The 115,343-nt window shown below is 50.7% G+C and carries 114 protein-coding genes, 2 pseudogenes and 1 other annotated feature (2 of these 117 cut by a window edge); of the genes and pseudogenes, 53 read left to right on the top strand and 63 right to left on the bottom strand.

Going from position 1 to position 115,343, the window contains the following annotated elements; genetic code table 11:
• Positions 1-169 carry the 5' portion of an AraC family transcriptional regulator gene (locus OGY33_RS07375; protein WP_191239019.1) on the bottom strand. It extends 701 nt beyond the left edge of the window, so 169 of the gene's 870 nt are visible here — the first part of the coding sequence; it begins with the start codon at positions 167-169; the stop codon falls past the left edge of the window.
• Between the two features lie 191 nt (positions 170-360).
• Here OGY33_RS07375 and OGY33_RS07370 point away from each other — a divergent pair, with 191 nt between their 5' ends.
• The gene (locus OGY33_RS07370; protein ID WP_032943534.1) at positions 361-1,269 is read left to right on the top strand and encodes a DMT family transporter; all 909 of its coding nucleotides are present in this window, start codon (positions 361-363) and stop codon (positions 1,267-1,269) included.
• Between the two features lie 37 nt (positions 1,270-1,306).
• On the opposite strand, the gene OGY33_RS07365 is transcribed toward OGY33_RS07370, so the two are convergent.
• From OGY33_RS07365 to tehA, 3 genes are all read right to left on the bottom strand, one after another.
• A complete protein-coding gene (locus tag OGY33_RS07365) occupies positions 1,307-1,981 on the bottom strand; it encodes a DUF3313 domain-containing protein (RefSeq protein WP_048227575.1) in 675 nt (224 codons plus the stop codon).
• A gap of 155 nt (positions 1,982-2,136) precedes the next feature.
• Complete coding sequence (gene tehB, locus OGY33_RS07360; protein WP_191238485.1) at positions 2,137-2,733, bottom strand: tellurite resistance methyltransferase TehB; 597 nt, start codon at positions 2,731-2,733, stop codon at positions 2,137-2,139.
• Positions 2,733-3,734, bottom strand: a complete 1,002-nt coding sequence (tehA, locus tag OGY33_RS07355; RefSeq protein WP_008784854.1) for a dicarboxylate transporter/tellurite-resistance protein TehA — start codon at positions 3,732-3,734, stop codon at positions 2,733-2,735. Before tehA ends, tehB begins: the two co-directional genes overlap by 1 nt.
• Before the next feature lie 113 nt (positions 3,735-3,847).
• On the opposite strand from tehA, the gene ydcK reads away from it, so the two are divergent.
• Positions 3,848-4,828 (top strand): YdcK family protein, encoded by a 981-nt coding sequence (gene ydcK, locus OGY33_RS07350; protein WP_191238484.1) that lies wholly within the window; start codon positions 3,848-3,850, stop codon positions 4,826-4,828.
• Here ydcK and rimL read toward each other — a convergent pair.
• Positions 4,820-5,365 (bottom strand): 50S ribosomal protein L7/L12-serine acetyltransferase, encoded by a 546-nt coding sequence (gene rimL, locus OGY33_RS07345; RefSeq protein ID WP_048214139.1) that lies wholly within the window; start codon positions 5,363-5,365, stop codon positions 4,820-4,822. The two genes, ydcK and rimL, sit on opposite strands and share 9 nt — an antisense overlap.
• Positions 5,366-5,583: 218 nt before the next feature.
• Here rimL and alr point away from each other — a divergent pair, with 218 nt between their 5' ends.
• On the top strand, positions 5,584-6,810 hold the full coding sequence (gene alr / locus OGY33_RS07340; RefSeq protein WP_003833167.1) for an alanine racemase: 1,227 nt from the start codon (positions 5,584-5,586) through the stop codon (positions 6,808-6,810).
• A 66-nt stretch (positions 6,811-6,876) separates the two neighbouring features.
• Here the strand turns inward: alr and OGY33_RS07335 are convergent, their stop codons facing one another.
• The 4 genes from OGY33_RS07335 to OGY33_RS07320 all read right to left on the bottom strand — a co-directional run bounded on the left by OGY33_RS07335 (position 6,877) and on the right by OGY33_RS07320 (position 11,484).
• Positions 6,877-7,101 carry an HP1242/YdcH family protein gene (locus OGY33_RS07335; RefSeq protein ID WP_003833168.1) on the bottom strand — a complete coding sequence of 75 codons (225 nt, stop codon included), beginning with the start codon at positions 7,099-7,101 and terminating at the stop codon, positions 6,877-6,879.
• 167 nt (positions 7,102-7,268) lie between these two features.
• On the bottom strand, positions 7,269-8,924 hold the full coding sequence (locus OGY33_RS07330; RefSeq protein ID WP_191238483.1) for a glucan biosynthesis protein D: 1,656 nt from the start codon (positions 8,922-8,924) through the stop codon (positions 7,269-7,271).
• Between the two features lie 193 nt (positions 8,925-9,117).
• Entirely contained in the window at positions 9,118-10,461 is a 1,344-nt protein-coding gene (gene hglS, locus OGY33_RS07325) for a 2-oxoadipate dioxygenase/decarboxylase HglS (RefSeq protein ID WP_191238482.1), read from the bottom strand.
• A 120-nt stretch (positions 10,462-10,581) separates the two neighbouring features.
• Positions 10,582-11,484 (bottom strand): manganese-dependent inorganic pyrophosphatase, encoded by a 903-nt coding sequence (locus OGY33_RS07320; protein WP_191238481.1) that lies wholly within the window; start codon positions 11,482-11,484, stop codon positions 10,582-10,584.
• Between the two features lie 231 nt (positions 11,485-11,715).
• On the opposite strand from OGY33_RS07320, the gene pcaQ reads away from it, so the two are divergent.
• On the top strand, positions 11,716-12,639 hold the full coding sequence (gene pcaQ / locus OGY33_RS07315; RefSeq protein ID WP_003020288.1) for a pca operon transcription factor PcaQ: 924 nt from the start codon (positions 11,716-11,718) through the stop codon (positions 12,637-12,639).
• A 40-nt stretch (positions 12,640-12,679) separates the two neighbouring features.
• On the opposite strand, the gene OGY33_RS07310 is transcribed toward pcaQ, so the two are convergent.
• The 7 genes from OGY33_RS07310 to OGY33_RS07280 form a co-directional block, all read right to left on the bottom strand.
• Positions 12,680-14,368, bottom strand: a complete 1,689-nt coding sequence (locus OGY33_RS07310; RefSeq protein ID WP_191238480.1) for a methyl-accepting chemotaxis protein — start codon at positions 14,366-14,368, stop codon at positions 12,680-12,682.
• A 169-nt stretch (positions 14,369-14,537) separates the two neighbouring features.
• The gene (locus tag OGY33_RS07305) at positions 14,538-15,656 is read right to left on the bottom strand and encodes an S-(hydroxymethyl)glutathione dehydrogenase/class III alcohol dehydrogenase (RefSeq protein ID WP_008784862.1); all 1,119 of its coding nucleotides are present in this window, start codon (positions 15,654-15,656) and stop codon (positions 14,538-14,540) included.
• A gap of 32 nt (positions 15,657-15,688) precedes the next feature.
• Positions 15,689-15,964 carry a metal/formaldehyde-sensitive transcriptional repressor gene (locus OGY33_RS07300; RefSeq protein WP_003833178.1) on the bottom strand — a complete coding sequence of 92 codons (276 nt, stop codon included), beginning with the start codon at positions 15,962-15,964 and terminating at the stop codon, positions 15,689-15,691.
• 94 nt (positions 15,965-16,058) lie between these two features.
• Positions 16,059-16,847 (bottom strand): hypothetical protein, encoded by a 789-nt coding sequence (locus OGY33_RS07295; protein ID WP_191238479.1) that lies wholly within the window; start codon positions 16,845-16,847, stop codon positions 16,059-16,061.
• A gap of 185 nt (positions 16,848-17,032) precedes the next feature.
• Positions 17,033-18,079, bottom strand: a complete 1,047-nt coding sequence (ompA, locus tag OGY33_RS07290; RefSeq protein WP_008784866.1) for a porin OmpA — start codon at positions 18,077-18,079, stop codon at positions 17,033-17,035.
• A gap of 150 nt (positions 18,080-18,229) precedes the next feature.
• Positions 18,230-19,498, bottom strand: coding sequence for a Y-family DNA polymerase (locus tag OGY33_RS07285; protein WP_048214134.1), 1,269 nt, complete (start codon positions 19,496-19,498; stop codon positions 18,230-18,232).
• A 2-nt stretch (positions 19,499-19,500) separates the two neighbouring features.
• On the bottom strand, positions 19,501-19,920 hold the full coding sequence (locus OGY33_RS07280) for a translesion error-prone DNA polymerase V autoproteolytic subunit (protein WP_003833182.1): 420 nt from the start codon (positions 19,918-19,920) through the stop codon (positions 19,501-19,503).
• 260 nt (positions 19,921-20,180) lie between these two features.
• Between OGY33_RS07280 and OGY33_RS07275 the strand changes: the two genes are divergently transcribed.
• Positions 20,181-21,107 carry a DMT family transporter gene (locus OGY33_RS07275; protein ID WP_048214133.1) on the top strand — a complete coding sequence of 309 codons (927 nt, stop codon included), beginning with the start codon at positions 20,181-20,183 and terminating at the stop codon, positions 21,105-21,107.
• A gap of 38 nt (positions 21,108-21,145) precedes the next feature.
• On the opposite strand, the gene cybB is transcribed toward OGY33_RS07275, so the two are convergent.
• On the bottom strand, positions 21,146-21,676 hold the full coding sequence (gene cybB, locus OGY33_RS07270) for a cytochrome b561 (RefSeq protein ID WP_008784870.1): 531 nt from the start codon (positions 21,674-21,676) through the stop codon (positions 21,146-21,148).
• A gap of 189 nt (positions 21,677-21,865) precedes the next feature.
• Between cybB and gap the strand changes: the two genes are divergently transcribed.
• Complete coding sequence (gene gap, locus OGY33_RS07265) at positions 21,866-22,867, top strand: type I glyceraldehyde-3-phosphate dehydrogenase (RefSeq protein WP_191238478.1); 1,002 nt, start codon at positions 21,866-21,868, stop codon at positions 22,865-22,867.
• A 126-nt stretch (positions 22,868-22,993) separates the two neighbouring features.
• The gene (locus OGY33_RS07260) at positions 22,994-23,920 is read left to right on the top strand and encodes an alpha/beta hydrolase (protein ID WP_149607268.1); all 927 of its coding nucleotides are present in this window, start codon (positions 22,994-22,996) and stop codon (positions 23,918-23,920) included.
• Positions 23,921-23,961: 41 nt separating this feature from the next.
• Here OGY33_RS07260 and aldA read toward each other — a convergent pair whose 3' ends face one another.
• From aldA to hrpA, 3 genes are all read right to left on the bottom strand, one after another.
• A complete protein-coding gene (gene aldA / locus OGY33_RS07255; protein ID WP_191238477.1) occupies positions 23,962-25,401 on the bottom strand; it encodes an aldehyde dehydrogenase in 1,440 nt (479 codons plus the stop codon).
• Between the two features lie 199 nt (positions 25,402-25,600).
• Positions 25,601-26,392 (bottom strand): YdcF family protein, encoded by a 792-nt coding sequence (locus OGY33_RS07250; RefSeq protein ID WP_149607270.1) that lies wholly within the window; start codon positions 26,390-26,392, stop codon positions 25,601-25,603.
• A gap of 85 nt (positions 26,393-26,477) precedes the next feature.
• On the bottom strand, positions 26,478-30,380 hold the full coding sequence (gene hrpA / locus OGY33_RS07245) for an ATP-dependent RNA helicase HrpA (RefSeq protein WP_191238476.1): 3,903 nt from the start codon (positions 30,378-30,380) through the stop codon (positions 26,478-26,480).
• Positions 30,381-30,581: 201 nt separating this feature from the next.
• Between hrpA and azoR the strand changes: the two genes are divergently transcribed.
• Positions 30,582-31,187 carry an FMN-dependent NADH-azoreductase gene (gene azoR / locus OGY33_RS07240; protein WP_003020341.1) on the top strand — a complete coding sequence of 202 codons (606 nt, stop codon included), beginning with the start codon at positions 30,582-30,584 and terminating at the stop codon, positions 31,185-31,187.
• Between the two features lie 44 nt (positions 31,188-31,231).
• On the opposite strand, the gene OGY33_RS07235 is transcribed toward azoR, so the two are convergent.
• The 4 genes from OGY33_RS07235 to OGY33_RS07220 all read right to left on the bottom strand — a co-directional run bounded on the left by OGY33_RS07235 (position 31,232) and on the right by OGY33_RS07220 (position 34,709).
• The gene (locus OGY33_RS07235) at positions 31,232-31,423 is read right to left on the bottom strand and encodes a hypothetical protein (RefSeq protein ID WP_032943560.1); all 192 of its coding nucleotides are present in this window, start codon (positions 31,421-31,423) and stop codon (positions 31,232-31,234) included.
• Positions 31,424-31,547: 124 nt separating this feature from the next.
• Positions 31,548-31,874 carry a YdbL family probable chaperone protein gene (locus OGY33_RS07230; RefSeq protein ID WP_032943562.1) on the bottom strand — a complete coding sequence of 109 codons (327 nt, stop codon included), beginning with the start codon at positions 31,872-31,874 and terminating at the stop codon, positions 31,548-31,550.
• A gap of 7 nt (positions 31,875-31,881) precedes the next feature.
• A complete protein-coding gene (locus tag OGY33_RS07225; protein WP_008784882.1) occupies positions 31,882-32,073 on the bottom strand; it encodes a YnbE family lipoprotein in 192 nt (63 codons plus the stop codon).
• Complete coding sequence (locus tag OGY33_RS07220; protein ID WP_103015382.1) at positions 32,070-34,709, bottom strand: YdbH family protein; 2,640 nt, start codon at positions 34,707-34,709, stop codon at positions 32,070-32,072. The genes OGY33_RS07225 and OGY33_RS07220 overlap by 4 nt, the downstream gene beginning before the upstream one ends.
• Positions 34,710-35,325: 616 nt before the next feature.
• Here OGY33_RS07220 and OGY33_RS07215 point away from each other — a divergent pair.
• Both OGY33_RS07215 and hslJ read left to right on the top strand, forming a co-directional pair.
• Positions 35,326-36,315 carry a 2-hydroxyacid dehydrogenase gene (locus tag OGY33_RS07215; protein WP_003833196.1) on the top strand — a complete coding sequence of 330 codons (990 nt, stop codon included), beginning with the start codon at positions 35,326-35,328 and terminating at the stop codon, positions 36,313-36,315.
• 112 nt (positions 36,316-36,427) lie between these two features.
• Positions 36,428-36,847, top strand: a complete 420-nt coding sequence (gene hslJ / locus OGY33_RS07210) for a heat shock protein HslJ (protein WP_048216300.1) — start codon at positions 36,428-36,430, stop codon at positions 36,845-36,847.
• Positions 36,848-36,860: 13 nt separating this feature from the next.
• On the opposite strand, the gene OGY33_RS07205 is transcribed toward hslJ, so the two are convergent.
• On the bottom strand, positions 36,861-37,127 hold the full coding sequence (locus tag OGY33_RS07205; protein WP_003833199.1) for a putative hemolysin: 267 nt from the start codon (positions 37,125-37,127) through the stop codon (positions 36,861-36,863).
• A 274-nt stretch (positions 37,128-37,401) separates the two neighbouring features.
• Between OGY33_RS07205 and nifJ the strand changes: the two genes are divergently transcribed.
• The 8 genes and pseudogenes from nifJ (at position 37,402) to ttcA (ending at position 45,851) form a co-directional block, all read left to right on the top strand.
• Positions 37,402-40,926, top strand: a complete 3,525-nt coding sequence (nifJ, locus tag OGY33_RS07200; protein WP_191238475.1) for a pyruvate:ferredoxin (flavodoxin) oxidoreductase — start codon at positions 37,402-37,404, stop codon at positions 40,924-40,926.
• Between the two features lie 366 nt (positions 40,927-41,292).
• A complete protein-coding gene (ompC, locus tag OGY33_RS07195) occupies positions 41,293-42,420 on the top strand; it encodes a porin OmpC (protein WP_149607272.1) in 1,128 nt (375 codons plus the stop codon).
• A gap of 147 nt (positions 42,421-42,567) precedes the next feature.
• Positions 42,568-42,780: a KTSC domain-containing protein gene (locus tag OGY33_RS07190; RefSeq protein ID WP_103015385.1), complete on the top strand. Its 213-nt coding sequence runs from the start codon at positions 42,568-42,570 to the stop codon at positions 42,778-42,780.
• Between the two features lie 81 nt (positions 42,781-42,861).
• Complete coding sequence (uspF, locus tag OGY33_RS07185) at positions 42,862-43,296, top strand: universal stress protein UspF (RefSeq protein ID WP_003833207.1); 435 nt, start codon at positions 42,862-42,864, stop codon at positions 43,294-43,296.
• A 163-nt stretch (positions 43,297-43,459) separates the two neighbouring features.
• The gene (locus tag OGY33_RS07180; protein WP_191238474.1) at positions 43,460-43,717 is read left to right on the top strand and encodes a hypothetical protein; all 258 of its coding nucleotides are present in this window, start codon (positions 43,460-43,462) and stop codon (positions 43,715-43,717) included.
• 321 nt (positions 43,718-44,038) lie between these two features.
• Positions 44,039-44,281, top strand: a complete 243-nt coding sequence (locus OGY33_RS07175) for a DinI family protein (protein ID WP_032943565.1) — start codon at positions 44,039-44,041, stop codon at positions 44,279-44,281.
• Positions 44,282-44,602: 321 nt separating this feature from the next.
• Positions 44,603-44,866 (top strand): annotated as a pseudogene (locus OGY33_RS07170) (tyrosine-type recombinase/integrase); the annotation flags it as partial.
• 49 nt (positions 44,867-44,915) lie between these two features.
• Entirely contained in the window at positions 44,916-45,851 is a 936-nt protein-coding gene (gene ttcA / locus OGY33_RS07165; protein WP_048223931.1) for a tRNA 2-thiocytidine(32) synthetase TtcA, read from the top strand.
• A gap of 78 nt (positions 45,852-45,929) precedes the next feature.
• On the opposite strand, the gene dbpA is transcribed toward ttcA, so the two are convergent.
• The 4 genes from dbpA to OGY33_RS07145 all read right to left on the bottom strand — a co-directional run bounded on the left by dbpA (position 45,930) and on the right by OGY33_RS07145 (position 50,022).
• Positions 45,930-47,303 carry an ATP-dependent RNA helicase DbpA gene (dbpA, locus tag OGY33_RS07160; RefSeq protein ID WP_071446306.1) on the bottom strand — a complete coding sequence of 458 codons (1,374 nt, stop codon included), beginning with the start codon at positions 47,301-47,303 and terminating at the stop codon, positions 45,930-45,932.
• A 28-nt stretch (positions 47,304-47,331) separates the two neighbouring features.
• A complete protein-coding gene (ynaL, locus tag OGY33_RS07155) occupies positions 47,332-47,499 on the bottom strand; it encodes a proline-rich small protein YnaL (protein ID WP_219013537.1) in 168 nt (55 codons plus the stop codon).
• Positions 47,500-47,774: 275 nt separating this feature from the next.
• The gene (zntB, locus tag OGY33_RS07150; RefSeq protein WP_191238473.1) at positions 47,775-48,758 is read right to left on the bottom strand and encodes a zinc transporter ZntB; all 984 of its coding nucleotides are present in this window, start codon (positions 48,756-48,758) and stop codon (positions 47,775-47,777) included.
• A 154-nt stretch (positions 48,759-48,912) separates the two neighbouring features.
• Entirely contained in the window at positions 48,913-50,022 is a 1,110-nt protein-coding gene (locus tag OGY33_RS07145) for a methyl-accepting chemotaxis protein (RefSeq protein WP_032943572.1), read from the bottom strand.
• A 411-nt stretch (positions 50,023-50,433) separates the two neighbouring features.
• Here OGY33_RS07145 and OGY33_RS07140 point away from each other — a divergent pair, with 411 nt between their 5' ends.
• Together OGY33_RS07140 and OGY33_RS07135 are read left to right on the top strand one after the other, a co-directional pair.
• Complete coding sequence (locus OGY33_RS07140; protein WP_111465508.1) at positions 50,434-52,548, top strand: putative bifunctional diguanylate cyclase/phosphodiesterase; 2,115 nt, start codon at positions 50,434-50,436, stop codon at positions 52,546-52,548.
• Between the two features lie 66 nt (positions 52,549-52,614).
• Positions 52,615-53,847, top strand: coding sequence for a GGDEF domain-containing protein (locus tag OGY33_RS07135; RefSeq protein WP_191238472.1), 1,233 nt, complete (start codon positions 52,615-52,617; stop codon positions 53,845-53,847).
• A 12-nt stretch (positions 53,848-53,859) separates the two neighbouring features.
• Here the strand turns inward: OGY33_RS07135 and smrA are convergent, their stop codons facing one another.
• Positions 53,860-54,423 (bottom strand): DNA endonuclease SmrA, encoded by a 564-nt coding sequence (gene smrA, locus OGY33_RS07130; RefSeq protein WP_191238471.1) that lies wholly within the window; start codon positions 54,421-54,423, stop codon positions 53,860-53,862.
• A 225-nt stretch (positions 54,424-54,648) separates the two neighbouring features.
• Here smrA and ogt point away from each other — a divergent pair, with 225 nt between their 5' ends.
• The 4 genes from ogt (at position 54,649) to uspE (ending at position 58,230) form a co-directional block, all read left to right on the top strand.
• Entirely contained in the window at positions 54,649-55,164 is a 516-nt protein-coding gene (gene ogt / locus OGY33_RS07125) for a methylated-DNA--[protein]-cysteine S-methyltransferase (RefSeq protein WP_048216289.1), read from the top strand.
• Between the two features lie 194 nt (positions 55,165-55,358).
• Positions 55,359-56,111 carry a fumarate/nitrate reduction transcriptional regulator Fnr gene (gene fnr / locus OGY33_RS07120; RefSeq protein WP_003020397.1) on the top strand — a complete coding sequence of 251 codons (753 nt, stop codon included), beginning with the start codon at positions 55,359-55,361 and terminating at the stop codon, positions 56,109-56,111.
• Positions 56,112-56,257: 146 nt separating this feature from the next.
• Positions 56,258-57,073, top strand: coding sequence for an APH(3')-I family aminoglycoside O-phosphotransferase (locus OGY33_RS07115; protein WP_087878563.1), 816 nt, complete (start codon positions 56,258-56,260; stop codon positions 57,071-57,073).
• 206 nt (positions 57,074-57,279) lie between these two features.
• Positions 57,280-58,230 carry a universal stress protein UspE gene (gene uspE, locus OGY33_RS07110; RefSeq protein ID WP_003833229.1) on the top strand — a complete coding sequence of 317 codons (951 nt, stop codon included), beginning with the start codon at positions 57,280-57,282 and terminating at the stop codon, positions 58,228-58,230.
• A 48-nt stretch (positions 58,231-58,278) separates the two neighbouring features.
• Here the strand turns inward: uspE and OGY33_RS07105 are convergent, their stop codons facing one another.
• Complete coding sequence (locus tag OGY33_RS07105) at positions 58,279-58,539, bottom strand: DUF2534 family protein (protein WP_003020403.1); 261 nt, start codon at positions 58,537-58,539, stop codon at positions 58,279-58,281.
• A 245-nt stretch (positions 58,540-58,784) separates the two neighbouring features.
• Here OGY33_RS07105 and OGY33_RS07100 point away from each other — a divergent pair, with 245 nt between their 5' ends.
• A complete protein-coding gene (locus tag OGY33_RS07100) occupies positions 58,785-59,816 on the top strand; it encodes a mechanosensitive ion channel family protein (RefSeq protein ID WP_003843943.1) in 1,032 nt (343 codons plus the stop codon).
• A 38-nt stretch (positions 59,817-59,854) separates the two neighbouring features.
• On the opposite strand, the gene OGY33_RS07095 is transcribed toward OGY33_RS07100, so the two are convergent.
• The 4 genes from OGY33_RS07095 to OGY33_RS07080 all read right to left on the bottom strand — a co-directional run bounded on the left by OGY33_RS07095 (position 59,855) and on the right by OGY33_RS07080 (position 62,576).
• On the bottom strand, positions 59,855-60,907 hold the full coding sequence (locus OGY33_RS07095; RefSeq protein WP_191238470.1) for an NAD(P)-dependent alcohol dehydrogenase: 1,053 nt from the start codon (positions 60,905-60,907) through the stop codon (positions 59,855-59,857).
• A gap of 43 nt (positions 60,908-60,950) precedes the next feature.
• On the bottom strand, positions 60,951-61,358 hold the full coding sequence (locus OGY33_RS07090; RefSeq protein WP_020996378.1) for a cupin domain-containing protein: 408 nt from the start codon (positions 61,356-61,358) through the stop codon (positions 60,951-60,953).
• A 32-nt stretch (positions 61,359-61,390) separates the two neighbouring features.
• Positions 61,391-62,020, bottom strand: a complete 630-nt coding sequence (locus OGY33_RS07085; RefSeq protein ID WP_223123736.1) for a carboxymuconolactone decarboxylase family protein — start codon at positions 62,018-62,020, stop codon at positions 61,391-61,393.
• 172 nt (positions 62,021-62,192) lie between these two features.
• Positions 62,193-62,576: a VOC family protein gene (locus OGY33_RS07080; protein WP_191238468.1), complete on the bottom strand. Its 384-nt coding sequence runs from the start codon at positions 62,574-62,576 to the stop codon at positions 62,193-62,195.
• A 120-nt stretch (positions 62,577-62,696) separates the two neighbouring features.
• Between OGY33_RS07080 and OGY33_RS07075 the strand changes: the two genes are divergently transcribed.
• Complete coding sequence (locus OGY33_RS07075; RefSeq protein ID WP_008784903.1) at positions 62,697-63,467, top strand: DeoR/GlpR family DNA-binding transcription regulator; 771 nt, start codon at positions 62,697-62,699, stop codon at positions 63,465-63,467.
• Here the strand turns inward: OGY33_RS07075 and OGY33_RS07070 are convergent.
• Both OGY33_RS07070 and OGY33_RS07065 read right to left on the bottom strand, forming a co-directional pair.
• Complete coding sequence (locus tag OGY33_RS07070) at positions 63,464-63,748, bottom strand: Rho-binding antiterminator (RefSeq protein ID WP_149607281.1); 285 nt, start codon at positions 63,746-63,748, stop codon at positions 63,464-63,466. The two genes, OGY33_RS07075 and OGY33_RS07070, sit on opposite strands and share 4 nt — an antisense overlap.
• 66 nt (positions 63,749-63,814) lie before the next feature.
• Complete coding sequence (locus OGY33_RS07065) at positions 63,815-64,045, bottom strand: glutaredoxin family protein (protein ID WP_008784905.1); 231 nt, start codon at positions 64,043-64,045, stop codon at positions 63,815-63,817.
• A gap of 114 nt (positions 64,046-64,159) precedes the next feature.
• Between OGY33_RS07065 and OGY33_RS07060 the strand changes: the two genes are divergently transcribed.
• Entirely contained in the window at positions 64,160-64,723 is a 564-nt protein-coding gene (locus tag OGY33_RS07060) for a MarR family winged helix-turn-helix transcriptional regulator (protein WP_048216284.1), read from the top strand.
• Positions 64,724-64,760: 37 nt separating this feature from the next.
• On the opposite strand, the gene mppA is transcribed toward OGY33_RS07060, so the two are convergent.
• On the bottom strand, positions 64,761-66,374 hold the full coding sequence (gene mppA / locus OGY33_RS07055) for a murein tripeptide ABC transporter substrate-binding protein MppA (RefSeq protein ID WP_008784907.1): 1,614 nt from the start codon (positions 66,372-66,374) through the stop codon (positions 64,761-64,763).
• Positions 66,375-66,558: 184 nt separating this feature from the next.
• On the opposite strand from mppA, the gene mpaA reads away from it, so the two are divergent.
• Positions 66,559-67,287 carry a murein tripeptide amidase MpaA gene (mpaA, locus tag OGY33_RS07050; RefSeq protein ID WP_048216283.1) on the top strand — a complete coding sequence of 243 codons (729 nt, stop codon included), beginning with the start codon at positions 66,559-66,561 and terminating at the stop codon, positions 67,285-67,287.
• Here the strand turns inward: mpaA and ycjG are convergent.
• Complete coding sequence (gene ycjG, locus OGY33_RS07045; RefSeq protein ID WP_191238467.1) at positions 67,262-68,227, bottom strand: L-Ala-D/L-Glu epimerase; 966 nt, start codon at positions 68,225-68,227, stop codon at positions 67,262-67,264. The two genes, mpaA and ycjG, sit on opposite strands and share 26 nt — an antisense overlap.
• Positions 68,228-68,342: 115 nt before the next feature.
• Here ycjG and tpx point away from each other — a divergent pair, with 115 nt between their 5' ends.
• Entirely contained in the window at positions 68,343-68,849 is a 507-nt protein-coding gene (gene tpx / locus OGY33_RS07040; protein WP_003020437.1) for a thiol peroxidase, read from the top strand.
• 53 nt (positions 68,850-68,902) lie between these two features.
• On the opposite strand, the gene tyrR is transcribed toward tpx, so the two are convergent.
• The 4 genes from tyrR to pspE all read right to left on the bottom strand — a co-directional run bounded on the left by tyrR (position 68,903) and on the right by pspE (position 73,510).
• On the bottom strand, positions 68,903-70,447 hold the full coding sequence (gene tyrR, locus OGY33_RS07035) for a transcriptional regulator TyrR (RefSeq protein ID WP_008784910.1): 1,545 nt from the start codon (positions 70,445-70,447) through the stop codon (positions 68,903-68,905).
• A 147-nt stretch (positions 70,448-70,594) separates the two neighbouring features.
• Complete coding sequence (locus OGY33_RS07030) at positions 70,595-71,656, bottom strand: YcjF family protein (RefSeq protein WP_032943592.1); 1,062 nt, start codon at positions 71,654-71,656, stop codon at positions 70,595-70,597.
• Positions 71,653-73,050 (bottom strand): YcjX family GTP-binding protein, encoded by a 1,398-nt coding sequence (locus OGY33_RS07025; RefSeq protein WP_191238466.1) that lies wholly within the window; start codon positions 73,048-73,050, stop codon positions 71,653-71,655. Before OGY33_RS07025 ends, OGY33_RS07030 begins: the two co-directional genes overlap by 4 nt.
• Positions 73,051-73,192: 142 nt before the next feature.
• Positions 73,193-73,510, bottom strand: a complete 318-nt coding sequence (gene pspE, locus OGY33_RS07020; RefSeq protein ID WP_008784913.1) for a thiosulfate sulfurtransferase PspE — start codon at positions 73,508-73,510, stop codon at positions 73,193-73,195.
• A gap of 155 nt (positions 73,511-73,665) precedes the next feature.
• Between pspE and OGY33_RS07015 the strand changes: the two are divergent.
• Positions 73,666-73,791: pseudogene (locus tag OGY33_RS07015) on the top strand (LacI family DNA-binding transcriptional regulator); the annotation flags it as partial.
• Between the two features lie 165 nt (positions 73,792-73,956).
• Here the strand turns inward: OGY33_RS07015 and pspD are convergent.
• From pspD to pspA, 4 genes are read right to left on the bottom strand one after another with little or no spacing between them, the layout of a single operon-like run.
• Entirely contained in the window at positions 73,957-74,187 is a 231-nt protein-coding gene (gene pspD / locus OGY33_RS07010) for a phage shock protein PspD (RefSeq protein ID WP_003833267.1), read from the bottom strand.
• A gap of 8 nt (positions 74,188-74,195) precedes the next feature.
• A complete protein-coding gene (gene pspC, locus OGY33_RS07005; protein WP_003020497.1) occupies positions 74,196-74,555 on the bottom strand; it encodes an envelope stress response membrane protein PspC in 360 nt (119 codons plus the stop codon).
• Positions 74,555-74,779 carry an envelope stress response membrane protein PspB gene (gene pspB / locus OGY33_RS07000; protein ID WP_003020509.1) on the bottom strand — a complete coding sequence of 75 codons (225 nt, stop codon included), beginning with the start codon at positions 74,777-74,779 and terminating at the stop codon, positions 74,555-74,557. Before pspB ends, pspC begins: the two co-directional genes overlap by 1 nt.
• Before the next feature lie 54 nt (positions 74,780-74,833).
• Positions 74,834-75,502, bottom strand: coding sequence for a phage shock protein PspA (gene pspA / locus OGY33_RS06995; protein WP_003020532.1), 669 nt, complete (start codon positions 75,500-75,502; stop codon positions 74,834-74,836).
• Positions 75,503-75,657: 155 nt separating this feature from the next.
• Between pspA and pspF the strand changes: the two genes are divergently transcribed.
• Together pspF and OGY33_RS06985 are read left to right on the top strand one after the other, a co-directional pair.
• Positions 75,658-76,647: a phage shock protein operon transcriptional activator gene (pspF, locus tag OGY33_RS06990; protein WP_161495982.1), complete on the top strand. Its 990-nt coding sequence runs from the start codon at positions 75,658-75,660 to the stop codon at positions 76,645-76,647.
• 94 nt (positions 76,648-76,741) lie between these two features.
• Complete coding sequence (locus OGY33_RS06985) at positions 76,742-77,386, top strand: quinolone resistance pentapeptide repeat protein QnrB75 (RefSeq protein WP_065825684.1); 645 nt, start codon at positions 76,742-76,744, stop codon at positions 77,384-77,386.
• 91 nt (positions 77,387-77,477) lie between these two features.
• Here the strand turns inward: OGY33_RS06985 and OGY33_RS06980 are convergent, their stop codons facing one another.
• Positions 77,478-78,386 (bottom strand): SDR family oxidoreductase, encoded by a 909-nt coding sequence (locus OGY33_RS06980; RefSeq protein WP_001749993.1) that lies wholly within the window; start codon positions 78,384-78,386, stop codon positions 77,478-77,480.
• A gap of 248 nt (positions 78,387-78,634) precedes the next feature.
• Here OGY33_RS06980 and OGY33_RS06975 point away from each other — a divergent pair, with 248 nt between their 5' ends.
• The 6 genes from OGY33_RS06975 (at position 78,635) to sapF (ending at position 84,648) form a co-directional block, all read left to right on the top strand.
• Complete coding sequence (locus tag OGY33_RS06975; RefSeq protein ID WP_008784920.1) at positions 78,635-79,027, top strand: YdeI family stress tolerance OB fold protein; 393 nt, start codon at positions 78,635-78,637, stop codon at positions 79,025-79,027.
• A 338-nt stretch (positions 79,028-79,365) separates the two neighbouring features.
• Positions 79,366-81,009, top strand: coding sequence for an ABC transporter substrate-binding protein SapA (gene sapA, locus OGY33_RS06970; RefSeq protein WP_103015356.1), 1,644 nt, complete (start codon positions 79,366-79,368; stop codon positions 81,007-81,009).
• On the top strand, positions 81,006-81,971 hold the full coding sequence (gene sapB / locus OGY33_RS06965) for a peptide ABC transporter permease SapB (RefSeq protein WP_003020545.1): 966 nt from the start codon (positions 81,006-81,008) through the stop codon (positions 81,969-81,971). The genes sapA and sapB overlap by 4 nt, the downstream gene beginning before the upstream one ends.
• Entirely contained in the window at positions 81,958-82,848 is an 891-nt protein-coding gene (sapC, locus tag OGY33_RS06960; protein WP_003833291.1) for a peptide ABC transporter permease SapC, read from the top strand. The genes sapB and sapC overlap by 14 nt, the downstream gene beginning before the upstream one ends.
• Positions 82,848-83,840: a peptide ABC transporter ATP-binding protein SapD gene (gene sapD, locus OGY33_RS06955; protein WP_003020556.1), complete on the top strand. Its 993-nt coding sequence runs from the start codon at positions 82,848-82,850 to the stop codon at positions 83,838-83,840. Before sapC ends, sapD begins: the two co-directional genes overlap by 1 nt.
• A gap of 1 nt (position 83,841) precedes the next feature.
• Positions 83,842-84,648: a peptide ABC transporter ATP-binding protein SapF gene (gene sapF / locus OGY33_RS06950; RefSeq protein WP_003020558.1), complete on the top strand. Its 807-nt coding sequence runs from the start codon at positions 83,842-83,844 to the stop codon at positions 84,646-84,648.
• A 38-nt stretch (positions 84,649-84,686) separates the two neighbouring features.
• Here the strand turns inward: sapF and OGY33_RS06945 are convergent, their stop codons facing one another.
• Positions 84,687-85,379: an EAL domain-containing protein gene (locus OGY33_RS06945; protein ID WP_032943595.1), complete on the bottom strand. Its 693-nt coding sequence runs from the start codon at positions 85,377-85,379 to the stop codon at positions 84,687-84,689.
• A 442-nt stretch (positions 85,380-85,821) separates the two neighbouring features.
• Between OGY33_RS06945 and fabI the strand changes: the two genes are divergently transcribed.
• The 7 genes from fabI (at position 85,822) to osmB (ending at position 93,951) form a co-directional block, all read left to right on the top strand.
• A complete protein-coding gene (gene fabI / locus OGY33_RS06940) occupies positions 85,822-86,610 on the top strand; it encodes an enoyl-ACP reductase FabI (RefSeq protein ID WP_020996373.1) in 789 nt (262 codons plus the stop codon).
• 213 nt (positions 86,611-86,823) lie between these two features.
• On the top strand, positions 86,824-87,969 hold the full coding sequence (locus OGY33_RS06935; RefSeq protein WP_191238465.1) for a carboxymuconolactone decarboxylase family protein: 1,146 nt from the start codon (positions 86,824-86,826) through the stop codon (positions 87,967-87,969).
• Positions 87,970-88,058: 89 nt separating this feature from the next.
• Positions 88,059-89,993, top strand: coding sequence for an exoribonuclease II (locus OGY33_RS06930; protein ID WP_191238464.1), 1,935 nt, complete (start codon positions 88,059-88,061; stop codon positions 89,991-89,993).
• A gap of 265 nt (positions 89,994-90,258) precedes the next feature.
• Positions 90,259-92,250, top strand: coding sequence for a cyclic di-GMP phosphodiesterase (gene pdeR, locus OGY33_RS06925; RefSeq protein ID WP_048216266.1), 1,992 nt, complete (start codon positions 90,259-90,261; stop codon positions 92,248-92,250).
• A 183-nt stretch (positions 92,251-92,433) separates the two neighbouring features.
• Positions 92,434-92,616, top strand: coding sequence for a YciZ family protein (locus tag OGY33_RS06920; protein WP_003833313.1), 183 nt, complete (start codon positions 92,434-92,436; stop codon positions 92,614-92,616).
• 95 nt (positions 92,617-92,711) lie between these two features.
• Positions 92,712-93,464 carry a DNA-binding transcriptional regulator YciT gene (gene yciT, locus OGY33_RS06915; RefSeq protein ID WP_003020580.1) on the top strand — a complete coding sequence of 251 codons (753 nt, stop codon included), beginning with the start codon at positions 92,712-92,714 and terminating at the stop codon, positions 93,462-93,464.
• 268 nt (positions 93,465-93,732) lie between these two features.
• A complete protein-coding gene (gene osmB / locus OGY33_RS06910; RefSeq protein ID WP_003020583.1) occupies positions 93,733-93,951 on the top strand; it encodes an osmotically-inducible lipoprotein OsmB in 219 nt (72 codons plus the stop codon).
• A gap of 90 nt (positions 93,952-94,041) precedes the next feature.
• Here the strand turns inward: osmB and yciH are convergent, their stop codons facing one another.
• From yciH to pgpB, 5 genes are all read right to left on the bottom strand, one after another.
• Positions 94,042-94,368, bottom strand: a complete 327-nt coding sequence (gene yciH, locus OGY33_RS06905; RefSeq protein ID WP_003833315.1) for a stress response translation initiation inhibitor YciH — start codon at positions 94,366-94,368, stop codon at positions 94,042-94,044.
• Complete coding sequence (gene pyrF, locus OGY33_RS06900) at positions 94,369-95,106, bottom strand: orotidine-5'-phosphate decarboxylase (protein ID WP_156174809.1); 738 nt, start codon at positions 95,104-95,106, stop codon at positions 94,369-94,371.
• A gap of 190 nt (positions 95,107-95,296) precedes the next feature.
• Positions 95,297-96,466: a lipopolysaccharide assembly protein LapB gene (gene lapB, locus OGY33_RS06895; protein ID WP_003833317.1), complete on the bottom strand. Its 1,170-nt coding sequence runs from the start codon at positions 96,464-96,466 to the stop codon at positions 95,297-95,299.
• Between the two features lie 6 nt (positions 96,467-96,472).
• A complete protein-coding gene (locus OGY33_RS06890; RefSeq protein WP_003020595.1) occupies positions 96,473-96,781 on the bottom strand; it encodes a LapA family protein in 309 nt (102 codons plus the stop codon).
• Between the two features lie 149 nt (positions 96,782-96,930).
• Positions 96,931-97,695, bottom strand: a complete 765-nt coding sequence (pgpB, locus tag OGY33_RS06885) for a phosphatidylglycerophosphatase B (protein WP_032943604.1) — start codon at positions 97,693-97,695, stop codon at positions 96,931-96,933.
• Positions 97,696-97,896: 201 nt separating this feature from the next.
• Here pgpB and ribA point away from each other — a divergent pair, with 201 nt between their 5' ends.
• Positions 97,897-98,487: a GTP cyclohydrolase II gene (ribA, locus tag OGY33_RS06880; RefSeq protein WP_003020601.1), complete on the top strand. Its 591-nt coding sequence runs from the start codon at positions 97,897-97,899 to the stop codon at positions 98,485-98,487.
• A gap of 49 nt (positions 98,488-98,536) precedes the next feature.
• Here the strand turns inward: ribA and acnA are convergent, their stop codons facing one another.
• The 5 genes from acnA to topA all read right to left on the bottom strand — a co-directional run bounded on the left by acnA (position 98,537) and on the right by topA (position 105,937).
• The gene (acnA, locus tag OGY33_RS06875) at positions 98,537-101,212 is read right to left on the bottom strand and encodes an aconitate hydratase AcnA (protein WP_048216264.1); all 2,676 of its coding nucleotides are present in this window, start codon (positions 101,210-101,212) and stop codon (positions 98,537-98,539) included.
• A gap of 308 nt (positions 101,213-101,520) precedes the next feature.
• Positions 101,521-101,691, bottom strand: coding sequence for a YciX family protein (locus OGY33_RS06870; protein ID WP_165787407.1), 171 nt, complete (start codon positions 101,689-101,691; stop codon positions 101,521-101,523).
• A 2-nt stretch (positions 101,692-101,693) separates the two neighbouring features.
• Positions 101,694-101,834, bottom strand: coding sequence for a YmiA family putative membrane protein (locus OGY33_RS06865; protein WP_213732144.1), 141 nt, complete (start codon positions 101,832-101,834; stop codon positions 101,694-101,696).
• A 322-nt stretch (positions 101,835-102,156) separates the two neighbouring features.
• A complete protein-coding gene (gene cysB, locus OGY33_RS06860) occupies positions 102,157-103,131 on the bottom strand; it encodes an HTH-type transcriptional regulator CysB (protein WP_003020610.1) in 975 nt (324 codons plus the stop codon).
• Between the two features lie 208 nt (positions 103,132-103,339).
• Positions 103,340-105,937 (bottom strand): type I DNA topoisomerase, encoded by a 2,598-nt coding sequence (gene topA / locus OGY33_RS06855; RefSeq protein ID WP_003833325.1) that lies wholly within the window; start codon positions 105,935-105,937, stop codon positions 103,340-103,342.
• 398 nt (positions 105,938-106,335) lie between these two features.
• Here topA and OGY33_RS06850 point away from each other — a divergent pair, with 398 nt between their 5' ends.
• Positions 106,336-106,587, top strand: a complete 252-nt coding sequence (locus tag OGY33_RS06850) for a YciN family protein (protein WP_003020616.1) — start codon at positions 106,336-106,338, stop codon at positions 106,585-106,587.
• Between the two features lie 108 nt (positions 106,588-106,695).
• On the opposite strand, the gene sohB is transcribed toward OGY33_RS06850, so the two are convergent.
• Positions 106,696-107,742, bottom strand: coding sequence for a protease SohB (gene sohB / locus OGY33_RS06845; RefSeq protein ID WP_048216263.1), 1,047 nt, complete (start codon positions 107,740-107,742; stop codon positions 106,696-106,698).
• 221 nt (positions 107,743-107,963) lie between these two features.
• Here sohB and OGY33_RS06840 point away from each other — a divergent pair, with 221 nt between their 5' ends.
• A complete protein-coding gene (locus OGY33_RS06840) occupies positions 107,964-108,725 on the top strand; it encodes a YciK family oxidoreductase (protein WP_191238463.1) in 762 nt (253 codons plus the stop codon).
• Positions 108,722-109,312, top strand: coding sequence for a cob(I)yrinic acid a,c-diamide adenosyltransferase (gene cobO, locus OGY33_RS06835; RefSeq protein ID WP_191238462.1), 591 nt, complete (start codon positions 108,722-108,724; stop codon positions 109,310-109,312). Before OGY33_RS06840 ends, cobO begins: the two co-directional genes overlap by 4 nt.
• An 83-nt stretch (positions 109,313-109,395) precedes the next feature.
• Here cobO and rluB read toward each other — a convergent pair whose 3' ends face one another.
• The 3 genes from rluB to rnm form a co-directional block, all read right to left on the bottom strand.
• Positions 109,396-110,271 (bottom strand): 23S rRNA pseudouridine(2605) synthase RluB, encoded by an 876-nt coding sequence (gene rluB / locus OGY33_RS06830; RefSeq protein ID WP_003020625.1) that lies wholly within the window; start codon positions 110,269-110,271, stop codon positions 109,396-109,398.
• Between the two features lie 100 nt (positions 110,272-110,371).
• Positions 110,372-110,992 (bottom strand): L-threonylcarbamoyladenylate synthase, encoded by a 621-nt coding sequence (locus tag OGY33_RS06825; RefSeq protein ID WP_003833336.1) that lies wholly within the window; start codon positions 110,990-110,992, stop codon positions 110,372-110,374.
• A complete protein-coding gene (gene rnm, locus OGY33_RS06820; protein ID WP_008784938.1) occupies positions 110,989-111,867 on the bottom strand; it encodes an RNase RNM in 879 nt (292 codons plus the stop codon). The genes OGY33_RS06825 and rnm overlap by 4 nt, the downstream gene beginning before the upstream one ends.
• Before the next feature lie 135 nt (positions 111,868-112,002).
• Here rnm and trpL point away from each other — a divergent pair, with 135 nt between their 5' ends.
• The 4 genes from trpL to trpCF all read left to right on the top strand — a co-directional run.
• Complete coding sequence (trpL, locus tag OGY33_RS06815) at positions 112,003-112,047, top strand: trp operon leader peptide (RefSeq protein ID WP_012905981.1); 45 nt, start codon at positions 112,003-112,005, stop codon at positions 112,045-112,047.
• Positions 112,024-112,118 (top strand) — a sequence feature (Trp leader region). (Overlaps the previous gene by 24 nt.)
• A 23-nt stretch (positions 112,119-112,141) precedes the next feature.
• Positions 112,142-113,704 carry an anthranilate synthase component 1 gene (locus OGY33_RS06810; RefSeq protein ID WP_191238461.1) on the top strand — a complete coding sequence of 521 codons (1,563 nt, stop codon included), beginning with the start codon at positions 112,142-112,144 and terminating at the stop codon, positions 113,702-113,704.
• Entirely contained in the window at positions 113,704-115,299 is a 1,596-nt protein-coding gene (trpD, locus tag OGY33_RS06805) for a bifunctional anthranilate synthase glutamate amidotransferase component TrpG/anthranilate phosphoribosyltransferase TrpD (RefSeq protein ID WP_008784940.1), read from the top strand. Before OGY33_RS06810 ends, trpD begins: the two co-directional genes overlap by 1 nt.
• Positions 115,300-115,302: 3 nt before the next feature.
• Positions 115,303-115,343, top strand: the 5' portion of a protein-coding gene (gene trpCF, locus OGY33_RS06800) for a bifunctional indole-3-glycerol-phosphate synthase TrpC/phosphoribosylanthranilate isomerase TrpF (protein ID WP_191239018.1). Its footprint extends 1,318 nt past the window's final position; the window shows 41 of its 1,359 coding nt (coding positions 1-41); its start codon is at positions 115,303-115,305; its stop codon lies beyond the right edge, outside the window.

Raw genomic sequence — 115,343 nt, 5'->3', positions numbered from 1 at the left:
AACCATCTGCGATGTATAAACTGAGCGTATGATGATCGCAATACTGGGTGATGGTATCGCGTTTGTTCGACCAGGCCGCCAGTTGGATCCCTGAATGTAACGCAACCGACTCGTGCAGCACGGCATTGTGTTTGCGTAAGTTTTCAAAGGCAGCGTAGGGCTGAGACAGAGACATACCATCACATTCAAAATAAGTTAGCAGGCTTTCAGTCTATATCAGCTACATATTGTTAACAGCTTCCTTTTCACATTTGCGCGAAAAAAAGCGCAAGATTTTGCAAGTCCACCGCAATCGGATGAAAGCCCCCTGCTACCCAACGTGACACAGTGTGCGCCTGAAGACCAAAAAGAGAGAGTTGTATGAACGCACTATTGTACTGCCTGGTGGTAGTGATTTGGGGAACGACATGGATTGCCATTTATCTGCAGCAAGGGCCGGTTTCAGCGCCGGTATCTATCTTTTGGCGCTTTGCCGTTGCCAGCTCGGTGATGATAGTGATCCTGTTGCTAAGCGGTAAATTACGCAAACTGTCTGGTCGCGATCATCTGTTTTGTCTGTTACAGGGTGGATGCGTTTTTTGCTTTAACTTCTGGTGTTTTTATACGGCTGCGGCGTGGATTAATACCGGCCTGGAGTCGGTGATTTTCTCAATGGCCGTCCTGTTCAATGCAGTCAATAGCTTCATCTTTTTTGGTCAAAAACCACCGCTGCGCTTCTATATTGCAGCGGGTCTGGGACTGACGGGCATCGTGACTCTGTTCTGGCAGGATTTGCTCAACAGCGGGTTTAATCATTCACTGCTGCTGGGCATCGGTTTGAGCGCTCTGGGAACCTTCGGCTTCTCACTGGGTAATATGATCAGTCTGCGTCACCAGAAAAAAGGGTTGGAAGTACTGACCACCAACAGTTGGGCCATGCTGTACGGCACATTGCTGATCGCGGCCATTGCTCTGGTGCGCGGCGACAACTTCACGCCACAGTGGACATTCAGCTATCTTAGCGCGCTGTTATATCTTGCTATTTTCGGCTCAGTGATTGCCTTTGGCGCTTATTTCACGCTGGTAGGTCGCATTGGTCCCAGTAAGGCGGCATACAGCACGCTGCTGTTCCCGCTGGTGGCGCTGACGCTGTCAACATTGTATGAAGGATACATCTGGCAAGTTAATGCAATTGCCGGATTGGTGTTGATCTTACTGGGAAATCTGGTGATGTTTGCCCGACCGGAAGCGCTGATGGGTAAACTACTCTATCGTCGTCGTGTGGCATAAAAAAACGCACCATCCTGAGATGGTGCGTTCATCATTTTTATTGTGGTTTTTGGTTCACATCAAACATGGAGGCATCGGTCGCCATGTCATCAACAACTTTCTTCAACGTTTCGAACGCCATCGGCGTGCTTTCGTTGTTCAGGTCTTTACCTTCACCCTTACGTACAACTTTAATCACCGGTTTATTGGTCGCTGCATCAATCAACTCACCCTCGAAATAGAGGTTGGTATCCATGGTACGGTGACCCGTCGCCATTTGCGTTCCCGCAACGAGCAGTGCAACCGGGACCACTTCATAGAACTGCAGTCCTTCTTTGCTGGTCGCTACACCGGTAATCGCCCCGCGGAAAATCAGGCTACGCGGTCCAGGGGTCGTAACCAGAGGCTTACGCTTGCTGATGGCGGATTTCAACTGTGTATTGGTATAGGTCAGTAATTGATCAAGAACCTGCTGCCCTACCTGCGTAGTAGGTTTCGGAACCGGATAATACGTTACCGGGTTATACACGATGTTGTCATATTTGGATTCGTTGTAGCTCGGGTCAACCCAACGGAGTACCGTTTGTCCCGAGGCTGATTTTGTTTCCTTCAGATCAGAGTAATTTTTTAAAAACCCAGAATATTTATCCGGCTCGGTCACTTTTGACGCACAGCCGGATAATGCCAACAAGCCAGTAAGCGCTGCAACTTTAAATAAAGTTTGAGTACGCATGAAACGATCCCTTTAGTTTTCGCAATGATGCCTAAAAAGGATAGCAAAACAGTTTCATTTTGGATGTACTAAAAATGGTAAGCACCGCACAATTTTATCTCTGCGCTCAGCACAAAAAATGCTGAACGCAGAAAGAGTTAACCCAGACGCGAGGTTCAGGCAGTTTTGCGTGCCAGCATGGTGGCAAAGCGCAGTTTAATTCGATTACCGTTTTCATCTGTACGATGAAGTTCACCTACGTCTTCGTTATATTTCAGCAGATCCCACCCACTGTAATAGTTGCGTAATTCTCCGGTTTTAAACGCAAACGGAAAACCAACGGTGCACGGAAAATCATCAGTATCCATCGCTGCGACGATTAAGTTATATCCACCCGGTTTAGTACAACGTTGCATATTCTCAATAAGGCCAGGGATCGTTTTGGCTTCAAGAAACATCAGTACAACGGTAGAAAGAATAAAATCGTATTCACCCTCAAAACGCAACGCATTAAGGTCAGCGACCTTCGCGTTCGGGTTGGTCAGCCCCTCAGCCGCTTTGATGCGCTCAAGGTTAGCGATGCTCATGGGGTTTTTATCCCATGCGGTAACGTCATAGCCATTTGCCGCCAGGTACAGGCTGTTTCGGCCGTTACCGCAGCCCAGATCTAACGTTTTACCTGGTGCAACCACTTTTGCCGCTTCAACGACATCGGAATGCGTACGGGTTAAATCATATTTTTCAGTAAAGTAGTTTTCGTCGCAAAGGGTCATTATTTATCCTCAGATTTCAGTAATGCAGCACGCTCCGTGCGGATGAGCAGTTTCCCCTGCATCAGCAATGCAAACGTACGTATCAGTAATAATGCAATGATAAAATTGGTAAAAATAAACAGTGGGATAGACAGCGTATGAAAAAATCCTGATTCGCTGCCGTGTCCAAGATGCAATCCCGTTGTCGCCAGGGCCGACACGCCAAACGAGAAGCTCCAGAAAGACGCATTAAATGGCTGTGACAAATACCACGGCATAAGGCGTAGCATGAACAGAAGTTGCAGCAAACCATAGCCGAACAACATTTTGGCTAACGTATCCCCCTCGCCACCGTTGACGCTAAGCCAGGCGCTACAGGCGACCAGCGCGGGTGCCAACTGAATACCAAGTGAAGTCCGTAAAACCGTCGGCAGCTCGCCGCAGCTTCGTAAACGTTGCAGAATCACTGGCTCCAGGCTGAGCCATGAAAATACCCCGGCGCCCAAAAACACCAATCCGGCATCGTTGAACCCAAGTGCACCACAGGCCATGGCGCTGATAAAGTTATTGGCAACGGTTGGCAGATACAGACCCGGCGTGGTGGCCTCTTCCGGATGCTCCCCACGCCACAGCCCTGCCGTTTGCCAGGCTGCGTATGCCAGCTGTATGACCACGCCAATACTGAATAACCCAATCGCCAGCGGTCGATACCACGGAACAAATCCAATCGCGACCAGCATCGTGGTGGCCGGAAACAGACTGACAAAGCTACTCATCACCGGATGACGAATTTCCGCCAGTACGCTATGCGGAAAACGCAGTAAACGGCTCAGAAAGGCCAGCGTCAGCAATCCCCAGATGACCATTGCAAGGATGACTAAGCCATCACCAATCCAGTGGCTCACCGGCCACACCTGGCTGGCGTAACGCCACGCAAATCCCATCCCAATTGTACCCAGTACCATGCCAAAATAACCGGCCGGAAGATTGAGGACCCGTTCACTCTGTTTGTTCTTACTCATTTTGTTTATTTTTTAAAGTATATTTGAAATGCATTTTATGGAATATCTGCCGGTTTAGCCAGTACAGAAAACTTTGCTACGTTTAACTAAGGTGCGCAACATGGAAATGAGCTATGACCAAATACCGCCTAAGCGATGAATCTCGCTCCTTTAGTTACCTGGATAATGGCAATAAAAAAAGTGTATTACTACGCCAAATCATCGCACTCATTGATTTTAATGATGTTAGATCCGGTACGCTCGGTGGCTGGATTGATGATGAAAGCGTTCTGTCGCAAAGCGGTAATTGCTGGATATACGATGAGAATGCGCTCGCGTTTTCCGGCGCGACGATAACCGGAGACGCCCGTATTACACAGGCAAGCGTGGTCAGAGATGGCGCGCAAATTGGTGATGCCGTCTGGATTGACCGAGCAGAAATCAGCCATAACGCGCAAATACGTGACAACGTCACCATTCAGGATTCTATTGTTCGCGGTGAGTGCCTCATCTGCGGTGATGCACGCATTGTGTGTGACTCTGAAATCATTGCGGCCAGAGGGTTAACCCGTGAAAGCGACCAGCTCCTGCAAATTTACGAGCGGGCGGCAGTCAGCAATTCACGCGTGGTGCATCAGGCGCAAATCTATGGCGATGCGATGATCAATTATGCCTTTATAGAACATCGGGCTGAAGTTTTTGATTTTGCACGGATAGAAGGCAACGAAGAGAATAATGTCTGGATCTGCGATTGCGCCAAAGTCTATGGGCATGCACGCGTCATCGCCGGAACGGATGAAGACGCCATTCCTACCCTGCGCTACAGCTCGCAGGTGGCGGAACACGCGGTGGTTGAAGGTAACTGCGTGCTGAAACACCACGTGCTGGTTGGGGGGCATGCGCAATTACGTGGCGGACCGCTCCAGCTTGACGGTCACATCCTGATTGAAGGCTATGCCTGTATTCTGGGTGAAGTGCTGATCGAGCATCATATTGAGATAACCGATCAGGCCCAAGTTGAAGCCTTTGATGGCGATGCGATCCATCTGCGCGGGCCAAAAGTGATCAACGGCGAACAACGTATCACGCGCACCCCTATCGCCGGTTTATTCTGAAGAGCCATCAATGATGCGGGCGTAGAGATTCACGTCATGGTAATCGCCATTAAGGAACTCCGCCTGTTGCATACATCCTTCCAGTCGGAAGCCATTGCGCAGTGCAACCTGGTTGCTCTTGACGTTATCTACACGACATTTAATCACGAAGCGGCGAATCTCCTGGCGCTGCGCATAATGATGAATCATTGCCTGTAGCGCCTGAGACAGAATGCCTTTGCCCTGGTGCTCTTCACCCAGCCAATAACCAATATAAGCGGCTTTGTTCAGCGGCTCTATCTGGTTAAACGAGATAACGCCAGCCACCTCCCCTTGTTCGAAAATAAGGAACATTTTGGCGTAGCCGCGCTGGTGCAACATCATATTCCCCTGCACGTTCTTACGCGTGTCGTCCTCAGATTCGACAAACTGCGGCCAGTTCAGTGACTGTTGGAGCCAGGTTTTATTTTTAAGCACCAACTGATGCAGAAGGGTGACGTGGTGTTCTTCTACCGCCCGCAGTTCCAGCGCGTCACTAACGATAATTATTTCTGACATGTTTATCTCCTTTGCGATCGTAAACGGGGCATTTCTGACTGGCAGTAGCCGATATTACTCTGTTTAGCGCCGGGGATGTCTTATTTTTATGCTGTAACAGCAATCACTTAGAAAGAATCTCTGGCGTGGAACCCGTTACTCTGGTGATCCGGGTATCCCCTCATGGATAGACCGTAATGATGACAATAACACTTTCATTCTATTGCTAAGGAGCAAGCATGGCAGCACCTTTGGGTCGTTTAGCACTTATTCCGCTTTTACTGATTACCGCCTGTCACCAACCTGTTTCTACCACGCAAGCGGGCCCCGTTCCCTTTGCCGTCAATAAGCAACAGGTCGTGGATAATACCACGCTGGAAATTTCCCGTAGCGCGCTGGAATATAACATTCATAAAGTTCAGCAACTGCTGGGAGATAAAACCCGGATGTGCGCCATTCTTAAAGGCGACGCGTATGGCCACGATCTCTCACTGGTAACACCGGTGATGATGCAAAACGGCGTACAATGTATTGGCATCGCCAGCAACGAGGAGATTAGTACCGTTCGCCAGTCAGGCTATACATCGCAGCTCATGCGCGTGCGTAACGCGACGGAAAAAGAGATGCGCCAGGCGGCGGATTTCGATACCGAAGAGCTTATCGGTAATCTGGATATGGCTAAGCGTCTAAGTGCAATCGCTCAAGAGAAAGGTAAAACTATTCGTATCCATCTTGCGCTGAACTCTGGCGGTATGTCGCGTAACGGTCTGGAAGTCAGTACCGCTGCAGGTCTGGAAGAAGCACGCGCTATTTCCGCATTACCCGGCCTGAAAATTGTCGGCATCATGTCGCATTTCCCGGAAGAAGATGCGGCAGTGGTAAAACGCGATCTGGCCCGTTTCAATACGCAATCAGCCCAGGTACTGAAAATTACCGGGCTTAAGCGCGAAGATGTCACCCTGCATGTCGCGAATACGTTCGCTACCCTGACCGTTCCAGAATCCTGGCTCGACATGGTGCGTGTTGGCGGTATTTTCTATGGCGATACCATCGCCAGCACCGAATACAAACGCGTCATGACGTTTAAATCTGCCATCGCGTCGGTAAACCATTACCCCAAAGGAAACACCGTCGGATATGACAGAACCTATACCCTTAAACGTGATTCCGTTCTGGCCAATATCCCGACAGGTTATGCCGATGGTTATCGCCGTGTGTTCAGTAATGCAGGGCACGTGCTGATCCGCGGCCAGCGGGTTCCGGTACTGGGTAAAACATCCATGAATACCGTGATCGTCGATGTAACCGATTTGCCGCAGGTTGCATCCGGTGATGAAGTGGTGCTGTTCGGTAAACAGGGGAATGCGCAGGTTAGTGCAGAAGAAGTCGAAGAAATTAGCGGCGCGTTGTTCACTGAAATGTCGATCCTCTGGGGGGCGACGAACAAACGCGTGATGGTCGATTAACACCTAAAACAGGAAGGGCTTCCGTTTCTCGCAGGAAGCCCTTTTACACAGCAAGCGCCGTTCTACTTAGCTCTCACTGACACTCTCTTTTTGCAATATTTTGAGCAGATCTTCCTTCAGGTGGAGTTTCTGTTTCTTAAGACGAACAATGTCCAAACTATACCCCCGACCATCCGAACCTTCCAGTCTGGAGATCTCATGATCAAGGCTGTTGTGTTTTTCGAATAAGGACAGAAAGCGAGGGTTCTCGGATTTCAGTCGGGAAATAAGGTCTCTGTATTCTGGAAACATACTTTCTCCCTGTTAGTGGACAAGAACGTGTATAAGAAATACACACCCACAGAGTACCCATTTGGCATACAGAAAAATGCGAACAGGATCGAGTAAATAGTGTACAGAGTCGTTATGAGGATGAATGCAGATACGGCTCCCCATCAGGAGAGCCGTAAAGGGGGGGCTTAACGCATCTCGCGGTCGTCAACGTACTGACGTTTATCCGGCGCTGGCGGGAAGTACTGATACAGCCAGGTTTCGCTGATGGCGTCACCCTGACAACGCAGGAACATACGCATATCTACCGGATCGGTTGAGTCAGAGGTCGGATACCAGTCAAACTGAATGCGATAACCGTCGATAGGCTCCACGTAGAGGATCTCAATCTGTTTCGCTTCACCGCTGGAGAGCGTAATCACCGGTTCAATGCCTTTCGGCGCAGCCGCTTTTAGATCGCCACCAACGAAGTCAACGGCAAAACGACGCGCCCATTTTTCTGGGTAATGCTCGCCCGGTGCCCATCCTTCCGGGAAACCGCCCATGCCTGTCCGGGTCGCCATCACGCGAGCCAGCGGTGAACGCACCGGCGGCTGAGCGCTCCAGTACAGGCGATATTTGAATTCCAGCTCATCGCCGGCTTTGATCTTCTTGTCCGGCTGCCAGAAGCAGACAACGTTATCCAGCGTTTCGCCGGTCGTCGGGATCTCCATCAGACCAATGGTCCCCTTGCCCCACTGGTTGCGCGGTTCCACCCACAGGCTTGGGCGCTTGTTATACCAGCCCATGATGTCCTGATAATGGGAGAAGTCGCGATCGAGTTGCAGCAAGCCAAACCCTTTCGGGTTGTTATCGGTATAGGCGTTGAACTGCAGCTTTTGCGGGTTATTCAGCGGACGGCAGATCCACTCGCCATTGCCCCGCCACATCGCCAGACGATCGGAGTCATGGATTTGCGGGTGAATAGTGTCGCACATCCGACGCTCATTGTTGCCGCAGCTGAACATGCTGGTCATCGGCGCAATGCCGAGCTGCTTGATGTCTTTGCGCGCATAGATGTGGTTTTGTACATCCATAATCACCTGCGTTTTCTCGCAGTGGATCACGAACTTGAATGCGCCGGTTACGCTTGGGCTGTCGAGAAGCGCATACACGGTAAAAGAGGTTGCGCCCGGTTTAACCGTTTCGAACCAGAAAGAGGTGAAATCAGGAAACTCTTCTTTACTGTCGGTGTAGGTATCTACCGCCAGACCACGGGCCGATAAACCGTACTGATAGGTGTCATCCACGGCGCGGAAATAGCTGGCGCCCAGGAAAGAAACGACATCGCGGCGGGCCAGTTCTGGCGCTTTAAACACGCGGAATCCAGAGAATCCGAGGTCAGTCTGCCCTTCCAATTGTTTGGTATCCACACCCGCGTCGTTGTATTTAAACAGTTCCGGACGGAAGTGAATTTCACGCGCCATATGCGTACTACCATCAACCGAGAACATGCGTACACGGCGACGGAAGCCCATTCCCACGTGGAAGAACTGCGCATCAAGCTGACGATTTTCAACATTGTTCCACAGAGACTGCTCTGCGTCATATTGAATGCTGTTGTAGGCCTGCGGCGTCAGTTTCGCCAGCGTTTCCGGTAACGCGCGCGGTGCGCCGCCCCAGGGCTTCTGTGCTAAGTCATGGGCCATCGATTGCAGAACGGAAAAATCAAAACGTACGGTTTTTCCGTCTGCAATGTCAGACTCTGCCGCAAAGGCGGCGCGGGAAAAGAGTGATGCAATACCACTGGTTCCGCACACGGCGGCCATTGCCATTGAACCTTTAATAAATCGTCTGCGATTCATGCCTGAAAGTGAGTCCTTCTGGTCGTGTAAATGGTCCCGCGCCGGTCAAAATCAGCGGCAAGAGAGTGCACATTTCTGACCGCTCACTCTAGACAAAATTCATTAATAATCCAATTGTTGGTCGCCGATTATCTGTACAAAATCGAAAATATTTTATGTCGATGGGAACAGACCGAATCCCATGTAAATTCCGTTAAAGTAAACCACACCGACGTTTACTTCGCTCTTGAGCCTCCTGATACAGCGCAAACTCATCATAAACCGCGCAACCCAGCGCCTGTTCAAACGCGTCGCGGCTGGAATTTCCGTGGCTGCGAGCCTGTGTTTCATTACCCAAATTGGACTGGAAAATTCCTGCGGCGCTCACCGGTAAAAAATCTTCGTAGGTGATGGGTTGCGCAACCAGCCAGCCCCGTTCAATAAGCGGCTGTGGATCGTCATCCGGGCGAATCGCCTGCCGATGCGCTTCACCCGATGGCGTCAGACGATAGCGGAACCAGGCTAGCCCCTGCTGGCGCAGCAGGAATTCGCTATCCGGGAAGGACTTGAATACTTCCTGAAGGTGTAGCTGGTGCGTCAGATTGTCTTTCCCCGTTCCCGCTTTATTCAGCAATTCGTCGTACAACGCTCTGCCTTTCGGCGTCAGAGCCACGCCGCGCTGTTCGATTTCACCAAAACGTGCCGTGTGAGTGCCGCGCATTTCACCGGCAAACAACACCGGTTCTTCCAGCGCTTTGAAACTGGTCTGACGTAATAAAATCGGCACCTCGCGGCGCGGCGGCCCTTCAATCAGTATTTTGGGCTCAATGCCGCATTCCGGCATCATCGACTGCACCCGGTCAATATCCAGCGTTCGCGGTGTCAGATGGTTGATATGACAACCGGGGAAGCACACTACATCAGCAATCAGCCGGTGTTCGTTATGTAATGCGTGATAGGTCTCTTCATCGACCGTGGCGTGCTGATGCCAGCGGAATGTTTCCAGCGCTTCATGCACAAATTCTTGCGCCTGTTCAGATGTAAAACTGCCCTGCGCGTCAAATTCATCCAGCAGTTCGTGGCAACGGCGAGTGAAAATATCGCGTTTCGCGAGGATCTCAGCGGCTTTTTGCCGCAGCGCGGCGTTTTCGATTAGTTCGAGCCGTAATAACGAGGTGAATACCCGAAACGGGTTGCGCGATAGCGAGGCATCGTCGATGGGACGAAAGGCTGTGGAATGTACGGGGACGCCCGCCTGGGAGAGATCGTAATAACTCACCGGATACATGCCCATAACGGCAAACATCCGGCGCAGCGTAGAAAGCTCCTGCGCGGTACCCACTCGAATGGCGCCATGACGCTCAACGTTTAGCCGGGCCAGTTCATCCGCATTCGCCAGTTTTTCATGCAGCGTCGGATTATTTTCCAGTACCGCCAGATTCACATCAGCGACAAGTTCCAGCAACGTGCCGTACTGCGGGACTTCCTGCTGGTACATTGCTGACATTGCCTGCGAAAATTGTTCCCGAATCTCATCTGCCGTGATGGTGTTCGCCATAATGTCATGCCTCCAGTGAATATTACCTGGAGTGTAGAAAACGCCGCTGACTCCGGTGGGAAGAATTTACAAAGTGTGACCCCGCGTAAACTTCCCACCCATACAAACGATGAACAGTACCTACTGGCGTGGTTTCAAATGACTTTCCAGCCAGGGCAGCATCTGTTTTTTACGGCTAAGCATACCTTCTACCTTGCAAGGCTGCGGGATGTCTGAAAGTTCTGCTCCAGCAAACCATAAGCTGGTATCACCCAGATTGATGTCAGTGAGCATCAGCACGACTAACGCAGCGTTCTTTTCTTCTGCATAGCGCGCCATTTCCTGACGGAGATCGTCCAGCACCGCATCCACCTGTTGCAGCGCATACAGTTCAAGCTGCGCTACACAAACTGAATGCCCATGGATGGTGAAGGTTTTAATGTCTTTCTGCAGAAGCTCGCGGGCGCTCATCCCTTCCACACTTGTTTTGGCTGACAGCAGGTCGCGACTGAAAGCGTCAAGATCCACTCCGGTTTTTTGGGCCAGCGCATCAACCGCCTGGCGATCGTCAGTGGTCGTCGTTGGTGAACGAAGCGTGACAGTGTCACTCAATACGGCGCCGAGCAGTAAAACAACCTCAGCGGAAGATAACTGGTTGCGTTCATCCTCCGTCATCAGTTGCCACAGCAGGGTTGCGCTACTGCCGACGGGCTTCACCCACACTTCCGGTGGCAGACGGGTGACTAACCCACCAAGTCGGTGATGATCGATAATTCCCACCACGTTACTTTCTGTTAACGATTCCGGTCCCTGGGCCGGCTCGGTGAAATCGACCAGCCAGACATCACGATCGGTCAGTTCAAACGTCAACCGTTCAGGCATCGTCAGCCCCGCATGCTCAAAGATAAACTGCGTTTCGCGATTAGGCTCGCCCAAACGCCATGCCGTCGCCTGCTGGCCACGTAAACTAAGCCAACGCGCCGTCATTGCGGCGGTGCAGATGGCATCGCTATCGGGATTAAGGTGCCCTATTACATGTATCATTCATCAGTGCCTTGTGAAGAGAAATCGTTCAAAAGTAAACAATCACCAAAGTATAACGACTGGGCACACTCCCTTCCATGATCCCACCACCCAGCAATGCTGTACAAAACATAAGCAAAATAAATCAGTTGTAAGTAAAACATGATAAATGTTAATAATATTTTGCTATCAGGTTATCAAAAACAAACAACTTTACTTGTCACCGATACGGCTCTGTTTTTAACATCGCTTATGGAAAAAAATGTTCTGTTCAATCAGCGCATTCGCTTGCGCCACCTTCATACTTTTGTCGCCGTTGCACAGCAGGGAACGTTGGGGCGCGCGGCTGAGACCCTTAACCTGAGCCAACCGGCTCTCTCCAAAACGCTAAATGAACTGGAGCAACTGACCGGTACCCGGCTCTTTGAACGTGGCCGCCTTGGCGCGCAGTTAACGCTGCCCGGAGAACAGTTTCTTACCCACGCGGTAAGAGTGCTGGATGCGCTCAACACCGCCGGACAAGCGTTAAATCAGCGCGAAGAATCGCAGACTGATGTCGTACGGATCGGGGCCTTACCCACCGCGGCACTGGGCATTCTGCCTGCGGTAATTGGTCCTTTCCACAAGCAGCAAATGGAGACCACGCTACAGGTCGCCACCATGAGCAATCCGATGATTCTGGCAGGTTTAAAATCCGGGGAAATCGATCTTGGCATTGGTCGCATGGCCGATCCGGAATTAATGGTCGGTCTGAACTATGAATTGTTGTTTCTGGAATCACTTAAACTGGTCGTGCGTCCTAACCATCCGCTGTTGCAGGAAACCATCACGTTAAGTCGGGTAATGGAGTGGCCGGTGGTGGTTTCGCCAAAAGGAACCGCGCCTCGCCAGCACGCAGAAGCATTGTTGCAAAGTCAGGGTTGTAAAATGCCGCCAGGCTGCATTGAAACGCTGTCAGCATCGCTTTCCCGCCAGCTGACGGTTGATTACGACTATGTGTGGTTTGTCCCTTCAGGCGCGGTTAGAGAGGATTTACGCCAGGCGACGCTGGTGTCGTTGCCGATACCTACCCATGGTGCGGGTGAACCCATCGGTATTCTTACCCGTGTCGATGTGCAACTCTCTCAGGCCGCGCAGATCCTCATCGCCGCAATACGCAAAACCGTACCGTTTTGATGCCAAATATTAAGGGACCATCAGGTCCCTTAATTTATTGTTAAAACGTTTCCCAGTTATCCCCACTGGCCGTTGCCGTCTGCGGACGCGAATGGTCAGACGTAGTGGTTACGGGAGGGCGTTTAATTGCACTCGTTCCCGTTAAGCGAAATGTACCTACGGCTTCCGTTAAGCGCGCCGCCTGCTCTTCGAGAGAGGCCGCCGCAGCCGATGCTTCTTCAACCAGCGAGGCATTTTGCTGCGTAACTTTATCCATTTCTGATATCGCCTGGCTCACCTGTACGATACCCCGACTCTGCTCATCAGAAGCCGCCGCGATTTCCAGCATGATATCGGTCACGCGTTTTACCGCATCGACAATATCCGTCATCGTATTGCCCGCCGCGACGACTTCTCCGGAGCCCTGGTCAATCAGTCGGACTGATTCGCTGATCAATCCTTCAATCTCTTTTGCCGCCTGAGCGCTGCGGCTTGCCAGCGTACGGACCTCACTAGCGACCACGGCAAATCCACGCCCCTGCTCTCCTGCCCGCGCCGCCTCAACCGCCGCGTTCAGCGCCAGGATATTGGTCTGGAAAGCAATGCTATTAATCACGGCTGTGATTTCGGAGATTTTCTTCGAACTCGTTGAGATATTGCCCATGGTTTTCACCACGCCAGAAACCATCTGACCGCCCCGACTGGCCTTCCCGGACGCATCTTCTGCCAGCTTGCTTGCGTGATGCGCGTTGTCGGCGTTTTGCTTCACCGTGGCGGTCAGCTCTTCCATGCTGGCTGCCGTTTGTTCAATCGCTGCGGCCTGTTGTTCAGTACGTGAAGACAAATCGGTATTACCCGCCGAAATCTCACTAGTACCGCGGTATATTTCTTCCGCACCCTGACGTACCGTACCCACCGTTTTCCCCAACGATCGTTGCATTGTCTGCAGATGGCGGCTCAGGCGACCAATTTCGCTGCGCCCGGTCGGTTCATCTTGCATGGTCAGATCGCCCGCGGAAATTTGCTCAATACGCTTGGCCGCGCGTAACAGAGGATGAATGACCGTGCGGCGCAGAACAATGAACGTCATTACGGTCAGCGCCAGCGCAAGAACGAATGCACCCAGCATAAAAGCCATGCCGAGCTGTGTACGCTGGTGCGCCTGTTCGCTTAACTGGTTCGCCCTTGCGGTACGAATGTCGATCGCTTTTAACAACACCTTGTTGTAAGCAGAGTCCAGCGGTCTGGCCTGTTCATTTTCATGGTTGATGATCGCTTCAAACATGCCGTTTTTAGCGTACTTCAACATAGGCTGTAAGCCGTCGATATAGGCTTTGAAGCTGGCGCTCAGTTCAGCATCTAACGCTTCATCGGCAGACGTTTTTACCGCGCGTGACATATAAGCATTGAAACCGTCCTGCGACTGCTTGATCCGTTTTTCGGCCTCGGCAATATTGGCCTTCATGTCATCCATTTCGGCAATACGGCTCGCCGCGCCGGCGTGGATCATGTTGATACGTGCGGTACGCAAATGGTTAGAGCTGTTAGATAACCCCATCCTGACCTGAATTTCATCGGTCACGTCGCGCTGATCGCGATCGGCCTGCATAAGAAAATAGCTTGCCAGTCCGGAACTTAAGGCGAATAGCAGAAGGATGCCACCGAGAATGGAGGAAAACAGCGGAACCAGCCGGATTTGATGCAGAAAGCCCAGTTTATGCTGGGCTTGCATCGATGTAGTGTTGTCCATGACCGTCGACTCTCTTGTAGGGTTTATGCGTGAAAACACGCCCGTTAGATAGTCATCGGCAATCCGGGAAGTTTACTTACCGTGAAAAGCGCCGGATTCGTCACACTTTCACAACATAATTCTAAAAAATTCAGGAAAGTGCCAGCGGTTAAATCCGCTGGCCAATGAATCAGTTATCGCCAAAGTGGATAACGGTACGGATGGACTTACCCTGATGCATTAAATCGAACGCTTCGTTAATCTGCTCCAGCGGTAAACGGTGGGTAATAAAGGGATCCAACTGAATTTTCCCACTCATTGCTTCTTCAACCATGCCAGGAAGTTGAGTACGCCCTTTCACGCCGCCAAACGCGGAACCGCGCCAGACGCGCCCGGTAACCAGCTGGAACGGACGCGTTTTGATCTCTTGCCCTGCTCCTGCCACGCCAATGATGATGCTTTCGCCCCATCCTTTATGGCAACATTCCAGTGCCGCGCGCATCACGTTAACGTTGCCGATACATTCAAAGCTAAAATCCACGCCGCCATCGGTCAGCTCAACGATCACATCCTGAATCGGTTTGTCGTAATCCTTCGGGTTGATGAAATCAGTCGCGCCCATTTCACCTGCCAGCTTAAATTTTTCCGGATTGGTATCAACGGCCAGAATACGCCCGGCTTTCGCCTGCACCGCGCCCTGAATTACCGCCAGACCAATACCGCCCAGACCAAATACGGCAACGGTGTCGCCTTCTTTCACTTTTGCGGTGTTATGGACTGCTCCGATACCGGTGGTCACGCCACAACCCAGCAGACACACTTTGTCCAGCGGGGCCTGCGGGTTAACCTTCGCCAGAGAGATCTCCGCGCAAACGGTGTATTCGCTGAAGGTGCTGGTGCCCATATAGTGATAAATCGGCTCACCGTTATACGAGAAGCGCGTTGTGCCATCCGGCATCAGACCTTTGCCCTGGGTCGCACGTACGGCCTGGCACAAGTTGGTTTTACCCGATTTACAGAACTTACACTCGCCGCACTCTGCGGTGTACAGCGGGATCACATGATCGCCCGGTTTCAGACTGGTGACGCCTTCGCCTACTTCAACCACAATGCCGCCACCTTCATGGCCAAGTACCGCCGGGAATACGCCTTCCGGATCGTCACCAGAGAGCGTAAAGGCGTCGGTGTGGCACACGCCGGTATGGGTAATTTTAACCAGCACTTCACCTTTCTTTGGCGGTGCGACGTCGATTTCGACAATTTTTAACGGTTGGCCGGGGCCGAATGCAACTGCTGCACGTGATTTCATTTGTCTCTTCCCATTATTGCGAGGTGATGATGTTATTTTAGATAAGCACGCAGAAGATGGCCGATTTCAGCCATACGCACGGCACGCTGGTCTGGCGTAGTTTCCCCACTGACCAGCTCGTCTTTCAGATGGATCTCAACCATTTCGCCCATCAGGCCATTTGATGCACCGCGCACAGCGGCAATTTGCTGCAGGATAGCCAGACACGGTTCGCCAGATTCCAGTGCACGCTCAAGCGCATCAACTTGACCGCGAATACGGCGTACACGGGTGAGAATGCGTTTCTTGTCTTCAGGTGAATGCGGCATACGCCCTCCAGATACTATAGGGGGGTATACTATCAGATTTGTTATTTGGCTGTAAAATATATGAGTGCTGATTATGTTAACGCATTGATTTTTATTATATTAGTTTGAACAACACACGGATGGGTTTTAATTGTGTAAGATGCTCCCAAAGATTATGTAAATTAATAAGACCTGCCTGAGCTAATATTGCTATCGTGATCATCAATGTGGATGCAGTAATTACAAGCATTAAGCGGTTAATGTTTCGTTGGATCCTGAACTGTTGCTTGTCCTTTCTCTCCTCAGATTCCCATGTGACAATTGTTGAAATAGCCTTGCCTTGTATATAATATTTTTCATCACTAAATCTGACATCCTCTGTAATTACAAGTGACTGGAGCAGCAGAAAGACCTTCCTCCTGAAATCTTCATTCTTGATATGTTTATACCAAAGCGTCCCGTACAATAGATCAATAACCTCATCACATGTCACTCCAGTGTGAGTTTTCTCTGGCGATTGATGTACATATTCGTTCACCAGCATCTGTAGCAACATTATACGATCAAGTCCATTCAACGCCTTGTTACTGGCGAATGAAGAAAAGAGATTGCTTTTTGCTCTCGCCAGAGCATTTTTTGCATAAGCAATACGCGTAAAATAATTTATTGCAAAAAGAAAAATCGAATCAAACCTTAACGGACCTTGCTTTCTCCAATGAATAATCTCAACATTCATTTTTTCAATATCATTGAGTGGAAGGTTTATTTTCTCCATATAGGCGTGCTGCTCAGCATGCCATTTTTCAAGCACAACATTTTTGCCTCTTAGATTCACAAGCTGATATTTTTCTTGTTTTACATCCGAAAAATAAACACCATAGTAATTATATACTTGATCATCCACATGATTTTTCAGAGTAAACCGTGGCAGAAAATAACGCCATAATCTACCTTTAGCTCTCGAAACTAAGGATTCTATGAACATAATTACGCTCTAACATCTTTAATTTGTCACAGTTAATGATAGTTCACTGTGCGAATAAAAAAGCCCTCCCCATTCAATAATGAGGAGGGCTTTTGTACACCGATTTAGTGCTTATCAGTGATCTCAACAACGACATGGCGATCTGGAGCAAGGCAATTAATCAGCTGCTGTCCGGTCTGCCCATCACAACTGGATCCCGTGACAGAATCACTCGAACCATGTCCTTGTGCAGTAATATTTGCAGCTGGCATGCCTAATGCGACTAATTCATCGGCAACAGCCTGCGCGCGCTGGGCTGACAGTTGCTGGTTATAATCTGCGGCTCCGGTGCGATCGCTATAGCCAATAACAACGGTCGCTTTGTCTTTGGCCGGTTGCAGACCGGGATTTCGGTATAACTGCGCAATCGCCGCTTTCCCTTCTGGGGTTAATGCTGCTGAATCATAACCAAACATCACATCAGATTTTAAGTTAAAACGCTGAGGTTCAGGCGCAGGAGTTGCGGCAACTGCCGGTGCAGGCGTAACCTCCGCGTCGTCATGCTGGCCAAAGCGATATGACAACCCAGCGGTAACGGAACTAACATCGCTTGATACGCCAATCTGGTTTTCATTACCCACATTGCTCACCCATTGATATTCCACGCGGCCAGCCCAGTTCTTGTTAAAGGCATATTCCGTACCAACAGCCACAACCGGACGCACACCGGTATCAAAGCGGTTATTGCCTTTAATATCTGACTCCGCGCGATATCCCATTGCCCCTGCACGGCCGTAGAGATCCCAATTATCTGTCAGACCATAACTTGCCTTCAGAGATAATTGCAGGCCCTGACTTTTCATTTGAGAACCAGATGCGCCATTTTTACCGTTGAATTGCATGTTGCCTAAATAGTCATAACCGCCTTCAACTGCCAGCCATGGAGTAATCTGATAGCCTGTAAATACACCACCACCGACGTTATCGCTATCAAAACCAACATCACCATATTTATTACCATTAGCCCCCGTTTGCTGGCTTGCGCTGGTATCAAAGTAATGCGACCAACCAAATTTCCCACCAGCATACCAGGTTCCCGCATCCGCTGCGGCAAATGCCGTAGTCGCGGTCAGTGCATTTGCAATAATGAGTGTAATAAGCGTCTTTTTCATAAATTTCCTATTATAGACTTGCCGTTTGTCAGTTAGTTATCTGTTAGTCGGCGCTACAATAAGATTTTTAATGAAGGCTGATAATCGTTTTTTTATTTATTTCTGGACAGTTTTAGAATCGCTCTGGACGCTTATTTACGATAACAATGACTATCCCACCCGCAGTAAATCGCTATATCTCGTTGTATAACGTGGTGAAAGCATATCTCGCTTCATCGCCCACGGTTGTTGTATACCTTGTCCGGCAAAATAGAGCGTTCCTTTACCTTTTTCAGCATTGAGCGTATCCAGAACGGCCATCAGCTTATCGCTGTTATGCCGTGGGGCGTTGTCATCAAACAGATTCAACTGCGCAACGCCAGAACTAAAAAAATCGCCCAGCATGACCCCTGCTTTTTGATAACGCAGCCCCTCCCGCCATATTGCGTCCAGGCTACGTGTGGCCGCCCTTATAATTTCCCGACTATCCTGGGTTGGTGTCAGCAGTTTTATCGATGCGCTGTTACCGTAATACGGTTCATTCAGGGAAAATGGGCTGGTTTTGATAAACGTAGAGATAAACCGGCAGAACTGGTGCTCTCTGCGTAATTTTTCCGCAGCACGTGCAGCATAGGTACAAATAGCCTCTCTCATCGCATTGTAATCCGTGAGTTTTTCACCAAACGATCTTGAACAAATGATCTCCTGCTTAACTGGCGCAAACTCTTCCAACGCCAGGCACGGTTCACCGCGCAATTCCCGCACAGTGCGCTCAAGCACAACGTTGAAATGTTTGCGGATAAAGCGAATATCGGTATCCGCTAGATCGCAGACCGTTTTAATGCCCATAGCGTCCAGTTTTTTACTGATACGGCGTCCGACCCCCCAGACTTCATCAACCGGGAGCGCAGCCATCAGCTTACGCTGACGCTCAATATTCGAGAGATCCACCACCCCGTCAGTCTGTTCCTGCCACTTTTTGGCAGCATGGTTCGCCAGCTTGGCCAGGGTTTTGGTCTGGGCGATACCGACCCCAACCGTGAGGCGCGTTTTCTGTAAAATGGTTTCTCTGATTTCACGACCAAAATCTGTAAGATCCCTGCAGTTTCGCACGCCAGTTAAATCACAAAAGGCTTCATCGATACTGTACATTTCCACGCGCGGAGACAGCTCCTCCAGAATTGACATTACCCTGCTGCTCATATCCGCATACAGCTCGTAGTTCGAACTAAAGCAGAACACGCCGCAGCGCCTGAACAGATCTTTCTGTTTGAAGTATGGTGCTCCCATATTGACGCCAAGCGCCTTCGCTTCCGCGCTGCTGGCAATGACGCAGCCATCATTATTTGAAAGAACAACAACGGGTTTACCTTTCAGGTCCGGTCGGAATGCCGATTCACAACTGGCATAAAACGAATTAACATCCACCAGCGCAAACATGATCAGCCCGCGGATTTAATGATAAATGTCACCACGCCAAATATATCCAGCGTGTCCTCGCTGCCGATCATGATCGGTGCGTAGGCGCTGTTCTCTGGCTTCAACATCACCACCGGATGCAATTGCAGGCGCTTAACGGTGAATTCGCCTTCAATAGCAGCAATCACAATGTCTCCGTGGGCCGCTTTTCTGGCACTGTCGACTACCAACAAGTCGCCAGCACCGATCCCTGCCCCCATCATGGAGTCGCCAGACGATTTTACAAAATAGGTTGCGCTGGGATGCTGCACCAACAGGTCGTTAAGATCGATACGTTTCTCAACGTAATCCTGCGCCGGAGAAGGAAAACCGCAGGGCACGAGATCGCTAAATAGCGGGAAGTGTTTGATTTCGGGATGTTCAACTGGCTGGAAAAACAACATAATAATCTGCCTCTCATATAACTGTATTTATATACAGTAGTTTTAATGAGGACAGTGATCAAGTGACAGACGTGGCGAACTGAGCGTTGTTTAACCATCTTGCCGGTAAGCGTTTATGCTATCTGGAAAAATAATTTTCGGTTTTATTCCACAGAAGAAAGTACAAATTTTCGCGACATGTACTCAGCCGGAATGATAACGACTACGGCGCCCTGAAAGCGCGTATAGTGGCGTACTAAAATCATTAAAACGGACACATTATGACCACCGCAGGGAAAAGTCATCCGCTGGCCATTGGCGGCCTCATCACCTTAACGCTCATCTGGAGCTACAGCTGGATCGCGATGAAACAGGTCACGCACTACATCGGCGCGTTCGACTTTACCGCACTACGCTGTTCTTTTGGCGCATTATTGTTATTCATCGTTCTGTTACTGCGTGGCCGAGGAATGCGCCCGACACCTTTCGGCTATACGTTAGCGATCGCCTTGCTACAAACATGCGGCATGGTTGGATTATCACAATGGGCGCTAGTCAGCGGCGGTGCAGGTAAAGTAGCCATACTGAGTTATACCATGCCATTCTGGGTGGTGATTATGGCCGCCATTTTCCTCGGTGAACGCATGCGGCGTTTACAGTATTTCGCCATTGCCGTGGCAGCTGCGGGATTATTGCTGGTTTTACAGCCATGGCAACTGAACTTTGCCTCAATGCAGAGCGCGCTACTGGCGATCCTTTCTGGGATCAGTTGGGGGGCCAGCGCGATTGTCGCCAAGCGAATGTATACCCGCCATCCGAATATCGATCTGTTAGCGTTGACCGCATGGCAGATGCTGTATGCCGCGCTGGTGATGAGCCTGGTGGCCTGGCTGGTTCCACAGCGAGATCCAGACTGGCAACCTGTCGTTTTCTGGGCATTAGCTTATAGCGCCGTGCTGGCGACGGCGCTGGCATGGAGTTTATGGCTGTTTGTGTTGCGTAACTTACCAGCCAGTATTGCCAGCTTAAGTACGCTGGCGGTACCTGTCTGTGGCGTTCTGTTTTCCTGGTGGTTGCTGGGTGAAGAGCCTGGCGTTGTTGAAGGCTGCGGTATTGTGCTGATTGTTGTTGCGCTGGCTATCGTCAGCCTGAAAAAACGCGTCTCCCAGGTTCAAAGCGTACGAAAAGCACCACCCTGCGAAAATTAATCGGCTAAAAAAATGCCCCGCATTTGCGGGGCATTACCTCAGGAGCGTTTACGCGGCATCATGCGCAACAGCGTATTATCCTTCCAGAAATAGTGATGCATCAGGGCGGCAACGGCATGCAGACCAATAACAAAATAACCCAGGTTTGCCAGCGTCACGTGCCAGGACTTCAGCATATCCACTAAATCAAAGTTAGCCTCTGCCGCATGCGGCATAACGATGCCGAATGCAATCCACGGATTACCCCGGTTGTACATCATCACCAGCCCAATAATAGGCAGCACAATAAACAACAGATAGATAACCAGATGCCCCAGATGCGCCATGCCGGTCATCATTGGCTTTGGTTTTGGCACAATCGGCGGTGCCGGATATTTCAGCCTGACCAGCAGACGCGCCACCATCAGCGTTAATATCGTGATACCACAGGATACGTGCACCATGTTGAATAAGGGACGATAGCTGCGCGGGAAAAATCCGCGAAACTCCATGGCGCTATAGGCCACAATAACTAACAAAAAGACCAGCCAGTGAATACCGATTTGCAGGCCAGAATACTTATTCCCCATAACACTTCCTGAATAAAAACAATAATGCGTCAACATAACGGGCTTTTGTTAAAAATTCATTAACTTTTGTTCACCCATTTTCAGTCGCTTACGCTTAACCGCAAGAACCGCTATTGCCGAGGATGCCTGTCTGGACTAAGCCTGGTAAGGAAAATATGTCGTACCGCCTCATCCTGACAGGAGAAAACCATGAGTAAAATTGGCATTAACGGTTTTGGTCGTATCGGCCGTCTGGTATTGCGTCGGCTACTGGAAGTCAAAAGCAACGTGGAGGTTGTGGCCATTAATGACCTCACCTCGCCCAAAATTCTCGCCTATCTGTTAAAGCACGATTCAAACTACGGCCCGTTTCCCTGGAGCATCGACTTTACCGAAGACGCGCTGATTGTCGACGGTAAAAAAATCGCGGTTTACGCAGAAAAAGAGGCCAAAAATATCCCGTGGAAAACCACTGGCGCTGAGATAATCATCGAATGCACCGGTTTTTATACCTCGACAGAAAAAGCCAACGCGCACCTGAATGCAGGTGCCAAAAAAGTGCTGATATCCGCCCCGGCTGGCGACATGAAGACCATTGTCTTTAACGTCAACGACGACACAATGGATGCGAACGATCGGATTATCTCGGTCGCATCGTGCACCACCAACTGCCTGGCACCGATGGCGAAAGCGCTGCACGATAGCTTCGGTATTCAGCTTGGCACTATGACCACCATCCACGCCTACACGGGAACGCAGTCGCTGGTTGATGGTCCACGCGGGAAAGATCTGCGCGCCTCGCGGGCAGCAGCAGAGAACATCATTCCCCATACCACTGGTGCCGCCAAGGCCATTGGTCTGGTTATTCCGGCGTTGAGCGGAAAATTAAAAGGCCATGCCCAGCGTGTTCCGGTGAAAACAGGATCTGTCACGGAACTGGTATCGATATTGGGGAAAAAAGTCACTGCTGAAGAGGTCAACAACGCGCTGAAAAAAGCCACGCAAAATAATGAGTCGTTTGGTTATACCGACGAGGAAATCGTCTCGTCAGATGTCATTGGCTCGCATTTCGGTTCGGTATTTGATGCAACACAAACCGAGATTACCGAAGTGGGCGATCTGCAACTGGTAAAAACCGTCGCCTGGTACGATAACGAATACGGTTTTGTCACCCAGCTTATTCGTACGCTGGATAAATTTATCAAGCTCTAATGTTCTGGCGGAGGCCTGCCTCCGCCCTCTTTCATTTCCCGCGAATTCAATACGTTGTGAGTCTCTCCCCGTTTTCAATTCACTGACTGTGCTATAGCTAACCTTTGCCACTGAGGGAGCATAGTAATGGAAGCACTGAGTCGTGAAACGTTAGAAAACATGATGGAGCAAGCCGTTGCCCACGCAACCACCGTCTCATTCTGGCCGCAGAGTGAAGCCCCCGGAGCAAAAAACAGCGATGCGGTCTTTACGCCAGAACCCCGACATACAGGAACATCTCAGTATGATCGTGCTGTCACCGGTATTCGCGCCCCGGAAATTACCGTTTATGCCCCCGAAAAACCTAACGGCGTAGGGATCCTTGTTACACCGGGAGGTTCTTACCGTCGCGTGGTGATGGATAAAGAAGGCAGCGTACTGGCACCATTCTTTAACGCCCGCGGTTATACCCTGTTTGTGATGACCTACCGCATGCCGGGTGATGGCCATGAGGAAGGTGCAAACGCGCCGCTGGCCGATGCCCAGCGCGCCATGCGCTACATTCGCGCCAACGCCCATGAATGGAAAATTAACCCTGATCGTATCGGTGTGTTGGGCTTCTCTTCCGGTGGTCACGTAGCCGCCAGTCTGGGAACCCGGTTTGCCGAACCGGTTTATACACCGATTGATAGCATAGACGAGCAACCAACGCGTCCTGCGTTCATGGCGTTGGTCTACCCGGTGATTACTCTGCGTGAAGACATCGGCCACCCGGGCTCTCGTCTTGAGCTGGTTGGCGCTACGCCCGAAAAGGAAGATCTGCGCCACTATTCTCTGGAAGATCGAGTGGATAACACGACACCGCCGACATTCCTGCTACACGCCATCGACGATCCGGCGGTGAAAGTAGAAAACAGCCTGGTTTTCTTTAATTCGCTACGTGGGCTGGGCGTTCCGGTCGAAATGCATCTGTTTGAACGCGGTAAGCACGGATTTGGTATTCGCGATGCGCAAGGGTTACCGCTGGCCATCTGGCCTGAAATGATGATGAACTGGATCGCCACCAAAGTGTGAGAATTGCGCCGGGTGGCGTACAGGCTCACCCGGCGAAAAACTTAAGACTGCAAATACACTACCTGTGTTTGCAGGTATTCATTCAGACCGTGTTTACCATCTGCCCCGCCAATCCCGGACTTGCGCCAGCCAGCGTGGAAGCCCTGCATCGCCTCGAAGTTTTCGCGATTAATATAGGTTTCGCCAAACTTCAGCCCCTTAATCGCCTTCATTGCCGTATTCAGATTCTGCGTATAGATCGATGAGGTCAGTCCGTAGTCGCTGTCATTGGCCATCGTCAACGCCTGTTCCAGCGTATCAAATGCCACCACCGGCAGCACCGGACCAAACGTCTCCTCGTGCATAATCGCCATATCCTGGCGCACGTCTAACAGTAATGTCGGCGGATAGTAATAACCTTTACCAGCAACGGCTTTACCACCCAGCACCACACGGGCGCCTTCCTGCACCGCTCGCTCGACTTTTTGCTCTACACGCGCCAGCGCAGCGGCATTAATCAGCGGCCCCATCGCAATGTCATTGCGTTCGGCCGGATTGCCAAACTGCACGGCTTTCATCGCCTCACCCAGACGATTAACGAACTGGTCATAGATACCTTTCTGAACGTATACGCGCTCGGCACAGTTGCATACCTGTCCGGTATTGATCACCCGCGAGTCAACAATAGCCTTCACCGCCAGCTCAAGGTCAGCATCGTCCATCACGATAGCCGGGGCCTTGCCACCCAACTCCAGACAAACTTTGGTGATGTTTTTGGCCGCTGCGGCCATAATTTTCTCACCCGCACCGACGCTACCGGTCATGCTCACCATGGCGACCTTCGGGTTTCCGGCCAGCTCCTGCCCGACCGTTTCACCGCGTCCCAGCACCAGGTTAAAGACTCCGCGCGGTAAACCAATGTCATCAACAATTTTGGCAAAGGCGATGGCGTTATTCGGTGTGAATTCACTCGGCTTAATGACGATGGTATTTCCCGTCAGCAAGGCGGGGGCCAGTTTGCGGGCAATCAGGAAAAACGGGAAGTTCCACGGCAGAATGCCCGTCGTCACGCCCAGTGCACGCTTAAACAGCAATATATTCTCACCTGAGCGATCGCTTTGCAGGATCTCGCCTTCATAGCGACGCGCCCACTCCGCCATGTAATCGATATAGTCAGCGGTAAACGCGACTTCAACGTCAGCCAGTTGTTGAATTTTTCCACCTTCCGCCACAATCAACGCGCTGATTTCATCGGCTCGCTGGCGGATACCTGTAGAAATTTTGCGTAACCAGTTTGCCCGTTCAATGGCAGGCAACGCTTCCCATTGCGGCTGAGCGCGATCCGCGGCATCGATCGCTTTACGCGCATCTTCGGCACGACCATCGGGAATACGCGAGATAATCTCTTCCGTGGCCGGATTGACGACATCAATCCAGGCGTCATCGTGCCAGGTCACAAACTGCCCATCGATATACATAGGATGTTGTACGGGTACTGACATGCGGCTCTCCTGTGATTGATTTGTTTTTAACAAGTAAAACTATTGTTAATTAATATCAATCATGCATGACGCATTATCGCTGGAGTGGCGGTTCTGTGAACTGCTTCATAAAAGCGTCTGGAAAAGTAAGAATAAAGAGAAAAACCAGGTGGGATTTCTGCCCGTTTGCCGTAAAACACCGACAAACGGGCAGCAAGAATTACAGAGAACGGCTCTCCAGTAAGTCGGTCAACGCGGTATCATTTTTTAGCTGCTGCCAGGCTTGCTCGACGTCCTGGGGTATATCAACATGTACGATAAAATCGTGTCCACAGGGCCCGTAGCCGGTTGCATCATCACGCAGGCGCGGAAGTTCACCGGTAATGAGAGAAAGATAGCGTTCTACCGACCACAGACCTTCTGCGGCGGGCACAAAATCCACGCCGTCGTGCTGTTGGGCCAGTTCAGGGATGAAACCAGGGAAACTCAACCAGCGCGGCGCATGCGACTCATCGCGGGTGACGCGCTGAAACGTGGCCATTGTGCGGCGTTGCATCGTGGGATCCTGCACCACAATGACGGTATGAATACTTTCTGCCGCCTGATTCAGTAATGCACAGCTAAACCGGGCATTCTCACCGCAGTTTGTCGACTGATCTTCCACCCAAATTTTCTCACCCGGAATTTGCCAGAACTGGTGAGCAATATCGGCAAGGATCGCCGCTTCCGCGCGTCCGGTAGTACGAATGATGCTATAACGCGGATGCTGGGCAATCGCATCATACAGAAAGCGCGTGGAATGACCGATACCACCGCTAATCAGCAAGGGAACCTGTTGCTCTTTCGCGATCCGACAGGCGGCGTCGATGGTAGGAATAACCGCGTTCCCTGCCAGAATCACGCAATCTGACTGAACGGTGATATTCCCCGTAAAATCATTCTGCGCTAGCCATCGCCCTACGGTATTGATAGCCGCAAGGGTGGTTGCGGAAAGTGTCGGAAACTGACTCATATTGATGACTCCTGGTGTTTATCTTTACCGGGTACAGATGCCGGGTGGCGGCTACACCTCATCCGGCCTACGGCCCTGCACCGATTTATCCCGAAATCTGCTCCATCGCCTGCAGAATACGTTTATCGGAGATCGGATACGGCGTACCAAGCTGCTGGGCAAAATAGCTGACGCGCAGCTCTTCTATCATCCAGCGGATCTCTTTGACATCGGCATCTTGACGGCGCGCGGGAGGCAGTTTATTGAACCACTGCTGCCAGGCCTGCTGCACACTGTCCACTTTCAGCATCTGTGCACGGTCACGGTGCGGATCGATAGCCAGTTTTTCCAGACGTTTTTCAATAGCCTGCAAATAACGCAACGTATCGCCCAAGCGTTTGAAACCATTGCCGGTAACAAACCCGCGATACACCAGTCCGCCCATTTGCGATTTGATATCCGCGAGACCCAGCGCCATGGTCATATCCACGCGCCCTTTCAGACGTTTATTGATATTAAACACTGCGGTCAGGATCTGTTCGACCTGCTTCGCAATCTCCACCACCGTATCGTTCAGTTCAGCCCGCACTTTCTCATGCAGCGCGGTAAAGCCTTCTTCAGTCCACACCGGGCCACCGTTGGCGTCAATTAACTGATCCACACCGCAGGAGATACAGTCGTCAATCAAATCCAGAACTTTACCGTATGGGTTAAAGTACAGCCCCAGCTTGGCTTTATTGGGCAGCTTCTCATGCAAATATTTGATTGGCGAAGGAATATTCAGCAGCAACAGGCGGCGTAAACCGCACCACATCGCCTGCTGTTGTTCCAACGGATTATCAAACAGTTTGATGGCAACGCTGTCACGCTCATCGACCAGCGCCGGCCACGCTTTCACCTTATAGTTACCGCGTTTTTGTTCGTAACTTTCCGGAAGCTGACCGAAGCTCCAGATGTGCAACCCACTCTGTTCAATGCCGTCATCGGCCACCGCAGACAATGTTTCCTGAACTTTACCCTTCAGCGCATCCTTCAAATCTTGCAGCGAACGTCCTTCCTGTAGCTTCTTATTTTTATCATCCACCACCCGGAAGGTGATTTTTAGGTGATCGGGCACCTGATCCCAGTGCCAGTCTTCACGGTCAACGGTAACGCCGGTCATGCGGCGCAGTTCACGCTCCAGCGAGTCCAGCAGCGGCAGTTCCAGCGGTGTGACGCGGCCTAAAAACGCTTCCGCATAGTTCGGCGCGGGCACAAAGTTGCGTCGTACCGGTTTTGGTAACGACTTAATCAGGGCAATCACCAGTTCGCGGCGCAGCCCCGGGATTTGCCATTCAAAACCGCTCTCTTCGATCTGATTAAGCAGCGGGAGTGGAATATGTACGGTCACACCGTCCGCATCGGCTCCAGGTTCGAACTGGTAGCTCAGGCGCAGCTTAAGGTTACCCTGATGCCAGAAGTTCGGATAATCCAGCTTACTGATTTTCTCCGCACCCTCTTTGATGAGCATGCTCTTTTCAAAGTTGAGCAGATCCGGGGTTTCACGGCTGACCTTTTTCCACCAGCTATCAAAGTGACGAGCAGAAACCACGTCATGGCTGATGCGTTGGTCGTAAAACTCAAACAGCGTCTCATCATCGACCAGAATGTCGCGACGGCGTGATTTGTGCTCTAACTCTTCCACTTCAGCCCGTAACTTCAGATTGTCACGGAAAAACGCATGGCGCGTTTGCCAGTCGCCTTCCACCAGCGCATGACGAATGAACAGTTCACGCGACAACGCGGGATCGATCTGGCTGTAATTTACCTTACGGGCCGCAACAATCGGTAAGCCGTAGACGGTGACTTTTTCTGTCGCCATCACAGCACCCTGCGCGCGTTCCCAGTGCGGTTCACTGTATGAACGTTTGATCAGATGCTGGGCTACCGGTTCCACCCATTCGGGATCGATACGCGCGGCAATACGTCCCCACAGGCGACTGGTTTCCACCAGCTCCGCGACCATCGTCCACTTCGGCGGTTTTTTGAATAAACCTGAACCCGGGAAGATCGAGAAGCGAGCGTTACGCGCCCCGGTAAACTCCTGTTTATCGGTATCTTTCATCCCGATGTGCGACAGTAAACCGGTCAGCAACGCGACGTGGATCTCCCGATATTCAGCGGGTTCGCTGTTGACCGGAATACCCAACTCTTTCACCACCTGGCGCAGTTGCGTGTAGATATCCTGCCACTCACGCACGCGCAGGTAGTTCAGAAAATCAAGTTTGCACTGGCGACGGAACTGGTTTGACGACAGCGCTTTTTGCTGCTCGCCGAGATAGTTCCACAGGTTCACAAATGCAAGAAAATCAGACTCTTTGTCGTGGAAACGGCGATGCTTCTCATCGGATGCCTGCTGCTTGTCCATTGGACGCTCGCGCGGATCCTGAATGGACAGCGCCGAGGTGATGATCATCGCTTCGCGCACACAACCATGTTTTTGTGCTTCCAGCACCATTCGCGCCAGCCGTGGGTCCACCGGAAGTTGCGACAGCTGACGGCCCAACGGCGTTAACTTGTATGCGGTTGCCTGTTCGTCGGTGGTTATCGCCCCCAACTCTTCGAGCAGGCGCACACCGTCCTGAATATTGCGCTTATCCGGCGCTTCAACAAACGGGAACGCCGCGATATCGCCCAGCCCCAACGCGGTCATCTGCAAAATAACGGATGCCAGGTTGGTACGCAGGATCTCCGGGTCGGTAAACTCCGGGCGCGACAGGAAATCGTCTTCGGAATACAGACGAATACAGATCCCTTCCGAAACACGACCGCAGCGACCTTTACGCTGGTTAGCAGAGGCCTGCGACACCGGTTCAATCGGCAAGCGCTGAACTTTGGTGCGGTAACTGTAACGGCTGATACGCGCGGTGCCCGGGTCAATTACGTATTTGATTCCCGGAACGGTCAGCGACGTTTCCGCCACGTTGGTCGCCAGCACGATACGGCGACCGCTGTGCGACTGGAACACGCGGTTCTGTTCGCTGTTTGAAAGACGCGCATACAGCGGTAGCACTTCGGTATGGCGCAAATCCAGCTTATTCAGCGCATCGGCGGTATCGCGAATTTCACGTTCGCCGCTCATGAAGACCAGAATGTCGCCTGGCCCTTCACGCCCCAGTTCATCTACGGCATCAAAAATTGCCTGCAGCTGGTCACGCTCAGTGTCATCTGCATCTTCAACAATTGGACGATAGCGCACTTCCACCGGATACGTTCGGCCGGAGACTTCGATAATCGGCGCGTTATTGAAATGCTTTGAAAAACGTTCAGGATCGATGGTCGCCGAAGTGATGATAATTTTTAGATCCGGGCGACGCGGTAGAAGTTCTTTCAGATAGCCGAGCAGAAAATCGATATTCAGACTGCGTTCATGCGCTTCATCGATGATAATGGTGTCGTACTGCATTAGCAGCCGATCCTGTTGGATTTCTGCCAGCAGGATACCGTCCGTCATCAGCTTGACCATGGTGTTATCACTGACATGATCGCTGAAACGTACCTTATAACCGATACAGCCGCCCGGCTCGGTCTGCAGTTCTTCCGCGATACGATTCGCCACAGTACGCGCCGCCAGACGGCGCGGCTGGGTATGGCCGATCAGCCCTTTTACCCCGCGCCCCAGCTCCATACATATTTTGGGTAACTGGGTAGTTTTCCCCGATCCGGTCTCACCGGCGACAATCACCACCTGATGGTCGCGGATTGCCTCCAGAATATCCTGTTTTTTCTGGCTGACGGGCAGGTTTTCCGGATAGCGGATTTCCGGACGCGCAGCTTCACGCAGCACAACTTTACCGGCTGCCAGCTCAATCTCTTTCGCCATCTCCTGGTAAATGGCCTGTTGTGCATCAGGATTTTTAACCTTCTTCACACCGTGCAGGCGGCGGGCAAAACGCTGTCTGTCACGCAGCATCAGTGAGTCCAGCTGTTGCTGCAACATGTTGAAGGTTAATTTTTGTTGTTCTGTCATAGCGTTAAAAGGCAGTGCTCTGCCGGGTTAAATCTCTTTTAGATGATGGGTATAGAGTACCACATCGGCGCTTTTCATGTGTTGTTCAATAATTTCGAACATAGGATTCGATATATTGCGCTATCACTGCGACAGGATTGTGAATAAAGTGTCAACAAGCAACGGGGCACTACCCCTTCAAACACATAAAAGGAAACACCCATGAGCAAGGTATTAGTTCTTAAATCCAGTATTCTGGCAGGGTACTCTCAGTCTGGTCAGTTGTCTGATTATTTTGTTGAACAGTGGCGTGAAAAGCACTCTGCTGATGAAATCACTGTCCGTGACCTGGCTGCAAATCCTGTACCGGTACTGGATGGCGAACTGGTGGGTGCGATGCGCCCGAGCGATACACCGCTGACGCCGCGTCAGCAAGAAGCGTTGGCGCTGTCCGATGAGCTGATTGCTGAGCTGAAAGCGCATGATGTGATTGTTATCGCCGCGCCGATGTACAACTTCAACATCCCAACGCAGCTGAAAAACTACTTTGACCTGATTGCCCGTGCAGGTGTGACTTTCCGTTATACCGAGAAAGGCCCGGAAGGTCTGGTGACAGGTAAACGCGCGGTGGTGCTGACCAGCCGTGGTGGTATTCATAAAGACACACCAACCGACCTGATCACGCCGTACCTGAACGTATTCCTGGGCTTTATCGGCATCACCGACGTGAATGTTGTCTTTGCTGAAGGTATTGCTTACGGCCCGGAAGTGGCGTCTAAAGCACAGTCCGACGCGAAAGCCGCTATCGACAGCGTGGTAGCTGCCTGATAATTCCCCCCTCTCACCATCCGGTGGGAGGGTTTCTCCGACACTTACTTCTTTCCCTGCATCTGTATCTGTTTGCCGTGAATGCGATTAATATCACGCCAGATAGGTGCATAATCCCTGCATTTCGCCAGATTCTCTTCCCAACAATGAAGCAAAAACTGTTCAGGCTCCGCGACATCCCGGCTTAACAGCTTGAATACCCAACGATTCCAGACGTACCACTTGAGAAGCCACATGATTTCACCCTACGACGCGACCGGTGTTGGACTATACCAGCATCCATTTTATGCCGTGTGGCAACTATTGCGATGTCGATGAATAATCCAGCGTCGTGTCCCTCTGGCAGTGTGAAAAAGCGATTTACTCTTTTCTCAACCACTTACCATTTATACCCTGCACATACTCTCCCGGTTTAGCGCGAGCAACCAGCTTTTGCCCGGCCATTTTTGCCACTTCATCTGGCGGAATATTATTGCTCTCTGCCAGTTGCTGATAGCTGGCGTTGCGCGCTTTATTAATCTCACTCACCAGCGCCTGCGTTTCGGCATCGGTTTGCAATGCGACCAGATAGCCATTGAGCGTTTCCCCTACTCGCCCCTGAGTTCTGGCTTCATTCAGGGTCAATGCCCACGTATTGCTGCTGAGTAAACTTAGGACGACCAGCGCCACTGCAAACTGTTTTCTCATCATGACCTCAGAACAAATCGCTGCGCGATTTCAATAAACTTTCGACGTCTTTATCAACTTTGATATGGATCTCATGCTCGATTTTGACGTTCATATTAATGGTGATGGGCTCTTTTGGCGCAGCCACTTCGATTCTGGGAGTACATCCTACCAGCAGAGATGAAGTCAGCAGACCTAGCATGGCAGCTATCGTTTTCATTGTTGTTCCTCACATTCCTTGCCTTCCGGGCAATGGGTTTCCGGCAGCGCTGCATTTTGTTCAAGCCATGCCTGTAAATTGTCGCCAAAACGCAAACTGCGCCATAGCGTAAAGACGTTTTCCTCGTGGGTATAATTCAAATTAACCGTACCTACTTTGCCATCTACCCGACTATTGCCAGTCACGGTTGACTGCATGGTTAAGACACCGAGGTTATCCAGATTTATTTTCGTCCACGAATGGCTTATTTCCATATAACGCAGCCAGTTAATGGCCGCCCCCGCCGCCATGTTATCTTTGACGACCGCATCCGCTGTGTCCTTATCAATACGCAACGTCATCGGCCCTGGATTAGTCAACCAGCCGTCTTTAATGATCCATTTTTCGTTGTCCAGCCATAATGGCAACGCACCACTGACCGGGCCAGACATGGCGAACTGTTTGGGGTTAACCGCACTGATAAGCTCGCTGGAAGAGATATTCTGCACCCGCAATAAGGCCGGGTCGTGCTGCGGCATCCGCAGTTGCTGCATGATGATTTTGCCACCCAGCAGGTCGGCACTGACATCGCTCAACAGTAACGGGTTGTTTTCACTCCAGGGGTACGCCCCCTGCAGATCGGCGGCGATATTCTTCACCGTCACCTGATTCACCACTTCCGCAATACGCAGTGAAATAGGTCCACGCGTACCCAGTTGCCATGCGCCTTCACTAAACCGGAAAGGCAATACAAAATCGACACCGTTGATTTGGTTATCGGGCATCCAGGCGCTACCGCCTTTTAACACCCCATGACCGCCTGCTTCAAAGCCCTGCTCCGGGGCTGCCGAAAATGCGACCTGCGCATACAGATCACCTTCACGTAGCTTCATTTTCCAGTCAGGTGGAACCAGAGGTTGGAATACGGTGAGCGATTGTTTTGGCCACCAGGCCTGTCCGCGCAGGCGGATACCGTCCCAACGACCATTCAGCTGTACGGGCCCAATCGCCCCAGCGTGAAGCTGGCCTTTGAACTGGAAAATTGTCGGATCGCTACCTTCCACGCTGAACTTCAGCGTCGATGGTGGTAACACGCTTCCCCCGGTGAAGGTGGTGTTCCCTGCGTCCAGCGACAGCGCGCCGCTAAATGTCGGTTTGGTTGCATCCCGCACCCAAACTATCGGTTCGTCCATCACCAGACGCGGATTTTCCACCTTCATCGTGCCGTATTGCAGATGATCAAATCCGGTAGAAAGATCAAATAGCTTCAGGGTGTTGTCATGCCATTCTCCCTTACCCGCTACGTCCCAACGGGCATGCATCGGCGTAAAGCTGCCTTCTCCCCAATATCGCCACTGCCAACGACCGGCATCAGGAAGAAAATCATTTGCCAGGCCATCCAGATGCAGTTCAAAGCCCCCCATCTGGTTTTCATGCGCACGTAAAATAGCCTGCAGACGCCCATCCACACCACGTTGCGTGACTTTTACGCCTGCCAGCGGCCAGCGAATCTCGTCAATATCCAGCGAATCAATCACCCGCCCACGTGAGCGCAGCAGCGCTCCTGGCTCAAAAGCCAATTGTGGATCGTTCAGACTTCCGGTAAGTCTGGCGGGCAATTTCGCGTAGAAGATCAGATCGCCCTGTTTCGCTTCACCGATCAACTGTAGCGGCATCTCGCTACTATCCATGCCAAGCTTACCCGGCCCCAGCGTTAATACGGCATTTCCTTTACCGGCGTCGCCATGCGTCAGAACGTTCAGACGCCCGCTCACCACCGCGTTTTCCAGTCCGGCCTGCCAGTTCTCAACTTTTATGCCCAACCGCCCGCTTAACGGGAATCCCTGATAAGGCCAGTTCCAGCGTCCGTCGCTGATGGTCAGTTGCTGGCGTGTTATTTCCCACGGAAGGTCCAGCAGCGGATCGGCATTATCACGCGCCATGACAATCAGTTGTCCGCTGTTTTCTTGCCACTCCAGTTCGGCGTCCACAAGCGTAGGCTCTTGCGGCAGACTTAACGTCGCAACCGCATGACCGCTTACCGGTAGCCCATCGGGAACCAGTGGCATAGTAAATTCACCGACCAATTTTACCGGCGGCTGGCCTTCAAATGCCGCAACATCCAGCTCAGTTACCGTGAGGTTTTGCCCGTGCAAACGCCCATGGAATTTAACTTTTTCCCCCTGGTAACGCAGCTGTTGAGTGGTGGGAGTGAGCGAGAGTGACAGTTTTCCCTGCCATTCCTGCCATGGAGAAAGAATAAGTTTGTCGATGTTAATCCAGGTATTGGGCAGCATTGACTGCCATTCAGCCAGCGTTTTAGGCGCTGCCGGCGATGGCTCTGCCTGCGGCAATTTGGCCAGGCAAGCTGAATCCAACTCAATGGTCCCGACATTGAGCAACCAGCGGCTGGGGTGAGACAGATCCGCCTGAGTGATGCGTGCTAGCGGGCAATCTTCAACCAGATAGCGGAGTTCAGGTATATGCAACCCATGCCGTGTCAGCCGCGGGCTTTCATCCAGCGCGATGCGTGTTCCAACGGGTAACCAGATACCCACCAACGTAGGCACCCACAGGCCAAGCGTCATCACTAGCGTCAGCGGCACGAGAATCAATAATAAGAGGAGTGCCAGAACGGCTTTATATTTACCCTTCATGGGTAGTTAATATCCTGATTTAGCAAAAATTTAAGCCGGTTTAGGCCTGTATTGTGGCATGTTTAACTGGATATGCCCACATTAAGGATAGATAACCGATTTCTAGGCACGCTGTTACACGTGCCGTCTGGGATATTAAGATTCAGACTCAATGAGGCCTAAGTTGTCCATCGCTATGTTTAGGTCCGATACGACCTGCTTCTATCAGAATTTCCTCAATGAGTTCTTCGAGGCACTCCCTACCATGATGATCGCAGACCAGATGTACCTGCCGGGAAATCTCATCAGGTTTCATACCATCGCATAATGCCGCCTTGAGCATTAGGGTGGCCCATCGTTTTGCTTCAGAGTGAGTCAGCATAACCCCTCCCGATAATTGCTACCTGTATAAGCGTAGCTGTCCGGATGTGATTCGGCTGGCTTTTTACCTGCCGCGATATTCAGGTGTTGAGTTGGAAAGAAAAATATCCAGTTGTTGAAATTGTGTAACCTGCCCACACTAACAACAGATACGCTGAAATTATTCATTACGCCTATGACTATCAATAACTTTTTAGATTTTGTAAAATAATTTGAATTGGATTAATGTGACGTCAAAATCACTGGAGAAAGTCTTATGAAACTCGCCATCTATAGTACAAAACAGTACGACAAGAAGTATCTGCAGCAGGTTAACGAGGCTTTTGGTTTTGAACTTGAATTCTTTGACTTTCTGTTGACGGAAAAAACAGCGAAAACCGCCCATGGCTGTGAAGCTGTGTGCATTTTCGTCAACGACGATGGCAGCCGCCCCGTTCTGGAAGAACTGAAAAAGCATGGCGTGAAATACATTGCGCTGCGTTGTGCCGGGTTCAATAACGTCGATCTCGACGCAGCAAAAGAGCTGGGTCTGCAGGTGGTTCGTGTTCCAGCTTATTCACCAGAGGCTGTCGCTGAGCATGCGATTGGCATGATGATGACGCTGAATCGCCGTATTCACCGCGCTTATCAGCGTACCCGTGATGCCAACTTCTCTCTTGAGGGGCTGACCGGTTTTACTATGTATGGCAAAACCGCTGGGGTGATCGGTACCGGTAAAATCGGTATCGCTGCGCTGCGGATCCTGAAAGGTTTTGGTATGCGTCTGCTGGCGTTCGATCCTTACCCGAGCGCTGCTGCTCTGGAGTTAGGCGTTGAATATGTCGATCTTAAAACGCTGTTTGCAGAGTCCGATGTCATCTCTCTGCACTGCCCGTTAACACCGGAGAATTATCATCTGCTCAATCACGAAGCCTTTGAACAGATGAAAAACGGCGTGATGGTCATTAACACCAGTCGTGGTGCATTGATCGACTCACAAGCCGCTATCGATGCGCTGAAAAACCAGAAAATTGGTTCTCTGGGTATGGACGTGTACGAGAACGAACGCGATCTGTTCTTTGAAGATAAATCTAATGATGTCATTCAGGATGATGTATTCCGTCGTCTGTCAGCCTGCCATAATGTGCTGTTTACCGGTCATCAGGCATTCCTGACCGCAGAAGCGTTAACCAGCATTTCTGAGACCACGCTGCAGAATCTGGCCCAAATATCTAAAGGCGAGACCTGTCCAAACGCCCTCTTCTAATTCCTGTGCTCCCCTGGCGTCAGGGGAGCATTTTCAGACAATCACCGATGATAAAACATTCAGTATCATTATTATATTGAATGTATTCCCGTCACAAACGTAGAGAAACTTAATGAAGAAAGTTGTCACGTTGATTGCGCTCAGCATGCTGATGGCTGGCTGTGTGAGCAATGGAAAAGTTTCCGTCAATCGCGAACAGTTGCAGCATCACCGCTTCGTTTTGCAAAGCGTGAATGGTAAAGCCGTCACCGCCACCAACAACCCACCTGAGTTAAGTTTTGGCGAAAACATGACGGTATCAGGAAAGATGTGTAATCAATTCCACGGCCAGGGCAAGCTGTCCGACGGTGAGTTGAAGGTAAAAGATATGGCGATGACGCGTATGATGTGCGCCGATCCACAGCTTAACGCGCTCGACGGGATCGTCAGCGAAATGTTTAAGCAAGGCGCACAGGTCGATCTGACTGCTGACCAGTTAACGCTGGCGACAGCAGAACAAACGCTGACGTATAAACTCGCGGATTTAATGTAGGAAACGTGGTGGCTTAATAGCTCCCACAACTTCCGGCGGCAAGCGACTGCTCACTACAGCGTTTGCCGTTGGGTAGCGCACACATCCCGATAGCAGAACCATCCAGTTGACGAGCAACAGAGAGCGAACCGCCAATCATGGCGCAATTAGCTTCTCCTGAACTGGACATTGCTGCCTTCATGCCCGGTGCGACATGCGCGGCAGTTGCCTGCTGAACAGGTTCGCTGCTACAAGCCGATAATAATAACGCGGCACATCCTACCCAAAACGCTGCGCGCATCTTACTCCCCTCTGAATATTAACCAAACGACACAGCCATAAATAATAGGCAGCGGAAACACCGCCGTCGAGAGGCAAAATACGCATTTATGCGTACTGTTTACATTTTCTGGCAATTTTTTGCCTGCTCCTTTGATCAAACCATTCATTCTGTTTATTCCAGGGACACAAAAGCGAAAATCTGTCTTTAGCGCTTTTGCTAAAATAGAAAGATAACTACAGGACTCGCCGCTGTTACGCGTGTCCCTCTTTTTGCGCAATGTAAGGGTGTCAGTATGATCACAATTGACGGTAATGGTGCGGTTGCTTCAGTCGCATTTCGTACCAGCGAGGTTATCGCCATCTACCCGATTACGCCCAGTTCGACGATGGCTGAACAGGCAGATGCCTGGGCCGGGAACGGGCTTAAGAACGTGTGGGGGGATACCCCTCGCGTCGTAGAAATGCAGTCAGAAGGTGGCGCGATCGCAACCGTTCATGGCGCGTTGCAGACCGGTGCGCTCTCTACGTCGTTTACCTCATCGCAGGGCCTGTTGCTGATGATCCCAACGCTGTACAAACTGGCCGGTCAGTTGACCCCGTTTGTACTGCACGTTGCGGCTCGTACAATTGCAACTCACGCATTATCGATCTTTGGCGATCATTCCGACGTGATGGCGGTGCGCCAGACAGGATGTGCGATGCTGTGTGCCAGCAGCGTTCAGGAGGCACAGGACTTTGCGCTGATTTCGCAAATTGCCACCCTGAAAAGCCGGGTTCCGTTTATTCATTTCTTTGATGGTTTCCGTACATCCCATGAAATCAATAAAATTGTGCCACTGGCCGACGACACGATCCTCGGACTGATGCCGCAGACGGAAATCGATGCTCATCGCGCTCGGGCGCTTAATCCTGAGCATCCGGTTATTCGCGGTACGTCTGCGAACCCGGACACCTATTTCCAGTCACGCGAGGCAACAAACCCGTGGTACAACGCGGTTTACGATCATGTAGAACAGGCGATGAACGATTTCGCCGCAGCGACAGGTCGCCAGTACCAGCCATTTGAATATTACGGCCATCCTCAGGCTGAGCGCGTCATTATCTTAATGGGCTCGGCGATTGGAACCTGCGAAGAAGTCGTTGAAGATCTGCTGGCACGTGGCGAGAAAGTTGGCGTTCTGAAAGTGCGTCTGTTCCGTCCATTCTCTGCCAGACATTTACTGCGCGCGCTGCCGGAAACCGTACGCAGCATCGCCGTCCTGGATCGCACCAAAGAACCCGGCGCACAGGCAGAACCGTTGTATCTGGACGTAATGACCGCGTTAGCAGAAGCCTTTAACTGTGGCGAGCGAGAAACGCTACCGCGCGTGATTGGCGGACGTTATGGCCTTTCTTCCAAAGAGTTCGGTCCAGACTGCGTGATGGCAGTCTTTAATGAGCTGAGCAGCGCGAAGCCGAAACCTCGCTTTACGGTCGGTATCTATGATGATGTCACCAACTTGTCGCTACCGTTACCGGAAAACACCCTGCCCGGTACGGCTAAGCTCGAAGCGCTGTTTTACGGGCTGGGCAGCGACGGTAGCGTGTCAGCCACCAAAAACAATATCAAAATTATTGGTAACTCGACGCCATGGTATGCGCAAGGTTATTTCGTCTACGACTCGAAAAAAGCAGGCGGTCTGACAGTCTCCCACCTGCGCGTTAGCGAGCAGCCTATTCGATCAGCGTATCTGGTTTCACAAGCCGATTTTGTTGGCTGTCACCAGCTGCAATTTATCGATAAGTATCAGATGGCCGAGCGCCTGAAACCAGGCGGTATCTTCCTGCTTAATACGCCATACAGTGTGGATGAAGTCTGGGGTCGTCTGCCACAGGAAGTTCAGGCGGTACTGAATCAGAAGAAAGCCCATTTCTACGTGATTAATGCGGCCAAAATCGCCCGCGAATGCGGTCTGGCAGCGCGTATTAACACCGTTATGCAAATGGCCTTCTTCCATTTGACGCAAATCTTACCCGGCGACAGCGCGTTGGCTGAATTGCAGGGGGCGATTGCGAAAAGTTACAGCAGTAAAGGACAGGACCTGGTTGAACGTAACTGGCAGGCTCTGGCCCTGGCGCGCGAATCCGTCGCCGAAGTAGCACTCCAGCCGGTTGATCCGCACAGCGCAAACCGCCCACCGGTGGTTTCTGATGCCGCACCTGATTTCGTGAAAACCGTCACCGCGGCAATGCTCGCCGGTCTGGGTGATGCCCTCCCCGTATCCGCGCTGCCGCCAGACGGTACCTGGCCAATGGGCACCACGCGTTGGGAAAAACGCAATATCGCCGAAGAGATCCCCATCTGGAAGGAAGAACTGTGTACCCAGTGTAACCACTGCGTTGCCGCTTGCCCGCACTCGGCAATCCGCGCCAAAGTGGTTTCACCTGAAGCGATGGAAAACGCCCCTGCTAGTCTGCATTCTTTGGATGTGAAATCACGCGATATGCGCGGTCAGAAGTATGTACTGCAGGTTGCACCAGAGGATTGCACTGGCTGTAATCTGTGTGTCGAAGTTTGCCCGGCAAAAGATCGCCAAAACCCGGAAATCAAGGCCATCAATATGATGTCGCGCCTTGAGCATGTTGAAGAAGAAAAAGTTAACTATGACTTCTTCCTCAATCTGCCGGAGATCGACCGCAGCAAGCTTGAACGCATTGATATCCGTACCTCGCAGTTAATCACTCCGCTGTTTGAATATTCCGGCGCCTGTTCTGGTTGTGGTGAAACACCGTATATCAAACTGCTTACGCAGCTGTATGGCGACCGCATGCTGATCGCTAACGCGACCGGCTGTTCATCGATTTATGGCGGTAACCTCCCTTCAACGCCGTATACGACCGATGTCAATGGTCGTGGACCTGCGTGGGCAAACTCTCTGTTCGAAGATAACGCCGAGTTTGGTCTGGGCTTCCGCCTGACGGTGGATCAACACCGTGTGCGCGTCATGCGTTTGCTGGAGCAGTTTGCGGATAATATTCCGTCTGAACTGAATGACGCCCTGCATGCTGAAGCGACGCCAGAAGTACGCCGTGAGCAAGTTGCTGCGCTGCGCCAGCATCTGAAAGATGTCGAAGGTGCACAGCAACTGTTAACCGATGCCGACGCGCTGGTCGAGAAGTCCATCTGGCTGATTGGCGGCGACGGCTGGGCTTATGATATTGGTTTTGGCGGACTGGATCACGTCCTGAGTCTGACCGAGAACGTCAATATTCTGGTGCTGGATACCCAGTGTTACTCCAACACGGGTGGACAAGCGTCGAAAGCCACACCGCTTGGGGCGGTTACCAAGTTTGGTGAGCATGGCAAGCGCAAGGCTCGCAAAGATCTTGGCGTCAGCATGATGATGTACGGGCATGTTTATGTCGCACAGATTTCTCTGGGCGCCCAGTTGAATCAGACGGTCAAAGCTATCCAGGAAGCTGAATCCTACCCCGGCCCGTCGCTGATTATCGCGTATAGCCCATGTGAGGAGCATGGCTATGATCTCGCGCTAAGCCACGATCAGATGCGTCAACTCACGGCTACCGGATTCTGGCCGCTGTACCGCTTTGACCCACGCCGAGCAGACGAAGGTAAGCTGCCGCTGGCGCTCGACTCGCGCCCACCGTCAGATGCGCTGGCCGAAACATTGCTTAACGAGCAGCGTTTCCGCCGCCTGAACGCCCAACAGCCAGAAGTTGCAGAACAGCTGTGGAAGGATGCAACGGCTGATTTGCAAAAACGCTACGACTTCCTGGCCCAACTGGCAGGCAAAGCGGAAAAGAGCGGTACCGAATAATACGTTTTTCTCAGTATTAGCCCGGAACCAAAAAAAAAGCCCGAACAGTTGTTCGGGCTTGTCAATTTATTCGCTGGCTAATTAATAAGTGTCATCAATATACCAACGAAAAATAAAACGTGACAATAAAGGCATATAACACGCGCAGAATACCCCAACAAAATTCAATTGTATAATTTTTATTTTATATATATTTTACAAGCTCATTCACGGCAATTATCACTATTTCCGTAGAATTATTTGTTTAAGGTTTTACTTAAGACGTAACAATTCATATTTATCTCTTTACGGAACTTCTCCTTTAGCATGCTTTTACTCCCTACATGGGTGGTCACAGGTTAATAAAAAAACTAAAGGATTATTTCAATGAACAGAAAAGTACTGGCTCTCGTAATTCCTGCCCTGCTGGCTGCAGGCGCTGCTCACGCTGCAGAAGTTTATAATAAAGACGGCAACAAATTAGATCTCTACGGAAAAATTGATGGTCTGCGTTACTTCTCTGACGATGCCAGCAATGATGGCGATCAGACTTATTTCCGTGGCGGCTTCAAAGGCGAAACTCAGATTAACGATATGCTCACCGGCTATGGCCAGTGGGAATATCAGGTAAATGCCAACACAACTGAAAGCAACCGCAGCAACAACTTTACTCGTCTGGCCTTTGCAGGTCTGAAATTCGGCGACTACGGTTCATTCGACTACGGTCGTAACTACGGCGTTATGTACGACGTAGAAGGTTGGACCGATATGCTGCCAGAATTCGGTGGCGACTCTTACACCAAAGCCGACAACTTCATGACCGGCCGTGCAAACGGTGTTGCAACCTACCGCAACACCGACTTCTTCGGTATGGTGAACGGTCTGAACTTCGCGCTGCAGTACCAGGGGGCGAACGAGCAGAAAAGCGACGAATACAACCAGGAAGGTACCGGCAATGGTACTGGCCGTAACGTTCAGAACTCTAACGGTGACGGCTTCGGTCTCTCCTCTACCTACGATCTGGGTATGGGCGTAAGCTTCGGTGCGGCTTACACCACGTCTGACCGTACTAACGAGCAGACCACTGCGGGTGGCGACGTTGCTGGCGGTGACAAAGCTGATTCCTGGACTGTCGGTATGAAATACGACGCGAACAACATCTATCTGGCAACCATGTATGCAGAAACTCGCAACATGACTCCATACGGTGATAGCGGCGTAGCCAACAAAACTCAGAACTTCGAAGTAACTGCACAGTACCAGTTCGACTTTGGTCTGCGTCCGTCCGTTTCCTTCCTGATGTCTAAAGGTCAGGATCTGGGCGCTAACGGATCTGACGGCGACAAAGATCTGGTTAAATACGCAGACATCGGTGCGACTTACTACTTCAACAAAAACATGTCTACCTACGTTGATTACAAAATCAACCTGCTGGATGAAGACGATAGCTTCTACACCAGCAAAAACATCTCTACTGATGACGTAGTTGCTGTAGGCCTGGTTTACCAGTTCTAAGTTCGTCAGCCCGCTGGCAACGGCGGGCTATCCTTATTTTCTGTGTAACTCTGTTTTATCTCATTCAAAACATTATATCTGTTGCGTTAAAACACATCTCTGATAGATGATATCTTGCATTAAGGTCTGTAGTAGAGGATACCTGCAATGAATCATCATCCTGTAAAATCATCCCGTATTGCATCCATCGGCTATGACGAATCCTCTTGCACGCTAGAAATTCGCTTTCACCAGTTGGCTACGCTGCAATATCAGCAGGTCCCTGCCCGTATTTTTCGTGATTTCCTGATCGTGGTCTCTAAAGGCCGATTTTACGATGGGGTAATAAAAGGCAAATTTCCTGAAATCAAAATAAAGTGATGCCAAAATGTGATCGTTGTCATTGTACATAAAGTGCCATTACGCGGTAAGCTTTACGTGGATACTTAAACAGGAGGTTTTATGAACAGAACGATTCTTGTACCCATCGATATTTCAGACTCAGAATTAACTCAACGCGTTATTGCCCATGTTGAAGCAGAAGCAAAGATCGACGATGCACAGGTTCATTTTTTGACCGTCATTCCGTCATTGCCCTATTACGCTTCCCTGGGACTGGCCTACTCGGCAGAGTTACCGGCCATGGACGATCTGAAAGCCGAAGCGAAATCTCAACTGGAAGAGATTATCAAGAAGTTCAATATCCCAACGGACCGAGTGCACGTTCATGTCGCAGAAGGTGCGCCGAAAGACAAGATTCTGGAGATCGCTAAAAAATTACCGGCTGATATGGTCATTATTGCCTCACACCGACCTGACATCACCACCTACCTGCTGGGCTCTAACGCCGCGGCTGTAGTGCGTCACGCGGAGTGTTCGGTACTGGTAGTCCGCTAAGCTGTCTGGCCCGCACATCGTTGCGGGCTTTTTGTTTCTACGCCTTATCCCCCACGATTCCTGTCCTAAATGTGCTGACATTTTTCCCGCCAGAACATTCAGCACGTTGCCGCAAAAGGCAAACTTACTTGTTCCTTTATTAAGCGCCTGTAGTTTCAGTTTTATGAAATTTGATAATGATCCACTTGTGCAAGCAACCTACGCCCCTAATGCGACAAAATCTACAGTTTTTGCCGCAGGTGGAAAACCAGATAGTGAGAAAAATATTCTGGAAATCAATGGGACTTGCATCAACTACACCTTAAGAAAAGATGCAGAGACAATGCCTTTTTATATGGCATTCGATAAGAATGGGAATAAAAAACATTTTGGCTATATCTCCTGCCAACAGGCGAGAGATAGGGGAATATTTAGCCAATAAGGAAGAATCCTGGCAAGGCGTCATTTAAACAACCCGTTAAGCGATGAGGGTATCATTACCATTTTTTAAATGAGGATAATCAAAAAGAATAAATCGGTCCGCAAAAAGATATATTACATAATGGACCCTATGTTTCTACGCATCTATCCTACATGACTATCCTAAATGACAGTTTGATGCACAGATAATATCGATGGTACGGCTCTCGCTTTCCTGCGTTGATGTATCGCTACGTCGCGACAACATTACGTCCTCTCTTGAAACCCAGGTAAAAACAGAGTATAAATACTGTATATAAACCCAGCAAAAGAGCGATGAACAATGTTCGTGGAACTCGTTTATGATAAAAGGAATTTTGATGGTCTGCCCGGCGCAAAAGATATTATTCTGGGCGAGTTGACCAAGAGGGTTCATCGGATCTTCCCCGATGCTGAAGTTCGGGTTAAACCGATGATGACACTTCCGGCGATCAACACTGACGCCAGCAAGCATGAAAAAGAACAGATAAGCCGAACGGTTCAAGAAATGTTTGAAGAGGCTGATATGTGGCTGGTTTCAGATTAAGTACCTTGAACCGTCATATTGCTTAAGTACCATCCGCTGTGACTGGCAATCATTCTATACTCGCACTATCGGACGTTTGCCGGTCGGCCGCAGCCATGCTCTTGCATACGGCATGGTTGCGGCAGTTCGCCACACCCTGCGTTTTTCGCTCCCTGACATTGCTCGTTGATAGTTCAGAACTGAATTATCTGTCGGTAAGTTGCTCCACAATTTTCTTCAGCGCTTCAATATCTGCTTTCAGCTGATTAATTGCTTCCTGTCCGGGGCCATGTACCTTTATTCAATCATGCTGTTCGTAGTTTATTCTGGTCTGGTCACGAAGAGCAAAAATCTTACTACTCTATGAGTAACATCGGTGCCAGATAGAACTCAGCTGTAAAACGTGCTGGTATTCGTCGCCGTAATCCGTACCATACGCGGCATACTTTTGCCTGCTGGCAGTAATCGGCTGGAGCGAACCCATCATTTATAGCTAATCAGATGGGGCATGAAAACGCGCAAATAGTGTACGACGTCTACAGTACATGGATTGAAGAAATGAATGACGATCGGGTTGCAATGTTGAATAACCAACTAGCCCTGTGATTGAAGTTTGCCCATTATATGCCCCTTTTGGTTTTTGAGAACGGTAAGAATGCAAGATAATCAACAAGTTACAAAGAAAGAACAATATAACCTGAACAAACTGCAAAAACGTCTGCGTCGCAACGTGGGCGAGGCCATTGCCGATTTCAATATGATCGAAGACGGCGATCGCATTATGGTGTGCCTTTCCGGCGGGAAAGACAGCTATACCATGCTGGAGATCCTGCGTAATTTGCAGCAAAGCGCCCCGATCAGTTTTTCCTTAGTTGCGGTTAATCTCGATCAAAAACAACCCGGTTTCCCGGAGCACATTCTGCCAGAGTATCTTGAACAGCTGGGCGTTGAGTATAAAATTGTCGAAGAAAACACCTACGGGATCGTCAAAGACAAAATCCCTGAAGGCAAAACGACCTGCTCGCTCTGCTCTCGCCTGCGTCGCGGCATTCTGTACCGTACGGCAACCGAGTTAGGTGCCACCAAGATTGCGCTCGGCCACCATCGCGACGACATCCTGCAAACGCTGTTTTTAAACATGTTCTACGGCGGGAAAATGAAAGGCATGCCGCCGAAGCTGATGAGTGATGACGGTAAGCACATCGTGATCCGCCCGCTGGCATACTGCCGTGAGAAAGATATCGAGCGTTTCTCCGAGGCGAAAGGTTTCCCGATTATTCCGTGCAATCTGTGCGGCTCACAGCCTAACCTGCAGCGTCAGGTCATTGCCGACATGCTGCGTGACTGGGACAAACGCTATCCAGGCCGCATTGAAACCATGTTCAGCGCAATGCAAAATGTTGTACCTTCACATCTGAGCGATATCAATCTGTTCGATTTTAAAGGCATTAAGCACGGATCAGAGGTTGTGAACGGCGGTGATTTAGCGTTCGATCGTGAAGAGATCCCGCTGCAGCCTGCGGGCTGGCAGCCAGAAGAAGATGATGCTCAACTGGATGAATTACGCCTGAACGTGGTGGAAGTGAAGTAAGCGTCTGTCAGGCCTACAACGTGCATAAGCGCCTGTAGGCCTGATAAGCGGAGCGCCATCAGGCGCCCCAACGGGTAGTTATTTCAATAACCGGACCCGGCAAGTCTTGCCTTTAATCTTACCGTTTTGTAATTGCTTCCACGCCTTGTGCGCTACAGTCTGGCGGACGGCGACATAGACGTGTGCCGGATGAACAGCAATTTTGCCGATATCAGCGCCATCCAGGCCAATGTCACCGGTCAGAGCCCCCAGAACATCACCAGGACGCATTTTCGCTTTTTTACCACCATCAATGCATAACGTCGCCATCTCTGCTTCCAGCGGCAGGATTGAGCCGTTAGCTGGCGCAGTTAGCCAGTTCAGCTTCAGTTGCAGCATTTCAGAAAGAATGTTGGCACGCTGCGCTTCTTCCGGCGCACAGAAGCTAATCGCCAGACCGCTGTTGCCGGCACGCGCGGTACGCCCGATACGATGGACGTGGACTTCCGGATCCCACGCCAGTTCGAAGTTAACTACCAGCTCAAGTGATTTGATATCCAGGCCACGTGCGGCCACATCGGTTGCGACCAGGACGCGCGCGCTACCGTTGGCAAAACGAACCAGCGTCTGATCGCGATCGCGCTGTTCCAGGTCGCCATGTAATGACAGTGCGCTTTGCCCTGCCGCATTCAGTGCATCACAAACGGCCTGACAATCTTTTTTGGTGTTACAAAAAACCACGCACGATGCAGGTTGATGCTGGCTGAGTAGCTTTTGCAGCAGCGGAATTTTTCCGTGGCTGGAGGTTTCGAAAAACTGCTGTTCAATCGCCGGTAACGCATCGACCGTATCAATTTCAATCGTTAATGGATTTTGCTGTACCCGGCCACTGATAGCAGCAATGGCTTCCGGCCAGGTTGCGGAAAACAGCAAAGTCTGACGTGACGCAGGCGCAAAGCGAATGACATCATCAATCGCATCGCTAAAGCCCATATCCAGCATGCGGTCGGCTTCATCCATAACCAGCGTATTCAGGGCATCCAGAGAAACGGTGCCTTTTTGCAGGTGGTCAAGTAAACGACCCGGTGTGGCAACAATAATATGTGGTGCATGTTGCAGGGAGTCACGCTGTGCGCCAAAGGGTTGCCCACCGCACAACGTTAAGATCTTGGTGTTTGGCAGGAAGCGCGCTAAACGACGCAGTTCACCCGCCACCTGGTCGGCAAGCTCGCGCGTTGGGCACAACACCAGAGACTGCGTCTGAAACAGCGCGGCATCAATATGCTGTAATAGCCCAAGACCAAAAGCAGCCGTTTTGCCACTGCCGGTTTTAGCCTGCACGCGAACATCTTTACCCGCCAGGATTGCCGGTAACGCAGCAGCCTGAACAGGCGTCATTTCAAGATAGCCCAGCTCGTTAAGATTCTCGAGTTGAGCAGCAGGTAAAACATTCAGGGTTGAAAAAGCGGTCACAATTTAATCTCGCGGTAAAAACTCACATTCAGCAGGCGCGTATCCTCGCAGATCTGTGCCCGTGATGCGACAATTTAATCGGTTCTTCATCCGGCGGCGGATCCGGCATGGGCTGCGGACGAGGTATGGGATCGGGAATGGGAACCGGATCGGTCGGTAGCGAATCAGTGTTCAACGTTGCAATCAGACAGGTCATATACCCCTCCAGTCATTCAGGTTGACTCTTTTAGGGTAGACGCTGATTTCCTGCAGGCAAAAAAAAGCCGACTAATCTAAGTCGGCGTCGTACGAATCAATTGTGCTATGCAGTAATTCAAAAAAGGAAGTAAGACAATATGGAGCGCAACGCCCATCGCTTGACGTTGCATTCACCTGCGAGAGAGATATTGCCCCGAATAGGTAGATGGTTTATTGACTTCGCTCAAAAATCAGGACGTTTTCATGCGCAAAATCCACTAAAAAACGTTGTTGTTACAACCATTTACTACGGTGCAACCATAAAGTAACACCACCAATCAGGACCACTAACAGAATACAAAAAAGTGAGAAACCAAACTGCCAACCACCGCCGGGGATACCGCCGAGGTTAACGCCGAAAAGCCCAGTTAAAAATGTGCTGGGAAGAAAAACCATAGCCATCAATGACATTGTATACGTTCGGCGAGCCAGAGACTCCTGCATCACCTGCGCAATTTCATCCGCCATAATACCGGTCCGGGCAATACAGGCGTCTATTTCATCCAGCCCTCTCCCCAGCCTGTCAGCGATATCCTGCATCCGTCTCCGATGGTCGTCGGTCATCCAGGGTAAACGTTCACTCGCCAGACGGGCATAGACATCACGCTGTGGTGCCATATAACGGCGCATCACAATTAGCTGCTTACGCAGTAAAGCCAAAAAACCACGCGGTGGGATCTGCTGATCGAGCAGGTTATCTTCCAGATCAATAATCTTGTCGTGCAGCTGTTCGATAAATTCGCTGGCATGGTCGGTTAGCGCATCACAAACATCCACCAGCCAACTGCCACAATCAGCCGGTCCTGTCCCTTCCTGGAGATCGCTGACCACATCATCCAGTGCCAGCACTTTGCGCTGACGGGTTGAGACAATCAGACGTTCATCCATATATAAACGCATCGCCACAAGTTGGTCAGGACGCTCGTCGGTGCTGCCGTTAATACAGCGCAGTGTAATCAGCGTACCTTCCCCGACTCTACTGACGCGTGGGCGTGTGCTTTCGCCTGCCAGCGCATCACGCACATTGTTGGGAAGAAGAGGTGTTGTCGCCAACCATTGGGCGCTTTCAGGATGGGTATAATTAAGATGTAGCCAGCAGGGATGCTGACTATCAATTACATCATTATCGCTCAGCGGTTTTACGCCACCTCGACCATCCAGCAGCCAGGCAAACACGGCATCCGGCACATTAACATCCTTTCCCTTAATGGCTTCCACAGCGCCTCCACAAACATTCAGCCTTTTTCGTTAGTCTAGCTGTCAGAATATGTTAAGCAATATCTCATTGTCCCATTGTGCTGAAATGATTCATAAAAGTCTCTGATAACAGGAAAAGCGCTAACGAATACGACGCTTGCTTCGAGATACCCGGTTAAGCCCGCTGCCATCTCGCTGACTCAAGAGCGTTACTTAAGCGAAATTTATGTGTTCGCGACTGGAGATCAATCACCTGGTTTTTCAGGATACCTGAGGAATCAGAAAGCTCATCAACCATAATGGCATTACTTTGGGTTACATTCTCCAGTTCGGCCAGTGCATGAGTAATTCTGATAATTCCTTTCTCCTGCTCCTGTGTAGTGGTTAATATCTCGCCCATCAGTTGGTTTAATTGACCGGCACCACCGACAATATCATGCATATTTTTTTCTGCTTCACGCACAATAGCTGCACCTTGCTGAACATTTTGATGGGTTTGCGCAATCAGCTGCTTAATATTCTTAGCAGCATCCGCACTTCGGTGTGCAAGCATTCTGACCTCACCGGCCACCACGGAAAAACCTTTGCCATGTTCACCGGCCCTCGCCGCTTCCACGGCAGCATTCAATGCCAGAATATTTGTCTGGAATGCGATACCATCAATTAGCGTAATAATTTCCGTCATCTGCTGTGCACATTCGGTGATTGAACGCATATTTGTCGCAACCTGCACCATTAATTCGCCACCCTGAATGGCGCATTGCGTGGCAACTGTTGCCTGGACGCTGGCGATTTGCGTGTTGTCAGCATTATTTCGCGTATTAACGGCTATCTCATCCATATTAGCAGCCGTCTGCATCAATGCTCCGGATTGTTGTTCCGTTTTCACTGAAAGCTCGGCGCTGCGTTCCGCAAGCTGTTCAGAGAGCGCCATCGCCGTTTGTGAGGATGTTCTGATCTCATTAACGAGTGTTGAAATATTACTCGATAAACTATTGATGCCCGGTATTAGTCTACCCGCACAATTATTACCAAACTCAGGAATACTGATCGCCAGATTCCCAGACGTCACTTCCTCAATGCTCCTTTTTACCGTATTGATCGGCATGACCAGGTATTTCGTCATATACCACCATAAGCATAATATAGAAATAACGCTTACCACATTTGTACCAATTATAATTTCCGGCGCGGCCGAGAAAATCATCTCAACAATATTGAGAGCAACCGCCGAAATGAGCAGAAATAAAATAATGAAGGTTCTGACGCTAATATCATTTAACATTTTAGTCCTGTGCACAAAGAAATCATGTAGATATTATTTTTTATAGCACCTGCAATGCAGAATGCCATTGCTCTGCGACGAAAGCTGAACTTTCAATGAGAGCCTGCAATCCTTTTACTTAAGGCAAGAAATTACACCTTTTATTCCTGTTAGTTCAGTGTTTTATTCCATCAAATGGCTGTGATGATGCCAGTCATCAGGTTATTGTGATGACAAGCACATGGAGAGCATAAAACACACAGAACTATAAATTTGGTGAATGTTTATATAAGTAATGGCTCGTTATCTTCACTATCTTCCTGTTTCCTCTAATACCAGTGTAAAAACATAAGAACATTCCCGGTTTTATCATGTTAACTGGACAAAACCTGCTAGATTTATTACCACGGCTTTTTTTCGATAGGTAGTATGATGTTGAACGTGTCGTGGGACCCTGTATTGATTGGGATTTCCTTTGTTGTCGCGTTTATTGCCTCTTTTATTGCTCTCGATAGTGCGGGCAAGGTGGCAATCTCCAATCGACGTGAATCAACCTTCTGGCGCCTGTCTGGCGGGGCTACGCTAGGGATGGGTATTTGGTCAATGCATTTTATCGGTATGCTGGCCATGAAAATGAGTATGCCGATCAATTACCATTTTTCGCTCACGGCATTTTCTTTCTTTATTGCGCTCATTTCTGCAACTCTCGCCATTAATATCGCCATTTCCGGTAATACGCTTTCAACAAAACGATTAGTCGTAGCCACAGGAATATTAAGCGCCGGTGTCGTCACCATGCACTACGTTGGCATGTATGCCATCATTGAGCATGTTGCCATCCTATGGAGTCATTCGCTGATACTGCTCTCAGTGATGATTGCCATCGTTGCATCTGGTGTAGGTTTGTGGCTGGCGTTTCATTTACGCCAAAATACCCGTCGAGCCCTGATCAATCGGCTTGTCGCCGCCCTTATTATGGCGCTGGCGATTGCCTCTATGCATTACACCGGGATGGGAGCGGCAACATTCACCCATTTTGGACACACGGTACACAATGGACTCAGCACACTGGAACTCTCTGTCTGGGTCTGCGCCGTCACGCTGGTTATTTTGGGTATCATGCTGGTGGTGTCGATGGTGGATTCGCAACTGCGTACCTCCCGACTGGCAGACAACTTACATCAACTTAACTGCCAGCTTGAGCATCAGGTCCACTTCGACGCACTTACTGGACTTGCCAATCGCACACAGATAGATGCCTGCTTACAGGCCTGTCTGCAGCATTCCAAACTGCATCAGCATCAATTTGCTCTGGTATTCATCGATCTCGATCGCTTCAAAGTCGTTAACGATACCTGGGGACATCACATCGGCGATCAGTTGCTGATCGCCAGTACGCAGCGAATCTACAGCTGCCTTGATGACACCATGACGCTGGCGAGGCTGGGGGGAGATGAGTTTATTCTTCTGGTTCCTGACTGTAATAAAGAGGATATCACCGCTCTGCTGACCCGGATTGCGGCTGCGATTGGTGATCCTTTCACGCTGTTTGGGTACACCATTCGGGTTTCGTTAAGTGCGGGAAGCAGTATTTATCCTGAACATGGTTCCACGTTGCATGAGTTAAAAGTAAAGGCTGATATGGCGATGTATCATGTCAAACAGGCTGGCAGAAACGGTTGGGCTATTTATAGCCCGGAAATGGAAGCTATCGCCGATACACCGCCGACATTTTTACAGGAACTGTCACAAGCACTGGAACACGATCAATTTGAGCTTTGGTACCAACCCAAATACACCGCCGGAGATCATTCCCTGACCGGTTTTGAAGCGTTATTACGCTGGCATCACCCGGAACGCGGCATGCTGTTACCCGCAGAGTTTCTGCCTGCGCTGGAAGAAACAGGCCTTATCATTCCGGTCGGGAAATGGGTTATCCAGCAGGCATGCCAGCAGTTACATCAATGGAAGTTACAGGGCCATGCGGAATGGACCCTCGCCGTTAATCTTTCCCCTTCCCAGTTTGAACAACATGACATCGTTGATGTGGTTTGCAGCGCCCTTGCACAATATCAACTGTCACCTGCATATCTCACGCTGGAATTGACTGAAAGTACAGCACTTAAAAATTTAAAACGTAGCGCTGAAGTCTTAAATGCATTTTCAGCTTTAGGGATCACCGTTTCTATTGATGATTTCGGTACCGGTTATTCAAATATATTGATGTTGAAGTCTCTTCCGGCACGGGAATTAAAAATTGACAGAGTATTTGTTAAAGATATCAGCGAGAACAGCAAAAATACAAAGATTGTGTCTACTATTATTGACATAGCCCACTCCATGAATATGCAAGTGGTGGCTGAAGGAATAGAGACCCAGGAGCAGGAAATACTCCTGACCCAGATGGGATGTGGTGTGCTGCAAGGTTTCTTGTTTGCAAAACCGTTGCCTGCGCATCAGATCCATGAATTGATTCCAACGGAAAGCAACATTAAGCAGCAGCGAATCGTACAGTCTTTGTCTCCTCAACAATCAATAACATTATGAGACTGTAATATAAAAACAGATGCCATTAAACGGGCAACACAGCAGATAAAGATAACGGGATTATCGATGAGCACAACCGAGCTGCATTCACTGGATTTATTAACCCTGCCGGTGTGGATTGTTTCGCCGCATACCGAAGAACTGGTGTTCGCTAATACCGTTGCACGGGAACTGATGCAGGCCCCCTGCTTTTCTCTACTCCGCAAGGGCATATTTTCAACTCATGCCCAGAATGATTTAACCATGTATCTCAGCGATTTGAGAAATCATCACGACATTGTAGAAATCCTTACGGTTTGCCGCGAAGGTGAAGACGTCGCGATGGCCAGCCGCCTGTCCATCCGCGCTCTGCCGGAATCAGGTGACGTCATTCTTTTCGAAGGCATTGAAACACCGACTTCGCAAGGTCTGAAAGCGAGTCGTTCAGCAAATTATCAGCGAAAAAAACAGGGATTTTACGCGCGTTTTTTCCAGACCAACTCGGCCCCAATGTTGCTTATCGATCCGTCCCGTGATGGGCTGATCGTTGATGCAAATCTCAGTGCGCTAAATTTTTATGGCTATAACCATGATACGATGTGCCAGAAACATACATGGGAAATCAATACGCTGGGCCGTCATATACTCCCGGTGATGCATGAAATCGCCCATCTTCCCGGTGGCCATAAGCCTTTGCATTTTGTGCATAAACTGGCAGACGGCACATCCCGTCACGTACAAACCTACGCCGGGCCAATCGAAATCTACGGTAATAAGCTCATGTTGTGCATTATTCATGATATTACCGAGCAAAAGCGGCTGGAACAGGAGCTTGAGCGTGCGGCCCTGCGTGACGCCTTAACGGGATTGCTTAACCGCCGACATTTTTATCAGGTAACCGAGCCGGAACAGACCCACGCGATGTCATTGACACAGGATTACAGCCTGCTGTTGATCGACACCGATCGCTTTAAAAGCATTAACGATCTTTTTGGTCATTTAAAAGGTGATGAGGTACTTTGCGCTCTGGCACGCACACTGGAATCTTGTGCAAGAAAGGACGATCTGATTTTTCGCTGGGGAGGTGAAGAATTTGTGCTGCTGCTGCCGCGAACCTCGTTAGATATTGCCCTCAATCTCGCAGAAGTGATACGGGCGACAGTGGCCAAAGTGACTCTCCCTGGCCTTCCCCGCTTTACCGTCAGCATTGGCGTAGCTCGGCACGAAACAAATGAAAGCATCGATGAGTTATTCAAACGCGTTGACGACGCGTTGTACAAAGCCAAGAACGAAGGCAGGAACAGAGTGCTGGCCGCCTGATGTTTACGTCGTTCAGCGACTGCGTTTAGCGTGACGCTCCCAGTTGTCCTGTTTTGCCTGTGCGGTTTTACGCAATGCCACATAACATGCCCCGCTGCCGCCGTGATGCGGCAGTGCGGCGCAGTATGCTTGCACGTCGTCAAATTCCGTCAACCAGCGCGCCACGTAGCTGCGAACAATATTGGCATGGGAGTTATCGTCACGTCCCTTGCCGTGTATCACCAACACGTTACGCAACCCTTCCTGCTGCGCCTGCAGAATAAAGCTAAAGAGCATCTGGCGACATGTTTCAACAGGTTGGCGAATAAGATTAAGGCTCGCCTGCTGCGGGTATTTTCCGTTTCGCAGCTTGTCAGTCACGCCGTTTTGTAAACCTTCGCGACGAAACTCGAGCGGCACATTCAACGGGACAATATCGAGAAATCCCGTCGAGAGAAAATTATCCAGTTGTAGCGTATTAATACGCGCCGGAGTGCGAAGATTCCGCATGGGTTGCCAGTGCACATCGGCATGGTTTTTCAGCGGTTGAACATCCCCCATAGCGTCAAGAAACAGCGATGCATCATCAAGGTTCATGTTTCATCCTCCAGCGTATTGCGACGAGCATTATCATAACCGCGCACTATTATACCGACAACTATACCGGTAACGGTTTACGGTTATTTCCAATAATTAACCGGATCCTCCGCGCTGAACCGACCTACTCACGACAAATTGATATCCGTTTTTAGGGGTATAGCTGCGACGGTCACTGGCGTGATAATGTGTAGCCTCGCCTGAATGCTGTAATGAGAGAAACGGATGCTTAACTTACTGGAAGACACCATCGACACGCCGCTGGGCCCGCTGTGGGTTATTTGTGATGAGCAATTTCGCCTGCGCGCAGTGGAATGGGATCAGCACAGCGATCGCATGGCACAATTGCTTGATATTCATTACCGTACAGAAGGTTATCAGCGCATTACCGCCAAAAATCCTGGTGGATTAAGCGACAAACTCTCTGAGTATTTTGCCGGAAACCTCAGCATCATTGACACGCTGGAAACGGCAACCGCTGGGACGCCTTTCCAGCGTGAAGTCTGGCAAGCATTACGCACTATCCCCTGCGGGCAGGTCATGCATTATGGTCAGTTGGCCGAACAGTTGGGGCGCCCCGGCGCTGCAAGAGCCGTCGGCGCTGCTAATGGCTCCAATCCAGTAAGCATTGTGGTTCCCTGTCATCGTGTCATTGGACGTAACGGCACCATGACCGGATATGCCGGCGGTGTACAACGAAAAGAGTGGTTATTGCGCCACGAAGGTTATTTGCTACTCTAGATTCCAGGCAATTAATGCCTTATTCATCACACTTCCGCATAATGCGACCCCAAATTAAGTGTGGTTAATCAAGCAGATACAAACATTCGCTCCAGTTATGCCTGAATTATTCTCTATTGGGAGTAGCTCAGGCTTACGTGCTCACCAAAAAGATGTTAAAATTGACAAATATCAATTACGGCTTGAGCAGACCTATGATCCCGGAAAAGCGAATTATACGGCGCATTCAGTCTGGCGGTTGTGCTATCCATTGCCAGGATTGCAGCATCAGCCAGCTTTGCATCCCGTTCACACTTAACGAGCATGAGCTTGACCAGCTCGATAACATCATCGAGCGCAAAAAGCCTATCCAAAAAGGGCAGACGCTCTTTAAAGCAGGTGATGAGCTTAAATCACTCTACGCTATCCGCTCCGGAACGATAAAAAGCTATACCATTACCGAACAAGGCGATGAGCAAATTACCGGTTTCCATCTGGCGGGTGACCTGGTAGGTTTTGACGCCATTGGCAGCGGCCATCACCCGAGCTTTGCTCAGGCGTTGGAAACCTCAATGGTATGCGAAATTCCTTTCGAAACCCTTGATGACCTGTCCGGTAAGATGCCGAACCTGCGTCAGCAGATGATGCGTCTGATGAGTGGCGAAATCAAAGGCGACCAGGATATGATCCTGTTGCTGTCGAAGAAAAACGCTGAAGAGCGCCTGGCGGCCTTTATCTACAATCTGTCTCGTCGCTTCGCCCAGCGTGGGTTCTCGCCTCGTGAATTCCGCCTGACCATGACACGTGGCGACATCGGTAACTACCTCGGTCTGACGGTTGAAACCATCAGCCGCCTGCTGGGTCGTTTCCAGAAAAGCGGCATGCTGGCGGTGAAAGGCAAATACATCACTATTGAGAACAGCGACGCGCTGGCGGTTCTTGCCGGTCACACGCGTAACGTTGCGTAATCTTTCCGCAAGCCTCTCTGTTATCCTTCTGTCAAATCGCTAAATTTTCCCGATTTATTGATCTGGCAGGAGGTTATTCCCTGTTTTAATAATCAACTTGTAATGTGTGCACCCGCCGTTTATCCATACTCAGACAAAGGAATGTTATGAATCATATTCACAGGGAAAGCACCTGCGCGCGTTTGCAATTAAACTCAAGCCTGGACCATGAGCTTGATGGCTATAAATGGGCACGCGACCATGTCGGTCAATCTGGTGCTGCCATCTACCGACTTTACGACAAAGTGGATGCCCCTGAATTATATCTGAAGCAAGGTAACGGTAGCGTTGCCAATGATATTACGGATGAAATGGTCAGGCTCATCTGGTTGAAAGATTACATCCCGCTGCCAAACGTTAAGCATTTTTCCCGAACGCCTGACGTAGCATTGCTACTCACCACGGCAATACCAGGGAAAACTGCCTTCCAGATGTTAGAAGAGCACCCTGATATGAGTAATGATATTGTTGACGCTTTGGCGACATTTTTGCGTCGGTTACATGCCATTCCAGTAAATAGTTGCCCCTTTAACAGCAATCACCAATTTCGTCTCACACTGGCACAAAACCGGATGAAAAATAATCTTGTTGATGCCGAGGATTTTGATGATGAACGCAATGGCTGTTCTGTTGAACAGGTCTGGGAAAAGATGCACACTCTTTTGCCCTTCTCATCTGTTCCTGTTGTTACTCACGGTGACTTTTCACTGGATAACATTATTTTTTGTAATGATGAAATAGTGGGGTGTCTTGATGTGGGACGAGTTGGCATCGCCGATCAATACCAGGATCTCGCTATTCTCTGGAACTGCCTCGGTGAATTTTCACATTCACTGCAAAACAGGCTTTTTCAACAATATGGCATTCCTCAACCCGACGAGAAAAAATTGCAGTTTCACTTGATGCTTGATGAGTTTTTTTAAATTTACAGCGCATTACTGCCAAAGCGAGCGGAAGATTCGGTGCACTACAGGCTGAGAAAAATTGTTTAAATTGAGCGGGATGTAGATAAAAGCTGGAGATTTCCCCAATTTATTGATCTGGCTAGAGGTTCTCCCCTGTTTCAAACCACATTATTGGGTTACTCTTTTAGTTACAAACTGCGATGACAGTTGTAAGGAGACCCTGTATGGCTATGTATAAAAATATGCTGGTCGTCATCGACCCTAACCAGGACGATCAACCAGCATTACGGCGAGCTGTTTATTTGCATCAACGGATTGGTGGCAAAATTAAAGCCTTTTTGCCGATCTATGACTTTTCCTATGAGATGACTACCCTGCTGTCGCCTGATGAGCGTACGGCAATGCGTCAGGGGGTCATCAGCCAGCGAACTGCATGGATACGTGAACAAGCGAAATACTACATCGAAGCAGGGATCCCTCTGGAGATTAAAGTGGTCTGGCATAACCGACCCTTTGAAGCCATCATCCAGGAAGTCATCAGTGCCAGGCATGATCTGGTCCTCAAGATGGCGCACCAACACGACCGCCTCGAAGCCGTAATATTTACGCCAACCGACTGGCATTTATTGCGTAAATGTCCAAGTCCGGTATGGATGGTGAAAGACCAGCCATGGCCTGAAGGGGGTAAAGCACTGGTTGCCGTAAACCTCGCCAGTGAAGAGGCTTATCACAACGCGCTCAATGAAAAACTGGTCAAGGAGACGCTACAGCTTGCAGAACAGGTTAACCATACCGAAGTGCATCTGGTAGGCGCCTACCCTGTCACACCAATCAACATCGCGATTGAACTGCCTGAATTTGATCCCAGCGTTTATAACGACGCAATCCGTGGACAGCATCTGCTGGCCATGAAGGCGCTACGCCAGAAATTCAGTATTGATGAGAAAGTGACGCACGTTGAAAAAGGCTTACCTGAAGAGGTCATTCCTGATTTAGCCGAGCACTTGCAGGCGGGTATTGTGGTATTGGGGACCGTCGGACGTACCGGTATTTCTGCTGCGTTTCTTGGTAATACCGCGGAACAGGTTATCGATCATCTACGCTGTGACCTGCTGGTCATCAAGCCGGATGAATATCAGACGCCAGTTGAACTGGACGACGAAGAAGACGATTAACCACACAATGAAATGCCGGATGGCGATATCATCCGGCATTTTAAACGCCTAGTGTTGCTCCTCACCGCCGAGGAAATAGATACCAAGCGGGATAGCCAACAGAATCGTAAACACCATGCTGTAGACACAAATCATTGCAGATTGAATGGCGTACATTGAAGCGGTCCAGTCGGATAGCGGAATGTCATATTGTTCAATAACGCCACCGATCGTCGCTCGCGTCACGACCGACGCTGCGATAATAAACACTCCAAGCAGGCACAACAGAAACTTCCGTCCCTTCGCTGTTTTCAGCTTAGCCATGATCATAGTACTGTCCTTTTGCAAATGAAAAACCTTGTTACTTTGCGCTAACAATACCATGACATCAACTGACTGTCTGCTACATAAACCGCATGCAGGGTTGACGTCAGCGCTATTTCGCTGAAAATAGCGCTGATTGCATTATTTATCTCTCCTTTTGATTAATGATCTGACCGCCTTAACTGAGTAAAATATCTGGGGATTAGGATGTCAGATGATATTTAGCTAACACGGAGTTGCCAGGAAGAATCATGATCGCTGAACTGTTTATGAATAATGCGTTTAATTTGACGGTAATTCTTAGCTGCTGTGCCGCGCTGGTCCTGATGAGCGTCTGGTATCATCGTGGAGAGCGTCGCTGCAAAGGATTCATATTTCATGCCGCACAATTTTTTGTCTATGCCATTATCATTGGGACGTTTGGCAGCATTGCTAATAACGTTATCGAAAGTTACAGCCTGAAATTTATCTCCCCCAGCGTGGTCGACTTTATCTGCACCTCGTTGATTGCGTTGATCCTGACCATCAAACTTTTTCTGGTGATTAATCAGTTTGAAAAGACGCAGATTAATAAAGGCAGAGATATCACCAGCGCGAGGATCCTGTCGCGTATCATCAAGATTACCATCGTGGTTGCCATCATTTTACTGTATGGCGAACACTTCGGTATGAGCTTATCCGGTCTGTTAACCTTTGGCGGTATTGGCGGTATCGCAGTGGGTATGGCGGGGAAAGATATTCTGAGCAACTTTTTCTCAGGCATTATGCTCTATTTCGACAGACCGTTTAGCATAGGCGATTGGATCCGCTCCCCGGACCGCAATATTGAAGGCACGGTAGCAGAAATTGGCTGGCGAATGACTAAAATAAACACCTTCGACCATCGTCCGTTGTATGTGCCAAACTCGATTTTCTCCTCCATCAGCGTAGAAAACCCAGGGCGCATGACCAACCGGCGAATTAAAACGGTGATCGGGTTACGATATGAGGATGCCGATAAAGTCGGTGCCGTTGTCGAGTCGGTCAGAGAAATGCTGCAAAACCATCCTGGAATAGACCAGAAACAAACTCTGTTGGTCTATTTTAATGAATTTGCCGATTCATCGTTGAATATCATGGTGTATTGCTTCACGAAAACCACCGTCTGGAAGGAATGGCTCGCGGTACAGCAAGACGTTTATTTAAAGATTATCACGATAGTCCAGGCAAACGGTGCCGACTTTGCATTCCCCAGCCAGACGCTGTATATGGATAATCCTGAAGCATCGCCATCGACACACTAACAAAAGAAAAGACGCGGAAATCCGCGTCTTTTTCGTACTTATTTCAATGAGGCAATATCAATTACAAAGCGGTATTTCACATCGCTTTTCAACATCCGCTGCCAGGCACGATTAATATCCTGAATATCGATCACTTCAACATCGGCGGTAATACCATGCTGACCGCAAAAATCCATCATCTCCTGCGTTTCGGCAATACCGCCGATAACTGAACCCGCCACGGATCTACGCCCAAGGATCAGGGGAACCGTATTCAGAAACGGATCCAACGCACCAAGATAACCGACCAGCACCAGCGTACCGCTTAGCGCCAGGGTTGGGATATAAGGGTTCAGGTCATGAACGTAGGGCACAGTATCGATAATCAGATCAAACTGATTCGCTGTCGCTTTCATCTGTTCACTGTCAGTGGAAAGCACAACGTGACTGGCACCCAAACGTCTGGCATCAGCTTCTTTGCCCGGTGAACGCGTAAACAGCGTAACTTCCGCGCCCAGCGCATTTGCAAATTTGATTGCCATATGCCCTAGTCCACCCAGACCGACAACCGCGACTTTACTGCCCTCGCCTACCTGCCAGTGGCGCAGAGGCGACCATGTTGTGATCCCGGCGCAAAGCAGCGGCGCCGCACCGCGTAAATCGATCCCTTCAGGGACCTTCACCACAAACTTTTCGGTAACGACAATTTTGTCAGAATAGCCGCCGAAAGTAGGCAGACCGTCATGACGGTCGATATCGTTATACGTTAGCGTGTTACCTTCTTCGCAATACTGCTCTAGCCCCTGCTCGCAGGCGCTACAGTGTTGACACGAATCAACCATGCAGCCGACCCCTGCGAGATCGCCCACTTTGAATTTTGTTACCGACTTACCAACATGCACCACGCGGCCAATGATCTCATGCCCTGGTACCATCGGATATTTAGCACCGCCCCAATCGTTGTAGGCGTTGTGAATATCCGAGTGGCATACACCGCTGTATAAAATATCGATAACCACATCATCTTCACGCGGATCGCGACGAACAAAATTATGGGGGACTAAATCTTCTTTCACCGCCAGAGCAGCATAACCCTTCACATTCATGACCATTGAGATCTCCTCAGGGATTAGGTGTTACCAGAACCAGCATAGTTCAGGGCAGCAGGTTGTACTCAGCGTCGCTAACCGGTTCCAGCCATTCGTTCGACGCGCCAGGGGCCGGGATTTCCACGGCGATATGGGCAAACCAACTATCACGCGCGGCGCCGTGCCAGTGTTTCATTCCCGCCGGAATGTGCACGACATCGCCGGTTTTCAGCTCACGTGCCGGTTTATTCCACTCCTGATACCAGCCTCTGCCACCGGTCACCAGCAATATTTGTCCACCCTCATGATGAACATGCCAGAAGTTACGACAACCCGGTTCAAATGCGACATTGCCAATTACCACGCCTTCCATGGAGAGCATGGTCAGATAGCTGTCGCCAGTGAAATACTTCGCATACGCTTCATTTTTCTCTCCACGTGGAAAGACGCTGTTACCATCAAATTGTTCGTTCATAGTGACTCCAGTATGGATAATGTCCGCGGTGTTCATACCAGACATTCATCAAGAACCGTACGGGCATTTTCCCCAATCCCGGCTCCACAGTGCTGTTCGAGTATCGTAATAAACTCACTAAGTTGCTCAGGGAGGATCCCGATGTTAAGGCATATCGCAAAATGGCTTTTCAGCTGGCTGTTAACGCCGCCCAGAACGGCCAGCGCCGAAACGGTCACCCATTCACGGTCCTGCCAGTCAAGTACATCTCGCTGAAAAATATCGCCAAACAGATGTGCTTTGAGCCAGACATCAATAGCGGGTGCAAAGTCAAACAGCGGACCGCTTACAGGCTGTCCAACCAGTTGCGTCTGAGTTAGGCTCCCAGCCTGAACACTGTTCCAGTCTGCAGGTGGCGGCGTGGCCGTTCTACCTTCGTCGTCTGAAAGCCCTTTCTCGCTTCGACTTTTCACCACCGACATAAAGCAGGACAGACCGTTCAGGCTGCGAGGGAAACCGCAGTATGCGTAGAGCTGTAGCAGGATCTCTTTTACTTCATTGAGCGTGAGTCCTGCATCCAGTCCGGCGTTGAGCGCGACGTCCAACTTTTCCATCTGTCCTGTGGCAGTGAATGCCGCAATGGGAATGATTGCCTGTTGTCTGGCATTCAGTTGGTATTGCATATCCGACTCTCCAAAACGGTGGCAACATTGCACCACCGGGGGCTGAAAACAGTAAAATTATAGAGACTCGACGTGTCGGTGATTAGAGAGGAAAAGAAGGACAAACTTATGAGCTGTGCTCATCAATAATGAGCAGCAGGTACTCTTTATTTGCAGGTAACTGAATGAAGACTTACGCCACAATCTCGATTAAATTGCCGTCAGGATCTTTTATCACCGCTTCGTAATAACCATCGCCAGTAGTGCGCGGACCTGAGACTAATATCCCCTGTTCCTGCGCTTGCAATGCAATGGCATCAACATTTTCATTGCCGCCAACAGAAATGGCGAGGTGTACCCATCCGCAACGATTATTGTCAGATTGCTGCCCGATAAGACCCGGTTTGGTCATTAACTCAATCGCAATTTCCTCGCCAATTTTGACAAAATGAGATTCAAAACCAGGATTGGTTTTACTGCGGTATTTCTCGTTGATCTTGCCGTCAAAAAACGAGACCCAGAAGCGAGCTTGCTGCTCGAGATCCTGTGTCCATAACGCCATATGCGCAATCTTCATAGCGAACCTCTTCCCGTTGTATCCAGAATAGTACAGCCCCTGTAAGGGATGTTGACATCGTTAATCATAATGCACGATCATGCACCCTATTGCTCGATGTTTATTTCACCTGGAGTATCTATGCTCGATTACGCCGCATTCCCGGAACAGCGCCAGGCGCTTATCTTTCAGATCCTGCAAGAAAACGGCAGGGTCATTTGTTCTGAACTCGCTAACCGATTAGGCGTTTCTGAACATACAATTCGTCGTGATTTGCATGAATTGAGCAAAGATGGCGTGTGTAAAAAAGTTTATGGTGGCGCGGTCATTACACTCCCTGAATCCGAAGACATCGACGTACGCAAGAGTATTAATGTAGCCAAAAAGAGCAACATCGCGCAGAGATGTGCCCGACTGGTCAAATCTGGAAGCTGTATTTTTATCGACACGGGTAGCACCAATCTGGCAATGGCAGAAGCTCTGCCCGCCGAACTGGCGTTAACCGTGGTGACAAATTCACCGGAGATTGCCGCCGTTTTGCTAAAAAAACCGCTGTTTGAAGTCATTATGCTGGGTGGCGTGGTGCAGAGATCTTCAGGTGGGTGCGTGGGAGCTTCCGCCATCGCACAAGTGCAGGACATTTTATTCGATCAGGGATTTATTGGCGGCTGCGCGATGTCGCCTGAATCCGGCTTAACGGGATTTGATTATGCGGATTGTGAGTTCAAAAAAGCGGTGATTAAACAATGTAATGAAACTATCGTCGCGCTAACGGCTGAAAAAATCCCAGCCGTCGCCCGATATGTCGTTACCGAAAGCAGCAATATCGATGTGATTGTTGTAGAGGACAACATCAGCAAAGAGTACGCCACAGCGTTCCAGGCGCACGACATTCGAATTTATACAGTCTAACCGCGGTAGGCTCGCTGAAAACTAACTGTGCTAAACGTCGCTCCGGGCGTCAGCGCGGTGATCGCTGACAGACAATCCAGACGGATTTTTTGCTGGTTTTCAGATTGCTCCACTACCAGAAATTCTTCTTTTTCCACGGTGGTACACGTCGTCAGCGCTTTAGCATCAAAACATGCGCCATCCGTTAGTTCAATGCGCAACCAATAGTGGTACATGCAGGCGATTTCCAGATAATCATGAAGATCGCAATCTATCGGGTGATACTCTTCGGTCGTTTTCATCACACTACCTTCCCCAACGTCTTGTATATTCGGGAAATCGCCAACGCAACTTCCCGAACTATCCAGCTATTTCAACGCTTCAATGGGAGCGCCAAAATTAATATGCAGCACATTGCCGTCAATCACCAGCGCCGGAACAGATTTCACGCCAGCCACTTCAGCCTCAGCAACCCGATCAGGTTGCTCTCCCAGATGAACCACATCGATTTCAACATCCGCAGACAAATGCTGCAGAAGAGTCTGTTCTGCGGAAACACAAACCGGGCAACCTGCATGATAGAAACGAGCTTTAGTCATGATACATCTCCTTTAAATTATAGTATCGATTCGATACTATAATTCATGCTACGCTGCTTTTCCCCTTTGTCAATATAGTTTTTAATCGATACTATATACCGAGGAGGATTTGTTATGCCCGACATGTCACTTTTCGACGTACTTGACCGGCTTTCCAGCCTGACAAGGATGTGGTTTCGCCAGCACCCTTTACTGGCGGATCTACAGCCAGTACAACTCAGCGCGTTAATGTATCTGGCCCGTTGCAACCGTTATTCCAATACGCCGCTTGGCGTAACGGACTACCTTGGCCTCACCAAAGGCACCGTATCGCAATCGCTGAAGCTGCTAGAAAGCAAAGGACTGATTGTTCGTAAGCAGGATGCCCGCGATAAACGCAGCGTACATTTACAGTTAACTGAATCAGCCAGTACGTTACTGGACGCCCTGCTCCCGCCAACGTTTTTGGTGGCGGGTGAAACGGCGATGGGTGAACGCGCGACTGTACTTAAGGAGCTACTGTTTGAACTTTTACGTGGGATCCAGAGGACCAACAATGTACCTGGCTTTGGTCTTTGCCATAGCTGTCGCTTCCACCAAAAAACGGGTGGTCAGGGATATTGTAATCTGACGAAAGAGAGATTGAGTGAAGAGGATGCGTTGCTGATTTGCCGGGAGCACCAGCCCCCGGAAACTTAAAATGGCTGGTGTGATTTTCCACCAGCCATTATCTCTGTTAGTGCTTAACGATATACATTGTGCGGCTATAGGCCACATCTTCAGGGTTAGTAATCGGATACCCTTTCAGCCACGGTTTAATTAAACGCCCGTTGGTATACTGATAAATCGGTGCAATAGGTGCCTGTTCCATCAGAATTTTCTCCGCGGCGTTATAATCGGCATTGCGCGCTTTCTCTGTATTCTCCAGAGTTGCCTGGGTCAACACTTTGTCGTACGCCGGATCATTAAAGCGGGAGATATTGCCCGTATGGGTCGATGTTAATAGCGACAAGAACGTAGATGGCTCATTGTAGTCACCCACCCATGAGGCGCGGATCACATCAAAATTACCGGTATTACGGCTGTCGATATACGTTTTCCATTCCTGATTCTGCAGTTTTACGTCAACACCGAGGTTCTTCTTCCACATAGAAGCCACTGCGATAGCAATCTTCTGATGATTTTCTGAGGTGTTGTACAGCAGCGTCAGTTTAAGCGGTTTCTGTGGGCCATAGCCCGCCGCACGCAGCAGCGTTTTTGCCTGCGCATTTAATTCTTCCTGACTCATTTGTTCAAACGGTGAAGGTTCCGGCACAAATCCTGCCGTTACATCCGGCGTAAAATGCCATGCCGGCTTCTCACCTGTACCCAATACCTTCTCCGCCATCAGACGACGATCGATAGTCATGCTGAGTGCCAGCCGCACGCGTGAATCGGCGGTCGGTCCCTTCTGGGTATTGAAAGCATAATAATAAGTACCAAGCTGCGGCGGGGTGTAAACCTGACCCGGGATATCCTTCAACAGTTTCTGATACATATTTTTCGGGAAGGATTCCGTGATATCAATATCACCAGCAAGATAGCGCTTGGTGGCAGCTGATTCCTGGTTGATCGGCAGGAAGGTGACTTTTTGCAGCACCGTTTTGGCGTTGTCCCAATAATGCGTGTTCGGCACCACTTCCAGTTTTTCGTTCACGACGCGATCTTTGAGCACATAGGCGCCGTTACCAATAAGATTGCCTGGTTTGGTCCACTCTTTGCCGCTCTCAACGTTAGCTTTTTGTACCGGATAGAATGCAAAACTCGCTGTCAGATTGGCAAACCAGGGCAGCGGTTTATCTAGTTGAACTTTCAATGTCCGTGCATCGACAGCACTAACGCCAAGTTTATCAGGCGTGGCTTTGCCATCGATAATAGCCTGAGCATTATTAATACCCGCCAGCGCAGCAAACCAGGCAAACGGCGACAGCGTTTTTGGGTCAACCAGACGCTGCCAGCTATAGACAAAATCCTGCGCCGTTACCGGCGTACCATCCGCCCATTGCGCATTGTCACGCAGCGTAAACGTCCAGATGCGGTTATCGTTACTCTTCCACTGGGTAGCGACGCCAGGCACGATCTCACCCTTCTCATTCTGGTTGACCAGCCCTTCAAATAGATCACGAATAACCTGTATTTCAGGCAGCCCTACGGCTTTTGCCGGATCAAGCGACGCCGGTTCGTCTTTTATATGACGCACCAGTTCTTGTTTCTCTGCCAGTACCGTTCCGCTGGGAACATCAGCAGCCCAGGATAAAGAAATGCTGCTAACCAACAACGCACAACAGGTTACTGAAACAGAATGCTGCATAAGATACCCTCAATTCCGGCTACTAAGTGAATGTGTAATTATTTGTATCGCCAGCAGGAAATGCAATTAACTTCCGACAAGAAAGTGATATTACACCTGAAAAGATAAGTGTGTGAAAACGATTTGATTATCCATACATTTTGCACAACACTGCGAGTAACAATCCAAGCATTCAGAGATGACTATGACCGTTACCCGTCCCCGTGCCGAGCGCGGCGCATTCCCACCTGGAACCGAACATTACGGACGTTCCTTGTTAGGCGCACCGCTAATCTGGTTTCCTGCACTGGCAGCCGATCGTGAAAGCGGCCTGATACTGGCGGGAACGCACGGCGACGAAAACTCCTCTATCGTTACCCTTTCCTGCGCATTGCGTACGCTTAACCCTTCCTTGCGTCGCCACCATGTGGTGCTGGCCGTAAACCCTGACGGTTGCCAGCTTGGACTGCGCGCAAATGCGAACGGCGTCGATCTGAACCGTAATTTTCCCGCCGCAAACTGGAAAGCGGGAGAAACGGTGTATCGCTGGAACAGTAGCGCAGAAGAGCGTGATGTGGTGTTGTTGACCGGCGAAAGTCCGGGTTCGGAACCAGAAACCCAGGCGTTGTGTCAGCTTATTCACCGAATTCATCCCGCCTGGGTAGTCTCTTTTCACGATCCACTGGCCTGTATTGAAGATCCCAGAAGCAGCGAGCTGGGTTCGTGGCTGGCACAGTCGTTTGAATTGCCTCTGGTCACCAGCGTAGGTTATGAAACGCCCGGCTCTTTTGGGAGCTGGTGCGCAGACCTGAATTTACACTGCATAACCGCCGAATTTCCGCCCATTTCATCGGATGAAGCGAGCGAAAAATACCTGCTGGCCATGTCCAATCTGCTGCGCTGGCACCCTAGGGATGGAGCTGCCCGGTCGTAAAATGTAGGGCTGGCTCCGCATCGCTGGCCAGCCACGTAGGGCCATCAAGATCGGCAAAGTTAACCTGCGGCGTAAGCGGTAACGCCGCACCAATAGCCCGGGAGGTACACAGCATGCAGCCCAGCATCAGCGCAAATCCCTGCTCGCGGGCTTCCGTTGCCAGCGCCAGTGCTTCCGTCAGACCGCCTGTTTTGTCCAGTTTGATATTGACCATTTCATAGCGTCCGTGCAGCGCTTTCAGGCTACTGCGAGTGTGGCAACTTTCATCTGCGCAGATGGGCAGCGGATGCACAAAATTCTCCAGCGCGGCATCATCCTGGGCCGGCAGCGGCTGCTCCAGCATCGCCACCCCTAAATCAGCCAGAAGCTGACAGCGTGCCGCAAGGCCTTCTGCCCGCCAGGATTCGTTGGCGTCGACAATAATCGTGGCGTCAGGAACAGCCGCACGAATGGCAACCATCCGCTCACTAATTAAGCGAGCATCCAGTTTAACTTTCAGCAGTTTTGCGCCATTTCCCCACAGCGCAGCCGCGCTCGCAGCCATTTGTTCCGGCGAGCCAATCACTACGGTTTGCGCCGTCGTCACCACTTCCGCCAGTTCACTTCCCACCAATTCCGCCAGCGACTTCTGCTGTTGATGCGCACTTAGATCCCACAACGCGCAGTCTACGGCATTTCGCGCAGCCCCTGCTGGCAGCAGCTTTTGCAGCTCTTCACGCGTCAGTCCGTTTTCCAGTTGTGGCGCAATGCTCATTATTTGCGCCAGGACAGAGGCATCGCTTTCACCGTAGCGCGGGTACGGTGTGCACTCGCCAATACCTGTGACGCCATTTTCTGTCAATTCGACGACAACCACATGCGCTTCGGTCCTGCTCCCACGGGCGATGACAAAGGGAGTGTGCAGCGGCCAGGCTTCCTCATATACCTTAACTGTTCTCATTTGTTTTCCTTAATACAGTCCCTGAAGCGGATATCCGCAAATAGCGTTTGCCGTGTTAACTGTTGATGGCATAAACTAGCCTCGACGTTAACTATATGTAAACAGGAAGATAACCATGTCACAAACCGTTCATTTCCAGGGCAACCCGGTTGCAGTTGCCGGCTCCATTCCTCAGGCTGGAAGCAAAGCTCAGGCTTTTACCCTTGTGGCTAAAGACCTGTCTGACGTTACGCTGGGCCAGTTTGCAGGCAAGCGCAAAGTGCTGAATATTTTCCCAAGCATCGATACTGGCGTTTGCGCGGCATCGGTACGTAAGTTTAACCAACTGGCGACAGAAATCGACAATACCGTCGTACTGTGTATTTCGGCCGACCTGCCATTCGCCCACTCTCGTTTTTGCGGCGCGGAAGGTCTGAGCAACGTTATCACGCTGTCCACCCTGCGCAACGCAGAATTCCTGAAAAACTACGGTGTTGAAATCGCTGAAGGCCCGCTGAAAGGTCTGGCCGCACGTGCCGTAGTTGTTATCGATGAAAATGACAATGTTGTTTTCAGCCAACTGGTCAATGAAATCACCAACGAACCAGACTACACAGCGGCGCTGGACGTACTGAAAGCGTAAGCTGCGTTTGCATACAAAAATGCCTCCGCATGGAGGCATTTTCATTTACGGCATTACTCTTCGCTTTTTTTCTGTTGGCTCAGGCCGTACTCGCGCAATTTATTGGCAATCGCGGTATGCGAAACGCCGAGGCGCTTGGCCAGCTTGCGCGTGCTGGGATAATTCATATACAGCTGCGTCAGCACGGAGCGTTCAAAGCGGCTAGTAATTTCATCCAGCGACCCTTCCATTACCTCTTCTCCGACCGCAACCGTTGCCGCATCATAATCCGGCAGTAAAATATCCTGCGGCCGCAGCTCATAGCCTTCAAGCTGGGTCAACGCCCGGTAGATAGCGTTTTTAAGCTGACGCACGTTGCCCGGCCAACCGTAACGGGTTAACACCGTGCTGAGATCGGCGGACAGCTTCGGACGCGGCACGCCCTGCTCATCGGCAAAACGCGCCACGAACAGTTCGGTGAGCGGCATAATATCTTGTGGGCAATCGCGCAGCGGCGGCAGGTTTAGCGTCAGTACATTCAGACGATAATAGAGGTCCTCACGGAAAAGTCCTTTCTGCACCAGCTCCACAAGGTTCTTTTGCGTCGCGCAAATCACACGGACATCAACATGAACTTCGTGATCTTCTCCCACGCGACGGAACGTGCCGTCATTGAGAAAACGCAGCAATTTGGTCTGCATACGCGGCGACATTTCGCCAATTTCATCTAACAGAACCGAACCGCCATTCGCCTGCTCAAAGAACCCTTTTTTGCCTTCCGGCGCATGGCCAAACAGCTCGCTTTCAACCGCATCTTCAGGGATTGACGCACAGTTCAGCGCCAGATACGGTTTCGACGCACGCGGGCTTGCCAGATGACAGGCATGGGCAAAAAGATCTTTGCCGGTGCCGGTATTACCAGTAATCAGCAGCGGTGCGCTCAGCGTCGCCAGCTTGCGCGCTTGTTCTACGACGTGTTTCATTTTGGCGCTGACGGCAATAATCTGGCTAAACGCACTGAGATCCTGCGTTGTCATATTTTGCAGCTGACGTCCCATTCGGATGGTGGAGCGCAACATCACCACCGCGCCGGTCAGCATCTGCTCCTGATTTTCGCCCTGCAAATGGACTGGCGTAATTTCCATCAGGAAATTCTGTCCGTTAATCACGACATGTTCGCTATGGGAATCCTGCGGATTGCTTTCCAGCCAGCGCTGGAAGTTAAACCCATTGATTAACTGGGCTGCGGTATGGTTGCGCATCCGCTCCTGGGTGTGCGCAAAAAGTTGACAGCTCGCAGGGTTCGCCATCTCAACTTTGCTTTTCATATCAAGAGAAAGGACCGGTTCTGGCAACGCTTCAAGCAGAGCACTCAGCGCCAGATGTTCACGTTCGGAAGGCATCCAGGGTACGGTACGCACATCCGTAACCCCTGAAATACGGCGGATTTCAGCCATCAGACTGCTGAAGTTGGTGAACTCCAGCTCCGCAAAATTAAGGTAAATTCGCCCGATGGGGTCAATCTCGATACCGCGCAAATCAATGCTTCTCAGCACCAGTAAATCGAGCAATTCGCGGGTCAGACCAAGACGGTCTTCACAAAAGACTTCCAAACGCATAGGAACCTTCACCTGGACAAGGGATTATGTGTTAAATGATAAGACAGTATTTGGTTTGCAGGAAGAACTCTGTCAACAAATATTGACAGCGCGCTGGAAAATTAGGCGTCGGGGCGTAAAGTTATACGATCGGCGTCTGTTTTATAGCTAACTTTCGCGCGGAGATTTGTTCTTTTGTAAGGTCTCTTTCACCTGACCAATCAGTTGACGGCGAAAATCGCCCAGTCGTGGCTTATCATCATCGATCCACGGCAGCGGTCGGCAAAGCTCCATAGCTTTAATGCCCAGACGCGCCGTTAATAACCCCGCGCCAATGCCCTGTGCGGCACGCGTTGATAAGCGGGCGGCTAAATCCTGCGACATCCAGTCCATCCCTACTTCCCGCACCAGCTCACTGGCCCCGGCAAAAGCGATATTCAACAACACCAGGCGGAACAGGCGCAGACGGCTGTAATAACCAAGTTCAATGCCATACAGCGAAGCAATGCGATTAATCAGCCGCAGATTTCGCCAGGCGATAAACGCCATATCCACCAGCGCCAACGGACTGACTGCAATCATCAGCGTGGACTCTGCCGCTGAACGACTGATCTCACGCCGGGCTTGCGCATCCAGCACCGGCTGCACCAGATGGGCATACAGGCTGACCACTTCGCGATCGTTCTGTGTTTCATGAATTGAGGCATACCAACGCTGCAATGCTGGATGAGACTGATCGATACCCGCCTGCTGCGCCAGTTTTTCACAAAATGCACGACCTTTTCCGGTTCCATGGCTGTGGAGCAAGTCTCGCGCTTCATCACGTTCGTGCGCGCGCTGACGCAATCGCCACAATCTGCGCCACTCGGTTGCCACCGATCCGACACCTGCGCCGATAATCAATGCGCCTGCGGCACATCCTCCCAGCGCGACCCAGTCCTGAGTCTGCCAGGCGTTCATGGTCCACTGCACACCCTGAGCAACAACGCTCACGCCAAACAGCGCCAGCCCGCCCATCACCATCTTGCGCCACAGACTGCGTTTGGGGCGTAAGGCCGCATCAATGACGGCCTCCGCCTGACCTTCGTCTTCCAGGGGTTCATCCACTTTCGCCGGAGAAAAAGTCTGCGCCTCCGTTTCGTTGAACATTTGCTGCGCTTTAAACGCCGTGTTTTGTTCCACGTCCAGCGGACCTGAGAAGTCGATACGCGGTTTTAACGGCTCGCTCATCGCAATTTATCTCCTATTAAAAACTCCAGCGCGGCATCGAGGCGGATATGTGGTAAGGGTTTATCGACATCCATAACCTGCGGGCGAAATGCTTCAAACTGAAACCCCTGGCGGTCCCAGAACGCCTGTCCTGGCAGTCGCGCGGGCACTTCACCAGGATAAACGGTCAGCGGTTCGCCATCGCTCAGACGATTACCACGCAGCGCCGGGATCTTTTCACCTTTCACATCGATCAAGCCGCTGGTGGTTGCCTGCACCGATGCCAGCCCCAGACAATCCATGCTGATACCTTCGAACGCCGCGTTTTGCCATGCGTCCTGGATCAGCTGCTGCAATAACGACACCATATTGGCGTGCTGATCGACTGTGACGTGGTCGGCTTTGGTGGCGGCAAACAGCAGCTTGTCGATCACTGGAGAAAATAACCGACGAAACAGCGTACGCTGCCCGTAATGGAAGCTTTGCATCAACTGGGTAAGCGCCAGGCGCATGTCGTTGAACGCCTGTGGCCCGCTGTTGAGCGGCTGCAGGCAATCGACCAGCACAATCTGGCGGTCAAAGCGCAGGAAGTGATTCTTATAAAACCCTTTGACGACCTTTTCGCAGTAATAATTGAATCTTTCGCGCAACATGCCCGCGTTGGTGTGTTTGTCAGCCTGCGCCAGCTTTGATTCCCCCCAGGCATCGACATCCGGCCACGGGAAGAATTGCAGCGCAGGCGCGCCCGCCATATCTCCGGGCAGGACAAAACGGCCCGGTTGAATAAAATGTAGGCCCTGCTGTTTACACTGATGCAGATACTCCGTCCAGGCGGCAGCAATTTCCGCCAGACGGTTTTCATCAGCAGGCGCCAACGGATCCAGCCCCAGGCATAACTGCCGCCATTTTGCCGACCATTCGCCCCGCTGCCCCTGCAATAATCCGGTCATTTGCCGCGACCAGCTCAGATAATCCTGGGCAAGCATCGGTAAATCGAGCAGCCACTCCCCCGGATAATCGACGATCTCCAGGTACAGCGTGGAGGTGTCTTTAAAGTGGCGCAGTAAAGAGTCATTGGATTTATAGCGCAGCGCCAGACGTATTTCACTCACGCCGCGCGTAGGGGTCGGCCAGGTTGGCGGAGAGCCGTACAGTTGCGCCAGTCCCTCATCATAGGTAAAGCGCGGAATGCCAAAATCGCGTTGAGGAACCCGTTTCACGCCGAGCAAACGCTCTTCGCGCACGCAGCTGAGCAACGGCAGACGCGCACCGGCATGAATATTGAGTAACTGGTTTACCATCGCAGTGATAAACGCCGTCTTACCGCTGCGGCTAAGTCCGGTGACAGCCAGGCGTAAATGCCGGTCTACGCCGCGATTAACCAGCGAATTGAGTTCATTTTTAAGTCGCTTCATCGCCATCCCGTTTTGCTGAAGGAACCGAAGAAATTATAACAAACAGGAAGTAAAGATAGGGGTCAATTCTTACTTATCAACTACCTGGGCGGTACCTGGCGGCATTATTCTTACCGCCAGGAGCAGAAGAACTGCGTACGGCTTATTTATTCTCTACTTTAGGAAGCGAGATCTGGTTGATGCCACCTTCATTCGTCACCTGCGTATAGCCCATTTCAGTCAACATATCCTTCGCTTGTCCCGATTGACGCCCGGAGTTGCAGTACAGCTTCACAGTGTCGTTCTTATCAGGAACTTCAGCTGCAATACGTGCCTTCATTTCTTTTAACGGAATATTGACGGCCCCCTGAATATGCTGCTGTTGGTACTGTTCAGGAACGCGAACATCGATCCAGTGTTCGGCTGCGTAAACCGGCATGCCGATGACCAGAGCCAATGCTAATACACCTTTTTTCAACATAATATCTTCCTGACTGATAGTTGGATTTACCTCTACACTATACGCCAGTTCTTAAGAAAATATTGCGACCGTATTATCACCGTCTGCAGGCGCGGACGATTGTTCCTCAGATTACCCATGCCGCAGTTAGCCTGTTGATTTTTCTACCCGCATTTGATGTTCCTACCCAACAATTAGGTGAGCAAAGCTGTAATTTATTATTTAATCTGATTGCAGGAGAGAAAGGATTACATAATATCACGATAGGAACACAAATATTGCTGACCGACTTCCTGATATAAAACCTGGGTATTAATGCTCAGCGAAATAGATTTTTTAGTTCACCCTCAATACCCGTGGAAACGACCCAAAATAATTCTGACAGCCCCCAAATTATATTTGTAAGCTGCCGCAAATTAACTGAGGGAATGTTGATTAATTGTTGCTTGCTTTTGCTGATTCAAATATCAGGGTTGATTACCTGAATAGCGTTTCGACAATTTTGCCGCAGCCCGACTCAACACCGGTTCCAGAACCAACGCCAGCAGCATTTTTAGCGGGCGTCGGGCGACGGACTTCACCGCCCACCCTGCTACACCCGCCGGGCCGTAGCGCAGCGCGGTCAGGAGCACCAGCTTACCTGCTATTTTAAAGCCCGGCTTAACCCTTTGCCCGGCACGTTGCCAGCGATTGTTCATTTCTGTCCTCACAATTGACGGAAGCGACTACGTAAGGAAAAAGTATCGGAGGTCACATAACGCTCCATTTCACGTAAACGCTTTTCACTAGCCGCCAGCTCGCGATCGACGGCATCCAACAGCTCACCGCTTGATGGCTGCTGCTCGCCGGAAACCACATTATCCGGCATCGGATCCAACACAAAGGTCAGCACGATGTAGGCGACGAAGGTGAAAAAGGCCAGGCCAAAAAAGACTGACAACACCACCAGGATCCGTACCAGCTTCACAGGCACATCGAGATAATGCGCAATACCTGCGCAAACCCCCTTCACCATGCCCTGCTGCGGAATACGCCACAGTTTTTTGTTCAGGTTAACGCCTCCCATTAGCGGTCCCTCCAGTTTGGATGTTCAGCATCGAGGATGTCTTCCAGCGCCTGAATGCGCTCGCGCATCCGCTGTGCGTCATCGTTGAGTTCAACCAGGCGTTGCTGTTCACTTTGCGACAGTTCACCACGACTGGAACGGTTGCTGTAATGCAGCCAGAGCCAAATCGGTAAAACGAACAACACAAAGATGGTTAACGGGATAGCCAGAAATAGCGCGCTCATGAGTACTCCTTACAGGTGATGAGCGGCGGCGCGTTCGGGCGCCGCCAGATGTTATTATTGCTTGTCTTGCTGCATTTTGGCTTTAAGTTGCGCCAGCTGCTCGCTGATTTCATCATCTGCTTTCAGGTCAGCAAATTGCTGATCCAGAGACTTCTGTTTACCGAAGTTATGGCTTTCAGCCTCGGCTTCCATCTGATCGATACGACGCTCGAAAGATTCAAAGCGCGCCATCGCTTCATCGAGTTTACCGCTGTCCAGTTGACGACGAACATCACGCGAAGAGCTCGCCGCCTGGTGGCGCAGCATCAACGCCTGCTGACGAGCACGGGTTTCACTAAGTTTGTTTTCCAGCTCACCGATCTCTTTTTTCATACGCGCCAGCGTATCGTCAACCAGCGTCACCTCATGCTCTAGCGAGGCAATCAGGTCAGTCAGTTTCTGTTTTTCAATTAACGCAGAACGCGCCAGATCTTCTTTCTCTTTACGCAGCGCAAGTTCTGCTTTTTCCTGCCACTCTGCCTGTTGCGCGCTGGCCTGTTCAATACGGCGAGATAATTGTTTCTTTTCTGCCAGCGCACGCGCTGAGTTGGAACGTACCTCAACCAGCGTGTCTTCCATTTCCTGGATCATCAACCGCACCAGCTTCTGCGGATCTTCAGCCTTTTCCAGCAACGCGTTAATGTTGGCGTTCACGATGTCGGCAAAACGAGAAAAAATACCCATAATGTAATCCTCACTTACTGTTCTGATATCGGGCAATGCCCTGCTATTTTCGTAATGCACGGGGCGTGCCAACTTTTTATCTAATTGATTCTATTAATTATATCTAATTTTACCTGTTGCGAAAATTAGGGTAAATTGGTGAATAACACTAACAAATGGTGAATTTCATCATGGCAGGATACAAAGATAATCTTCTGGGCGAAGCGAACAGCTTTATTGAAGTGCTGGAGCAGGTTTCTCATCTCGCGCCGCTGGATAAACCAGTACTGGTTATAGGTGAGCGCGGGACCGGGAAAGAACTTATCGCCAACCGCCTGCACTACCTCTCCACCCGCTGGCAAGGCCCGTTTATTTCGCTTAACTGCGCGGCGCTAAACGAAAATTTGCTTGATTCCGAACTGTTTGGTCACGAAGCGGGTGCCTTTACCGGCGCGCAAAAACGCCATCCAGGACGTTTCGAACGCGCCGACGGCGGTACGCTGTTTCTCGATGAACTGGCAACTGCCCCGATGTTGGTACAGGAAAAATTGCTGCGCGTTATTGAATATGGCGAGCTGGAGCGCGTAGGTGGTAGCCAACCATTACAGGTTAACGTACGACTTGTTTGTGCGACCAATGCCGACTTACCTCGCATGGTTAGCGAAGGCACTTTCCGCGCGGACCTGCTGGATCGCCTGGCCTTTGACGTGGTGCAACTCCCACCGTTACGCGAGCGTCAAAGTGACATTATGTTAATGGCCGAACATTTTGCCATTCAGATGTGCCGCGAGATCGGATTACCTCTGTTTCCGGGTTTTAGTGCCGAGGCCAGAGAAACGCTCCTCCACTACCGTTGGCCGGGCAATATTCGTGAACTGAAAAACGTCGTGGAGCGATCCGTTTACCGGCATGGAACCAGTGATTACCCGCTGGATGAGATAATCATTGACCCCTTCCGCCGCCACACTACGCAGCCGCAGGCGCCGGAAACTAAACCGATGTCTGTAGGGTTACCGCTGGATCTGCGTGAATTCCAGCAGCAGCAAGAGAAAGACTTTCTACAAACCAGCTTACAGCAGGCAAAATTTAACCAGAAAAAAGCCGCTGAATTACTGGGGCTGACTTACCATCAGCTTCGCGCTTTGCTGAAAAAACACCAGATTTAACGCACATTTGCAGATGTCATATTGGCGGATTTGACGCATAACCCCATCAGGGTTTACCATGACGCCATTACTGTATAAAAAAACAGGTACAAATATGGCTCTGGCACTCGTTGGCGAAAAAATTGACAGAAACCGTTTCACCGGTGAGAAAATTGAAAATAGTACATTTTTTAACTGTGATTTTTCAGGTGCCGACCTGAGCGGCACTGAATTTATCGGCTGTCAGTTCTATGATCGTGAAAGCCAGAAAGGGGGCAAATTTAGTCGTGCGATGCTGAAAGATGCCATTTTTAAAAGCTGTGATTTATCCATGGCGGATTTTCGCAATTCCAGTGCGCTGGGCATTGAAATTCGCCACTGCCGCGCACAAGGCGCAGATTTCCGCGGCGCAAGCTTTATGAATATGATCACCACGCGCACCTGGTTTTGTAGCGCATATATCACGAATACCAATCTAAGCTACGCCAATTTTTCGAAAGTCGTGTTGGAAAAGTGTGAGCTGTGGGAAAACCGTTGGATGGGTGCCCAGGTACTGGGCGCGACGTTCAGTGGTTCGGATCTCTCCGGCGGCGAGTTTTCGACTTTCGACTGGCGAGCAGCAAACTTCACACATTGCGATCTGACCAATTCGGAGTTGGGTGACTTAGATATTCGGGGCGTTGATTTACAAGGCGTTAAGCTGGACAACTACCAGGCGTCGTTGCTCATGGAGCGGCTTGGCATCGCGGTGATTGGCTAGCATTCACGGAGCGGTAAGTACCGCTCCCGCCCTTATACAATAGTGTCCGCCCTTGCCTTAAAAGTCACTTTCGACGCACAGAGCGTAAACGTTAGAGGGTTCCGGTCCCCCCATCAGAACACCAGACCTGACCAGACGTATAGCTGTTCTCCCGAGCGGCCAGGGTGACATAAAGCGGCGCGATTTCCACCGGTTGACCAGGGCGTCCCAGCGGCGCATTTGCCCCAAATTTCTCCACCTTTTCCTGCGGTTGACCACCACAGCACTGCAGTACAGTCCAGTATGGACCCGGCGCGACGGCATTGACACGGATCCCTTTCGGGGCCAGCTGTTTCGCCAGCGATTTAGTAAATGCCACGATAGCTGCTTTAGTCTGAGCATAATCAAGCAAGATTTCACTTGGCTCATAAGCCTGTACGGAGGAGGTATTAATTATCACGCTGTCTGGTGAAAGATGGGGTATGGCCGCTTTGGTGATCCAAAACATAGCGTAAACATTGGTTTTGAATGTTGCGTCGAAGTCTTCTGTGGTGAGTTCCTCAATTGACTCACAAAATTGCTGACGACCCGCATTATTGACGAGGATATCCAACCCTCCCAGTCCTTTTACCGCCTGTGTTACCAGATGACCGCAAAAAGCCTCATCACGGATATCTCCGGGGATGGCCAAAACATTTCTGCCTGCTTTTTTTATCAGATCGACCACTTCACGCGCATCGTCTTCTTCTTCAGGTAAATAGTTAATCGCAACATCTGCGCCTTCACGAGCATAGGCAATAGCAACAGCACGACCAATCCCTGAATCCCCACCGGTAATTAATACCTTGCGCCCATTCAGGCGACCGCTTCCCTGATAGCTGTCTTCTCCATGATCGGGGCGCGGTTGCATTTTCCCCGCCAGCCCGGGAAAGGGCTGCTGCTGCTGTTGAAAAGGCGGCGCCGGAAAACGCGCAGAATTGGTTTTATTAATGGTCTTTTTTTCCTTGTTTAAGCCAGCCATTCAATTACCTCTCATTATTTATCACAAAGACTAATAAGCGTAGACCAAAATGAATGGCATGACCTATATTATCCAGCTACACTTAATTTTCTCGGAATATTACCCTCCCTACTTTCCTCTACCGTTGCGCTTATATCCCCACCAACGTTAGATTTAATTTAAAAAATATTATTTGAGACTTATCCAGTTCGCAGTGTTAATAAATAGCAACCACACTTAACATCTCAATCTGGGCAAAAGGAGAACGTATGAAATTATCCATAACGCCATTATTATGTTGTTTTTTATTGTCGCCAGCGCTTGCTGATGATAACGGCGGGTTGAAAAATGATACAGCTCCACCGCCAGCCCACGCTCTGGATGAAGGTTATCGTGGGACTGAAGATGCAAGAATCATGACTGTCGAACAGGCCAAAACGATGCATGACGGTGCGACCATTTCTCTGCGAGGTAATCTCATCGAGGATCAAGATGGAGACAAATTTGTCTTTCGTGATAAAACCGGCAGTATCCTGACTTTAATTCCACACGCGGTTTTCGATGGTCGAACGGTTAAACCCGATCAAATGATCAGTATTAACGGTAGCCTCGACGCTAAAATGCAACCACCAGTAGTACGCGTAAATAAGATCCAGAAGTAACGCAATAACCGGGAAGAAAGCCGCTCTTCCCGGTCGATTTTCTTTATTCCCACGATTTTGCGAATGCTCTCTTCTGCCCGTCATGGTCATTTCCTCCCTCTTTCCCCTCACATTTTTCTTTCTACCCGCGAATCACGCGTTTATAGCAAGTCAGATGGGCCATGAAAATGCTAAGATAGTTAACAGAGTAGATTCAAAGTGGATAGCGGGTATAAATTTTGACCATGTCGCGGTGTTGAACTCGCGCTTATCGAGCCTGTTACTCCCAAAAACAAACGGTAATGGCAAATGTCATTAAGTATTAGTAAGATAGCCTCTTTATATAATCCATTAAAATTATGCGCCTGGTTTTATCATCTCTGATCGTGATGGCTGGATTTCTGAGTGGTCAGGCTGCTGCTGCGCCTGAGCAACCTCCGCACGCTGATATTCGTGACAGTGGGTTTGTCTATTGCGTCAGCGGGCAGGTCAATACGTTCAACCCACAAAAAACGAGCAGCGGTCTCATCGTCGACACGTTAGCGGCCCAATTGTATGACCGACTGCTTGATGTAGATCCCTACACCTATCGGCTGGTGCCTGAGCTGGCTGAAAGCTGGGAGGTGCTGGATAACGGCGCAACCTACCGCTTCCATCTGCGTCGTGACGTTCAGTTTCAGAAGACTGCCTGGTTCACCCCCACCCGCAAACTAAATGCAGACGATGTGGTGTTTACCTTTGAGCGCATCTTTGATCGCCACCATCCGTGGCACAATGTGAACGGCAGCAGTTTCCCCTACTTCGACAGCCTGCAGTTTGCCGATAACGTCCAAAGCGTGCGCAAACTGGACAACAACACCGTTGAATTCCGCTTAACGCAACCGGATGCCTCCTTTATGTGGCACCTTGCCACACACTATGCCTCCGTAATGTCGGCGGAATATGCCGCTAATCTGGCAAAACAGGATCGCCAGGAGTTGCTCGACAGACAACCCGTCGGCACAGGCCCGTACCAGCTTTCGGAGAATCGTGCCGGCCAATATATTCGGTTGCAGCGACATGAAAAATTCTGGCGTGGCACTCCTCTGATGCCGCAGGTCGTAGTGGATCTCGGTTCTGGTGGAACCGGACGCTTATCGAAATTACTCACTGGCGAATGTGACGTTCTTGCCTGGCCTGCCGCCAGCCAGCTCAGCATATTGCGTGATGACCCTCGCCTGCGTTTGACGCTGCGCCCGGGGATGAACATTGCCTATCTGGCGTTCAACACCAATAAACCGCCGTTGAATAACCCTGCCGTGCGGCATGCGCTGGCGCTAGCGATCAACAACCAGCGCTTAATGCAGTCTATCTACTACGGGACGGCAGAAACCGCGGCATCTATTTTGCCTCGCGCCTCGTGGGCTTATGATAACGAAGCTAAAATTACAGAATACAACCCGGCAAAATCGCGCGAGCAGCTAAAAGCGCTGGGGCTGGAGAATCTGACGTTACAACTTTGGGTCCCTACCAGCTCTCAGGCCTGGAACCCCAGTCCGCTGAAAACCGCCGAGCTGATTCAGGCAGATATGGCTCAGGTGGGTGTGAAAGTGAAGATCATCCCGGTAGAAGGTCGTTTTCAGGAGGCGAGATTAATGGATATGAACCATGATCTGACGTTATCCGGCTGGGCAACGGACAGTAACGATCCTGACAGTTTTTTCCGGCCGTTGCTCAGCTGTGCCGCCATCAATTCGCAGACCAACTTTGCCCACTGGTGTAATCCACAGTTTGACAGCATTCTGCGCAAGGCCCTCTCTTCGCAGCAGCTATCATCGCGAATTGATGCCTATGACGAAGCGCAAAATATTCTTGCACAAGAGTTACCGATCCTGCCACTGGCCTCTTCACTGCGTCTGCAGGCTTATCGTTACGACATCAAAGGGTTGGTGCTCAGTCCATTCGGTAATGCCTCTTTTGCCGGCGTGTCCAGGGAAAAGAAAGATGAGGTGAAAAAACCATGATTATCTTCACCTTGCGTCGATTCTTATTGCTACTGGTAACCCTGTTCTTCCTGACCTTTATTGGCTTCAGCCTGAGCTACTTCACGCCTCATGCGCCGTTACAGGGTGCATCGCTGTGGAACGCATGGGTATTCTGGTTCAATGGTCTCATTCACTGGGATTTCGGCGTATCCAGTATCAACGGTCAGTTGATCTCAGAGCAGCTGAAAGAGGTGTTCCCGGCCACAATGGAGCTGTGCATTCTTGCCTTTGGTTTTGCACTAATGGTTGGGATCCCCGTTGGTATGCTGGCCGGTATCACGCGGAACAAATGGCAGGACCGCTGCATCAGCGCTTTGGCTCTGATGGGGTTTTCTATCCCCGTTTTTTGGCTGGCGCTGCTGCTGACATTGCTCTTCTCGCTGACCCTCGGCTGGTTACCCGTTTCCGGGCGTTTTGATCTTCTCTATGAGGTGAAACCTGTTACCGGTTTTGCCATTATTGATGCGTGGATCTCCGACTCGCCCTGGCGCGATGAAATGCTGGTCAGCGCTATCCGTCATATGGTGCTCCCGGTGCTGACGCTCTCCGTTGCGCCCACCACAGAAGTTATCCGCCTGATGCGTATCAGCACCATTGAGGTCTTTGACCAGAACTACGTCAAAGCGGCGGCCACGCGCGGTCTGTCACGATTAACGATTCTGCGTCGTCACGTCCTGCACAACGCTCTTCCGCCGGTGATCCCGCGTCTGGGATTACAGTTTTCCACCATGCTGACGCTGGCGATGATCACCGAGATGGTCTTTAGCTGGCCCGGTCTTGGTCGTTGGCTGATTAACGCGATTCGCCAGCAGGATTACGCGGCGATTTCAGCGGGCGTGATGGTGATTGGCTCACTGGTTATTATCGTTAACGTCATCTCTGATATTTTGGGTGCTATGGCTAACCCTCTGAAACATAAGGAATGGTATGCCTTACGATAGCGTCTACAGCGAAAAACGCCCGCCAGGTACGTTGCGCACCGCATGGCGCAATTTCTATGGCGATGCGACTGCGATGATTGGCCTGTACGGCTGTGCGGGACTGGCTATTCTGTGTATTTTTGGTGGTTGGTTTGCCCCTTACGGCATCGATCAGCAATTTCTCGGCTATCAGCTTTTACCGCCGTCATGGTCGCGCTATGGCGAAGTCTCATTCTTCCTCGGGACAGACGATCTGGGACGTGACGTTTTAAGTCGTCTGCTCAGCGGCGCGGCCCCGACCGTTGGCGGCGCGTTTGTCGTTACTCTTGCCGCCACGCTGTGTGGCCTGGTATTGGGCGTAGTTGCCGGTGCGACGCACGGCTTGCGCTCTGCGGTGCTGAACCACATTCTGGACACCCTGCTGTCGATCCCTTCTCTGCTGCTGGCGATTATTGTGGTGGCCTTTGCCGGGCCGCATCTGACACACGCCATGTTTGCCGTCTGGCTGGCGCTACTGCCGCGCATGGTGCGCTCCGTTTACAGCATGGTGCATGACGAGCTGGAGAAAGAGTACGTCATTGCCGCTCGCCTGGACGGTGCAACCACACTGAATATTCTGTGGTTCGCCGTTCTGCCCAATATTACCGCTGGCCTTATTACTGAAATCACCCGCGCACTGTCGATGGCGATTCTGGATATCGCCGCGCTGGGTTTTCTCGACCTTGGCGCACAGCTGCCGTCCCCGGAATGGGGAGCCATGCTCGGCGACGCGCTGGAGCTGATTTATGTCGCACCGTGGACGGTGATGCTGCCAGGCGCGGCAATTATGATAAGCGTGTTGCTGGTTAACCTACTGGGTGACGGCGTGCGCCGCGCAATTATTGCGGGGGTGGAGTAATGCCATTACTGGATATCCGCAACCTGACCATTGAATTCAGAACCGGTGACGACTGGGTTAAGGCTGTTGATCGTGTCAGCATGACCTTGAATGAGGGTGAAATCCGCGGGCTGGTCGGTGAATCTGGATCAGGCAAAAGTCTGATCGCTAAGGCCATTTGCGGGGTTGCTAAAGATAACTGGCGCGTAACCGCAGACCGTATGCGTTTTGATGATATCGATCTGCTACGCCTTTCGGCGCGTGAACGACGCAAATTGGTCGGTCATAACGTCTCCATGATCTTTCAGGAGCCGCAGTCATGTCTCGATCCGTCCGAGCGTATCGGACGTCAACTGATGCAAAATATTCCGGCATGGACCTACAAAGGTCGCTGGTGGCAGCGCATCGGTTGGCGCAAACGCCGTGCGATTGAACTCTTGCACCGCGTCGGGATAAAAGACCATAAAGACGCCATGCGCAGCTTTCCATATGAGCTGACCGATGGCGAATGCCAGAAGGTCATGATCGCTATCGCATTAGCGAATCAGCCGCGTTTGCTGATTGCCGATGAACCAACGAACGCGATGGAGCCAACCACCCAGGCGCAAATTTTCCGTCTGCTAACCCGTCTGAATCAAAACAGCAATACTACCATTTTGTTGATAAGCCATGACCTGCAAATGCTCAGCCAGTGGGCTGACAAAATCAACGTGATGTACTGCGGACAAACGGTCGAAACCGCGCCAAGTAAAGATTTGGTGACAATTCCGCATCATCCTTATACTCAAGCGTTGATTCGCGCTATTCCGGATTTTGGTAGCGCGATGCCGCACAAAAGCCGCCTGAATACCATGCCAGGAGCTATTCCATTGCTGGAACAATTACCCATCGGCTGCCGTCTGGGGCCACGCTGTCCTTATGCACAACGCGAATGTATTGAAACTCCAAGACTGACCGGAGCAAAAAATCATCTCTACGCCTGTCATTTCCCGCTGAACATGGAGAGAGAGTGAGATGGTAGAAACCCTGCTCGAAGTTCGTAATCTGAGCAAAACCTTTCGCTACCGGACAGGTTTATTTCGCCGCCAGACCGTTGAGGCCGTTAAGCCCCTGAGTTTCACCCTGCGTGAACGTCAGACGCTCGCCGTCATTGGTGAAAACGGTTCGGGGAAATCTACGCTGGCTAAAATGTTGGCGGGTATGATTGAACCCACCAGCGGTGAGCTGCTGATTGACGATCATCCGTTAAAATATGGCGATTATTCATTTCGTAGTCAGCGGATCCGTATGATTTTCCAGGATCCGTCAACATCGCTTAATCCGCGGCAACGTATCTCGCAAATCCTCGATTTTCCGCTACGTCTGAATACCGACCTCGAGCCTGAGCAGCGTCGTAAACAGATCGTGGAGACCATGCGCATGGTCGGGCTGCTGCCCGATCACGTAAGCTATTACCCACATATGTTGGCCCCAGGGCAAAAACAGCGTCTGGGCCTTGCCCGTGCGCTCATTTTACGCCCCAAAGTCATTATCGCCGACGAAGCCCTGGCCTCTCTGGACATGTCGATGCGTTCGCAGCTCATCAATCTGATGCTGGAATTGCAGGAAAAACAGGGGATTTCGTATATCTATGTGACCCAACATATTGGCATGATGAAGCACATCAGCGATCAGGTATTAGTCATGCACCAGGGCGAAGTGGTAGAACGCGGCAGTACAGCGGATGTTCTGGCGTCCCCGCTTCATGAGCTTACCCGCCGCCTGATTGCAGGTCATTTCGGCGAAGCGCTTACCGCTGATGCCTGGCGAAAAGATCGTTAGCAAACGGCTGCCCTCCTCAACCGGGGGGCAATCTGCCATCAGTGACACAACGTAGGTAAGAGCAGCGTATCAACTTCAGTAAACGCGACTGACGGGTAAAGGGCACCACCCTGCATTGCCCAGACACCTGCGGTACTGGCCTCGTCGATAAGTCGTACTGTTTCTACTCCCTTCACCACAACACGGTCGCAATATTCCCTGATATTTTTGATCAGCACCGGGAACATCGGTTTTTCTACCTGTTCCAGGAAGAAACCGCGATCCAGTTTCACAACGTCAAAATGACCGCAAACCAGCGGACTGGCCCCTACGCTGCCGGAGCCAAGATCGCCCAACCACAATGCGTTTGGGCCGTCGCGAAGTGAATTAATCAGCAAATTATTCAGGCACACGGTATTCGACAGAAAACGTTCTGAAAGTTCCAGTGCAATAAATGGTAGAGCATGTAAGGCCGACTTGATGGCTGGATCACCAATCGCCAGCAGTGCCATTTCGTCAATGAGGTTCAGGGTGCAAATAAGGCTGTTGCGCTCAAACCAGTCACGCTTTTCGGCAATTAGTCGAATTTGCTCGAGCATGAAATTACGCTTTTGTTCGCTATCCCACGCTGAAATGATGAAATCTGGATGCAACGGGTGAACCGTATCTGAAGTAAACCGGGCGTTAATCTCTACACCCAGTAATTTATCTGTTGTGTCTCTCATCGGTTCCGCGATGAAATGATAGTGCATAAGACCACTCCAATTGATCATAACATCCTGATAATGCACTTCTAATCACAATCAATCAATAATATCGATCAATGAATCGATATTGATCGATAAAAACAATATATCATAACAAGCTGAATATTGTCATATTTTTTGTTTTAAGAAAGTTCCTACCTTGCTATGTTTATTAACATCAGCTAGCAATGAAATAATACCATTTCAATGCCTTTGAAACCTCGTATTTTCTCTGATTCACCGACGTTAGATGCCTGAACGAAGCATAAGCGGAGGGGGATGATATACTCCTCACATGTAATGAAGTGACAGGTCACGTGAGGCGGATAACCATTCTCCAGGGAAAAAGCGTGGGATATAATTTCAGGCCAATTTCGAGTGCATTTAATGTGTCAATCATAACTCATTGATTGATAAAAGATAAGTGTTAACCAAAAGGATTAAAGCCATGGGTTTTTTATCAGGTAAGCGCATTCTGGTGACAGGCCTTGCCAGTAAATTGTCTATCGCATGGGGAATCGCTCAGGCGATGCATCGCGAAGGTGCCGAACTGGCGTTCACCTACCAGAACGACAAGCTGAAAGGTCGTGTGGAAGAATTTGCAGCGCAATTAGGCTCCAACATTGTTTTGCAGTGTGATGTAGCTGAAGATGCCAGCATTGACGCCATGTTTGCTGAACTGAGCAAAGCCTGGCCGAAATTCGACGGTTTCGTACACTCCATCGGCTTCGCACCTGCTGACCAACTGGATGGCGATTATGTGAACGCAGTTACCCGCGAAGGATTTAAAATTGCGCATGACATTAGCGCTTATAGCTTTGTTGCAATGGCAAAAGCATGTCGTTCCATGCTAAACCCTGGTTCTGCACTACTGACGTTGTCCTATCTGGGCGCAGAGCGTGCAATCCCTAACTATAACGTGATGGGCCTGGCGAAAGCCTCATTGGAAGCAAACGTCCGTTATATGGCTAACGCAATGGGGCCTGAAGGCGTACGCGTAAACGCAATTTCCGCAGGTCCAATCCGCACCCTCGCCGCTTCCGGTATCAAAGATTTCCGTAAAATGCTGGCCCATTGCGAAGCTGTTACGCCGATTCGCCGCACTGTTACCATTGAAGATGTGGGCAACTCTGCGGCATTCCTGTGTTCCGATCTTTCTGCCGGTATCTCTGGTGAAGTCGTACACGTTGACGGTGGTTTCAGCATCGCTGCAATGAATGAACTAGAACTGAAATAATCTTCCACTCTTTCTGGGCGGCCCACTGTCGCCCATGATGCTCGTTTTTAATTCCCCTCTACCCTGTCCCATATATGCTTTTCTGATATTTATTATCACGTAACAATCTTTCATCCCCTCTTCTGCTTACGTCAGGATATTGCAGCGCAAACGATCCGGCGTAGTGGTATGACGACGTGTCCGGGTCGCCACTTTTTAGACCAAGGACCGCCCATGGAACAACGCCGAATTGAAGGCAAAAGCCACTGGTATCATGAGACGCAATCCAGCATGTATCCACAAGATGTTCTGCCGCTGGTGCCGGAAGCCGCTCATGTCGACGACTGCTTTTTACTGGATCTGGCGATATCTGATGACGCCCTTTTACCTTTTCAATCCTGGTTAATCCCTGCCCGTAAACTTGCACAGATCCTCTTCCCGACCCACGTAAATCTGAGTCAGATGCACACATTCAGTGCCTATGAACGGATGAGTACGGCGTTAACCGTCGCTCAGGTATATGGCGTCCAGCGATTATGTAATCACTATGCCGCGCGTCTAACACCGCTTCCTGGGCCGGACTCCTCGCGGGAAAGTAACCATCGACTGGCGCAAATCACCCAATATGCTCGTCAACTTGCCAGCTCTCCAGCCGTGATAGGCGCGCGCGATCGCCAGCATCTGGATGCAGTCGGGCTAACCACCAGCGATAGCATTCTGATGAATCAAATTATCGGATTCGTCGGTTTTCAGGCCCGTATCGTGGCCCTGTTTCAGGCCTGGTGTGGACATCCGGTGCGCCGAATTCCGGGTCTCGATATACAACAATTCGCTCACGCTGCGCCATTTAATGCAACAAACACAACCTGGCACGCTGCGCCATTCCCGATAGAAAAACATCTTAATCATGATGAGTCGATAGACAGACGTTATCCCGAGGAACTGCAAGCGTTACTGCCATTACTGATACATTCCCCCGTCATTTTGGATTTACTCGGGTCACTCATTTCCAGCACACAACATAGCGGAATACCAGTGCAGGCATTTTCATTGGCGACGCTGATGACTTCACGGATTAATGGCAGCGTGGCCTGTTTTAATGAATATGCGTATTCAGCTCATGAATTAACCGAGGCCATTACCGTTCTTCGTCAGGATGAACGTGAATTACAACGTTGGGAACAACGACATCCGGTTGAGCGCGTCACCCTACAGGCGGTACAATGGCTGACCCGTGCGCCCGACCGCTTTAGCACCGCACTGTTAACGCCTTTGTTCGATCAGGGAATCTCTTCAGAGCAGGCCATTAACCTGCTAGCCTGGAGTGGATTGTGCGGATGGTTGAATCGCTTGAAAATCGCGCTGGGCGACACTGATTAACCGATCCACTTACTGAAAGAGCGCTTGCTGCCACTGGCAGAATCGCGTAAAACTGTCAGCCGCTCTTTTAGCCACGAAAATAGACAATTATGCTTCAGGACAACCCGCTGCTAGCGCAGCTTAAACAGCAACTACATTCCCAGACGCCACGTGCTGAAGGGGTGGTAAAAGCCACGGAAAAAGGCTTTGGCTTCCTGGAAGTCGATGCACAAAAAAGCTATTTCATTCCACCGCCGCAGATGAAAAAAGTGATGCATGGCGACCGTATTGTTGCGGTTATCCATACAGAAAAAGATCGTGAGTCTGCTGAGCCGGAAGAACTGATCGAACCCTTCCTGACGCGCTTCGTGGGTAAAGTTCAGGGAAAAAATGACCGTCTGTCCATTGTGCCGGATCATCCGTTACTGAAAGATGCTATTCCTTGTCGTGCAGCCCGCGGCGTTGAACATGAATTTAAAGAAGGCGACTGGGCTGTTGCAGAAATGCGCCGCCATCCGCTGAAAGGCGATCGCACCTTCTACGCCGAGTTAACCCAATTTATCACTTTTGCTGATGACCACTTTGTCCCGTGGTGGGTCACACTGGCACGCCATAATCTGGAAAAAGAAGCCCCAGACGGTGTAGCAACCGAAATGCTGGACGAAGGCCTGGTTCGTGAAGATTTAACCGCCCTCAATTTCGTCACCATCGACAGCGCCAGCACCGAAGATATGGACGATGCGCTGTATGCTGAAGAACAAGCTGACGGCACGCTACAATTAACCGTCGCCATTGCCGACCCAACAGCCTGGATTGCAGAAGGCAGCAAGCTGGATAAAACGGCAAAAATTCGCGCGTTCACCAATTATTTACCGGGGTTCAATATCCCGATGTTACCACGTGAATTGTCTGACGATCTCTGCTCTCTGCGCGCGAACGAAGTGCGCCCGGTTTTAGCTTGTCGTATGAGCATTACCGCCGATGGCACGATTGAAGACAACATCACCTTCTTCGCCGCAACCATCGAGTCTAAAGCGAAGCTGGCCTATGACAATGTTTCCGACTGGCTGGAAGGTACTGGCGAGTGGCAACCAGAAAACGACGCGATTGCGGAACAAATCCGTCTGCTGCATCGTATTTGCCTGAGCCGAGGAGAGTGGCGTCATAACCACGCGCTGGTCTTTAAAGATCGCCCGGATTACCGTTTCGTTCTCGGTGAAAAAGGTGAAGTACTGGACATCGTCGCTGAGCCACGCCGCATCGCAAACCGTATCGTGGAAGAATCCATGATTGCGGCAAATATTTGCGCCGCCCGTGTGCTTCGCGACAAGCTGGGCTTCGGTATTTATAACGTCCATATGGGATTCGACCCGGCCAACGCCGACGCTCTGGCCGCGCTGCTGAAAACCCACGGTATGCACGTCGATGCCGAAGAAGTACTAACACTGGAAGGTTTCTGCAAACTGCGCCGCGAACTAGATGCTCAGCCATCCGGTTTCCTCGACAGCCGAATTCGCCGCTTCCAGTCTTACGCTGAAATTAGTATTGAGCCAGGTCCACACTTTGGGCTGGGTCTGGAGGCATATGCCACCTGGACTTCCCCAATCCGTAAGTACGGCGATATGATCAACCACCGTCTGCTTAAGGCTGTCATCAAAGGCGAAACCGTCGCTCGACTTCAGGATGATACCACCGTGCAAATGGCGGAACGTCGTCGCCTGAACCGGATGGCTGAGCGTGACGTGGGTGACTGGCTATACGCCCGTTTCCTGAGTGATAAAGCCGGAACCGACACCCGCTTTGCGGCCGAGATCATCGACGTCAGCCGCGGCGGCATGCGCGTACGTTTGGTTGATAATGGCGCTGTTGCCTTTATTCCTGCACCCTTCCTGCACGCCGTGCGTGATGAACTGGTCTGCAGCCAGGAAAGTGGTACCGTACAAATCAAAGGTGAAGTGGTTTACAAAGTCACTGATGTGATTGACGTAACTATCGCCGAAGTTCGCATGGAAACCCGTAGCGTTATCGCGCGTCCAGCAGCGTAAACTGACAAATCCAACGACCTTTCTCTTTTTTGAAAGGTCGTTTTCTTTTTTTAGCGGCCAAATTTCAACCACACACTACACTTCTCTTATCCAGTCAAAAATTTTTTTTACTATTTTTCAGTTCCGCTGGCTTTGCTTTTTATGGATTCTGGATTACATATAAATATATAAATAAAACAATACGTTCAGCCATAATCACCCTGAATGAATCATGGCTACCCTTACTTTTGAGGCTTTATGCGCTTTAAACGGGATAGTACACATCATGAAAGACGTCCGGGAGCTGGTTACGTTGTATAGCTATGTGGGCACTCATAACCCCTACTGGCGTTTGTCAGAGGATTGCAACATCCTGCATTTCTCTATTGATGAAACAGCAGAAGCTGAGCAGACCATCGAATTATCACCCGAGCAGGCCGACCGCATTCGCGAGATGACGGTGATTACGTCAAGTCTGTTAATGACGTTACCCATTGAAGATGACGACATATCTGTGCATCTGGTCGGTCGAAAAATCAATAAACGCGAATGGGCCGGTAGCGCATCCGCCTGGGATGACACCCCTTCCGTCGCCCGCGACCTGGCTCACGGGCTCTCTTTTGCCGAACAGGTCGTTTCTGAAGCCAATTCCGTTATTGTCATTCTTGACCGCATGGGCAACATTCAGCGTTTTAATCGCCTGTGTGAAGAGTACACCGGCCTCAAAGAACGTGAAGTTATTGGCCAAAGTGTATTCACATTATTTATGAGTCGACGTGAAGCCGCAGCCTCCAGACGCAACATCGAGGTTTTTTTTCGCGAAGGTAACTCATATGAGGTCGAACGATGGGTGAAGACCTGCAAAGGTCAGCGCCTGTTTCTTTTTCGCAATAAGTTTGTACATAACGGTAGCGGCAAGAACGAAATATTTCTGATCTGTTCCGGCACCGATATCACTGAAGAACGTCGCGCGCAGGAACGCCTGCGGATGTTGGCTAATACCGACTCCATCACCGGATTACCGAACCGCAACGCCATTCATGAGCTGATAAGCGATGCGATTGAGAACGCAGGTGATACTCAGGTTGGGATTGTATATCTCGATCTGGATAACTTCAAAAAGGTGAACGATGCCTACGGGCACATGTTTGGCGATCAGCTGTTGCAGAGCGTGTCGCTGGCAATTCTCAGTTGTCTTGACGACAACCAGCTATTGGCTCGGTTTGGCGGTGATGAATTTATCGTCCTTGCCACCGAAACGTCCCAGAGCACTCTGGAAGCTACCGCATCGCGCATTCTGACACGCTTGCGTCAACCCTTTCGCATTGGCCTGATTGAAGTCTATACCGGCTGCTCTATTGGTATTTCCCTCGCTCCACAGCATGGTCAGGACTGCGAGAGCGTCATTCGTAACGCCGATACGGCCATGTACACCGCGAAAGAAGGCGGCCGCGGACAGTTTTGTGTTTTCTCTCCGGAAATGAATCAGCGGGTATTTGAATACCTGTGGCTGGATACTAACCTGCGCAAGGCGCTGGAAAACGATCAACTGGTTATCCATTATCAGCCAAAGATAACCTGGCGAGGCGAGGTGCGCAGCCTGGAGGCGCTGGTACGCTGGCAGTCTCCGGAACGCGGCCTCATTCCACCACTGGAATTTATCTCCTACGCCGAAGAATCAGGGCTTATTGTTCCGCTGGGTCGCTGGGTTATTCTGGACGTTGTGCGTCAGGTCGCAAAATGGCGCGCCAAGGGAATCAATCTGCGCGTGGCGGTAAACGTTTCTGCCCGCCAGCTCGCCGATCAGACGCTATTTACCGATCTCAAACAGGTGCTTCATGAACTCGACTTTGAATATTGCCCCATTGATGTCGAGTTAACGGAAAGCAGTTTGATTGAAAATGAGCAGTTGGCACTGTCCGTCATTCAGCAGTTTAGCCAGTTGGGGGCGCAAATCCATTTGGATGATTTTGGTACTGGATATTCGTCACTGTCTCAACTGGCCCGCTTCCCGCTTGATGCAATTAAATTGGATCAAACCTTTGTCAGGGATGTACACAAACAACCTATTTCGCAGTCGCTTGTACGTGCCATTGTTGCGGTCGCACAAGCACTCAATCTGCAGGTCATCGCCGAAGGTGTTGAAAGCGCGAAAGAGGATGCCTTTTTAACCAAAAATGGCGTCAACGAACGTCAGGGTTTTTTGTTTGCCAAACCAATGCCAGCGGCTGCATTTGAACGTTGGTATCGACGACATCTGAATAAAAAAACGCGCTAACGCAGTGGGATCAAACGTCGTTAATAGCCATAAATGGACATAACGTAACGATCCTATCTGCATGTAATCACGGAATATATAATATTCTTCTATCATTGATAGTTAATACTATTTTTCCCTTCTCTTTTGCCATGAAATTCTGCATCATGAAATTCAAACTCGATTGCCATTAGGATGATAACCATGTCTGATATCGACGCTCAGCGTCTGGCCGAACGCATTGATACCGTGCTGGATATCCTCGTTGCAGGTGATTACCACTCAGCCATCCACAATCTCGAAATTCTGAAGGCTGAGCTGCTAGACACGGCCAAAGAAGATGCCGAGTCTTTGCCCAAAAAGCACAAGGCTCCCTGGGAGATCTGATGACATTAACCCTTTAATGTCGCTGCTATCAGCAAACTGCATATGAGGCAGTTTCCGTTTAATTTCCGATACGATATCGCAATAAAATTAATATTATGAATTCCCGACAACAATCTATTTTGCAGATGGTGACTGATAAAGGTCAGATGAGCGTTGCCGAACTGGCAAAAATCACCGGTGTCTCAGAAGTGACGATTCGACAGGATCTGAACACACTGGAGAAACAGAGCTATTTACGCCGTGCGCACGGTTTTGCTGTTTCATTGAACAGTGATGATGTGGAAACGCGCATGATGACTAATTTTACGCTGAAGCGTGAGCTGGCCGAATTTGCCGCATCTTTGGTAAGCCCTGGCGAGTCCGTATTCATTGAAAACGGCAGCAGCAATGCGCTCTTGGCCAGAACGCTGGCGGAGCAAAAAGATGTCACCATCATTACCGTCAGCAGCTATATAGCCCATCTGCTGAAAGAAACCCCCTGCGAAGTGATTCTCCTTGGCGGCATCTATCAGAAAAAAAGCGAAAGCATGGTGGGGCCCTTAACTCGCCAGTTCATCCAGCAGGTACACTTCAGCAAGGCCTTTATCGGCATTGATGGCTGGCAGGCTGACACCGGCTTCACCGGACGCGACATGATGCGTTCTGATGTGGTTAACGCGGTGCTGGAAAAAGGTGCAGAAGTTATTGTACTTACTGACAGCTCAAAATTCGAAGCCATTCACCCTTACACACTGGGTCCATTAGAGCGATTCAGCCGCGTAGTCACGGATTCCAGACTCAGCGCCAGCGTACAAATGCAGCTCGAGCATTCAGGATTAACCGTCAATATCATTGATGCGCACGCATAAAATCTTCAGCAGATGATTTGTCAGTCGGCAAATCATCTCCTCTCTGAGAGTTATCTGACAGTCCAATTAAGACTTTTTACCTGTCGTTAACAGGATTAAGTCGTAAAATTAATGTTAGCGATATAACAGGAACGAACCTCCAATCTCAGGATAGTGTTTGTCATGCCTTCGCTAAACGGTTTCACGGAAATATCTTCGTTAGCCTAAATTTAGCGCTATTCTTAAAGAAAACTGGATTCCGTGAATCAATAATTCAGGAGAAAGTATTATGTTAGTAACGAGCAAAAAAATGACCGCTGCCATTTTGGCGATTACTCTGGCAATGTCGCTGAGTGCCTGCTCTAACTGGTCCAAACGTGACCGTAACACCGCAATTGGTGCTGGTGCTGGTGCAATCGGTGGTGCAGTCCTGACTGACGGCAGCACGCTGGGCACGCTGGGTGGTGCTGCAGTAGGTGGTATTATTGGCCACCAGGTGGGTAAATAATTTACGGTTAAACGGCTCGATATAATAATACGTTTACTTTTTCAGGTCTGTATTATTAAAAAGCCACGGAAAATTCCGTGGCTTTTTTTATTAACCGCCAGCCAATTTAACTTTCATTCCTTTGGCTTCCAGCAGCGATTTAATCAGGTCGCGTTTATCACCCTGTATCTCAATCACGCCATCCTTCACTGCCCCGCCGCAACCACATTTTTTCTTCAGTTCCGCAGCTAATTTGGTCAGTTCAGCATCGTCCTGATCTATTCCAGTAATCAGGCACACGCCCTTACCTTTGCGGCCACTGGTCTGTCGCTGGATACGGACAATGCCGTCGCCTTTGGGACGCTCTGGGACGGCTTTCGGTTCATCAATACGCCCGGTGTCAGTTGAGTAGACCAGACGAGAATTTGAGTCGTTCATTTACGCACCTCGTTTCAGGGAGGCATTGATCATCTTCAGCGTCTGCGCCGGATCTGCCGACTGCGTAACTGGACGACCAATAACCATATAATCCACACCAACTGACTGTGCTTGTTCCGGCGTCATAATACGACGCTGGTCGCCTGCCTCGCTACCTTCAGGGCGAATACCCGGCGTTACCAGTTTAAATGCCTGGCCAAATGCCTGCTTGAATCGCACCGCTTCCTGCGCGGAGCATACGACGCCATCCAAACCACAATGTTGGGTTAAGCGCGCCAGCCTTTCCGCATGCTCCGCAGGTGACAACGTCACGCCAAGGTCGGCAAGATCGCTGGCTTCCATACTGGTCAGAACTGTTACTGCAATCAGCAGCGGCGCATCCTTACCAAAAGGCACCAGGGCTTCACGTGCAGCGGTCATCATACGCGCCCCACCTGAAGCATGAACGTTAACCATCCACACGCCAAGCTCGGCAGCTGCCGCAACGGCATGCGCGGTAGTGTTGGGAATATCATGAAATTTCAAATCAAGAAAGACGTCAAAGCCACGCTGTTGTAGATCGCGAACCAACTGAGGTCCAAAAAGCGTGAACATCTCTTTGCCCACTTTCAAACGGCAATCACGAGGATCAATTCTGTCGACAAAAGCTAATGCTTTATCACGATTGGAATAATCGAGAGCGACAACGACAGGAGAATCAGTAACAGCACGAGAAGAAGATGAAGCAGTAAACGTCATGACCAGACCTTCCTGAGGATGGGCGCCATCAGCGGCGCAAAATGGGTAAACGGCGTGCATTCTACCTGCGGCAATAGAAAATTAACAGGCGCGATTACATTTCTGCCAGGCGAATTTGGCAACGGAGGTTGAGGATGGATTGGTTACACATCATTAGCATGTTGTAACTAAAGTGAAGTTTTTTTAAAAATTACAGCCCATCAAGTCCGCGAATAGGCTTAATGGTTGACCATGAGCGACAGGATGGGCAGTGCCAGTACAGTGTATATGCGGTAAATCCGCACTTCTGGCAACGGTAGCGCGGCTTGCTGCGCACCTGCTCCCCAACCATATCGCGCAGAACCATCAGGCTCTCTTTCGCGCGCCCTTCTTCTGCTTCGTTAAGATGGTAATCCATCAACTTGTGGAACACGCGCATCGTAGGATGGCGTTGTAGCTGGCGGGTAATATAAACCTGAGCGGTATCAGTCCCCTCACGCGCTTCAAGAATATCGGCCAGCATCAGCTCGGCGGCGGCGCCAGTATTCTCCTCAACAGCCCGACGTAAAAACTCGGCCCACTCATCGTTTTTCCCAAGATGCTGGTAACAGCTTTGCAGCATTTCCAGCGTTTCGCTGACCAGTTCTTTATCCTGAGAAATCACGCGTTGTAGACATTCAACGGCCTTCGCATAATCGCCTTTCACCATGTACACCCGGCCCATCATGATGGAAACCCGGGCACTATTTTTGTCTGCCGCAGCCCCTTTTTTCAACAGCGTCATGGCGCGATCCATATCGTCGCTGCCCATCTGCTGTAAGGCCAGTTCGCAGTAGAAGTGGGCGATCTCAATACGCTGTTTATCTTTACCGAGCTTCACAAGGCGTTCTGCGACATCAATCGCTTTCTGCCATTCGCTGGTCGCCTGATAAATTTGCAGCAGTTGCTGTAATGCACCGACGCGAAAATCTGTTTCATCGGTAAGCTGATTAAACATGTCTTCCGCGCGGTCGTACAGACCTGCGGCCATGTAGTCGCGCCCCAGCTGTTGTACGGCCAACAAACGCTGCTCGTAGGTCAGCGAAGCACTTTCCATTAACGTTTGATGGATGCGGATTGCGCGGTCGACTTCACCGCGCGAGCGAAACAGGTTTCCGAGGGTGAGATGAGCCTCAACGGTGCCCGTATCCTCTTTTAGCATATCGAGGAACAGATCCACCGCTTTGTCTTGTTGGTTGCTCAGGAGGAAGTTAACCCCGGCGACATAGTCACGGGAAAGACGGTTAGCTTCATCCTGCTTGGTTTGTTGCGCACTTCTGCGACCCATATACCACCCATAGGCAGCGGCTACAGGCAAAAGCAGAAACAACAACTCCAACATAAATAATTATTCCTTCACAACCGACGAATCGGCAGAAACCGCAACGTCGGTCGCAGGCGTAAGCTGGTTTTCCAGTCGTTTGATTTTACGTTCGGCACGCGCAAGAGACACACGAACCTTCAGCCAGAAAAGGCCGCAAATTAACCAACCAATCGCAAAACCTGCGGCAAACAATACAGCAAGCAGCGTAGAGATACGATACTCACCCTGAGCCAGCAGGTAATTAAACGTAACCTGTTGATCGTTTTGCGCACCTAATGTCACCGAAATAACAAAAATCGCCAACACCAGTAAGAAAATGAGTAAATATTTCACATTACTTCCCGTTATGTGGTTTGAGCGAATAAATCGTGTACAACTTACCGCGTTGAGCCCTTTAAATTACCATTTTCACAACGAGTGCGAAACGGAAAAGCGCTTTCCCCTTTCTGATTTAAGGGCAAAATTCGAAAAATCAATCATGGCTAACTTTCTTGTTCACGCTGAGCGATTTCTTTTTCCTCCTGCACAGGCGGCGTTAATGGTCCGCATACCCGCTGCGCAAGCCATGTCGCCAGCGTTACCAGCAACCATGAAATCAGCGTTGCAACAACCAAATCACGGGGCCAGTGCATGCCTAATAGCAAGCGACTGCCCATAACGCCCGTAGCCCAGATAAGTAAAAACACAATTGTCAGCGTACGTCGGCGTGGCCATAACAGCCCTACGGCCAGTAAAGCCCAACTGGCGGCAAACATCGTATGCCCTGACGGAAAGGCAAACCCTGTTTCTTTTTGCCAGTGCTTACGTAGAAACGTCGGAATATCCTGTTGTTCGGCCAATTGCTCTTTAACTAAGTGACCACGTTCTTTACGTTTTAAAGTGTAGAACTCATCAACCGGAATATGGTGCGTTTTTTCCAGCCACACGACAAAGGGCCGAGGTTCCTGCACCCTGTCTTTAACCCAGGACTTCACGCCCTGACCGACTAAAATGGCCGCAGCCAGGATCGCAAACAGCATTACCGCAGCTTTCAGACGAAAACGCAGACACCACAGAAACCATGCACAGAGAACAACGTGAGTGATAATGCCCCACGGCTGCGTCACCGTTTCCGTTATCCAGTACAGAGATTTTAGCCACCAAACGTTATGTCCCGGCTGCCAGCTCCAGCCCGATACCCATACGGCAACCGGCATAATAAGTAGCAGCCCAGCCCCGACCGCAGTGCGCTTTGCAATTGACAGCATTGCCTCTCCTTTCGTCGATAAGTCTCACAATCATAACTGAAAAAAGCGCATGCCGGGGAAATTGACAATTTTGTGCCATTCCAAAAGCGAATCCGTTGTCGCGATTAGGTGAACATCGTTGCCTTATGGCAAAATAGTGCAATATAGAACAGAAGCCAACAGGCGACGGCACGACAGTGCCAGCATAATCTGGAGAATTACATGCAGCTTAAACGTGTGGCAGAAGCCAAACTGCCAACCCCCTGGGGTGATTTCCTGATGGTGGGATTTGAAGAACTGGCAACCGGACACGATCACGTCGCACTGGTTTTTGGCGATATCACAGGCCAAACGCCTGTCCTGGCCCGTGTCCACTCCGAATGTCTGACTGGCGATGCATTGTTTAGCCTGCGTTGCGATTGCGGTTTCCAGCTCGAAGCGGCTCTCACCCATATTGCTGAAGAAGGGCGCGGTATCCTGCTTTATCATCGTCAGGAAGGACGCAATATCGGCCTGCTCAATAAAATCCGCGCCTACGCGTTGCAGGACCAGGGTTATGATACCGTTGAAGCTAACCATCAGTTGGGCTTTGCGGCAGATGAGCGTGATTTCACGCTGTGTGCGGATATGTTCAAGCTGCTTGGTGTGGACGAAGTTCGTTTGCTGACCAATAACCCGAAAAAAGTGGAAATTCTGACCGAAGCGGGAATCAATATTGTTGAACGCGTGCCGCTGATTGTGGGTCGTAACCCGAACAATGAACATTACCTGGACACCAAAGCCGCCAAGATGGGACATTTGCTGGGCAAGTAATAGTTGTTACCGCCGATAATAAAGCCTGCTCTCGCAGGCTTTTTACATTCTAGCTCAACATATTACGAATCACGTAGTGCAGAATGCCATCGTTTTGGTAGTACGTTAGCTCCGTCGCGGTATCGATACGGCAGCGGCATAAAACAACTTCTTTACGTCCATCCGAGCGAACCATACTCACCGGCACTGTTGCACCCGGTTTGATGTTTTGCAGATCCGTAATATCGATCGCTTCCTCACCGGTTAGTCCCAGCGTTTTACGCGTGACGCCCTGTGGGAATTCCAGCGGCAAAATCCCCATACCAATCAGGTTAGAACGGTGAATTCGCTCAAAGGATTCAGCGATAACCACGCGAACCCCCAGCAAGCGCGGGCCTTTTGCCGCCCAGTCGCGACTGGAGCCAGAGCCATACTCTTTCCCGGCAATAACCGCCAAGGGAATATTCTCCTGTTGATATTGCATAGCCGCATCATAGATAGCCACTACCTCAGTTCCCGGCAAATGACGCGTCATCCCACCTTCCACGCCGGGCACCATCTCATTGCGAATACGAATATTGGCAAAGGTACCGCGCATCATTACTTCATGATTCCCGCGCCGCGAACCGTAGGAGTTAAAATCTTTACGCTCTACGCCGTGGCTTTGCAGATAACGCCCCGCCGGGCTGTCCGGCTTAATACTACCTGCAGGAGAAATATGGTCGGTGGTGACGGAATCTCCAAGCATTGCAAGGATACGCGCACCATGAATGTCCTGGACCGGATCCGGCGTCGCCTGCATACCATCGAAGAACGGCGACAAGCGGATATAGGTTGAGTCAGACTGCCAGCCATAGGTATCAGCCCGATCGACCTGGATTGCTTTCCATTCAGGCGTGCCTTCAAACACTTCAGCATACTCTTTATGGAACATGGCGGTAGAAACCTGCTCCACGGCACGGGCAATTTCCTGAGCCGTCGGCCAGATATCTTTCAGATATACGGGATCGCCCTTTCTGTCATGCCCTAACGGATCTTTAGTCAGATTGATGTTCATATTCCCCGCCAGCGCATAGGCCACCACCAGCGGCGGAGACGCCAACCAGTTGGTCTTCACGAGCGGATGGATACGCCCCTCAAAGTTTCGGTTGCCGGAAAGCACAGCACCAACGGTGAGGTCGCCTTTTTTGATAGCAGTCTCGATAGGATCGGGTAACGGACCCGAGTTACCGATACAGGTGGTACAGCCATAACCTACAAGGTTAAATCCCAGCTCATCAAGGTACGGCGTGAACCCTGCCTGCGCCAGATAATCAGACACCACCTTCGATCCTGGCGCCAGCGAGGCTTTCACCCATGGCTGACGTTTCAGACCAAGCGTCACTGCTTTTTTCGCCAGCAGCCCCGCCGCCATCAATACGCTTGGGTTAGAGGTGTTGGTACAGGAAGTGATCGCTGCAATAACCACAGCACCATCCGGCAGCTGGTACTGGTGACCGTTCATTGCATAGTCCACTGGCTGGCGATCTTTCAGCGAGCTATTCACTTCGAGTTCATTACTCGCCGAAAACGCTTTCGGGACATCAGCCAGTGCCACCCGATCCTGCGGACGCTTCGGTCCGGCAAGGCTAGCTTCTACACTGCCCATATCCAGCTCCAGTGAACTGGTAAATACGGGTTCATCCCCAGGATTACGCCACATTCCCTGCGCTTTGGCATAGGCGCTGACCAGCTCAACCTGCTCCTCACTGCGCCCACTCAGACGCATATATTCAAGAGTGATGCTATCGATCGGGAAGAAACCGCAGGTTGCGCCGTATTCCGGTGACATGTTCGCAATGGTTGCCCGATCGGCCAGCGGTAAGGTGTCCAGCCCATCACCGTAGAATTCAACGAATTTACCGACCACGCCGTGCCTACGCAGCATCTGGGTGACGGTTAAAACCAGGTCAGTAGCGGTGATGCCTTCCCGCAGTTTTCCCACCAGTTTGAAGCCCACAACATCCGGGATAAGCATAGAGACCGGTTGACCCAGCATTGCTGCTTCGGCCTCAATGCCTCCAACGCCCCATCCCAGCACACCGAGACCATTAATCATTGTCGTATGGGAATCGGTTCCGACCAACGTGTCAGGGTAAGCCACCCACTCACCGTCCTGTAACTCGCTCCAGACGGCTTTGCCGAGGTATTCAAGGTTAACCTGGTGGCAAATCCCCGTTCCTGGTGGTACAACGCTGAAGCGACTAAATGCCTGCTGTCCCCATTTCAGGAACACATAACGCTCATGGTTACGTTCCATTTCCAGGCGTACGTTTTCTTCGAAAGCATCATCATCACCAAAACGGTCCACCGTTACCGAGTGGTCAATGACAAGGTCCACTGGCGAAAGCGGATTCACCTTTGCTGTATCTCCGCCCAAACGTTTCACCGCTTCGCGCATGGCGGCCAGATCGACCACCGCCGGCACGCCGGTAAAATCCTGCATCAGAACACGAGCGGGTCGATAGGCAATTTCACGATCGGCATGGGCAGTCTTCAGCCAATGCGCGAGCGCATGAATATCATCTTCGGTTACGGAATTACCATCCTGCCAACGAAGCAGGTTTTCCAGTAACACTTTCAGCGATTTGGGTAGTCGGGTGATATCACCCAGTGATTTAGCGGCCAGAGGTAAACTGTAGTAGCGGTAGGTTTTGTCTTTAACCTGCAATGTGTCCTTACTGGCTTCTCGTAGGGTCGACGACATAGCTCCTCCTTAAATGACAGGGTTGGATCCCCTGATTTCCTCAGGGTTAGTATTAAAGATAACACAAACAAAATGTAACGCTTTGATAACAACTCAAATTGATAAAAGTAGCGCGCGATACAAAAGCGCGAAGTGAGGTCAATGGTAGGGAGTAAGGTCTAGCCGTGTAGATGAATAGGATGAATATTCAGCAGGCAATAGCGCAATCGATAATACGTTGATTAGGTGGCTGATGGTGAATACATGGGATAAACGATTCGATATTTAAGGCCACGAGGTAATCGTTATTATTATAAAATACGTACGAATTATTGTTTCTGTTTATCATCATCGGTTAACAGATCAATAAACGCCTGTTGTTCAGGAGAAAGATTCCAGGATTCGGGTATCTTTGGATCCTTCTCGGCTACGGTTTTGCTCTCTTGCTCATGGTCATGAGACGCTGGCGTCACGGTAGAGTGCTGCTCCGGTGCGGACATACTTACCCCCACACGTTCCAGGCCACGAGTGCGACAATAATCCAGAATATCGCAGAGCCAAGAAACACGGCGAACCAGGCTTTACGTTTCATCGCGGGATCCCGGCGTGCAGGCTGGTTTCCTGAAGGCATCGCTAACCTCATACTATCGAAATCACTTATCATTTAGGCACCAAACAATTGGTACAATTAATCATCAGATAGGAGGAATCCTAATAAAAAAGGCGAAAAAAAGCCAGTTAATTTTCGGACTCGATCTGATAAATAAATCAATTGTTTGATCAATTATGAATATTTGAGAGTGATTTTTGGCAAGCTGACTAATTTGAAACTACTTTAGAGAACTTTTTCCATAAATAATATATGGTTAATATATAGGAGGAGAAATAATGAATAAATTAAGACTCTCCCGTCGGTATCACTTTATGCTTACGGCTTACGGATACCGACAAGGTAACAACCGTTATTATTTCTCAGGCAATTTAATATCTTTAAACATGGCTTCAATATCATCGTTGGAACGTAGAGCCACCGCCGTGTCCACCACATCACGCGTCAGATGCGGCGCGAAACGTTGAATGAAATCATACATGTAACTGCGTAAGAAGGTGCTGCGACGAAAACCAATTTTGGTGGTGCTATGGCTGAAGATATCGTGCGCATCCACACGTACCAGGTCAGGATCGGAAACAGGATCAACCGCCATACTGGCAATTACACCCACGCCGAGCCCCAGACGGACATAGGTTTTAATAACATCGGCATCGGTCGCGGTAAAAACAATACGCGGCTCCAGACCCGCACGGTTAAACGCGGTGTCCAGCTCCGAACGCCCGGTAAATCCAAAGGTGTAGGTTACCAGTGGATACTGTGCCAGTTCCTCAATAGAAACCGAGGATTTTCCCGCCAGCGGATGATCCGGCGTGACGACAATCGAACGGTTCCAGTGGTAGCAAGGTAACATCACCAGATCGTCATACAGATGCAGGGCTTCCGTCGCGATGGCAAAATCCGCATTCCCTTTCGAGACGGCTTCGGCAATTTGCGTCGGCGATCCCTGATGCATATGCAATGAAACACGAGGATATCGCTCAATAAAACCTTTAATCACGTTCGGCAAAGCGTAACGTGCCTGGGTGTGCGTGGTGGCGATATACAGCGAGCCTTTATCCGGCCAGGTATGTTCGCCAGCAACGGACTTAATAGCATCTACCTTAGACAGTACTTCGCGCGCAATACGGATAACTTCCTGCCCCGCAGGCGTAACCTGGGTCAGATGCTTACCGCTACGGGCGAAAATCTGGATGCCAAGTTCATCTTCCAGCATACGAACTTGCTTACTGATACCGGGCTGAGAGGTATAAAGCCCTTCCGCCGTTGAGGAGACATTAAGGTTGTGGTTCACCACCTCAACAATGTAGCGAAGCTGCTGTAATTTCATGTTATGCCATCCCGATTCGCGCCATCAAATCATCGTTTCAGTGCAGGCTCGTGGGCGCTGCTAATACGATTTAATAATAAAAAGTCTGTTAACTATAACCACTATATCATTTATATGTACGCTGTATAGGTATGACAAAAAATAATATGCCAGAAACAAAAAGGGCCGCTTACGCGACCCTTTGAGGAGAAATTCAGCCGAAACGCTGTTATTTCTTCCCTTCTACCCATTTACCGTCAACGAAGAACGCGGACCAGCCAGTCGCCTTACCGTCTTTCTCAGCGGCAACGTATTGCTGCTTGGTTTTACGGCTGAAACGAACCATAGACTTGTTACCATCCGGGTCAGTTTGCGGCGCATCTGCCAGATAACGCAGTTTTTCCGGCAGGCGATCGCGGAAGCGGTACAACTCTTCCACCAACGGCGCACGAGTCTCACGTGATTTCGGGAACGTATTGGCCGCCAGGAAGATACCTGCAGCACCATCACGTAACACGAAATACGCGTCAGATTTTTCACACGGCAGTTCCGGTAGCGGAACCGGATCTTCTTTCGGCGGAGCAACTTCACCGTTACGCAGGATCTTACGGGTATTTTTACACTCGTCGTTGGTACACGCCATGTATTTGCCGAAACGTCCCATTTTCAGGTGCATTTCAGAACCACATTTTTCGCACTCTACGATAGGACCGTCATAACCCTTGATACGGAATTCACCCTCTTCGATCTCGTAGCCGTCGCAGGTTGGGTTATTACCACACACATGCAATTTACGCTTAGGATCGATGAGATAACTGTCCATTGCCGTACCGCACTTCTGGCAGCGGCGTTTGGCGCGCAATGCGTTCGTTTCCGCGTCATCGCCTTCCAGCACGTTCAATACTTCGTTTTCCGGCACCAGGTTAATGGTGGTTTTGCAACGCTCTTTCGGGGAAAGTGCGTAGCCGGAGCAACCAAGGAAAACGCCGGTACTGGCGGTACGAATACCCATCTTGCGTCCGCAGGTCGGGCAATCAATGCTGGTCAGCACCATCTGGTTCGGACGCATACCGCCTTCTTCAGGATCTTTCTCGGCTTTATCTAACTGCTGAGTAAAATCAGTGAAGAAGTTGTCGAGTACGCCCTTCCATTCGGCTTCGTGATTCGCCACCTGGTCGAGGCTGTCTTCCATCTGCGCGGTAAAATCGTAGTTCATCAGCTCGCGGAAGTTTTCTTCCAGACGATCGGTGACGATTTCACCCATTTTTTCAGCGTAGAAGCGACGGTTTTCAACGCGAACATAACCGCGATCCTGAATCGTAGAGATGATCGACGCATAGGTGGATGGACGACCAATGCCACGCTTTTCAAGCTCTTTAACCAGCGAAGCTTCACTGAAGCGTGCAGGCGGCTTGGTGAAGTGCTGCGCAGGTGTCAGCTCGATAAGCGTCAAGGTATCGCCTTTGTCCACCGCCGGTAAGATGCGATCTTCATCGCCCTTACGCAGTGCTGGCATCACTTTGGTCCAACCATCGAAACGCAGAATACGACCACGCGCTTTCAGACGGAAATCACCCGCACCCACGGTCAGGGTGGTAGAGTCATATTTCGCTGGCGTCATCTGGCAAGCTACAAACTGGCGCCAGATCAGCTGATACAGTTTTTGCGCATCGGCTTCCATATCTTTCAGCGACTCCGCCAGTACGGCGACATCGGAAGGACGGATAGCTTCGTGTGCTTCCTGCGAGTTCTCTTTACTGGCGTACTGGTTCGCGCTCTCCGGCAAATATTTTTTGCCAAAATTATCACTGATGTAATCGCGAACCATGGTGACAGCATCCTGGCTCAGGTTGGTTGAGTCAGTACGCATGTAAGTGATGTAACCCGCTTCATACAAGCGCTGCGCCATCATCATGGTTTTCTTCACACCAAAGCCCAGACGCGTGCTCGCAGCCTGCTGTAGCGTGGAGGTAATGAACGGTGCGCTCGGCTTGCTGCTTGTCGGTTTATCTTCACGTTCCAGGACGCTATAGCGCGCTTTTTCCAACAGGCTAACAGCGGCAAGCGTTTGTTCCCGATTTACAGGACGGAACGGTTTGTCATTTTGATGCGTCACCTCAAGCGGCAACGCGTCGCCGCCCGGCGTGGTCGTGTTAGCATCAATTTCCCAGAACTCTTCTGGAACAAATGCTTTGATTTCGCGTTCACGCTCAACCACCAGACGCACAGCCACAGACTGTACGCGACCGGCAGACAGACCACGCGCAATTTTTTTCCACAGCAGTGGCGACACCATATAACCCACAACACGGTCCATAAAGCGGCGCGCCTGTTGCGCATTAACACGATCGATGTTCAACTCGCCCGGTTTTTCAAACGCCTGGCGAATAGCATTTTTGGTAATTTCGTTAAACACCACGCGGCTGTAGCGGGTGTCGTCGCCACCGATGACTTCCCGCAGGTGCCATGCAATGGCTTCCCCTTCGCGGTCAAGGTCGGTTGCGAGATAGATGTGGTCGGCTTTTTCAGCCAGTTGCTTCAGTTCAGAAACAACTTTCTCTTTACCAGGCAGCACTTCATAGCGCGCATCCCAGTTGTGCCACGGGTCAACACCCATACGGTTGACGAGAGCGCCACGTTCATCCTTTTTGGGCTTTTTAGCCGTTTTGGTGGAGGTTGAGTCGGCGCTCTTTTTAGTTGCTGAGCCACTGGTCGGCAAATCACGGATATGACCGACGCTGGATTTCACCACGTAGTCATTACCCAGATACTTGTTGATCGTTTTGGCTTTTGCCGGGGACTCAACGATGACAAGAGCTTTACCCATATTCACCTTTACCTAATTTGATTCTTCCAGAATGCGTCGCACGTTGATTCACCTTCCACTGGCGACGAGACATCGATATGGTCTCTGCGTCGGCGGATATCAACCCCTTAAACTGTTTCGCGCTTGTAATGTAACTCTCATGTAACTGAGTTAACAGGCTTTTTTTCTCACAAACGCTCTAGCACGACGAAGTATTGGTCGAATGTCAAGCAAATCTGTTGCCAGATTGACGAAAGCGTCACACTGTACCTGATAAAATGCGTTACGCAACTTTATTAGCATGCAAAAACAAATCTCGCCAGTTGTAACACTGTCGTAAAACCTTCATTTATGTCAGGGAATATTTGCCCATAAGGCGGGCTCAGCGTAGACTAATGTCCTTGTTTAAGGAGTAAATCATGCATAAAGACACTCAACCCATCGATCGCGAAACACTGCTGATTGAAGCCAACAAAATCATTCGTGAGCATGAGGACACGCTGGCGGGGATTGTCGCCACCGGCGTTACGCAGCGAAACGGCGTGCTGGTTTTCAGCGGAGATTACTTTTTAGACGAGCAAGGGCTACCAACGCCCAAAAGTACGGCTGTGTTTAATATGTTTAAACACCTGGCGCACGTACTTTCTGAAAAGTATCACTTGATCGATTAACTCGAGAAATAATTTGCCGGATGGCGGCAACGCCTTATCCAGCCTACATTGATGCCTATTTGTAGGCCGGATAGGATATGTGAGCATCGCTATCCGGCAATGACAATTTTACATCAGTGGCTTCTGCCCCCGCTGCCACCAGCGCATCAGCAAACGATCGGCGCTCTCCGCCGCACTACCGGTAAAACGATCCATCAGCTTTTTACGCTGCAGATAGCGAACGTTCAACACTTCACGACCGTCCATCAGCCCGAGGATCACCTCATCGCTGGTATTGATCTCATCCACCAGCCCATTTGCCAGCGCCTGTTGACCAAACCAGTGTTCACCCGTGGCAACCTGCTCAATGTCCAGAGTCGGGCGCATACGATGGACAAAATCTTTAAACAAATGATGTGTTTCGTTCAGATCTTCACGGAATTTCTGCCGCCCTTCTTCCGTGTTCTCGCCAAGCAACGTCAGCGTACGCTTGTACTGTCCGGCGGTGTGCAGTTCGATATCAATATCTTTCCCTTTCAGGAAGCGGTTAAAGTTCGGGATCTGCGCCACCACGCCAATTGAGCCGACGATAGCAAACGGCGCCGAAACAATTTTATCTGCCACGCAGGCCATCATATATCCGCCGCTCGCAGCGACTTTATCTACCGTGACGGTCAGTGGGATCTGCTTATCGCGCAGGCGTTGTAACTGGGACGCAGCCAGGCCATAACCATGTACCACACCGCCCGGGCTTTCCAGACGAACCACCACCTGATCCTGAGGTTTAACAACCGCCAGCACCGCCGTCACCTCTTCACGTAATGCGCTGACCTCATGGGCATCCATACTGCCTTTAAAATCAAGCACCCATACACGAGGTTTATCTGATGACGTACTGTCACCCAGTTTCGCTTTTGCCTTGGCGGCCTTCGCCTCCAGCTTCTGTTTCTTTTTCTGCGCCTTATGCCAGAATTTTTGCTGATGCCCATCCAATAAGGCCAGCGACAGATCTTCCTTCATCTCTTTATATTGATCGCTGAGGTTAATAACCCGCAATTCCCCACGCTGACGTTTGCGTTGTGTCGCGTTTACGATCAGCATCACCACCACTGCAATAGCCACCACGACAGTGACAATTTTTGCCAAAAACAGCCCATATTCAGACAACAATTCCACAAGACCCACCTTGGTTAAACAACGCGACTTCCGCTCAGTGTACAACAGGTGTGTCACCTCGTCTTGCTTCATACATCCAGTGCTGAATCAGTAAAAAGCATGACAAAGCGTTCATTTTGCGGTGTTATTGCCTTTGGCTGATTGAAAAAGAACAGGGTTTAAGGCATAAAGCCCAAAAGTTATTGCGAACGAGATGGCCAGGGCGTCGCCGAGGAGTAGCCGTGCATTACCAACCTAAACAAGACCTTTTACAGGGCCGCATTATTCTTGTCACCGGTGCCAGCGATGGTATCGGACGCGAAGCCGCGCAGAGCTATGCACGCTATGGCGCGACCGTTATCCTGCTTGGGCGTAACGAAGAAAAACTGCGTCAGGTTGCCCGCACTATCGCCGATGAAAACGGAACACAACCACAGTGGTTTACACTGGATTTACTGACCTGTACCTCTGAAGAATGTCACCAGCTTGCGCAACGCATTGCCGCACATTTCCCGCGTCTGGATGGCGTACTGCATAACGCCGGATTACTCGGCGATATTTGCCCAATGAGTGAACAAAACCCGCTGGTCTGGCAGGATGTGATGCAGGTAAATGTGAATGCCACTTTTATGCTGACTCAGGCATTGCTGCCGTTGTTACTCAAATCCGATGCCGGATCGCTGGTCTTTACCTCTTCCAGCGTTGGCCGCCAGGGACGCGCCAATTGGGGTGCATATGCCACCTCAAAATTTGCAACCGAAGGGATGATGCAGGTTCTGGCTGATGAGTATCAAAACCGTCATCTGCGCGTAAACTGTATCAATCCTGGTGGAACACGAACAGGTATGCGAGCCAGTGCATTCCCCACGGAAGATCCACAAAAATTGAAAACTCCCGCCGATATTATGCCGCTCTACCTGTGGCTGATGGGCGATGACAGCCGCCGTAAAACCGGTATGACTTTTGACGCCCAGCCGGGCCGTAAACCAGGAATTGCCCAATGAGTGAAGAACGCTATCAGCAACGTCAACAGCGCGTAAAAGCTCGGGTTGACGCACGCGTTGCCGCCGCTACGGACGAGCGCGGGATCATCATCGTATTCACCGGAAATGGTAAGGGTAAAACCACCGCCGCATTCGGTACCGCCACGCGCGCGGTGGGCCACGGTAAAAAAGTCGGCGTCGTACAATTTATTAAAGGTACGTGGCCAAACGGAGAACGTAACTTACTTGAACCCCACGGCGTAGAGTTTCAGGTTATGGCAACAGGATTTACCTGGGAAACGCAAAACCGTGAGTCCGACACCGCGGCCTGTATGGCCGTGTGGGAACACGGTAAGCGGATGCTGGCCGACGATAAACTGGATATGGTGGTGCTGGACGAGCTGACCTATATGGTGGCATACGACTATCTGCCGCTTGAAGAGGTCATCACTGCCCTAAACGCGCGCCCTGCCCATCAAACGGTGATTATCACCGGCCGTGGATGTCATCGCGATATTCTGGAGTTAGCGGATACGGTCAGCGAGTTGCGCCCGGTCAAGCATGCGTTTGAAGCGGGCGTGAAGGCCCAGATAGGGATTGATTACTGACAGTTGGCCGGATAAGGCGCTTGCGCCGCATCCGGCTCCACGCTAAGGCCTGATGGCGCTTTGCTTATCAGGCCTGGTCATAATTAACCGTTGTTGCTACGACCACCCGGACGACGGCTGCTACCGACCTGTGAATGGCGCTTCACCGCACGACGGATCTGATTTGCCTTCATGCGACGACGATCTTTCTCGACGGCAACTTTAGATGTCGTTTCCGGCTTCAGTTCCACCAGTTCACGCAGATAGTTGGTCTGCGCGAGGTCAAGCTCGGTCCAGCCACCACGCGGCAGGCCTTTCGGCAGCGGGATATCACCGTAACGAACACGAATAAGACGGCTTACCTGTACACCTACAGCTTCCCACAGGCGACGGACTTCACGGTTACGCCCTTCGGTCAGCGTGACGTTATACCACTGGTTGATCCCTTCACCACCGCTGAACTTGATCGTTTTAAATGCCGCCGGACCATCTTCCAGCTGTACGCCACGACTCAGATCGCGCAGTTTTGCATCATCAACCTGACCAAACACACGTACCGCATATTCACGTTCAACTTCACGGCTTGGGTGCATCAGACGGTTAGCCAGTTCACCATCGGTGGTAAACAGCAGTAAACCGCAGGTATTCACGTCCAGACGCCCTACGGCAATCCAGCGAGCATCACGCAGTTTTGGCAAACGATCGAACACGGTCGGACGACCTTCCGGGTCGTTGCGGGTACACAGTTCACCTTCTGGTTTGTAATAGGCCAGAACGCGGCAGATTTGCTCTGCAGACTCTTTAACCGAAATCAGATGACCGTCGATACGGATTTTCAGACCCGGAGTGACTTCAACGCGATCGCCGAGCGTGGCAATTTTGCCATCAACGCTCACGCGACCTGCGGCAATAATAGATTCGATTTCACGGCGAGAACCGTGGCCAGCGCGCGCCAGCACTTTTTGTAACTTTTCGCTCATAGAGCTTCCTTTAGATGTCGCCTTCACAGGCGTCGAACAGGAGAATCAACGGCGCCAGTCAGCGCCATTTTAAGGCCGCGTAGTATAGCGGTTCGCGCCCTTATAAGAAAGGTTTAACGTCGCCGACGCCTTCACGCAACACCACCGGGGAATCGTCGGTTAAATCGATGACTGTGGTCGGCTGCTGACCGAGATAGCCACCGTGAATAATCAAATCCACCAGTTTTTCCAGACGGTCTTTAATCTCTTCCGGGTCTGACTCAGTAAATTCACTGCCCGGCAGCATCAGCGATGTAGAGAGCATCGGCTCGCCCAGTGCTTCCAGCAGCGCCAGCGCAATCGGATTCGATGGCACACGCAGGCCGATGGTCTTACGTTTTTCCTGCAACAAACGGCGCGGAACTTCTTTCGTCCCTTTCAGGATGAAGGTGTAGTTACCCGGCGTGTTGTTTTTAATTAAACGGAATGCCACGTTGTCGACAAAAGAATAGGTCGACAGTTCGGACAGGTCACGACACATCAGCGTAAAGTTGTGCCCGTCCGGCAGATGACGGATGCGGCAAATGCGCTCCATGGCGCCTTTATCTTCAATTTTGCAGCCCAACGCATAGCCGGAATCGGTTGGATAGACGATCACCCCACCTTTACGCACGATTTCAACGGCCTGATTGATCAGTCGCTGCTGCGGGTTTTCGGGATGAATATAAAAAAACTGACTCATACTTTCCTCTCTGTGATCTCGGGCTGCTCCCAAAGTTGCCAGACGCCTTCTACGCCTGCGGGCAACCAAAGTTTACGACCCAACTCAATCCATGGGCAGGGTAGATGAAAATCAGACCCTTGCGATGCCCACAGTTGATGCGAACGCGCAAGCGTCGCCAGATGGGTGCGTTCATTGGGCGACTGCTGGCACTGTGCTACTTCCATCGCGTCGCCGCGATGTTCAGCAAAATGCGCAACCAGTCTTTTCAGCCACTTAGCGCTAAGATCGTACCGCCCAGGATGAGCCAGAACAGCCTTACCGCCAGAATGATGAATGACATCAATAGCTTGTTCTATTGTACACCACTGTGGCGGAACGTAACCGGTTTTCCCACGGGCAAGATATTTTTTAAAGACATCCGCCATGGTTGTGGCTTTTCCGCATTCCATCAGGAAACGCGCAAAATGGCCCCGCGTAACCGCCCCGCCATCAGCCAGGCGTAACGCCCCTTCCCACGCGCCGGGGATATGCGCTTTGTCGAGTCGTTCGGCAATCAGGCGCGCACGCTGCTGACGACGTTCCGTTTGTTGCGCCAGAAACTCACACATCATGGGATGGGCGATATCAATGTTCAGACCCACTATATGGATCTCATGGTTTTCCCAGACCGTTGATATCTCTACGCCAGGGATCAAATTTAAGGCTAAACCTGAACGTGAAATTTCTTCTCTTGCCGCCGCAATGCCGGCCGTGGTGTCATGATCGGTGATCGCCAGTGTACCGACTCGCATCTCTACCGCACGGTGTACTAAGGCTTCTGGCGTTAACCGCCCATCGGAGGCTGTAGTATGACTGTGCAGGTCATAAATCACTGCGTAATTCGTGTCGCTCAAGGCGGCTCCCGTTTCAATAAATGTCGTATCACGCCCATCATAGCGGTTTCGACAAATATACTGAAATCAGGTGTTGACTTTATTCCATCGAACTAGTTAACTAGTACGCAAGTTCACATGAAGAAGGTATCTGAGATGAAAGCAACATTTGTTCTGCACGGTTGGTGGCGCACTTCCTGATTTCGGGCAGTGTCTTACGTCTGCAATATGCAACCAGATACCCGGCCCGCCAAATGAGCGGGCTTTTTTTTGAACAAAATTAATGAGAATAACGATGCAAACTCAAAAACCGACACTCGAACTGCTTGCCTGCGATGCCGCCTACCGTGAGAATCCGACGGCGCTGTTTCATCAGGTGTGTGGCGCACGTCCAGCAACACTGCTGCTGGAATCTGCAGACATCGACAGCAAAGACGATCTGAAGAGCCTGCTGCTGGTTGACAGCGCATTACGCATTACCGCTCTCGGTGACACTGTCAATATTCAGGCATTGTCCGCAAACGGCGCATCGCTGCTGCCCCTGCTGGATGCTGCCCTGCCCGCTGGCGTTGAGAACGAACAACAGCCGAATGGTCGTCATCTGCGATTCCCTGCCGTCAGCCCACTGCTCGATGAAGACGCCCGCTTATGCTCCCTGTCCGTATTTGATGCATTCCGTTTATTGCAGGAGCTGGTGAATGTTCCTGTGCAAGAACGTGAAGCGATGTTCTTCGGCGGTCTTTTTTCCTACGACCTGGTTGCCGGTTTTGAAGATTTACCTCAGCTTGAAGCGGGCAACCGTTGCCCTGACTACTGCTTCTATCTGGCAGAAACGCTGATGGTTATCGACCACCAGAAAAAAAGCACGCGTATTCAGTCCAGTATTTTTACCCCCAATGATGCGGAAAAACAGCGTCTTAACGCTCGGCTGGCGCAGTTGAGCCAGCAGCTTACCGAGCCTGCGCCGCCGTTGCCGGTCACTGAAGTCCCGCAGATGCGCTGCGAGTGTAATCAGAGCGATGAAGAGTTTGGCGCCGTAGTTCGTGGCATGCAAAAAGCGATTCGCGCAGGCGAAATTTTCCAGGTGGTGCCATCCCGCCGTTTCTCGCTGCCCTGCCCATCTCCTCTGGCGGCCTACTATGTGCTGAAGAAAAGTAACCCCAGCCCATACATGTTTTTCATGCAGGACAACGATTTCACGCTGTTTGGCGCCTCCCCGGAAAGCTCGCTGAAATATGATGCCACCAGCCGCCAGATAGAGATCTACCCGATTGCTGGTACTCGCCCGCGCGGTCGTCGTGCGGACGGTTCGCTTGATCGCGATCTCGACAGCCGTATCGAGCTGGAGATGCGTACCGACCATAAAGAGCTTTCTGAGCACCTGATGCTGGTTGACCTTGCGCGTAACGACCTGGCGCGCATCTGTACGCCTGGCAGCCGCTATGTTGCTGACCTCACAAAAGTCGATCGTTACTCCTTCGTTATGCACCTGGTTTCGCGCGTGGTCGGCGAATTGCGTAGCGATCTGGATGTTCTGCATGCTTACCGCGCCTGTATGAATATGGGCACGTTAAGCGGAGCGCCAAAAGTTCGCGCCATGCAGCTTATCGCCGAGGCAGAGGGTCGTCGCCGTGGCAGCTACGGCGGTGCGGTAGGTTACTTCACGGCGCATGGCGATCTGGATACCTGTATTGTCATTCGCTCCGCCCTCGTGGAAGACGGTATTGCCACCGTACAAGCAGGTGCCGGGATTGTTCTGGATTCTGTACCGCAGTCTGAAGCCGATGAAACCCGTAATAAAGCGCGTGCGGTTCTGCGTGCTATCGCTACCGCGCACCACGCACAGGAGACCTTCTAATGGCTGACATTCTGCTGCTTGATAACATCGATTCTTTTACCTACAACCTGGCGGATCAGCTGCGTACTAATGGTCACAACGTGGTGATTTACCGCAACCATATTCCGGCCCAGACGTTGATTGACCGCTTAGCAACCATGAAAAATCCGGTGCTGATGCTTTCTCCAGGACCAGGTGCGCCAAGCGAAGCAGGTTGCATGCCGGAGCTGTTAACCCGTTTACGCGGCAAGCTGCCAATCATCGGTATTTGTCTGGGACACCAGGCCATTGTTGAAGCCTATGGTGGATATGTGGGCCAGGCCGGAGAGATCCTGCACGGCAAAGCGTCCAGCATTGAACACGACGGTCAGGCGATGTTTGCTGGTCTGGCGAATCCGCTGCCGGTGGCACGCTATCATTCGCTGGTTGGCAGCAACGTACCTGCTGGATTGACCATTAACGCCCACTTTAACGGCATGGTGATGGCGGTGCGTCACGATACCGATCGCGTCTGCGGCTTCCAGTTCCATCCGGAATCAATTCTGACCACCCAAGGCGCGCGTTTGCTGGAACAAACGCTGGCATGGGCGCAACAGAAGCTTGAACAAACTAATACGCTGCAACCCATTCTGGAGAAACTGTATCAGGCCCAGACGCTGTCCCAGCAGGAAAGCCACCAGCTGTTTTCCGCAGTCGTTCGCGGTGAACTGAAGCCGGAACAACTGGCTGCGGCGCTGGTGAGCATGAAAATTCGTGGCGAACACCCGAATGAAATTGCCGGTGCAGCAACCGCGCTGCTGGAAAATGCCGCGCCGTTCCCGCGTCCTGATTATCTGTTCGCCGATATTGTCGGTACCGGCGGCGACGGCAGCAACAGTATCAATATTTCTACCGCCAGCGCCTTTGTTGCGGCAGCTTGCGGACTGAAAGTTGCCAAACATGGCAACCGCAGCGTCTCCAGCAAGTCTGGCTCTTCGGATCTGTTAGCGGCATTTGGCATCAATCTGGATATGAACGCTGATAAATCCCGTGAGGCGCTAGACGACCTCGGGGTGTGCTTCCTGTTTGCGCCGAAATATCACACCGGTTTTCGCCATGCCATGCCGGTACGCCAGCAGTTGAAAACCCGCACGCTGTTTAACGTGCTCGGCCCGTTGATTAACCCGGCGCATCCGCCGCTGGCGTTGATCGGCGTTTACAGCCCGGAACTGGTGCTACCGATTGCTGAAACGCTGCGTGTGCTGGGATATCAACGAGCAGCCGTGGTGCACAGTGGTGGCATGGACGAAGTTTCGCTGCATGCGCCGACCATTGTGGCAGAGCTGCACGATGGGGAAATCAAGAGTTATCAACTGACGGCAGAAGACTTTGGTTTGACGCCTTACCACCAGGAACAGCTGGCTGGCGGCACGCCGGAAGAAAACCGTGACATTCTTAGTCGCTTGTTACAAGGTAAAGGTGAAGCCGCTCATGAAGCTGCTGTTGCCGCGAATGTCGCCATGTTAATGCGCCTGCACGGTGAAGAAGATTTAAAAGCCAATGCGCAAACCGTGATTAATGTACTGCGTAGCGGTGCGGCCTATGACCGCGTCACTGCACTGGCAGCAAGAGGGTAAATGATGCAAACCGTTTTAGCGAAAATTGTCGCAGACAAGGCGAT

This window comes from Citrobacter sp. Cpo032 (assembly GCF_030332975.1).
Classification (GTDB): Bacteria; Pseudomonadota; Gammaproteobacteria; order Enterobacterales; family Enterobacteriaceae; genus Citrobacter; species Citrobacter portucalensis.
The sequence above is the reverse complement of the archived record's forward strand: the minus strand, read 5'-3'. Positions and strand labels throughout refer to the sequence as shown.

Coding starts and splice junctions, on each gene's coding strand:
- fabI (WP_020996373.1), top strand. CDS start 85,822: ATGGGTTTTTTATCAGGTAAGCGCATTCTGGTGACAGGCCTTGCCAGT.
- sapA (WP_103015356.1), top strand. CDS start 79,366: ATGCGCCTGGTTTTATCATCTCTGATCGTGATGGCTGGATTTCTGAGT.
- ttcA (WP_048223931.1), top strand. CDS start 44,916: ATGCAAGATAATCAACAAGTTACAAAGAAAGAACAATATAACCTGAAC.
- osmB (WP_003020583.1), top strand. CDS start 93,733: ATGTTAGTAACGAGCAAAAAAATGACCGCTGCCATTTTGGCGATTACT.
- OGY33_RS07180 (WP_191238474.1), top strand. CDS start 43,460: ATGAAATTTGATAATGATCCACTTGTGCAAGCAACCTACGCCCCTAAT.
- fnr (WP_003020397.1), top strand. CDS start 55,359: ATGATCCCGGAAAAGCGAATTATACGGCGCATTCAGTCTGGCGGTTGT.
- OGY33_RS06870 (WP_165787407.1), bottom strand. CDS start 101,691: ATGTCCGCACCGGAGCAGCACTCTACCGTGACGCCAGCGTCTCATGAC.
- OGY33_RS06980 (WP_001749993.1), bottom strand. CDS start 78,386: ATGGCTGGCTTAAACAAGGAAAAAAAGACCATTAATAAAACCAATTCT.
- OGY33_RS06985 (WP_065825684.1), top strand. CDS start 76,742: ATGGCTCTGGCACTCGTTGGCGAAAAAATTGACAGAAACCGTTTCACC.
- OGY33_RS07115 (WP_087878563.1), top strand. CDS start 56,258: ATGAATCATATTCACAGGGAAAGCACCTGCGCGCGTTTGCAATTAAAC.
- OGY33_RS07235 (WP_032943560.1), bottom strand. CDS start 31,423: ATGTGGCTTCTCAAGTGGTACGTCTGGAATCGTTGGGTATTCAAGCTG.
- pspF (WP_161495982.1), top strand. CDS start 75,658: ATGGTGAATTTCATCATGGCAGGATACAAAGATAATCTTCTGGGCGAA.
- pspE (WP_008784913.1), bottom strand. CDS start 73,510: ATGTTGAAAAAAGGTGTATTAGCATTGGCTCTGGTCATCGGCATGCCG.
- OGY33_RS06935 (WP_191238465.1), top strand. CDS start 86,824: ATGGAACAACGCCGAATTGAAGGCAAAAGCCACTGGTATCATGAGACG.
- pdeR (WP_048216266.1), top strand. CDS start 90,259: ATGAAAGACGTCCGGGAGCTGGTTACGTTGTATAGCTATGTGGGCACT.
- cybB (WP_008784870.1), bottom strand. CDS start 21,676: ATGGGGAATAAGTATTCTGGCCTGCAAATCGGTATTCACTGGCTGGTC.
- topA (WP_003833325.1), bottom strand. CDS start 105,937: ATGGGTAAAGCTCTTGTCATCGTTGAGTCCCCGGCAAAAGCCAAAACG.
- OGY33_RS07300 (WP_003833178.1), bottom strand. CDS start 15,964: ATGCCGCATTCACCTGAAGACAAGAAACGCATTCTCACCCGTGTACGC.
- mpaA (WP_048216283.1), top strand. CDS start 66,559: ATGACCGTTACCCGTCCCCGTGCCGAGCGCGGCGCATTCCCACCTGGA.
- hglS (WP_191238482.1), bottom strand. CDS start 10,461: ATGGCGAACACCATCACGGCAGATGAGATTCGGGAACAATTTTCGCAG.
- sapF (WP_003020558.1), top strand. CDS start 83,842: ATGGTAGAAACCCTGCTCGAAGTTCGTAATCTGAGCAAAACCTTTCGC.
- OGY33_RS07280 (WP_003833182.1), bottom strand. CDS start 19,920: ATGTTGTTTTTCCAGCCAGTTGAACATCCCGAAATCAAACACTTCCCG.
- OGY33_RS06865 (WP_213732144.1), bottom strand. CDS start 101,834: ATGAGGTTAGCGATGCCTTCAGGAAACCAGCCTGCACGCCGGGATCCC.
- OGY33_RS06920 (WP_003833313.1), top strand. CDS start 92,434: ATGTCTGATATCGACGCTCAGCGTCTGGCCGAACGCATTGATACCGTG.
- pyrF (WP_156174809.1), bottom strand. CDS start 95,106: ATGACGTTTACTGCTTCATCTTCTTCTCGTGCTGTTACTGATTCTCCT.
- pspC (WP_003020497.1), bottom strand. CDS start 74,555: ATGGGAGGCGTTAACCTGAACAAAAAACTGTGGCGTATTCCGCAGCAG.
- OGY33_RS07075 (WP_008784903.1), top strand. CDS start 62,697: ATGCTCGATTACGCCGCATTCCCGGAACAGCGCCAGGCGCTTATCTTT.
- trpD (WP_008784940.1), top strand. CDS start 113,704: ATGGCTGACATTCTGCTGCTTGATAACATCGATTCTTTTACCTACAAC.
- OGY33_RS07260 (WP_149607268.1), top strand. CDS start 22,994: ATGGAAGCACTGAGTCGTGAAACGTTAGAAAACATGATGGAGCAAGCC.
- OGY33_RS07225 (WP_008784882.1), bottom strand. CDS start 32,073: ATGAAAACGATAGCTGCCATGCTAGGTCTGCTGACTTCATCTCTGCTG.
- lapB (WP_003833317.1), bottom strand. CDS start 96,466: ATGTTGGAGTTGTTGTTTCTGCTTTTGCCTGTAGCCGCTGCCTATGGG.
- OGY33_RS07215 (WP_003833196.1), top strand. CDS start 35,326: ATGAAACTCGCCATCTATAGTACAAAACAGTACGACAAGAAGTATCTG.
- OGY33_RS07065 (WP_008784905.1), bottom strand. CDS start 64,045: ATGACTAAAGCTCGTTTCTATCATGCAGGTTGCCCGGTTTGTGTTTCC.
- OGY33_RS07030 (WP_032943592.1), bottom strand. CDS start 71,656: ATGAGCGAGCCGTTAAAACCGCGTATCGACTTCTCAGGTCCGCTGGAC.
- aldA (WP_191238477.1), bottom strand. CDS start 25,401: ATGTCAGTACCCGTACAACATCCTATGTATATCGATGGGCAGTTTGTG.
- OGY33_RS06975 (WP_008784920.1), top strand. CDS start 78,635: ATGAAATTATCCATAACGCCATTATTATGTTGTTTTTTATTGTCGCCA.
- OGY33_RS07310 (WP_191238480.1), bottom strand. CDS start 14,368: ATGGACAACACTACATCGATGCAAGCCCAGCATAAACTGGGCTTTCTG.
- pcaQ (WP_003020288.1), top strand. CDS start 11,716: ATGGAAAAAAATGTTCTGTTCAATCAGCGCATTCGCTTGCGCCACCTT.
- yciH (WP_003833315.1), bottom strand. CDS start 94,368: ATGAACGACTCAAATTCTCGTCTGGTCTACTCAACTGACACCGGGCGT.
- smrA (WP_191238471.1), bottom strand. CDS start 54,423: ATGAACCTTGATGATGCATCGCTGTTTCTTGACGCTATGGGGGATGTT.
- ynaL (WP_219013537.1), bottom strand. CDS start 47,499: ATGACCTGTCTGATTGCAACGTTGAACACTGATTCGCTACCGACCGAT.
- acnA (WP_048216264.1), bottom strand. CDS start 101,212: ATGTCGTCGACCCTACGAGAAGCCAGTAAGGACACATTGCAGGTTAAA.
- OGY33_RS07365 (WP_048227575.1), bottom strand. CDS start 1,981: ATGCGTACTCAAACTTTATTTAAAGTTGCAGCGCTTACTGGCTTGTTG.
- OGY33_RS07025 (WP_191238466.1), bottom strand. CDS start 73,050: ATGAAGCGACTTAAAAATGAACTCAATTCGCTGGTTAATCGCGGCGTA.
- uspE (WP_003833229.1), top strand. CDS start 57,280: ATGGCTATGTATAAAAATATGCTGGTCGTCATCGACCCTAACCAGGAC.
- OGY33_RS07090 (WP_020996378.1), bottom strand. CDS start 61,358: ATGAACGAACAATTTGATGGTAACAGCGTCTTTCCACGTGGAGAGAAA.
- OGY33_RS07140 (WP_111465508.1), top strand. CDS start 50,434: ATGTTGAACGTGTCGTGGGACCCTGTATTGATTGGGATTTCCTTTGTT.
- cysB (WP_003020610.1), bottom strand. CDS start 103,131: ATGAAATTACAGCAGCTTCGCTACATTGTTGAGGTGGTGAACCACAAC.
- cobO (WP_191238462.1), top strand. CDS start 108,722: ATGAGTGAAGAACGCTATCAGCAACGTCAACAGCGCGTAAAAGCTCGG.
- sapB (WP_003020545.1), top strand. CDS start 81,006: ATGATTATCTTCACCTTGCGTCGATTCTTATTGCTACTGGTAACCCTG.
- OGY33_RS07370 (WP_032943534.1), top strand. CDS start 361: ATGAACGCACTATTGTACTGCCTGGTGGTAGTGATTTGGGGAACGACA.
- sapD (WP_003020556.1), top strand. CDS start 82,848: ATGCCATTACTGGATATCCGCAACCTGACCATTGAATTCAGAACCGGT.
- azoR (WP_003020341.1), top strand. CDS start 30,582: ATGAGCAAGGTATTAGTTCTTAAATCCAGTATTCTGGCAGGGTACTCT.
- OGY33_RS07080 (WP_191238468.1), bottom strand. CDS start 62,576: ATGAAGATTGCGCATATGGCGTTATGGACACAGGATCTCGAGCAGCAA.
- OGY33_RS06825 (WP_003833336.1), bottom strand. CDS start 110,992: ATGAGTCAGTTTTTTTATATTCATCCCGAAAACCCGCAGCAGCGACTG.
- ogt (WP_048216289.1), top strand. CDS start 54,649: ATGCTTAACTTACTGGAAGACACCATCGACACGCCGCTGGGCCCGCTG.
- tehB (WP_191238485.1), bottom strand. CDS start 2,733: ATGACCCTTTGCGACGAAAACTACTTTACTGAAAAATATGATTTAACC.
- OGY33_RS07250 (WP_149607270.1), bottom strand. CDS start 26,392: ATGAGTCAGTTTCCGACACTTTCCGCAACCACCCTTGCGGCTATCAAT.
- OGY33_RS07335 (WP_003833168.1), bottom strand. CDS start 7,101: ATGTTTCCAGAATACAGAGACCTTATTTCCCGACTGAAATCCGAGAAC.
- pgpB (WP_032943604.1), bottom strand. CDS start 97,695: ATGCTGTCAATTGCAAAGCGCACTGCGGTCGGGGCTGGGCTGCTACTT.
- ompA (WP_008784866.1), bottom strand. CDS start 18,079: ATGAAAAAGACGCTTATTACACTCATTATTGCAAATGCACTGACCGCG.
- ydcK (WP_191238484.1), top strand. CDS start 3,848: ATGACCAAATACCGCCTAAGCGATGAATCTCGCTCCTTTAGTTACCTG.
- pspD (WP_003833267.1), bottom strand. CDS start 74,187: ATGAACAATCGCTGGCAACGTGCCGGGCAAAGGGTTAAGCCGGGCTTT.
- OGY33_RS07085 (WP_223123736.1), bottom strand. CDS start 62,020: ATGCAATACCAACTGAATGCCAGACAACAGGCAATCATTCCCATTGCG.
- hrpA (WP_191238476.1), bottom strand. CDS start 30,380: ATGACAGAACAACAAAAATTAACCTTCAACATGTTGCAGCAACAGCTG.
- OGY33_RS07175 (WP_032943565.1), top strand. CDS start 44,039: ATGTTCGTGGAACTCGTTTATGATAAAAGGAATTTTGATGGTCTGCCC.
- OGY33_RS07100 (WP_003843943.1), top strand. CDS start 58,785: ATGATCGCTGAACTGTTTATGAATAATGCGTTTAATTTGACGGTAATT.
- uspF (WP_003833207.1), top strand. CDS start 42,862: ATGAACAGAACGATTCTTGTACCCATCGATATTTCAGACTCAGAATTA.
- OGY33_RS07060 (WP_048216284.1), top strand. CDS start 64,160: ATGCCCGACATGTCACTTTTCGACGTACTTGACCGGCTTTCCAGCCTG.
- gap (WP_191238478.1), top strand. CDS start 21,866: ATGAGTAAAATTGGCATTAACGGTTTTGGTCGTATCGGCCGTCTGGTA.
- OGY33_RS07190 (WP_103015385.1), top strand. CDS start 42,568: ATGAATCATCATCCTGTAAAATCATCCCGTATTGCATCCATCGGCTAT.
- hslJ (WP_048216300.1), top strand. CDS start 36,428: ATGAAGAAAGTTGTCACGTTGATTGCGCTCAGCATGCTGATGGCTGGC.
- pspB (WP_003020509.1), bottom strand. CDS start 74,779: ATGAGCGCGCTATTTCTGGCTATCCCGTTAACCATCTTTGTGTTGTTC.
- OGY33_RS07230 (WP_032943562.1), bottom strand. CDS start 31,874: ATGAGAAAACAGTTTGCAGTGGCGCTGGTCGTCCTAAGTTTACTCAGC.
- OGY33_RS07220 (WP_103015382.1), bottom strand. CDS start 34,709: ATGAAGGGTAAATATAAAGCCGTTCTGGCACTCCTCTTATTATTGATT.
- OGY33_RS07095 (WP_191238470.1), bottom strand. CDS start 60,907: ATGGTCATGAATGTGAAGGGTTATGCTGCTCTGGCGGTGAAAGAAGAT.
- OGY33_RS07105 (WP_003020403.1), bottom strand. CDS start 58,539: ATGATCATGGCTAAGCTGAAAACAGCGAAGGGACGGAAGTTTCTGTTG.
- rimL (WP_048214139.1), bottom strand. CDS start 5,365: ATGTCAGAAATAATTATCGTTAGTGACGCGCTGGAACTGCGGGCGGTA.
- ribA (WP_003020601.1), top strand. CDS start 97,897: ATGCAGCTTAAACGTGTGGCAGAAGCCAAACTGCCAACCCCCTGGGGT.
- OGY33_RS07205 (WP_003833199.1), bottom strand. CDS start 37,127: ATGCGCGCAGCGTTTTGGGTAGGATGTGCCGCGTTATTATTATCGGCT.
- yciT (WP_003020580.1), top strand. CDS start 92,712: ATGAATTCCCGACAACAATCTATTTTGCAGATGGTGACTGATAAAGGT.
- tyrR (WP_008784910.1), bottom strand. CDS start 70,447: ATGCGTTTGGAAGTCTTTTGTGAAGACCGTCTTGGTCTGACCCGCGAA.
- rluB (WP_003020625.1), bottom strand. CDS start 110,271: ATGAGCGAAAAGTTACAAAAAGTGCTGGCGCGCGCTGGCCACGGTTCT.
- OGY33_RS07145 (WP_032943572.1), bottom strand. CDS start 50,022: ATGTTAAATGATATTAGCGTCAGAACCTTCATTATTTTATTTCTGCTC.
- OGY33_RS07275 (WP_048214133.1), top strand. CDS start 20,181: ATGACCACCGCAGGGAAAAGTCATCCGCTGGCCATTGGCGGCCTCATC.
- tpx (WP_003020437.1), top strand. CDS start 68,343: ATGTCACAAACCGTTCATTTCCAGGGCAACCCGGTTGCAGTTGCCGGC.
- OGY33_RS07320 (WP_191238481.1), bottom strand. CDS start 11,484: ATGATACATGTAATAGGGCACCTTAATCCCGATAGCGATGCCATCTGC.
- OGY33_RS07070 (WP_149607281.1), bottom strand. CDS start 63,748: ATGAAAACGACCGAAGAGTATCACCCGATAGATTGCGATCTTCATGAT.
- OGY33_RS07330 (WP_191238483.1), bottom strand. CDS start 8,924: ATGAATCGCAGACGATTTATTAAAGGTTCAATGGCAATGGCCGCCGTG.
- mppA (WP_008784907.1), bottom strand. CDS start 66,374: ATGCAGCATTCTGTTTCAGTAACCTGTTGTGCGTTGTTGGTTAGCAGC.
- OGY33_RS06850 (WP_003020616.1), top strand. CDS start 106,336: ATGCATAAAGACACTCAACCCATCGATCGCGAAACACTGCTGATTGAA.
- ompC (WP_149607272.1), top strand. CDS start 41,293: ATGAACAGAAAAGTACTGGCTCTCGTAATTCCTGCCCTGCTGGCTGCA.
- ycjG (WP_191238467.1), bottom strand. CDS start 68,227: ATGAGAACAGTTAAGGTATATGAGGAAGCCTGGCCGCTGCACACTCCC.
- OGY33_RS07135 (WP_191238472.1), top strand. CDS start 52,615: ATGAGCACAACCGAGCTGCATTCACTGGATTTATTAACCCTGCCGGTG.
- tehA (WP_008784854.1), bottom strand. CDS start 3,734: ATGAGTAAGAACAAACAGAGTGAACGGGTCCTCAATCTTCCGGCCGGT.
- nifJ (WP_191238475.1), top strand. CDS start 37,402: ATGATCACAATTGACGGTAATGGTGCGGTTGCTTCAGTCGCATTTCGT.
- OGY33_RS06930 (WP_191238464.1), top strand. CDS start 88,059: ATGCTTCAGGACAACCCGCTGCTAGCGCAGCTTAAACAGCAACTACAT.
- OGY33_RS06945 (WP_032943595.1), bottom strand. CDS start 85,379: ATGCACTATCATTTCATCGCGGAACCGATGAGAGACACAACAGATAAA.
- alr (WP_003833167.1), top strand. CDS start 5,584: ATGGCAGCACCTTTGGGTCGTTTAGCACTTATTCCGCTTTTACTGATT.
- OGY33_RS07305 (WP_008784862.1), bottom strand. CDS start 15,656: ATGAAATCACGTGCAGCAGTTGCATTCGGCCCCGGCCAACCGTTAAAA.
- OGY33_RS07285 (WP_048214134.1), bottom strand. CDS start 19,498: ATGTTTGCGCTGGTGGATGTTAATTCGTTTTATGCCAGTTGTGAATCG.
- pspA (WP_003020532.1), bottom strand. CDS start 75,502: ATGGGTATTTTTTCTCGTTTTGCCGACATCGTGAACGCCAACATTAAC.
- OGY33_RS06810 (WP_191238461.1), top strand. CDS start 112,142: ATGCAAACTCAAAAACCGACACTCGAACTGCTTGCCTGCGATGCCGCC.
- sapC (WP_003833291.1), top strand. CDS start 81,958: ATGCCTTACGATAGCGTCTACAGCGAAAAACGCCCGCCAGGTACGTTG.